The following is a 112699-nucleotide window of genomic DNA, read 5'->3' as shown; positions in this document are numbered from 1 at the left end:
CTGGCCAATCATCAGCCGCCTGGCCATGCTGGTACACCGCTTCACTCGCAGCGCGCAAGGCGCTGGCGCCGGCGGCCAGGTGGGCGCCCACCATGCCCGCCAGCACATCGCCCGTGCCCGCCGTGGCCAGGCGCGCATTGCCCGTGGGGTTGATGGCAGGGACGCGGTCGGGTGCGGCGATCACGGTGCCCGAGCCCTTGAGCACGGCCGCACAGTTGAACTGGTTGGCCAGTTGCTGCGCGGCATCCAGCCGGTGGGCCTGGACCTCGGCCGTGGTCAGGCCCAGCAGGCGCGCAGCCTCCAGCGGGTGCGGTGTGAGCACCGTGGGTTGCCCGTGTTGTCCGCGTGCCACCACCAGCGCGTGCAGTGCGGCCTGGGTGGCGATGGTGTTGAGCGCGTCGGCATCCAGCACCAGTCGGGCTGCGCGGGTGATGACCTCGGGCAGAACGCGAGCGATGGCCTGCCCGCCGCCACAGCCGCAGACCACGGTGAGCTGTTCCAGTGCCAGCGCGTCAAAGCGGCGGAACATCAACTCCGGCTGCTGTGGGTCGAGTTGCTGCTGGCCGTTGTCGAGCAAAGCCACCAGCACCCGGCCCGCGCCGCTGTGCAGAGCGGCCGAAGCGGCCAGCAGTGCGGCGCCCGCCATGCCCATACCCCGCGCCGCCAGTCCTTCGCCGCCCACCACGGCCACGTCGCCATAGCTGCCCTTGTGGCTGGCATGGGCGCGGGGGGCGGGCAGGGCGGGGCCGGAAAGCCAGGCGTTGGGCGGCTCGTGCCCGGGTTCTACGCCCAGATCATCCAGCCAGACCTGGCCCGCTGCGTCCCGCCCGGCGGCGGTGAACAGGCCGGGCTTGAGAGTGAGCAGACTCAGTGTGTGGCGTGGCGGGGGCGCTTGGTGGTGCAGGTGGTAGTGCTGGTGGGTTTGGGTGTCGGGCGCAAGGCCTGCAGCAAACTGGCCGGTGTCTGCGTCCAGCCCGCTGGGCAGGTCCACGGCCAGCACAGGGGCCGGGCTGCGGTGCAGGGCTTGCAGACAGGCCTGGAGCCTTGTGTCGGGCGTGCGTGCGGGGCTGTGGGGTGAAGAAGAGACGCCAATGCCCAGCAGCGCATCAATGCACAGGTCGTTGGCCCCCAGATCGCCGGGCGCGGTGTCTGCCCAGACCACGCCCGCATCCCGCGCCCGCTGCCACGAGGCCCTGGCATCGGCCGGGGCCGTATCGGGCTGGCCCAGCCAGGTCACGACCACTCTGCGGCCACTGCGCTGCAGGTGCATGGCAGCCTCCAGTCCGTCACCTCCGTTGTTCCCGGGCCCGCAGGCAATCCACACGGTGCGTGCGTGGGGGGCCAGCGCCTGGGCCAATTGCGCCACGGCCAGGCCGGCGCGTTGCATGAGGGTGTGCGGGGGCAGGGCGACCGCCGCCGCATTTTCCAGGCGGCGGGTGGCGGCTGTGTTGAACAGGGGATAAGGCTGGTGGGCGGTGATGCGGTGCATGGGCTGCAGGGGGCAAGGGCTGCTGCCAGTGGCAGCGCGCCTGCCATTGTGCGCCGACACCCCGTGGGGGCAAAGCGCAGGCTCCTAGAACCGACGCATGCCCAGCCCGTCCAGCGACACCTCGGGCTCGCGCTGCGCGATCAAGTCGGCCAGCGCCCGGGCGCTGCCGCAGGCCAGAGCCCAGCCACTTGCGCCGTGGCCGGTGTTGATCCACAAGCCCGGCACGCCGCTGGCGCCCACCACCGGTGCTCCGTCGGGCAGCATGGTGCGGGCGCCGCGCCAGATCTGCAGGTTGGATGACAGCTGCACGCCACCGGGGAACCAGTCGTTCAACGAGCGGTACAGGCGCTGCAGTGTGGGGGTGTGGTGCTCGGCATCGGCCCCGGCCAGTTCAGCGCCACCGGCAATGCGCACACGCTGGCCCAGGCGGGTGATGGATATCTGCTGACCCGCATCCACCACGCTGGCGCGCGGGGCGTGGGTGGATTCGCGCAGCGGGGCACTGACGGAGTAGCCATACACAGCCGCCATGGGCAGGTCCAGGCCCAGCGCAGGCAGCAGCGTGGCTGATGCCATGCCCGCGCACAGCACCACGGCATCAAAGCGGCGCAGCTCCGCTTCGCCTTGCAGCACCACGCCGGTGGGGCTGCTGCCCAGTCGGTCCACGCGGGTGTTGAACACAAACTGCACGCCACCGCCCTGAATACCCTGGCGCAGCAGCTGGGCAAACAGGCGGCAGTTGCCCGCGCGCGCGTCGGGCAAGTGGATGGCGCCTGCCAGCGGCGCCTCGGGCGACAGGCCGGGCTCGATCTGGCGGGCCACATCGGCGTCGATCTCGCGCAAGGTCACGCCGCTGTCGCGCAGCACCTGCAGTGCGGGCTGCAGGCGCGTGCGGTCTTCCTCAGTGCGCAGCAGCACCAGGCGGCCATCGCTGGCTTCGAAATCCAGCTCGTGCTGGCTGGCGATGGATTGCAGGCGCGTCTGGCTGTACTGCGCCAGGCGCTCGACGGCTGTAGCCGGGGCACTGTGGCTGCGGGCCATGCTGCGCCAGCGGCGCAACCAGGCCCAGTTGGCGAGGGTCAGGCCGCCTGCCATCCGCAAGGTGGCCTGTGCCCCCATCAGTCGCAGCGGCTGGCCAAAGCCCGGCACTGCCCAGGGGCTCAGCAGGTAGGGTGCGAGCAGTCCTGCAGTGGCAAAGCTGGCTTCCTCGGCGGCTGCGCTGCGTTGTTCGAACACCGTGACTTCGTGGCCGTCGCTGGCCAGCTCGTATGCGGTGGTGACGCCGATGATGCCGGCGCCCACGATAGCAATCTTCATGAATATGGGTGTTTTTGGCCTCTAGCGCTTGTTGGTAAAGCGCAAGTAGCTATTATTTTTGTAGTATTTGTTCGATCTGCAGGCTCACGTTGAGCACCGTGTCGTCCCTGAGCGCTCCGTGCCAGACCATCAGCCCGACCGGGAGTTCCCCTGGCACGTGGCAAGGCAGCGACAGCGCACAGCCATCCAGCAGATTGACCACGCTGGTGTTGCGCAGCAGCAGGTTGTTGACGCGGAAGAACTCGGCGTCGCGGGCGGCGTCCTGGACTTTGTCCAGTCCATCGGCCGGCGCGACATCGGCAATGAGCGGTGCCACGATGGGAACGGTGGGGGACAGCAGGGCGTCATAGCGCTCCATGTCGGAGAGCATGCGTGCAATCCATTGCTGGCGCGCCTGCACCAGGTCGATGTATTCCCAGGCCATCAGCGTGGCGCCTTTTTCAATGCGCATGCGCACCCGGGGGTCGTAGCGGTCGCCTGTGCGCTGCAGCAACTCGCGGTGCCAGGCGTAGGCTTCGGGGGCGGCAAAACCGTAGGCGGGCTGCTCCAGCACGGCGGGCAGGTCGATGGTGTCGATCTGGGCGCCGGCCTGGCGCAAGGCTTCCACGCTGCGCTCAAAGGCGCGCGCCACGGTGGCATCCAGCCCGTCGAGGAAGAGGGTGGACGGCACCGCCAGCCGGTACTGCGACAGCGGCGCCAGGCTGCGCGTCACGCGCCGGGCGGCCAGCACCTCGTGCGCCACGATGGCGTCGCGCACTGTGCGCGTCATGGCGCAGGCAGTGTCCAGGGTGGTGGACAGCGGCACGGCGCCAGCGGTAGGCACCAGCCGGGCGGTGTTCTTGAAGCCCACGATGCCGTTGAGCGCCGCAGGAATGCGGATGGAGCCGCCGGTGTCCGATCCCAGTCCAATGAACGCGGCGCCAGTGGCGACCGACACCCCGGCGCCGGACGAAGACCCGCCGGGCACCCGGGGGGCGCCGGGCACGGCGCCAAAACGGGCGTCCCAGGCAGCAGGCGTGCCGTAGTGGGGGTTGACGCCTACGCCCGAGAAAGCGAATTCCACCATGTTGGTGCGGCCAATCAGGCTGGCACCCGCTGCGCGCAGCCGGGCCACGGCCGGGCAGTCTTGAGCTGCTGCGGGAGCCCCCGCCAGCGCGGTGGAGCCCGCCGGGGTGGGTTGGCCGGCCACGTCAAACAGGTCCTTCACCGACACCGACAGCCCGGCCAGAGGCAACTGGGCCACGCCCGGCTGCACCGCTGTGGTGCGAGCCTCGTCGAACAGGGTTCGCACAAAGCTGTGGGTGTTGGAGGTGGCCTGGGCAGCGTCGATGCAGCGTTCCAGCTCGGCGGGCGCGGTAGTGGCGCCGTCCCGCAGTTGCTCACGGGTGGCGATCAGGTCAGAGAGCATGGGTGTGCTAGAATCTTTGGGTTTTGCTGGGAGCAGTAGCGCAGTGGTGCAAGGTTTGCACAACCAGCGTGGCCGCTGCGGCAAGACCAATCGCAAAGCAGCCCTGTCAAGGTGTTGCGGTGTTCGTGAAGATCACGGCACTGCAAATATTGGGGTTGATTTTAGACCTAACCTTTGGAGTATTTTTATGTCCGTTACCATGCGCGAAATGCTGGAAGCCGGTGTCCACTTCGGTCACCAAACCCGCTTCTGGAACCCCAAGATGGCCCCCTACATCTTCGGCCATCGCAACAAGATTCACATCATCAACCTGGAAAAGTCGCTGCCACTGTTCCAGGAAGCCCAAAAGTTCGCCAAGCAACTGGCTGCCAACCGCGGCACGATCCTGATGGTCGGCACGAAGCGCCAAGCCCGTGAAATCCTGGCTACCGAAGCGCAACGCGCTGGCGTGCCTTTCGTGGACCAGCGCTGGCTGGGCGGCATGCTGACGAACTTCAAGACCGTGAAGACCTCGATCAAGCGCCTCAAGGACATGAAGGCCCAGCAAGAAGCTGGCCTCGACAGCCTGAGCAAGAAGGAGCAACTGACGTTCTCCCGCGAAATCGAGAAGCTCGAAAAGGATATCGGCGGCATTCAGGATATGGCTGCTCTGCCCGATGCCATCTTCATCATCGACGTGGGCTTCCACAAGATCGCCGTTGCCGAAGCCAAGAAGCTGGGCATCCCGCTGATCGGTGTGGTCGATACCAACCACTCGCCTGAAGGCATCGACTACGTGATCCCTGGCAACGACGACTCGGCCAAGGCTGTGACGCTGTACGCCCGTGGCATCGCTGACGCGATCATCGAAGGCCGTGCCAACGCCGTGAATGAAGTCGTGAAGGCTGCTACTGCAGAGAGCACCGACGAATTCGTGGAAGTGCAAGAAGCCGCTGCCTGATAGCCCGGCTGCGCGATCCGTCGCGAACAAAAGCGGGGCCCCTGGTGAGCCCCCTTTTTTTTTAGCCCGAATCTGAACTGACTGAACTGAACACTGAAGGAACAAAGATGGCTGCAATTACCGCAAGCATGGTTGCTGAACTGCGTGGCAAGACCGACGCTCCGATGATGGAATGCAAGAAGGCGCTGACGGAAGCCGACGGCGACATGGCCAAGGCTGAAGAGCTGCTGCGCGTCAAGCTGGGCACCAAGGCTGGCAAGGCTGCATCGCGTATCACGGCTGAAGGCGTGGTCGCCAGCTACATCGACGGCAACACCGGTGCCCTGGTGGAAGTCAACAGCGAAACCGACTTCGTCTCCAAGAACGACAGCTTCATCGCCATGGCCAACGCCGCTGCCAAGCTGGTGGCTGAACACAACCCTGCCACCGTCGAAGCCCTGGGCGCGCTGCCCTACAGCCAAGACAGCTTCGGCCCCACGCTGGAAGACGTGCGCAAGGGCCTGATCGGCAAGATCGGCGAGAACATGTCGTTCCGCCGCTTCAAGCGCTTCAGCGGCTCCAACCTGGCAGCCTACCTGCACGGCTCACGCATCGGTGTGGTCGTCGAGTTCGACGGTGACGCCACCGCCGCCAAGGACGTTGCCATGCACGTGGCCGCCATGAAGCCCGTGGCTCTGACCAGCGCCGACGTGCCTGCCGACCTGATCGCCAAGGAGCGCTCGGTCGCCGAAGGCAAGGCCGACGAAGCCAACAAGGAACTCGTGGCTGCTGGCAAGCCTGCACAAAGCGCTGAAATCACGGCCAAGCGCATCGACGGCGCGGTGCAGAAGTACCTCAAGGAAGTCTCGCTGGCCGACCAGGTCTTCGTGAAGGCTGCCGACGGCAAGCAAACCGTGGCCCAGATGCTCAAGGCTGCCAACACCAACGTGAAGGGCTTCACCCTGTACGTGGTGGGCGAAGGCATTGAGAAGAAGGTGGACGACTTTGCTGCCGAAGTGGCTGCCCAGGTGGCTGCTGCCAAGGCTGCTGCCTGATCGTTCCCTGTAACCACCCCACCAAAGCCTCGTACCACTTACCGGAGAAATTTCCCATGTCCAACGCTGCACCAGCCCACAAGCGCATTTTGCTCAAGCTGTCTGGTGAGGCGCTGATGGGGGATGACGCCTTCGGTATCAACCGCGCCACCATCGTGCGCATGGTCGAGGAGATCGCCGAAGTGACCCGCCTGGGTGTGCAGGTGGCGGTGGTGATCGGTGGGGGCAATATTTTCCGTGGCGTCGCGGGCGGTTCGGTCGGTATGGACCGCGCCACCGCTGACTACATGGGCATGCTGGCCACCGTGATGAATGCGCTGGCCCTGGCCGATGCCATGGACAAGCAGGGCCTGGTGGCCCGCGTGATGTCCGCCATCGCCATCGAGCAGGTGGTTGAGCCCTATGTGCGCCCCAAGGCGCTGCAGTATCTTGAAGAGGGCAAGGTCGTCGTGTTTGCGGCCGGCACGGGCAATCCTTTCTTCACCACCGACACCGCCGCAGCGTTGCGCGGTGCCGAAATCGGTGCTGAACTGGTGCTCAAGGCCACCAAGGTGGACGGCGTTTATACTGCCGACCCCCAGAAGGACCCCACGGCCACGCGTTATACGAAGCTCAGCTTTGACGAGGCCATGTCCCGCAATCTGGGCATCATGGATGCGACCGCGTTTGCCCTGTGCCGCGACCAGAAGCTGCCCGTGCGGGTGTTCTCCATTATCAAGCACGGCGCCCTGAAGCGTGTGGTGATGGGTGAAGACGAAGGTACGCTGGTTTACGCTTGACGACAATGGCCGAGGCCTGCCCACGATGCAGGCGGGCGCCCAGGAGAAAACATGACGATTGCCGACATCAAGAAAAATGCAGAAACCAAGATGGACCAGTCCATCTCGGCTTTCAAGAACAACCTGCAGAAGATCCGCACCGGTCGTGCCAACCCGGCGTTGCTCGATACCGTTCAGGTCGAGTATTACGGCTCCTTGGTGCCCCTGAGCCAGGTGGCCAACGTGGCGCTGATCGATTCGCGCACCATCAGCGTGCAGCCCTGGGAAAAGGGCATGGGCGCCAAGATCGAGAAGGCCATCCGCGAAAGCGACCTGGGCCTGAACCCCGCCTCCATGGGCGACCTGATCCGCGTGCCCATGCCCCCCATGAGCGAAGAGCGTCGCAAGGAAATGACCAAGCTCGCCCGCAACGAGGGCGAGAGCGCCAAGATTGCCGTGCGCAACCTGCGCCGCGATGCCAACGAGTCCGTCAAGAAGCTCGTCAAGGACAAGCTGGCCTCCGAGGACGACCAGAAGCGCTCCGAAACCGACGTGCAGAAGTTCACCGATAAGCATATCGCCGAGATCGATGCGCTGGTGGCCGCCAAAGAGCAGGAAATCATGGCGGTCTAGAGCGTGTTATGCGCTTTTACGTACCCGCGTTGGCCCCACACGCAGGTGATCGCAAGGCGCAGTGCGCAGGCAAGGCCCCGGCCTTGGCAAGCGCTGCAGCGCCGCGAGTGCCTGCGTGTGGGGCCAACCCTTTGGGAAAGTCGGGGAAAGGCCCGGCTACGTCGTTGCAAGCCGCTGGCGGTATTCATACCGCGGCGCGTCCTGCGCCTAGTTGCCGGGCCTTTCCCCGGCTTTCGCGGGCACGTAAAAGTGCTTCACACGCTCTAGGCCCCAGGGCTTGAACATTCACATGGCTGACTCTCCGTTGGTGCCACACCACATTGCCATCGTCATGGATGGCAACGGCCGCTGGGCCACGCGCCGTTTTTTGCCGCGCCTGGCGGGCCACAAGCAAGGCGTGGATTCACTGCGCCGCTGTGCACGCGCCTGCGTGCAGCGCGGTGTGGCTGTACTCACGGTGTTTGCGTTCTCCTCCGAAAACTGGAACCGCCCCGCCGACGAGGTCTCTGGCCTCATGGAACTGTTGGCGATGGCGCTGGCGCGCGAAGTGCCGCAACTCAAGAAGGATGGCGTGCGCCTGTATTTCGTGGGTGAGCGTGCGGGTCTTTCGCAGAAGGTCCGCGATGGCCTGGCGCAGGCAGAAGCCGCTACGGCTGAAAACTCCCGCCTCGTGCTCAACGTGTGTTTCAACTACGGTGGCCGCTGGGACATTGCCCAGGCCGCAGCGTCGCTGGCGGCACGCGGTGAGCCTATCACCGAGGCCAGCCTGCAGGGTGCGATGGGCATGGCCCATGTGCCCGATCCGGACCTGGTGATTCGCACCGGCGGGGAAATGCGGATCAGCAACTTTTTGCTGTGGCAGGCCGCATACTCCGAGTTTTTCTTCAGCGACCGGTTGTGGCCGGATTTCGATGAGTCGGCGCTGGACGAGGCGATTTCTGCCTTCGGTGGCCGCGAGCGCCGTTTTGGCAAAACCTCCGAACAAATCCTGTCCGCGCATCCCCAGCCGATGCCGGGCTAAGAACCTGAACAGGTTCTGAAAGGCCCCATGCTCAAGCAGCGCGTTATCACAGCCCTTGTCCTGCTGGCCATTTTGCTGCCGGCGCTTTTTTACCCATCTACGGTGCCCTTCACCTTGGTCGTGTTGGTGCTCATGGCTGCGGGTGCCTGGGAGTGGGGGCGTCTGAGCGGTTTTGGCCAGGCCGGCTCTCTGACCGTGGGCGCTGCTTGTGTCGCACTGTGTGCGGGTTCGTGGGCCCTGGGCTGGGTCGATCGTCCGTTGACCGCCCTGTGGGTGGTGGGCGGGGGCCTGTGGGTCTTGGCGGCTGCCTGGCTGCTCAAGGCAGGGGTGCCTGGTTGGCCCCGGATTCCGGGTGGAGTGCGCCTGGTGGCAGGGGTATTGGCGCTGTGGCTCGCTTGGCTCGCCGTTGTGCAGGCGCGCAATGTGGGTATCAATTTCCTGCTGTCGGTGCTGCTCCTGGTGTGGGTCGCAGACATCTTTGCTTATTTTGCCGGCCGTGCTTTTGGCCTGCGCTTCACAAAAGGCAAGCTGGCCCCTTCGATCAGTCCTGGCAAAAGTTGGGAGGGCGTGTGGGGCGGTTTGGCGGGCGTGGTGGTCATGGCCTTCGTCTGGGTAGCGGCCGATGCGCACTGGCAGGCGGCTGTGCCCAGTTTTTACAGCCGAATGGCGCTACAAGGCTGGTGGATGCTGGTGCTTGCCGCGCTGTTCATGGTGGCCATGAGTGTGTCGGGAGATCTCGTGGAGTCCCTCATCAAGCGCAGCGCCGGTGTCAAGGACAGCAGTGGCCTGTTGCCCGGACACGGTGGTGTGCTCGACCGCGTGGATGCTCTGCTGCCCACGCTCCCCCTGGCCATGATGCTCACGAGCCTGACGACTCCATGAAGAAACAACAAATCACCGTCCTCGGTTCCACCGGCTCCATTGGCACCAGCACGCTGGATGTGGTGGCCCGTCATCCCGATCGCTTCGAAGTTTTTGCGCTCAGCGCTGCCACCCAGGTCGATCTTCTGCTGGCGCAGTGTGCACAGTTCCGTCCTCGCTTCGCGGTGATGGCGAGCGCGCCCCATGCGGCGCTTCTGGCTGAAAAATTGGTGGCCAATAGCCTTCCAACGCAGGTCCTTCAAGCGCAAGATGCTCTTGAATTGATAGCGTCACACGAAGAGGTGGATGCGGTGATGGCGGCCATTGTGGGCGCTGCGGGTCTCGCACCGTGTCTGGCGGCTGCGCGCGCGGGCAAGAGGTTGCTGCTGGCCAACAAGGAAGCACTGGTGGTTGGCGGCGGGTTGTTCATGCAGACGGTGCGCGAGGGACGGGCGACGCTGTTGCCCATCGATAGCGAACACTCCGCCATCTTTCAATGTCTGCCCGAAGACCCTGCCACTTGGGCGCAACGGGTGGACAGCATTTTGCTCACGGCTTCCGGGGGGCCGTTTCGGCAACGAGACCCGTCCACGCTGGCTGAGATCACACCTGCCCAGGCCTGCGCGCATCCCAATTTCTCGATGGGGCGCAAGATTTCGGTGGATTCGGCCACGATGATGAACAAGGCGCTCGAAGTGATCGAGGCCCGCTGGCTGTTCGATCTGCACCCGGACCAGATCAAGGTGGTGATCCATCCGCAGCAGATCATCCATTCCATGGTTCAGTTCAAGGATGCATCGATCCTGGCTCAATTGGGAACGCCCGACATGCGCGTGCCCATTGCCTGCGGCTTGGCCTGGCCGGAGCGCATTGCGAGTGGTGCGAGCAAACTGGACTTTTCGACCCTGTCCGCGCTGGCGTTTGAAGATGCTGATGCCCACCGTTTCCCTGGTTTGCACCTGTCCTGGCAAGCGCTGAAAGCCGCCGAGGGGACGACGGCCGTATTGAATGCTGCCAATGAGGTGGCTGTGGGAGCGTTCTTGTCGGGGCGGCTTCGTTTTGACCATATTCATGCCGTGAATCTTGCAACTTTGGAGGCGGTTTCCCCCTCCAAGCCCAATTCGCTCGAAGCGTTGCTGGACCTGGACAGCCAAGCACGCAATGCCGCTGAGCAAGCTGCAGACCGCCTGGCGGCCTGAGTTTCCACCGCAACACGGACCCGCACATGCTCCTCACCATCGTTGCCTTCATCGTGGCCCTCGGCCTTCTGATTGCCGTACACGAATACGGCCACTACCGGGTGGCCGTGGCGTGCGGAGTGAAGGTGCTGCGCTTCTCGGTGGGCTTTGGCAACCCGCTGCTGCGCTGGCAACCCAAGGGCTCGCCCACGGAGTTTGTCCTGGGGGCGTTTCCGCTGGGTGGATACGTGCGCATGCTGGACGAGCGGGAAGCGCCTGTGCCCCCCGAAGAGCGGCATCTGGCCTTCAACACCCAACCTCTGCGGTCTCGCGCTGCCATCGTGGCCGCAGGCCCTGTTGCGAATCTGCTGCTGGCCGTGCTGCTGTATTCCATCGTCAACTGGAACGGGGTGGAGGAGCCCAAGGCGGTCCTGGCCAGCCCGGTGGCTGGTTCCGTGGCGCAGAGCGCAGGCCTGCGTGGCGGTGAACTGGTCGCGCAGGCAGCGTTGGGTTCTGACGACCTGGAACCCGTGCGGTCGTTTGAAGATTTGCGTTGGCTGCTTACTCGCGGTGCCCTGGAGGGGGTGAACGTGCGCCTGGATGTGCAGCCACAGTCGGGGGCTGCACACCGGGAAATTTTGCTGGACATGTCGAAGATCGACAGCCGCGAAGCAGACGCCCAGCTGTTTCGCAAAATAGGCATTCTGGGGCCATGGACACGTCCGGTGCTTGGCGAGGTCATGCCTGACGGAGCCGCTGCGCGCGCCGGATTGCGCCAAGGGGATGTGGTGCTCAAGATTGGCGCCATCGATGTGGTGGATGGTCAGCAGCTGCGCGAGTTGATCCGGCAGTCCGTGCGTGGCAGCGAGCCACTGGCCCAGCCTTGGCGCGTGGATCGCGCAGGGCAGGTGCTGACCTTGGATGTTTTGCCGGAGGCCAAGCCGGAACTGGGCGCGACCATAGGCCGCATTGGGGCCTACGTTGGCGCTCCACCTGATTTCGTGACCGTTGAATATGGCGTGTTGGAAGGCGCTTGGGCCGGTGTGGTCAAGACCTGGGATGTGTCGGTATTGACGCTGCGCATGATGGGCCGCATGGTGATTGGTGAGGCATCTCTCAAGAACATCAGCGGGCCCTTGACCATCGCCGACTATGCTGGGCGTTCTGCCAGCCTGGGCCTGACGCAGTACCTCGTTTTCCTCGCCCTGATCAGCGTGAGCCTGGGCGTGCTCAACCTCCTGCCGCTGCCCGTCTTGGACGGAGGGCACCTGATGTATTATCTTTGGGAGGGTGTCACGGGCAGGGGGGTGTCAGACGCGTGGATGGAGCGCCTGCAGCGTGGAGGCGTTGCGGTCTTGCTTCTCATGATGTCCATTGCCCTGTTCAACGATATCACTCGGCTCTTTGGCTAACACTTTTGCCGCGCTTGCCCTGCAACTGCGGCGCCAGCTTCATTCATGAAAAAACACATCAATCGCCTGGGCGTGCGTACCGCATCGGCCGTTGCAGCCATGATTTTTGCCGCCAATGCGGCATGGGCTCTGGAGCCTTTCAAGGTGCAGGACATCCGCGTCGAGGGGCTGCAGCGCGTCGAGCCCGGCACCGTGTTTGCCTCCATGCCACTGCGGGTTGGTGACGACTACAACGACGAGAAGGGCGCAGCTGCCATTCGCGCACTTTTCGGTCTGGGCCTGTTCAAGGACGTGCGCCTGGAGGCGACTGGCAATGTGCTGGTGGTTGTGGTGGAGGAGCGCCCCACTGTGGCCGACGTGGATTTCGCCGGCACCCGCGAGTTTGACAAGGACGCGCTGAAGAAGGCCATGCGCGATGTCGGGCTGACCGAAGGTCGTCCCTATGACAAGGCGCTGACCGACCGGGCCGAGCAGGAGCTCAAGCGCCAGTACATCAACAAGAGCCTCTATGGCGCCGAGGTCGTCACGACCGTGACCCCGATCGAGCGCAATCGTGTCAACCTGACTTTCACTGTGGTCGAAGGCGATCCCGCCCGCATCAAGGAAGTACGCATTGTTGGCAACAAGGCCTTCAGCGAATCCACGCTCAAAGGCCTGTTTGATCAGGACACCGGTGGCTGGCTCAGCTGGTACACCAAGTCGGACCGCTATTCACGTGCCAAGCTCAACGCCGATCTGGAAACCCTGCGCTCCTACTACCTGCAGCGCGGCTATCTGGAATTCCGTGTCGATTCCACCCAGGTCGCTATTTCGCCCGACAAGCAGGACATTTCCATCACTGTCAATGTGACCGAAGGTGAGCGCTATGTGGTGTCTGGCGTGAAGCTGGAAGGCAACTACCTGGACCGTGAAGATGAGTTCAAGTCCCTGGTCACCATTCGCCCTGGTGAACCCTATAACGCGGACCAGGTCACTGAAACGACCAAGGCGTTTTCCGAGTATTTCTCCCGGTTTGGCTTTGCGTTCGCGCGGGTAGAAGCCGTGCCAGAGATTGACCGCGAAAACAACCGCGTTGCTTTTGTTCTGCAGGCGGAGCCCTCGCGCCGTGCCTATGTGCGCCGCATCAATGTGAGCGGCAACAACCGCACACGCGACGAAGTGATCCGCCGCGAGTTCCGCCAGTACGAAGCCTCCTGGTACGACGGTGAAAAAATCCGCCTGTCGCGTGATCGCGTGGACCGCCTGGGCTTCTTCACCGAGGTCAATGTGGAGACCCAGGAGGTCCCGGGCTCTCCAGACCAGGTGGACCTGGTGATCAACGTGGCAGAAAAACCCACCGGGTCGCTGCAGATGGGGGTGGGTTTTTCCAGCGCCGAAAAGGTGTCGCTGTCGTTTGGTATCAAGCAAGAGAACATTTTTGGCTCTGGCAACTACCTGGGCATTGATGTCAACACCAGCAAGTACCGTCGCACGCTCGTGTTCAGCACCACCAATCCGTACTTCACGCCCGACGGCATTTCTCGCACGCTGGACGTGTACTACCGCACGGACAAGCCATACGAAGACCAGGGCGGTAACTACGAGTTGGTGACCACCGGCACGTCGGTGCGATTCGGTGTTCCGTTCAGTGAAACCGATACCGTGTTCTTTGGCGGTGGGCTGGAGCAGACCAAGATCAAGGCGGGGACGAACATTCCCGCCACCTACCTGGCCTATGCCGACCAGTTTGGCTACAGCAGCACCTCCATTCCTTTGACGATCGGTTGGTCGCGGGACGACCGCGACAGCGCTCTGGCGCCGAATTCCGGCCGCTATCAGCGCCTCAATTCAGAATGGTCGGTGGCTGGGGATGCTCGCTATGTGCGGGCCAACTACCAGTACCAGCAGTACGTACCGCTGAACAAACGTTTCACCATCGCCTTCAATGGCGAGGTGGGTATCGGCAAGGGCATGAATGGTCGGCCGTTCCCGGTGTTCAAGAATTTCTATTCGGGCGGGTTGGGCTCGGTGCGTGGCTTTGACCAGGGTACCCTGGGTCCGCGCGACGTGACGGGGGCCTCTTTGGGGGGGCCAAAGAAGGTGACGCTGAACGCGGAACTGATCGCGCCGTTCCCGGGTGCAGGGAACGACCGGACGCTGCGTGTATTCACCTTCTTTGACGTGGGTAATGTGTACGGAGAAAACGAAAAAGTTACCTTCAGTGACATGCGTTCTTCCGTGGGCCTGGGCTTGAGCTGGATTTCCCCGCTCGGTCCTTTGCGTCTGGCTTTTGCGCAACCGGTGCGCAAGTTCGCCGGCGATAGAATCCAGAAACTGCAATTCCAGATTGGAACGTCTTTCTAATGAAATCCATTTCTCGCCATATCTCTTTGGCTCTGCTGCTTGGCTCCATGGCCGTGGCAGCCCCTGCGCAAGCTCAAGAGTCGTTCAAAGCCGGTTTTGTCAATACAGACCGCATCTTCCGTGAGGCCAGCACTGCCAAGGCTGCACAGGCCAAGCTGGAGCAGGAATTCTCCCGTCGCGAGAAAGAACTGGTGGACATGGGCAGTACCCTGAAGACCGCCACAGAGAAATTCGAACGCGAAGCCCCCACGATGGCTGAAAGCCAGCGCACGACCCGCCAGCGCCAGCTGGTGGACCAGGACCGTGAATTCCAGCGCAAGCGCCGCGAGTTCCAGGAAGACCTGAGCGCCCGCAAGAACGAGGAACTGTCCCAGGTACTCGAACGTGCGAACAAGGTCGTCAAGCAAGTGGCTGAAGCCGAGAAGTACGACGTGATCCTCCAGGAGGCCGTCTACATCAACCCCAAGCATGACATCACCGACAAGGTGATCAAGGCGCTGAATGCCTCTGCTGGCAAGTAAGCCACAGCCCTGGACAGGTGGCGCGTGAGCTTGCTTCTTGGGCACATAGTTGATGCGCTCGGTGGCTCGCTGGAAGGAGGTGCGACACGGGATGTCGTCATCTCCCGCATCGCGCCCCTGGAGGTTGCCGGGCCGGGAGATCTCAGTTTCCTGAGCAACCCCCGCTACCAACAGCAACTGGCCGCCTCCCGGGCGGCCTGTGTCATTGTGGCACCTGCCATGCGCGATGCCGCTCTGGCGCGCGGTGCCTGCATCGTGGCGGACAACCCCTACGTGTATTTCGCGCGTGCCACCCAGTTGTGGCGGCAACGCAATACGCCAGCGCAGCGCGCGGGGGTACACGCCAGTGCCGTGGTGGATCCCACGGCACAGGTGCACCCCACTGCGACCATTGGGCCGCTTTGTGTAGTGGAGCGTGGAGCGCAGGTGGGCGCGGGGACCATTCTCAAGTCGCGTGTAACCGTGGGCGAAGGCTGCACCATCGGCGCGCGTTGCATCGTGCACGCCGGTGTGGTGATCGGCGCGGATGGTTTTGGCTTTGCGCCCGAGCAAGGACAGTGGGTCAAGATCGAGCAGCTCGGTGCCGTGCGCATCGGAGACGACGTCGAGATTGGCGCCAACACCTGCATCGACCGGGGCGCGCTTCAGGACACCGTCATCGAAGATGGCGTCAAGCTCGACAACCTGATCCAGATCGGCCACAACGTGCGCATCGGCAAGCACTCGGCCATGGCTGGGTGTGTGGGGGTGGCTGGCAGCGCGACCATTGGCGCGCACTGCACTGTGGGCGGCGGGGCGATTGTGCTGGGCCATCTGGAGCTGGCCGACAACGTGCATATCTCGGCAGCTACCGTGGTCACACGCTCGCTCACGCGGCCTGGGCAATACACGGGCATGTTTCCCATCGACGACAATGCGCGCTGGGAAAAAAACGCTGCAACACTCAAACAACTGCACAGCTTGCGGGAGCGCATCAAGGCGCTTGAGCAGGCTCTCAAGGCAGCATGAACGGAAGAACAACTCGATGATGGATATTCACGCAATTCTCAAGCAACTGCCCCACCGCTACCCGTTCCTGCTGGTGGACAAAGTGATCGAGCTTGAGAGCAACACCCGCATCAAGGCCATCAAGAACGTGACGTTCAATGAGCCCTATTTCATGGGGCATTTCCCCGGACGTCCCGTGATGCCGGGTGTGTTGATCCTGGAGGCGCTGGCCCAGGCTGCGGGCTTGCTGGCGTTTGATGCCATGGGCAAGGTGCCCGATGAGAACAATATCTACTACTTTGTGGGCATTGATGGCGCGCGTTTCAAGCGCCCGGTGGAGCCCGGCGACCAGTTGATCCTGAGCATCACCATCGATCGCGTTCGCGGCGGCATCTGGAAGTTCAAGGGCGTGGCCAGCGTGGGCGAAGAGGTGGCCTGCGAGGCCGAGCTCATGTGCACCATGCGCAGCGTGGGTTGACCGACCCGGGCTTGTTGGATCGTGAGCAATATTCATCCCACTGCCATTGTTGCGGACGGCGCACGCCTGGACCCTTCGGTCACGGTGGGACCGTATGCGGTTATTGGTGAGCATGTGTCGATCGGTGCGGGCACGGCGGTCGGCGCACATTGCGTCATTGACGGGCGCACGACGATTGGCGCCGACAACCGCATCTTTCAGTTCAACTCCATCGGCGCCATCCCGCAGGACAAGAAATATGCGGGCGAGCCTACCGAACTGGTCATCGGCGACCGCAACACCATCCGCGAGTTCTGTACCCTGAACCTCGGTGTGCCCCAGGCCGGTGGCATCACCACGGTGGGGGACGACAACTGGATCATGGCGTACACCCACATCGCCCATGATTGCCATGTGGGCAACCACACCACGCTGGCCAACAACACCACCCTGGCAGGCCATGTCCACCTGGGAGATTGGGTGACGGTGGGCGGGCTTACCGGCATCCACCAGTTCGTCAAGGTCGGGGCGCATGCCATGGTGGGCTTTGCCAGCGCAGTGTCGCAGGACGTGCCCCCCTTCATGCTGGTGGATGGCAACCCGCTGGCCGTGCGGGGCTATAACGTGGTGGGGCTGCGCCGCCGCGGCTTCTCGCCCGAGCGCATTGCTGCGGTCAAGCAGATGCACAAGCTGATCTACCGCCAGGGCCTCACGCTGGAGGCTGCACGTGCCGCCATTGCTGCGCTGGTGCAGTCCGCACCGCAGGCCAGCGAGGATGCCGCGATGATGGAGCGGTTCCTGGCCGACGCCACGCGCGGCATAGCGCGCTGAGGGCTGGGTGATGGCTGCTTCCCCCCGCGTCGCCATGGTGGCGGGCGAGACATCGGGCGACCTGCTGGCCGGTCTGTTGATCGACGGCATGCAGGCCCATTGGCCAGACCTGCAGACCTGCGGCATTGGTGGCCCGCAAATGCAACGCCGGGGTTTTGATGCCTGGTGGCCCAGCGAGAAGTTGGCCGTGCATGGCTACAGCATGGAAGTGCTGCGCCGTCTGCGCGAGTTGCTGGGCATCCGCAAGCAACTGCGTGAGCGGTTGCTCAAGGACCGCCCGGATGTCTTCATCGGTGTGGATGCCCCTGATTTCAACCTGGGGCTGGAAGCTGACCTGCGCGCTGCGGGCATCAAGACCGTGCATTTCGTGTGCCCCTCCGTCTGGGCCTGGCGCGCGGAACGCGTCGAGAAGATTCGCCGCAGCGCTGATCATGTGTTGTGCATCTTTCCGTTCGAGCCAGAACTGCTCGCGCGGCATGGCATCGCCGCCACCTATGTGGGGCACCCGCTGGCGGGTGTGATTCCCATGGTGCCGGACCGCGCTGCGGCCCGTGCGCAGCTCGGGCTGCAGGATACGGACGAGGTGCTGGCCATTCTGCCGGGCAGCCGTTCTTCGGAGATCGCCTACATCACTCAACCCTTCTTTGAGGCTGCAGCGCTTGTCAGAAAAGCGCGACCAGCTATTAAATTAATAGTGCCTGCCGTGCCAGCGCTGCGCGAACGCATCGTGCAGGCAGCGCAGGCCGCTGGGCTGGGCGGTGTGGTGCAGATCGTTTCCGGGCAATCCCACGCAGTGCTCGCCGCCTGCGACACCACGCTGATCGCCAGTGGCACCGCCACGCTGGAGGCGGCCCTGTTCAAGCGCCCCATGGTCATTGGCTACCACATGCACCCATTGAGCTGGTGGCTTATGCGCCGCAAGCAGTTACAGCCCTGGGTGGGCTTGCCCAACATCCTGTGTGGCGACTTCGTCGTGCCCGAGCTGATCCAGGATGCCGCGACACCCCAGGCGCTTTGTGCGGCAACACTCCAATGGCTGGATGCCCGCCAGCACCATCCCGAAAAAATCACGGCTCTGGAGCAGCGCTTTACGGCGCTGCACGAGAGCCTGCGCCGCAACACTCCCCAACTGGCTGCCGATGCGATCCAGAAAATCCTCCATCCCGCTGCCTGAACAGGCCTGCCTGCCCTGGCATCCGCCAGGCCTTGTGGCCGGCGTGGATGAAGCGGGCCGTGGCCCGCTGGCGGGGCCTGTGGTGGCTGCTGCAGTCATCCTGGACGATCTGCATCCCATCGCAGGCCTGGCAGACTCCAAGAAGCTCACGCCCGCCCGGCGCGAAAAGCTCTACGACGAAATCCGCGCCAAGGCGCTGTGCTGCAGCATTGCCGAGGCCAGCGTGGAAGAGATCGATCAGCTCAACATCCTGCAGGCCACGATGCTGGCCATGCGGCGGGCCGTGATGGGGCTGCGCCTGAAGCCCGTCATGGTCCTCGTCGATGGCAATCGGCTCCCCACGCTCGACATCCAGGCTGAGGCCATCGTCAAGGGCGATGCGCTGGTGCCGGCCATCTCGGCCGCGTCCATCCTGGCCAAGGTGCACCGTGACCGCTGGTGTGTGCAGGTGCATGAAGAATTTCCCCAGTACGGATTTGCGGGCCACAAAGGCTATGGCACGGCGGTGCACATGGCGGCCCTGCGCGAGCACGGCGCGTGCGTCCACCACCGGCGTTCCTTTGCGCCCGTGGCGCAGAATCTGCGCGGCTGAACCTGCCCAACCATGACATCCTCCTCGATCACCACCATCCATTCGCGGGACAACACGTTCGTGAAAGACCTGCGCCGTCTTGCGCAGGACACCACGGCCTACCGCAAGCAAGGCCGGGTTTGGCTGGAGGGCGATCACCTTTGCCGCGCGGCCCTGGAGCGTGGCCAGCGCGCATCCATTGCGGTGTTTTCAGAGTCTTTTTGGCCGCTGGCGCAGGTAGAGTGGGCGCAAGATGCTATGAAAATCATAGTAATTGCTGACGCACTGTTTGCCGACATCAGTGGGCTGGACTCGCCCGCTCGGATGGGGTTCATCATGGATTTGCCCGCGCCCGCTGCGGTGCATCCGGGTGCGGCGACCGTGGTGCTGGACCGTGTGCAGGACGCTGGGAATGTGGGCTCCATCCTGCGCAGTGCATCCGCGTTCGGGTTCCGGCAGGTGGTTGCCATCAAGGGCAGCGCCGCATTGTGGTCCCCCAAGGTGCTGCGGGCGGGCATGGGTGCGCATTTCGCGCTGGACCTGATCGAGGGCGTGGAGCACGGCGAGCTTCAATCGCTGCAGGTGCCCATGCTTGTGACCAGCTCGCACGCCGGAGACTGGTTGCACCGTGCCGCCTTGCCCTGGCCGTGTGCATGGGTGTTGGGCCACGAAGGGCAGGGCGTTTCCCCTGCACTGGAAGAGCGTGCCGCTCTGCGCATCCGCATTGCACAACCGGGCGGCGAAGAGTCGCTCAATGTGGCGGCCGCTGCAGCGATCTGCCTGCATGCGAGCGGCGCCGGGCGCTGAAGCCACCGCTTCTTGATCGTTTCCAGCAGATCTCAGGGGGGCGGAGCGCCTCACTCTTTTTTAGAGATTGCGCAGGAACTGGCGCACGAATTCTTCCTGGTTGGGGGCGTCCTTCTCCGTGCTGAACAGCACCTGCTGGTTCTCCACCCGGATTTTCAGCTGCGGCGCGAATTTGCATTGCACCAAGCCCAGGCCGGATGCCGTGCTTTTGAAGGCGGGAGTGTTGCGGCACATGGCTTCCAGCTCTGATGCCACCACGCCGCAGAAGCTGCCGATGCTCAGCGACTGGAGTTTCTCGTCGTCAATGGTGGCCCAGTCAACGTTGGTCTTCACTGGCGTACCGCATGCAGCGGTGGCGTCCTGGTCGGCCTTGGCCAGTTCGGCCTGCACGCTGGCCAGGCGCTTGTTGCGGTCAAAGCGGGCCAGCTTGTCCTGCAGGCCCTGCTTTTGTTGGCCTTTGTAGCTGGCCAGCAGGTCTGCCAGCTTGAAGGCCTTGCTCTTTTCTTCGCTGAAGGCCAGTGGCACGCCATCGCGCTTGCCTGGCAGGTACACCACATAGTGGTCGCCATTGCGATAGGCCTGGTTCTGCTTTTGCAGCAGACCGTAGCTGCGGCCATCGAGCGTGGTGGCGTATACCTCGCGCGCCGAGCCCCGTTGCTCCAACTGGCTCAGGAAGACGACCTGATCGATGGGGTCGTTGATGCCGCTCACTCGCACCAGGGCCTGCTTGCCGTCTGCGGTGGGGGCCAGCACGACTTCAACGCCCTGGGGCGCCACGAAGACCTGGGGGTATTTCGCCAGCTCCAGGGCCTGAGCGGCCATGGCGGCACACAGGCCCGCCAGGGAAAGGGCAAGGGGTCGGAAAAAAATGCGCATCGGGATCAGCCTTTGGAGTGGGGGCGGTGGGGAAACGGGGCGAAGTCTAGGGCGCCTGTTGTCCTCTGAAATGCCTGGAACACTTGCTTACGTAACAAGGTTATGCAAGACGCGCATTTGTTGGTGAGCGCGCCATGAAGGATATAATCGGGAGCTTTTCTCGCAACAGCGTCGCCCGACCGCACCCAAAGCAACAACCCATCTGAGAGCAGCCACCAGCACTTGCGTACCTTTGCGTGCACGAGTGGACTGCAGGCGCCGGGCGACCGTAACCATCCGGAGAACCCAGTGCTTTTGTCTCTACAGGGAAACTTCCCGCCCGCCATCCTGGCGCTCGCAGACGGCACGGTCTTTATCGGCAATTCGATTGGTGCCACCGGCACCACCGTCGGCGAAGTGGTGTTCAACACCGCCATCACCGGCTACCAGGAAATCCTCACCGACCCGAGCTACTGCCAGCAGATCGTGACCCTCACGTATCCGCACATCGGCAACTACGGCGTCAATGTGGAGGACATCGAAGCCGACAAGGTCCACGCCGCAGGCCTGATCATCAAAGACCTGCCGCTGCTGGCAAGCAACTTCCGCTCCACGGAAACGCTCTCGCAGTACCTCGTGCGTGAGAAGACCGTTGCCATCGCCAACATCGACACCCGAAAGCTCACGCGCCTGCTGCGCAGCAAGGGTGCGCAAAACGGCACCATCATCGGCCTTGCCGCAGGGCAGGCTGTCACGCAGGCGCTCATCGACGAAGCCATCGCCAAGGCCAAGGCAGCCCCCAACATGGCCGGGCTGGACCTGGCCCAGGTGGTGACCACGGCAGTGCGTTATGAGTGGACGCAGACAGAGTGGAAACTGGGTACTGGCTACGGCGAACTGTCGGCCCCACAGTTTCACGTAGTGGCGTACGACTTTGGCGTGAAGAAGAACATCCTGCGCATGCTGGCGGAACGTGGCTGCAAGGTCACAGTGGTGCCAGCAAAGACGCCGGCCGCTGATGTGCTGGCTCTCAAACCCGATGGTGTTTTCCTGTCCAACGGCCCTGGCGACCCCGAGCCTTGCGACTACGCCATCGCCGCGACCCGCACGATTGTGGACAGTGGCATGCCCACGTTCGGCATCTGCCTGGGGCACCAGATCATGGCCCTGGCTGCTGGTGCCAAGACCTTCAAGATGACCCACAGCCACCATGGTGCCAACCACCCGGTGAAGGACCTGGACACGGGCCGCGTGAGCATCACGAGCCAGAACCACGGTTTTGCGGTGGACATGGAATCGCTTCCTGCCCATCTGCGCGCCACGCACGTCAGCCTTTTTGACGGCACGCTGCAAGGGCTGGTCCACAAGGACAAGCCCGCTTTCTGTTTCCAGGGGCATCCTGAGGCATCCCCAGGTCCGCACGATATCGCATACCTCTTTGACCGCTTCACCGACGCCATGCGCGCGGCAAAAGCCGGTTAAGCGCGGAAGGAAACAGCACCATGAAACTGTTCAGCTTCCCCCTTGCATCGCTGGAAAAGGCGATCCACAAGCGTGTCCTGACCCTGCCTTCGCCCCACCGTGAGTGGTTCACGGAACGTTGGGCGCAAAAGCCCTACAAGAAAGCGTTCGTCGAGAACAAGGCCATGCCGCTCGTCACGCTCGTGGCCAAGGGCAAGACGCTGGACGATGCCGCCTTTGCAGAGCTGCTGCAGGAGTGGGAAGTGACGTTTTATGACGCGGAAGAAGAAGTCTTGCGCCCACTGATCCAGGGCGACGGCCTGCTGCAGCTGATGCAGAAGAACCTTCCTCCCGCACGCGCCGAGGCGCTGCTTGCCAAGTTGACCCAGCGGCGTTTGCCCGCAGATGCAACAGCAGCCTCTGCCCCAACCCCCAGCCCCCAGGCAGCCGAACCCACGATCGACTGATCGACGCACCATGCCAAAACGCACAGACATCAAAAGCATCCTCATCATCGGCGCTGGCCCCATCATCATCGGCCAGGCCTGCGAGTTCGACTACTCCGGCGTACAGGCCTGCAAGGCCCTGCGCGAAGAGGGCTACAAGGTCATCCTGATCAACAGCAACCCTGCGACGATCATGACCGACCCGGCCACGGCCGACGTCACCTACATCGAGCCCATCACTTGGCAGACGGTCGAGAAGATCATCGCCAAGGAGCGTCCCGATGCCATCCTGCCCACCATGGGTGGCCAGACAGCGCTCAACTGCGCGCTGGACCTGTGGCACAACGGCGTGCTCGACAAATACAAGGTGGAGCTCATCGGCGCCACACCTGAAGCCATCGACAAGGCCGAAGACCGCTTGAAGTTCAAGGACGCCATGACCAAGATCGGTCTGGGCTCGGCGCGCTCCGGCATCGCCCACAGCATGGACGAAGCCTGGGCCGTGCAAAAGACCGTGGGTTTCCCCACCGTGATCCGCCCCAGCTTCACGCTGGGCGGGACCGGCGGCGGCATTGCCTACAACCCTGAAGAGTTCGAGACCATCTGCAAGCGCGGCCTCGAAGCGTCGCCCACCAACGAGCTGCTGATTGAAGAGTCGCTGCTTGGCTGGAAGGAATACGAGATGGAAGTGGTCCGCGACAAGGCGGACAACTGCATCATCATCTGCTCCATCGAAAACCTGGACCCGATGGGTGTGCACACGGGCGACTCGATCACCGTGGCCCCCGCGCAGACGCTGACCGACAAGGAATACCAGATCATGCGCAACGCCTCGCTGGCAGTGCTGCGTGAAATTGGTGTGGACACGGGTGGCTCCAATGTGCAGTTCTCGGTCAACCCGAAGGACGGCCGCATGATCGTCATCGAGATGAACCCGCGCGTGTCGCGTTCGTCGGCGCTGGCCTCCAAGGCCACGGGCTTCCCCATCGCCAAGGTTGCCGCCAAGCTGGCCGTGGGCTACACGCTGGACGAGCTCAAGAACGAAATCACGGGCGGTGCGACGCCTGCATCGTTCGAGCCTTCGATCGACTACGTGGTCACCAAGATCCCACGTTTTGCGTTCGAAAAATTCCCCACGGCCGACAGCCGCCTGACTACGCAGATGAAGTCGGTGGGCGAGGTCATGGCCATGGGCCGCACCTTCCAGGAGTCCTTCCAGAAAGCCCTGCGCGGCCTGGAAGTTGGCGTGGACGGCATGAACGAGAAAACCCAGGACCGCGAGACGCTCGAAAAGGAACTGGGCGAGCCCGGTCCCGAGCGCATCTGGTACGTGGGCGATGCGTTTGCCATGGGTCTTTCGGTCGACGAAGTGTTCGAGCTGACCAAGATCGACAAATGGTTCCTGGTGCAGATTGAGCAAATCGTGAAGATCGAGCTGGACATCGACAAGCTGGTGGCCGAAAAGGGTGACGGTGCCCTGACGGCGCTGGATGCCGGCACGCTGCTCACGCTCAAGCAAAAAGGCTTCTCCGACCGCCGGCTGGCCAAGCTGCTCAAGACCACCGAGAAGGCGGTGCGCGAAGCACGCCGTGCGCTCAAAGTGCGCCCCGTGTATAAGCGTGTGGACACCTGTGCGGCCGAGTTCGCAACCAACACCGCGTACCTGTACTCCACTTACGAAGTCGCCACCCACGGTGGTGTCGCCGAATGCGAGTCGGAGCCTACGAACAACAAGAAGATCATGGTGCTGGGCGGTGGCCCCAACCGCATCGGCCAGGGCATCGAGTTCGACTACTGCTGCGTGCATGCGGCCCTTGCCATGCGCGAGGACGGCTACGAGACCATCATGGTCAACTGCAACCCCGAGACCGTCTCCACCGACTATGACACCTCCGACCGCCTGTACTTCGAGCCCGTGACGCTCGAAGACGTGCTGGAGATTGTGGACAAGGAAAAGCCGGTCGGCGTGATCGTGCAGTACGGCGGCCAGACGCCCCTGAAGCTTGCCCTGGGTCTGGAAGCTGCTGGCGTCCCGATCATCGGCACCAGCCCCGACATGATCGACGCGGCTGAAGACCGCGAGCGCTTCCAGAAGCTGCTGGGTGAGCTCGGCCTGCGCCAGCCGCCCAATGCCACGGCACGCACCGAACCCGAAGCCCTGGAAAAGGCCGCCGCTCTGGGCTACCCCCTGGTGGTGCGCCCCAGCTACGTGCTGGGCGGCCGCGCGATGGAAATCGTGCACGAGCAGCGCGACCTGGAGCGCTACATGCGCGAGGCCGTGAAGGTAAGCAACGACTCGCCCGTGCTGCTCGACCGCTTCCTCTCCAACGCTATCGAGTGCGACGTGGACTGCGTGCGCGATTCGGCGGGCGTCACCTTCATCGGCGGGGTCATGGAACACATCGAGCAGGCGGGCGTGCACAGTGGTGACTCCGCCTGCTCACTGCCCCCGTACTACCTGTCGCAGCCCACCATCGACGAGATCAAGCGCCAGACCGCCGCCATGGCCCAGGGCCTGAACGTGGTAGGCCTGATGAACGTGCAGTTCGCCATCCAGGAGATGGAAGGCAAGGACGTGATCTACGTGCTGGAAGTGAACCCCCGCGCCTCGCGCACGGTGCCGTTTGTTTCCAAGGCCACGGGCATCCAGCTGGCCAAGGTCGCGGCGCGTTGCATGGCGGGTCAAACGCTGGCCTCGCAGGGCATCACCAAGGAAGTGACACCGCCGTACTTCAGCGTGAAGGAGGCCGTGTTCCCGTTCGTGAAGTTCCCTGGCGTGGACACCATCCTCGGCCCAGAGATGAAGTCCACCGGCGAAGTCATGGGCGTGGGCAAGACCTTTGGCGAAGCCTTTGTGAAGAGCCAGCTGGGCGCGGGCACCAAGCTGCCCACATCGGGCAAGGTGTTCCTCACGGTGAAGAATGCCGACAAGCCGCGTGCCGTGGACATCGCCCGCCAACTGGTGGCGCTGGGCTTTGAGCTGGTGGCGACCAAGGGCACTGCAGCTGCTATTGCCGAAGCTGGCGTGCCTGTGGGCGTGGTCAACAAGGTGACCGAAGGCCGCCCGCACATCGTGGACATGATCAAGAACAACGAGATCGTCATGGTCATCAACACCGTGGAAGAGCGCCGTAATGCGATTGCCGATTCGCGTGCGATCCGCACCTCGTCGCTGCTGGCCCGCGTGACCACGTTCACGACCATCTTTGGCGCCGAGGCGGCGGTGGAGGGCATGAAGTACCTGGACAAACTCGACGTGTACTCGGTGCAGGAGCTGCACGCCCAACTGGCTGCCTGAGCATCGGCAAAAGCGGCATAATTGCCGCCTGAACAGACACCGCCGCGCGGCAACGTGCGGCGGTTTCCTTTTGTAGACTTGCCATTCGCATCGCCCAGCGCAGCGCGGGCATGCCTGGCGATTGACCGGTGGAAGTGCTTCTGGCGCTTTCACCGTTTTGATTTATGGAGACGCAACACGATGGCCACCATTCCGATTACCAAGCGCGGTGCTGAAAAGCTCAAGGAAGAACTGCACCGCCTCAAGACCGTAGAGCGCCCCGCTGTGATCACGGCAATTGCCGAAGCGCGCGCGCAGGGCGACCTCAGCGAAAACGCTGACTATGACGCCGCCAAGGACCGCCAGGGCTTCATCGAAGGCCGCATCCAGGAGATCGAGGGCAAGCTGTCGGTGGCGCAGGTGATCGACCCCAGCGCCGTGGATGGCGGCGGCAAGGTCGTCTTTGGCGCCACGGTCGAACTGGAAGACGAAGAGTCTGGCGACCTCGTGAAATACCAGATCGTGGGCGAGGACGAGGCGGATCTGAAGCAAGGGCTCATCAATATCTCGAGCCCTATCGCCCGTGCCTTGATCGGCAAGGAAGAGGGCGATACCGCCGAAGTGCAGGCTCCCGGCGGGATTCGCCGCTACGAAGTGGTGGCGGTCAGCTACCAGTGAGCGGGAACGGCATGTTCCACCGCCTTCCTGCCCTGGTCGCTGCGCTCTGGTGGGGCAGCCTGACTACCATCGAGTTTCTGGTCGTTCCCATGCTGTTTGCCCACCTTCCGTCGCCCATGGTGGCGGGCAACATGGCGGCCAAGCTGTTTGCGGCGCAGACCTGGGTGGCGGTCGCCTGCTGTCTGGTTCTGCTGCTGATTTCAAGGCCAAAACAGGCGATAGCGCAGTATCCATGGGCGCAAGCTGCTATGGTTTTTATACTTGGTGGCATGCTGCTGGCGCTGCTCACGCAGTTTGGCGTGGCGCCGCGTATCGTGGCGCGGCAGGATTTGCGCCTGTGGCACAGTGTGGGGACGGTGATGTATGTGCTGCAGTGGTGCTGCGCACTGGCCGTGTTGTGGCAAACACTGCGCCAGGTTCAGAAGCCGCCGTTGTTGCCGGTCGGGCCTGACGGCACTTCAGACGACTGAAGCGAGCGCTGGTCGCAACCAGCGCCGCCTTCAAACCGCCTATTCGCGCCAGTGCTCCGCCACCCAGGTGGCCGGACGAATGAAGCGAAACCGCCGGTTGCGCCGCCCGGCCAAAGCATCGGGGGGATTGCATTCCCCATGAAAGATCACGATGCGTGCGCCCGCTGGCACAAACGGCGGCCGCCAGTAGTTGGTCGGCCAGGGCGGTATGCCGTGGTATTTGAAACTCGGGCACCAGGCCGCAGGCCAGTATTGCAACTTGCCCTGCCGGTGCAGGAAGTCCGACAAGTAGGCCTGCTCGTTGCGAAACTGCTCACGAATATCTGAAAAATGCGCGCGAAAGTGCTCCAGCACGTCGGGGTGAGCTCCCAGCTCAAAGCGATAGACCGAGGAGTTGCCCGTGATGCGCCAGGGGCGCTTGTAGTCGTGGATGATCAGGAATTCACCCGGCTGGGTGAAAAAATCGTCCAGGCTGCCGGTGATGACCACGTCCACATCCAGGAACAAGGCCGTGCCTCGAAGTCCGTGCAGGTCCTTGCTGAAAGTGACCAGCTTGGTCCAGCCCCGCTCGGGGATGCCGGGTGGCAGATCGAGTGCGGGGATGGGCAGGCACTGCACTTCGCTGCGGATGCCCGTGCTGTCATCGGTCAGGCAGACAAAGCGAAAATCCCCGCTCAGGTGCCTGCGCACCATGGCATACAGCCGGTTGACGTATTCGGGGCCGTATTTCGTGCCCCACTTCATGGAGAGGATGTGGCGGACGGGCGCCATGCCGGCAGGTGCTGCAAAGTTTGCAGGTACTGCCGAACCTGCATCGTGGCTCATCAGTCTGCCTGGCGCTTCTTGATGGATTTTTGCTTGGGCTTGGCGCGCTTGATCTGGCCGCCCGAAGTGAGGCGCTGGTTGCCCAGCACGCGCAGTTGCTTGATCTCGGGGCGCTGGCCGCCGCGCTTGCTGTATTTGAGCACCTTGACGTCGCGCGGGCCGGGCATGCGGTCTTCATCGACCGTACGTTCCTTGACGGGTTGGGGGCGCCACAGTACCAGCAGCTTGCCGATGTGCTGGATGGGGGCTGCGTTGAGTTCGGCGGTCAGCTCCTGGTACATCAGCTCGCGCGCCACGCGGTCATCGTTGAAAACGCGCACCTTGATAAGGCCATGGGCGTTCAGGGCGGCGTCGATTTCCTTCTTGACCGCAGGGGTGAGTCCATCGCCGCCGACCAGGACGACGGGGTCCAGGTGGTGGGCATTGGCGCGTTGTTCCCGGCGCTCGGCGGGAGTCAGTTGAATTTGGGGCATGGGCCGTATTATCGGCGGTGCTGATTGTCGAGAGACAATGGAGCGGTATGAAAGTCAAAACCCAAAGCAAGAAGGTCAACAAGGCGTGGTTGAACGACCATGTCAACGACACCTATGTCAAATTGGCCCAGAAAGAGGGATACCGGGCACGCGCCGCCTATAAGCTCAAGGAAATCGACGAACAGCTGGGCCTCATCAAACCCGGTTACACCGTGGTGGATCTGGGTTCCACGCCGGGCGCCTGGAGCCAGTACCTGCGCAGGCGCATGTCGCCCGGGGGGGCTGCAGCGGGCCAACTCAACGGCACCATCATTGCGCTAGACCTTCTGCCCATGGAGCCCATCGAGGGCGTTACCTATATCAACGGTGATTTTCGTGAGGCGGAGGTGCTGGAGCGCCTGGAGCAGGCCCTGGATGGTCGGGTGGTGGATGTTGTCGTTTCGGACATGGCCCCCAATCTGTCCGGTATCGAATCCGCCGACGCTGCGCGCATTGCCCATCTGGTCGAACTGGCTGTGGAGTTTGCTTGCAACCATTTGAAACCGGATGGGGCCCTGGTAGTCAAGCTGTTCCATGGCAGCGGCTACAGCGATCTGGTCACGCTGTTCAAACAGACCTTCAAAGTGGTCAAGCCGTTGAAGCCCAAGGCCTCCCGCGACAAATCGTCCGAGACCTTTCTGGTGGGCATGGGCCTCAAGAAGACCGCCTGAACGGGCTTGCCTCAGGTCAAGAATCCGTGAATTTCGACCCTAAAGCCCGTGCTGTTTCCATGGCCGCTAGGGGGAATAGGGATGGCCGGGTGGCTTGAAACACCTAAAATGGGCCGCACATGCGTGCCATGACGGCAGTGTGTCCGTTTTCTGTTTCCCGCAACTGGAGCCCCGCTTGAACAATCAGTGGTTTTCAAAAATTGCCGTGTGGCTGGTTATTGCCATGGTGCTGTTCACGGTGTTCAAACAGTTTGACACCCGTGCCGGAGCCAGCGCAGGCCACGTCGGCTACTCGGAGTTCCTGGAGGAAGTCCGCAGCAACCGCATCAAGAGCGCGACCATCCAGGAAGGCCAGGGCGGCACCGAGATCGTGGCCGTCACCAATGACGACCGCAAGATCCGCACGACGGCCACCTATCTGGACCGTGGCCTTGTGGGCGATCTCATCAACAACAACGTCAAGTTCGACGTCAAGCCCCGTGAAGAAGGCTCCCTGCTCATGACCCTCCTGGTCAGCTGGGGCCCCATGCTGCTGCTGATCGGCGTGTGGGTGTACTTCATGCGTCAGATGCAGGGCGGCGGCAAGGGCGGCGCCTTCAGCTTCGGCAAGAGCAAGGCGCGCATGCTCGACGAAAACAACAACCAGGTCACGTTCGCGGACGTGGCGGGTTGCGACGAGGCCAAGGAAGAAGTCAAGGAAGTCGTGGACTTCCTGAAAGACCCGCAGAAATTCCAGAAGCTCGGCGGGCGTATTCCGCGCGGCCTGCTGCTGGTTGGCCCTCCCGGTACCGGCAAGACCCTGCTGGCCAAGTCCATTGCAGGCGAAGCCAAGGTGCCGTTCTTCAGCATCTCTGGCTCCGACTTTGTGGAAATGTTTGTCGGCGTGGGTGCGGCCCGTGTGCGCGACATGTTCGACAACGCCAAGAAGAACGCTCCGTGCATCATCTTCATCGATGAAATCGACGCGGTGGGCCGCCAGCGTGGTGCTGGCCTGGGCGGCGGTAACGACGAGCGCGAACAGACCCTCAACCAGATGCTGGTTGAAATGGATGGCTTCGAAACCAACCTGGGCGTGATCGTGGTGGCTGCCACCAACCGCCCCGACATCCTGGACGCCGCCCTGCTGCGCCCTGGCCGTTTCGACCGTCAGGTCTATGTGACGCTGCCCGATATCCGTGGCCGCGAGCAGATCCTGAACGTGCACATGCGCAAGATCCCGATTGGTCAGGACGTGGCCCCTGGCATCATTGCCCGTGGCACCCCTGGCATGAGCGGTGCCGATCTGGCCAACCTGTGCAATGAAGCTGCCCTGATGGCTGCGCGCCGCAATGCCCGTACCGTCGAGATGCAGGACTTCGAGAAGGCCAAGGACAAGATCCTCATGGGCCCCGAGCGCAAAAGCATGGTCATGCCCGAGGAAGAGCGTCGCAACACGGCCTACCACGAGTCTGGCCACGCCCTCATTGGCAAGCTGCTGCCCAAGTGCGACCCCGTGCACAAGGTCACCATCATTCCCCGTGGCCGTGCCCTGGGCGTGACGATGAGCCTGCCTGCCCAGGACCGCTACAGCTACGATCGCGAATACATGCTCAACCAGATCAGCATGCTGTTTGGTGGCCGCATCGCTGAAGAAGTGTTCATGAATCAGATGACCACTGGGGCCAGCAATGACTTCGAGCGTGCCACGCATATTGCCCGTGACATGGTCACCCGCTACGGCATGACCGATGCCCTGGGGCCCATGGTCTACGCCGAGAACGAAGGCGAAGTGTTCCTGGGCCGTTCGGTGACCAAGACCACGACCATGAGCGAGCAGACCATGGAAAAGGTGGACATGGAAGTGCGCCGCATCATCGATGAGCAGTACAACCTGGCCCGCCGCCTGATCGAAGAGAACAGCGACAAGATGCACGCCATGGCCAAGGCCTTGCTCGAATGGGAAACCATCGATACCGAGCAGTTGGACGACATCATGGCTGGCAAGGAGCCCCGTCCTCCCAAGGACTGGACGCCCCGTACACCTCCCTCGGGCGGCGACAACTCCAGCGGCGGCACGCCTGCGGTGACGACGGACACCGCACCATCGGCCGCCTGATTGCTGGCCGATCCATCCGTTCTCACGGGGCCTTGTGCCCCGTTTTTCATGGGTGGTGGTGTGCTGCCTCCCGACCTCCACCAGGAAGGCGCCTGTGACCCTTTCTCGATCCCCCCATGATCTGGCAGACCTCCCGTTTCTCTATTGACCTGGCCGAGCCCCGCGTGATGGGCATCGTCAATGCCACGCCGGACTCGTTCTCCGACGGCGGGCGGCATGGCTCCACCGCTGCGGCCCTGCGGCATTGCGAGCAGTTGCTCCGCGACGGGGCACACATTCTGGACATTGGCGGGGAGTCCACGCGCCCCGGCAGTCCGGCGGTGCCGCTGGACGAAGAGCTGGCGCGTGTGGTGCCTCTGGTGCAGGGCGCGGTGTCCCTGGGGGTGCCTATCTCCATCGATACCTACAAGCCCGAGGTCATGCGCGCGGTGCTGGACCTGGGCGCGGACATCATCAATGACATCTGGGCATTGCGCCAGCCGGGTGCCGCAGAGGTGGTGGCATCGCACCCGCAATGTGGGGTGTGCCTGATGCACATGCACCGCGACCCCCAAACCATGCAGGTGGCCCCGATGGAGGGCGATGTGGTACAGCAGGTACTATACTTTTTGCAGCGCTCTGCGCTTGACCTGCAAGCGCTAGGGGTCGAAAAGAACAGGATTGTGCTGGACCCGGGTATTGGTTTTGGCAAAACGGTGGAACAGAATTTTGCGCTGCTGGCGCACCAGTCGGTGCTGCGGGCTGCAGGCTATCCTCTTCTGGCAGGCTGGTCCCGCAAGTCCTCGCTGGGCGCGGTGACGGGCCTGGCGGTAGAGCAGCGCATGGTGCCCAGCGTGGCGGCGGCGGTGTTGGCCGTGGAGCGTGGAGCTTCTGTGGTGCGCGTGCACGATGTCCGCGAAACCGTGGCGGCGCTCGCGGTGTGGCGTGCAATGCAAGCGGTCTGACGGGGTCTTCCGGAGGCTGGGGCGTTGTATGGATGGGCGCATGCCAGACCCTTTGGCGATGGATAACAAACAATGAGATTCACACGAGGAGACGCTAGAACATGACGCGCCAATACTTTGGAACCGATGGCATTCGTGGCACCGTCGGGCAGCCACCCATCACCCCGGATTTTGTTCTGCGCCTGGCCCATGCCGTCGGGCGAGTGTTGCGCAGGACCGAGGAGCGCCCCACGGTGCTGATCGGCAAGGACACCCGCATTTCAGGCTACATGCTGGAAAGCGCGCTGGAGTCAGGCTTCAACTCCGCGGGCGTGGATGTGGTGCTGCTGGGTCCTTTGCCCACCCCGGGCGTGGCCTACCTGACCCGCGCACAACGCGCCAGCCTGGGGGTGGTCATCAGCGCCAGCCACAACGCCTATCCCGACAACGGCATCAAGTTTTTCAGTGCACAGGGCACCAAGTTGCCCGACACGTGGGAGCAGGCCGTGGAAGCGGCCCTGGGCGAACCCCCGGTGTGGGCCGATTCGGCCAGCCTGGGCAAGGCGCGGCGGCTCGATGATGCGGCGGGCCGCTACATTGAGTTCTGCAAGAGCACGTTTCCGCAGGACCTGACCCTCAAGGGCCTCAAGATCGTCGTCGATGCCGCGCATGGCGCGGCCTACCAGGTGGCACCCAAGGTCTTCCACGAGCTGGGTGCCGAAGTGCTGTCGATTGGCTGCTCGCCCGACGGCCTCAACATCAACCACGAGGTGGGAGCCACCCATCCTGATGCGCTCGTGCGGGCCGTGCGCGCCAACCACGCCGACTATGGCATTGCGCTCGATGGCGACGCGGACCGCCTGCAGATCGTCGATGCCACGGGGCGCCTGTACAACGGCGACGAGCTTTTGTACCTGATGGCTGCGGACCGCATGGGCCGCGATGAGCATGTGCCAGGTGTCGTGGGAACCCTGATGACCAACATGGCAGTGGAGGTGGCGCTGAAGGCAAAGGGCGTGAAGTTTGTGCGGGCCAAGGTGGGGGACCGCTATGTGCTTGAAGAGCTGGCGCGGCACCAGTGGGTGCTGGGCGGCGAGGGCTCGGGCCATCTGCTGGCGCTGGACCGCCATACCACCGGCGACGGCTTGGTGAGTGCTTTGCAGGTGCTGCAGGCCTGTGTGCGCAGTGGCCGTACCCTGGCGCAACTGTTGGCCGACATCACGCTCTATCCGCAGGTGCTGCTGAATGTGCGGCTGGCCCCTGGCCAGGACTGGAAGGCCAACCGCTTGCTGGCTGACACGACCCAGGCCGTCGAGCAGGAACTGGGCGCGTCAGGCCGCGTGCTGATCCGCGCGAGTGGTACCGAGCCGCTGCTGCGGGTGATGGTGGAGGCCCGTGATGCGCAAATGGCCAGTTCCTGCGCGCAAAGGTTGGCCGACGCGGCCCGTGCTGGCTGATGGTGATCCCGCCGAGAGCTCCTTCCACCGTTGGCGCGCCGCACGATCCGCTACGCTGCGGCCTTTGCCGCCGACCGGGAACCCCATAGATGCCTTCAAACACTGACATACCTTCCACCATCACCGTCCGTTCCGTGGACTACGGCAATGCCCGCGAAGCGCGGGCGTTGGTCGAACTGCTCGACGGCTATGCAAGGGACGTGGCGGGTGGTGGCGTTCCACTGAGCGCCGAGGTCCAGCGGGGCTTGCCCGAGGCGCTGCGCCAGCGGCCGCAGGCTTTCAGCGTGATGGCCTGGGCGGCGGACGCTTTGGCGCCACACGGCGAGGTGCCCGTGGGGCTGATCAATTGCCTGGAGGGCTTTTCGACCTTTGCCTGCCGGCCTCTGGTCAACGTGCATGACGTGGTGGTGGCACCCGGCTGGCGCGGCCACCGCATCGCCCAGCGCATGCTGCACCGGGTGGAAGCGCTGGCCCGCGAGCGCGGTGCCTGCAAGCTCACGCTCGAAGTGCTTTCGGGCAACCACAGTGCAATGCGCGCTTACGAACGGGAAGGCTTTGCTGCCTACACCCTGGACCCCAGCATGGGGCAGGCGCAATTTCTGCAGAAGATGCTGGATGGGGCAGGGCCTGCGCCATTGGCGGCACCGTGAATCACCCTCCCGGAGACCTGACCGCATGAAGACAGTGTTTGGCCAGATCGCCGCAATGGGCGCCATCGTTGTGGCCGCGTTGCTGGCCGCTCCCGTGGCCCATGCGGGCAAGACTCTCGACGGTATCAGGGCGCGCGGGCAGGTGGTGTGTGGCGTCAATACAGGGCTGGCCGGGTTTGCGATGGCAGACTCCAGCGGCAAGTGGTCCGGACTTGACGTGGATGTCTGCAGGGCACTTGCAGCCGCCGTGCTGGGCGACGGCAAGAAAGTCAAGTACGTGCCGTTGGACGTGCCGCAGCGTTTCACGGCCTTGCAATCCGGCGAGGTGGACGTGCTTTCGCGCAACACCACCTTTTCGCTGGCGCGCGATGCATCGATGGGTCTGCACCAGACGGTCGTTACCTACTACGACGGCCAGGGTTTCATGGTGCCTGCCAAGAGCAAGATCAGGAGCATCCGCCAGCTCAAGGGACAGACCGTGTGTGTGCAGTCGGGCACCACCACCGAAAAAAACCTGGCCGACTATTCCCGTGCCAACGGCCTCGACTTCAAACCCGTGATGTTTGAGAAGGTAGATGCTGCAACGGCCGCCTATCTGGCGGGGCGGTGCACCGCATTCACCACCGATGCATCGGGCCTGGCAGCCTTGCGCAGCGGTGTTTCGCAAGGCGCGGCAATGCACACCATCTTGCCGGAACTCATCTCCAAGGAACCCCTGGGGCCCTTGGTGCGGCGGGGCGACGACGAGTGGTTTGCCGTGGTCAAGTGGGTGATCTACGGCCTGATCGAAGCCGAAGAGTATGGTGTGACGCAAGCCAATGCGGACTCGCTGAAAGCCAGCAGCGCCCACCCGGTGGTGCAGCGTATGGTGGGTACTGCGGAAGACACTGGAAAGCTCCTGGGGCTGGACCGGGACTGGTTGCTGCGCGCCCTCAAGACCACCGGGAACTACGGCGAGATTTTCGAGCGCAACGTCGGCCAGAAGTCGGCGCTGGGGCTGCCGCGCGGCCTCAACAACCTGTGGAGCAAGCAGGGCCTGATGTACGCGTTTCCGATCCGCTGAACTGCGCTTGCAGGGACTGACCTGGGCGACGGCGCATGGGGTGCTTACGGCTGAAAGCCCGCACAGCCTCAGGAGCCTCGGTCCTGCAGATTGGGTGATTCGCTACTGAATTTGTAGCTGATTGCGCTTTTCCATCAAGCGCTAGGCCCTGTTTTCATGCTATTTTTCGAGCCGATGGGCTGCTGTCCCTGCTGCGTCCACCGATGCATTCATTGGCCGCCGCACGAGCCCTTTGGCCAGCATGGGGCAGTGTCGGTCAATGCAACTGCCGCCGCATGAAGGCTTCCAGCTCGGGCGCGGACAGCGGCATGCTGAAGTGGTAGCCCTGCGCCTCGTCGCACCCTTGTTCGCGCAGGTAGGCCAGTTGACCTTCGGTCTCCACGCCTTCGGCCGTGGTGCGCATGCCCAGCGCCTGGGCCATGCGGATGATGGCGCTGACGATGGCGCGGTCGTTGCCGTCATCACCCAGGTCGCGCACGAACGACTGGTCGATCTTGAGCTTGAAGATCTGAAAGCGCTTGAGCTGACTCAGCGATGAGTAGCCGGTGCCAAAGTCGTCCATCGACATGCGCACGCCGCGTGCGTGCAACTGGTCCATGGTGGCCACGGCAGCATGGGGGTCGTCCACGGCAACGCCTTCGGTCAGCTCCAGCTCCAGGGAGTCGGGCGGCAGACTGAACTCGGCCAGCATGCGGCTCACCAGCTCCGGCAGCTGCGGCTGGCGAAACTGGATGGCTGACAGGTTTACGGCCATCGTCAGGTGGGGGAATCCGTTCGTGCGCCAGGTTTTGAGCTGTGACAGCGCCGTGCGCAGCACCCATTCCCCAATCTGCAGGATCTGCCCGCTGTCTTCGGCAATGGGAATGAACTCTGCCGGCGATACTGCGCCCAACTGCGGGTGTTGCCAGCGCAGCAATGCCTCCACGCTGCGCACGGAGCCGTTGGTCAGGCTCATCTGCGGCTGGTAGTGCAGGTGGAACTGGTTGCGCTCCAGCGCACGCCGCAGGGCGTTTTCAAGCTGCAAGGCGCGCACCGACTGCGCCTGCATCTCGGGGGTGAAGAACTTGAAGGTGTTGCGCCCGTCGAGCTTGGCGCGGTACATGGCCACATCGGCCGACTGTGTCAGCGTGTCGAAGTCCGTGCCATCCTGCGGGAACAGCGCGATGCCCATGGACGGCGCCATGGTCAGCTCGTGGTGGTCAATCTGGTAGTGCTGGCGCGATGCCTCCTGCAGCTTGCCGGCCACGCGGGCGGCGCCATGGGCATTGGCGCCCGGCAGCAGCAAAATGAACTCGTCGCCGCCCAGGCGCGACACGGTGTCCTTGTCGCGCACCACGGCCCGCAGCCGCTTGGCGATCTCCACGAGCAGGGTATCGCCCACGCGGTGGCCCAGCGAGTCGTTCACATGCTTGAAGTGGTCCAGGTCCAGGAAGATCAGGGCCAGCGGCGTGTTGCCCTCCTGGGCGACGCGGATGGCCTCCTGCGCCCGTTCTGCCAGCAGCGTGCGGTTGGGCAGGCCTGTCAGGGCGTCGTAGTGGGCCAGCCAGTAGATGCGCTCCTGATCGGCCTTGCGGTCGTTGATCTCACGGTGCAGGTTGTCCACGGTCTCGCGCAGTTCGCGGGTGCGGTCCTGCACCTGCCTTTCCAGGTCTTCGTGGGCACTGGCAAGCACGGCCTGCGCCTGCTTGCGCTCCGTGATGTCCATCGTGATCCAGATGGAGCCCTGCGATGGATCGGCTGGGTCGATGGACTTGCTGCGCACCTCGCAGATCACGGGGGTCCCATCCTTGCGGCACAGCTCCAGCTCGCCCTCGTAGGAGTGGCCGGCGGCCAGCTGCGGATAGCATCGGCGGCCGACCTCTTCCCACGCAGCGTCGCTGGCGTACCACCGGCGCGAGGGGCTGCCCACCAGTTCACCCGGCTCGTAGCCCAGCATCTGCTCAAAGTGGTGGTTGCAGCGGGTCAGGCGCCGGTCGCGCAGGAACACGATCCCCACCATTGCGCTGTCAAAGAGCAGCTGCTTTTCACGCACCGCTGCGCCCAGTGCAGCCTGCGCACGCTTTTGCTCGTCGATGTCGTCCAGGATCCAGATGGAACCTTCGGCTGTGTCGTGCGGGTTGATGAGCCGCCCGGTCAGGCTGCCCCAGAACAGGCTGCCGTCGCGCCGGCGCAGCTGGCGCTCGACGCGGAACGCCTGGCCCTGGGCTAGTACCGGGTAGGCGGTGCGGCCCAGATCGCGAAACGCCTCGCGCGAAGGGTAGAAGGTTTCGGTGTTCAGCCCGACCAGGCTCTCGGGGCTGGCATGGCCAAAAATTTCGGCATACCGCTGGTTGCAGCGCACCACACTGCGCTGGCGCAGGAACACAATGCCTACGCCCGCACTGTCGAGCAGGGTTTGCTGTTCGCGCAGCGCGCGTTGCAAGGGAGTGTCGGTGGCAACTCCAGGACGCTGCGATTCTGGAGTGCTGTACGGCGCAAACATGGAGACCGGTACGGGCTGTAGGGCCTGGCGGCCTGGGTAATTTGTACCAAAGTGTAGCAGCGCTCCCTTACAAGCCCATGTGGGCACCTTCGGTAACCGCCGCAATGCCGCCCGCAACCAACGGCGCGCAAGTGCCTAGCCTGACGACGACGACTGCTGCTCCTGCTGCTGGCGCAAGTAGGCCTCGAAGGCATCCGCGGGCAGGGGGCGACTGAAGTAAAAGCCCTGCGCTTCGTCGCAGCCCTGCGCACGCAGAAATTCGAGCTGGCCGTCGGTCTCCACCCCCTCTGCCGTGGTTTGCATCCCCAGCGCCTGCGCCATGCGGATGATGGCGCTCACGATGGCGCGGTCGTTGGCATCCTCTTCGAGGTCGCGTACAAACGATTGGTCGATCTTGAGTTTGTAGATCTGAAAACGCTTGAGGTAGCTCAGCGATGAGTACCCGGTGCCAAAGTCATCCATCGACAGGCGCACGCCCCGGTCGTGCAGCTGGTCCATCATCGCCAGTGCGGCGGCGGGATCGTCCACGGCGGCACCCTCCGTCAGCTCCAGCTCCAGCCTGCGGGCTGGCAGGCCAGCCTGTTCCAGGCAGCGGGTCACCATCTCGGGCAACTGGGGGTGCCTGAATTGCACGGCGGAAACGTTCACGGAAACGGCCCGCAGGGGCAGGTGCAGATCCAGCCAGCGTTTGGTGTCCCTCACCGCTGTGTGGATGACCCATTCGCCAATTGCCACGATCATGCCGCTGCTCTCGGCCACGGGGATGAACTCGGCTGGCGACACCAGGCCCAGTTCGGGATGGCGCCAGCGCAGCAGGGCTTCGGCACCCACCACCTGGCGCGTGGTGAGCGAGACCTGCGGCTGGTAGTGCAGCTCAAACTGGTTGCGCTCCAGCGCACGGCGCAGCGCATTTTCGATCTGGAGGGCACGGGCGGTGCGGGCTTCAAGATCGGCGGTGAAGAATCCGTACCGGTTGCGTCCGTTCTGCTTGGCACGGTACATGGCGACGTCCGCCCGCTGGTACAGCGTGTCGAACGATTCCCCGTCGGCCGGGTACATCGCAATGCCGATCGACAAGGTGGTGGTGAGTTCGTAGGGGTCAATCTGGAAGGGCTGGGCCACGGCGGCCAGCAGCTGCGTGGCCATGTCGGCGGCGGCAGCGGCGGAAGTGGCGGGGAGCAGCAGCAGGAATTCGTCCCCACCCAGGCGCGAAACCGTGTCCTGGGGCCTCAGGAGAGACTGAAGCCTTTGTGCCACGGCCACGAGCAGGATGTCGCCGATTCTGTGGCCCAGCGAATCATTGACATTCTTGAAGTGGTCCAGGTCCAGAAACAGCATGGCCAGCGTACCGCCGCGCGCCTGCTCGTCGGCAATGTGGCGGTGGGCGCGTTCCGCCAGGAGCGCGCGGTTGGGAAGGTTGGTGAGCGGGTCGAAGTGGGCCAGCCGTTGAATGCGGTCCTGGGCCTCTCGCTGCTGGGTGATGTCGCGGAACAGCGTGATGGAATGCGTGACAACGCCATTGCCGTCTCGCACGCTGCTCACCGACAGCCACTGCGGGTAGGTGGATGCATCCTTGCGGCGCCCCCAGGCCTCGCCCTCCCAGCTTCCGCCCTGCGGCAACTGTGCGTAGACGGTATCGGCGTGGAAGTCATCGTCGGCTCCGGCGACCGTGAGCAGACGCACGGACTGTCCTACCGCTTCGGCTTCCGTGTAGCCGGTGATCCGTGTGAATGCCCGGTTGATGCGCACGATGGTATGCGCCGCGTCGGCAATCACGATGGCTTCACTGCTCTGGTCAAACACCTGGGCGGTGAGCTGCAACTGCTCCTGGGACCGCTTGCGTTCGGTGATGTCGCGCGACAGCACAATGAACCTGGGCTTTGCGCTGGGGGAGGTGGCCTTGCGCGCCGCAGACAACTCAAACCAGGTGGCACCCAGACTGGGCAGATCAAGCACGATCTGCCGACCGGTGGACCAGCCCTGGGCGTGGGCTTCGTTCAGCACGTCCATCACCGACAGTGCGGCCACCGCAGGCAGTACCTCGGTCACGTTGTGCCCGACCAGCATGTCTGCGGGTGCCATGAGCAACTCAGCGCGCTGGCTGTGCACGCTGCAGTACAGGCCGTCCAGGTCAAGCTCGAAAAGCGGGTCCGGGATGGCATCGACGGTGGCACGCAACTGCTGCTGGGTGGCCTGGATCTCCGAGGTGCGCTGCGCCACCTGGTAGGCCAGACCGCGCTCATGCGTCTTCAGCTCGAAAAGCAGCCGGGCGAGGTAGGTCATCAGCAGTGCAAACAGCAAGGCCACCGCGCATCGCATGGCCAGCACGCCCGGGTCTCCCCAGCCTTTGATGGGGACCAGGCTCAACGTCCATTGTCCGTTGGGCAGCGTCAAGGAACGGCCCACGGCGTCGGGGCCGGCGGGTGGGGTCGAGGCTGCGATCGTCTGTTCTTCCCCCGTGTCGGGCCGGATGCGCCACAACCTGTAGTGGTATCCCCGCTGGGTCAATTGCGGCAGTCGGGCGGCTGCCAGCACCTCGGGCAATCGGATGGTGACGTAGGTAAAGCCCCAAAAGGCACGGTGGCCCTGTGTGTCTTCCAGATAAACAGGCTGGCGCCCCACCACTCCCAAGCCACCTTGCACCAGTTCCATGGGGCCGGCCAGGGTCAGTCGACCTGATTCCCGTGCCCTGGCGGATTCGGGTCCTTGGCGTGGGTCGTTGAGCTGATCGAAGCCGATGGAGTTTTCGTTGCCCTGGCGCGGAACTACGTGCCTGACCACCCCGTTGGGTGACAGCCCCATGGCGGCGATGCCCGGATAGAACGGCAGCATCTGGGTGCCGATCTCTTCAAACTGCGTTACCTGGCCTTTTCCCTGGCGCACGAGGGCCACCAGGGCGTTGTTGGCCGACAGGGCCAGCTCGATGGCGCGTTGCAGGGCCTGCACATGGTCGCCAGCCATGTCCGCCACCTGGGTGCGCTGTTGTGCATGCTCCTGGCGCTCCAGCGCCCACACCATCACCCCTGCGCACAGCGCCGCCAGAACAAACACGACCAGTGGGCCCGTAACAGGGCTCCGGGGGCGAGCGGGGGAGGGGGCATGCACGGTGCGGGTTCCTGAATCAATTATGCAGTCCGCACGATGGCGAGCGTTGGTGCTTCTGCGTGAACGGCTGTCACGGCATTGACACGCCTCCGACATGGCGACGTCACGTCCCAATTCCACACTTGCTCGCAGGGAAAAAAGATCCCCGGCCATGGTTGGTGCCTTCAGCCCAACCCATCCTCATGCAAGGAGATGTTGCACCATGAATGAACTGCCCACCTTGACACCACCGCTGTCTGCCGAAGTTGCTTCCCCGAGAGTGCTTCAAGGGGTGGGCGCTTTGACGGGTGCTGCGCATCCGATGCCGGAACGCGGCGCTATTCAGGTGGCCTGGGCGCGCCATGAAGATGAAGTGCGCCAGGCGCAGCGGCTGCGGTTCGACGTGTTTGCGGCGGAAATGGGCGCTCGATTGACGACCCCCATTGCGGGCCATGACGTGGACCTTTTTGACGATTACTGCGAGCACTTGTTGGTGCGCGATGTCCAGAGCCAGCAAGTCATTGGGACTTACAGGGTGCTCACTCCGGCCCAGGCCCGGCGCGTCGGCGGTACCTACAGCGATACCGAGTTTGACCTGACGCGGCTGCGCTCGCTGCGCCCCCGCATGGTGGAATTGGGGCGCAGCTGTGTGCACCCCGACCACCGCCACGGCGGCGTGATCATGGCTTTGTGGAGCGCGCTGGCGGACTTTATGGTGCGCAACCAGTTGGACACGATGATCGGTTGCGCAAGCATCCCCATGCTTCACAACGGTGTTGTCAGCGGCGATGCGGCCGCCAGCATCTGGCAGCAGGTGCGAAAGACACACCTTGCCCCCATCGAATACCACGTGCTTCCCCGTTTGCCCTTGCCCGTGGAGCAACTCGACGGATCCATCACGGTGGAGCCACCGGCGCTGATCAAAGGCTACCTGCGGCTCGGGGCCCGCGTGCTGGGTGCGCCGGCTTGGGATCCAGACTTCAACACGGCTGACCTGCCAATGCTGATGCGCCTGGCGGACCTGCATCCTCGCTATCGCAAGCATTTTCTGGGGGCCTGATGCGCGCCGCATTCGATGCCCTGGGACCCTGGATGGAGCCATCCATGGGCCACGAGGACGCGGCCGAAGACGCACATGCCTGCGCTGCTGGTCATCGTCGGTACCGTGCGGTCTTTATTTCTGATCTGCATCTGGGCACGCCGGGTTGCCAGGCGGTTGCGTTGCTGGACTTTCTCAAGCACCACCCCAGCGATCACCTCTACCTTGTGGGCGACATCGTCGATGGCTGGCAACTGCGCCGCAAGTGGTTCTGGCCACAGGCCCACAACGATGTGGTGCAAAAGCTGCTGCGCCGTGCGCGCAAGGGGTGCCGGGTGGTGTTTGTGCCGGGCAACCATGACGAATTTGCCCGCGCGTTCGTAGGCCACTCGTTTGGAGGCATCGAGGTGCGGGCCGATGCGGTGCACACCACGGCGGATGGCCGCAGCCTCTGGGTCACGCACGGCGACCATTTTGATGGAGTCATCCAGTGCGCCAAGTGGCTGGCGTATCTGGGCGACAACCTTTATGAATTCACGCTCAAGCTCAACCGGTACCTCAACACACTGCGCGCCCGCATGGGCCTGCCCTACTGGTCTTTGTCGGCTTACCTGAAAGGCAAGGTCAAAAAGGCCCTGAACTACGTCACCGACTTTGAAGTGGCTGTTGCGGCTGAAGCACGCCGCAGGGGGCATGACGGCGTCGTGTGCGGCCATATCCACCGTGCCGAGATGCGCGAGATCGGTGGGACGCTTTACTGCAATGACGGCGACTGGGTGGAAAGCCACACCGCCTTGGTCGAGCACATGGACGGCAGGCTGGAACTGTTGCAGTGGCCGGCTTCTCCTGTCGCCAATATTTCCCGGTCCGAGTCGGCTGCCGTTGTATGAAAATTGCCTTGTTGACAGACGCCTGGCTGCCCCAGGTCAATGGGGTGGTCACCACCTTGCTGGAACTGGTACAGGAGCTTGAAGCGGCCGGGCACGAGGTGCAGGTGCTACACCCCGGCCAGTTCGCAACCCGTCCGTGCCCCGGCTATCCTGGCATCGACTTGGCAGTGCGCCCGGCGAAGCGGGTGACGACGATGCTGGACGCGATGAAACCCGATGCCATTCACCTTGCCACGGAAGGGCCGTTGGGCTGGGCAGGGCGCCGCTATTGCCTGCGCAAGGGGTTGGCATTCACTACCGCTTTCCACACGCGATTTCCGGAAATACTGCATGCAGCGCTGCGCGTGCCACTGCGATGGGGGTATGCGCTGTTCAGGCACTTTCACCGGCCATCTTCGGGGGTGATGGTGCCTACGCAAGGCGTTTTGCAGATGCTGGAGCGACGGGGCTTTCGCAATCTGCGCCCATGGACCCATGGGGTGGACACACGGGCTTTTCCGTTCCACGGTGCAACCATCCACAGCCCGCTCACGGGTGCTTTGGCGCACCCCGTCTCCTTGTATGTCGGGCGGATTTCGTACGAGAAAAACATCGAAGCTTTCCTCCAGCTGGACATACCAGGCTCCAAGCTGGTGTGCGGGGTCGGTCCACTGGAAGCTCGCCTCAAGGCCAAGTATCCGCAGGTCCGTTGGCTGGGCATCCTGGACCGTGCCGCGCTGGCGCAGGTGTATGCGGCTGCGGATGTGTTTGTGTTTCCCAGCCGGTCAGAAACCTTCGGCTTGGTCATGCTGGAGGCAATGGCCTGCGGGACGCCGGTGGCCGCCTACCCTGAGGACGGCCCGATGGAGGTGCTGGGGGCGCATTCAGGTCAGCCGCCCAGAGGGGGCGTGCTGCACAACGATTTGCTCGTGGCAAGCCAGCAGGCACTGGCGATACCCCGGTCCGAAGCGCGCGCACGGGCACTCGACTTCACCTGGGCGCATGCCGCCCGGCTGTTCGAGCAGTATCTGGTTCCCGCCCAAGCGCAGGGCTCGCCTCGTGTGACTGTCACAAAATCTGTCACATCTTTGTCATCTGGGCGTTAAATACTGCTGCCATCCTGCACTAGCCGCGTTTGCGTACCCATGTTGCCTTTGCCTTCCGATGATGCTCTCGTGCATGCCAACGCCTCCCTGTCGCCGGACAGTGGCACGAGCGGAGGATCCTCACAGTCCGCCAGCGCGCCCCCTCACATGTTTCTGGACAGGGACCACAGCATCCTGGCTTTCAACGAGCGTGTTTTCGACTGGGCTGTGAGGCCGGATGTGCCGCTACTGGAACGGTTGCGATACCTGTGCATCGTGTCGTCCAATCTCGACGAATTTTTTGAGGTCCGTGCTGCGCCGCACATTACCGCTGCGCAAAAAGGTGAGACCAAAGGGCTCTATTCGACGGCTTCGTTCGAAGCCATGGCCGCCAAAATACACAGCCTGGTGGAGCGGCAATACGCGCTGTACAACGAGTCCCTGGTGCCTGCGTTTGCCGCGCACGGGATTCGCATCGTGGGGTATGGTGAGCGATCACCCGCCCAAAAGCGCTGGGTCCACGACTATTTTGTGAACGAGGTCCGGCCACTGCTGATTCCGGTGGGGCTGGATCCGGCCCATCCGTTTCCACAGGTGGCCAACAAATCGCTGAATTTCATTGTTCGCCTGAAGGGCCACGACGCTTTCGGCAGGGAGAACGAGATCGCCATCGTCAAGGTGCCGCGTGCGCTGCCAAGGTTGATCCGCATGCCGGCCCGCGTGGCGCCTGGGGAGGCCCTTTTCGTGAGCCTCTCCAGCATTGTTCGCGCGCATCTGGAGGACCTTTTCCCGGGACGGGAGGTCACGGAGTTCTCTCAGTTTCGCGTGACACGCCATTCCGATTTGGCACTGGACGAAGAGGATGTGCGCAATCTGCGGACTGCCCTTCGCCAGGGCTTGCAACACCGGCACTATGGGCAGGCGGTACGGCTGGAGGTGTCCTCCGGGTGTTCGCAGTTTTTGTCGGATTTTCTGTTAGCGCAGTTTGCTTTGCCGGCCGCTGCCTTGTACCGGGTGCATGGCCCTGTGAACCTGGTGCGTTTGACGCAACTGGTGGATCTGGTGGATGCGCCGGAACTGCTCTTTCCACCCTGGAATTCCGCGTGGCCCCGGCAGCTGCAATCCGGCGTGTCCATCCTGGAACAACTGCGCAAGCACGATGTGCTGATCCACCAGCCGTTCGAGAGTTTTGACGGGCTCCTTGCCTTTTTGCGTGAAGCCGTCAATGACCCTGATGTGCTTGTCATCAAACAGACCATCTACCGCACCGGCGCGGACTCCGAACTCATGGACCTGCTCACCGAGGCTGTACGCCGCGGCAAAGAGGTCATGGCGGTGGTGGAACTCAAGGCGCGTTTTGATGAAGAGGCCAATATCAACTGGGCCGAGGCCCTGGAGTCGATTGGCGCCCAGGTGGTCTACGGGGTAGTGGGTCTCAAGACGCACGCCAAGATGCTGCTGGTTACGCGCAGGGAAGGGCGAAAACTGCGGCGCTACGGGCACCTATCGACGGGTAACTACAACGTACGTACTGCACGGCTGTATACCGATCTGAGCTACCTTACGGCCGATGAAGAAACCACGGCCGACATGGACGGGGTGTTCAATCACCTTGCGAGCCAGAACCGCCCGCCCAAGCTGCGCAAGCTGATGCTGGCGCCGTTCCATCTGCACCGGCGAATGCTGGAGAAAATCGAACAAGTGGGTCTGGCGGCCAGCCGGGGAGAGGATGCGCGGATCGTGGCCAAGATGAATGCCCTGACCGACGAGGCCCTGATGCGTGCTCTGATCGTGGCAGGCCAGCGCGGTGCGCGCATTGATCTCATCGTGCGGGGAGCTTGCATGCTGGCAGCCCAGGTGCCCGGGGTGACCGACAACATCCGTGTACGGTCGGTGATCGGCCGCTTCCTGGAGCACACACGTGTCTTCTACTTCCGCAGCGGGGGGGAGGAAGATCTGTACCTTTCCAGCGCCGACTGGATGAACCGCAACATGATGCGGCGTGTGGAGTTGGCCTGGCCTGTGACAGACCCGCGCCTGCGGCAGCAGATTGTGGACGAGTGCCTGGTCGCCTATTTGCATGACGACCGGGATGCATGGACGCTGAACGCTGACGGCTCCTACAGCCGAGCCCCCCGTCCGCAGGATGGGTTGGGTGCCCAGAACGCTTTAATGGTTCGCTACGGTCCAGCCCCGTCGGGGACGCGCATGGACCAGGGGGCGGCATGATGGACCTCATCCTGTGGCGCCATGCAGAGGCAGAGGAGCTCGCAGAGGCGGGTGATGATCTGGCGAGGGCCTTGACGTCGCGCGGGGAAAAGCAGGCAGCGCGCATGGCGGCCTGGCTGGACCGGCAATTGCCCGAGGGCTTGCGCGTGCTTGCCAGTCCGGCCCGGCGCACCGAGCAAACGGCCAACGCCCTGGGGCGCAAGTTCAAGATGCGCGCCGAGCTGTTACCTGGTGGAACGCCGCAAGATCTGCTGGACCTTGTGCAGTGGCCGCGTGCCAAGGGGACGGTGCTGGTTGTGGGCCATCAACCCATGCTGGGCCAGACCATTGCGCAGCTGATGGGGCTGCAGGCTTCGGAATGCGCTGTGCGCAAGGGAGCTGTCTGGTGGTTGAGGCAGCGGCAGCGGCTGGACCAGAGCCAGACCTTGTTGATCACCGTCCAGTCCCCCGAGTTTCTTTGAGACCTGTTGTGCCGAGGGTATGCCTCGGTACAGCTGGGGCTACTTGCGCGAGGCTTTGGTCGACGTCTTGGTGGCGGGCGCCGGAACCGCAGGCGCGGCTTCCGCCTTGGGGCGACCTGTCTTGATGGAAGGTACTGCCTGTACCGCGCTGCGCAGGGCGGCGTCAGACATGGCGGCCAGGACCTTCAAGCCCGCGCGCAACAGCTCGCTTTTCTTCACGGGCTGGGCGAGAGCAGCCGAGCGCTGCTTCAGGGTTTCTATGACCGCGTATTCATCTTTGGGAATAGTGAAACTGTCGCGCACCAGCTTGGGCTTCTTGGCCTTGGTATCCCGGGCGGCGGCTGGCGCGGCGGGGGCCTTGGCCAATTTCGGTGTCACTTGCGTGGCGGTGGACGCCTTTTTCTTGGAAGCCGAGGCAGGCTTTGTGGCTGCTTTTTGGGGCTGCTTGGCGACAGCAGCCGTTTTGGCGGGAGCCTTGGTGGCCGCCGCAGCCGGCTTGACCGACTTTGCCGCAGTGGTGGGGGCGGGGCTGGGCGAGGGGGCTGCGGGCAGGACGGGGCTTGAAGTGGTCATGGCAAACAAACGCTTTCAATAAACGGTATAAACAGTTTATATAGTTTATTGCCAATGCTCAGGGAAGGTCAACCACCAGTTCCCAAGGGGTCTTCTGCCATGCCTGGATTTCTTCGCGCAGCAGGTGTGCAGATTGTGGAAACGCTGTAGCCCAGCCAGCGCGGGCTTTCAGAATGAAACGGTGGCCTTGAGTCTGCAATGACAAGCCTTGGGTGTCGGGGTCGCGGCGGGCGTGGCACAGTGCCACAGCCAACCGCATGCTCAGCAGTTGAAGCACGAAGACGGGGTCTTGCAGGTCCGCTTCCAGCTTGCGGACCTTGCCGCGCTGGCCTTGAACCAAGATGCCCAAGCGGTGCAGTTCAGGGACTGCAAATCCGGCTGCGTCGGTGTTGTCAAGGATGTAGGCGCCATGGCGGTGGGAATCGCTATGGGATATCAGGCAGCCAATTTCGTGAAGCCGGGCCGCCCAGTCGAGCTTGCGCGATGCTCGCTCACTTCCAAAAGGCGTAGCCTGGTCAAACAGCGTACAGGCCGTGCGTGCAACCCGTTCCGCGTGCTCCATGTCCACGCCAAACCGCTGCATCAGGCCGTTCACGGTGGCGGTGCGCAGGTCGGTTCCGGGTTGTTCGCGGTCCAGCAGATCGTAGAGTGCGCCTTGGCGCAAGGCGCCCTGGGCCACCTGCATCTGCTCGATGTCCAGCAGATCAAACACGGCGCGCAGTACGCTGATCCCTCCGCCAATGACGGCGCGCCGTTCTTCCTTGAGGCCTTCCAGGCGGATGCGATCCGCAGATTGGGCGCGCAGCAGGCGTTCGTGCAGCCAGTCGAGGCCTTCGCGGGTGATGACGCCTTGGGGGCCGCCCGCAGCTGCAAGCACGTCGCCAACGGCGCCGGCTGTGCCGGATGATCCGTAGGCCACCTCCCAGGCATCGGGCTGGAAGGTTTCCAGCGCTTCGTCCAGCACGGCCTTGGCTGCAATTTCGGCAGCCAGGAACGCCTGCGTGGTGAACTCGCCATTGGCAAAGTAACGCTGCGACCACGCTACGCTGCCCACGCGGTACGAGGCCACGGCATGGGGCGTGAATTGCTGGCCCAAAATGAGTTCGGTGGAGCGCCCCCCGATGTCCACCACCAGGCGGCGCTCGTCGGACTGCGGGAGCAGGCGGGCGACGCCCTGGTAGATCAGCCTCGCTTCTTCGGGGCCGGAGACGACGTCGATGGGATAGCCAAGCACTTCGCTCCCGCGTGACAGAAACTCTTCCCGGTTGCGTGCTTCGCGCAGGGTCTGGGTGGCCACGGCGCGAACCTGCGAGCGCGGAAATCCAGCCAAGCGCTCTCCAAATCGCGCCAGGCAGGCCCAGCCGCGCTCCATGGCGTCTCGGGTCAGATTGCGGTCTTCGTCCAGGCCATTGCCCTGGCGCACGGTCTCCTTGAGGTATTCCACCCTCTGGATATGACCGAACTCATAACGCCCGATTTCGAGGCGAAAACTGTTGGAGCCGAGGTCGACTGCGGCGAGGCGTGTGCCGTTCTGCATGTTTTTCTGATTGGAGCTTCGTTCGGCATGGTACCGCGAGCGTCTGGTGCACCCGCGCAACGCGCATTGCCACCGGGATGGCGGGTGGGCTGATCGTAAGAATGTGATCTTCGCCAGTGTCTGTGGCTTGTATGACAAATCAATGACGGCGTTGCTGGTGCTGGATGGGGCGGGATGTATATGTGGCAGTTGCTGGTATGAGGAAGGTTTGTGTCACTGAATTGTCATCTGTGGGCCCTAGAGTTCAGCCTGTTCCTGTCAACCCTAGCCAAAAGGTACTGAATAATGAAACGCACATTTCTCAAAACCGTCGCTGTAGCACTGGCCTCCATGGCTGTAGGCAGTGCTTTTGCGGCGGACATCACCGGCGCTGGCGCAACCTTCCCGTTCCCCATGTACGCCAAATGGGCTGAAGCCTACAAAAAGGAAACGGGCACGGGGCTGAACTATCAGTCCATCGGCTCTTCCGGCGGCATCCGCCAGATTCGTGCCAAGACCGTGGCCTTTGGTGCATCCGATGCGCCAGTTTCCGGTGCTGATCTGGAGAAGGACGGCATGGTGCAGTTCCCTGCAATCATTGGTGGTACGGTGCCCGTGGTCAACCTTGAAGGCTTCAAGCCCGGCGAGTTGCGCGTGACGGGCCCTGTGCTGGCAGAAATCTTCCTGGGCAAGATCGCCAAGTGGAATGACGCGAAGCTGGCCGCACTGAACCCGGGCAAGACCTTGCCGGACCAAAACATCACCGTGGTTCACCGCGCTGATGGTTCGGGCACCACGTTCAACTGGACCGACTACCTGTCTGCTGTCAGCAAGGAATGGGCAGACTCCGTGGGCAAGGGCGCTGCCGTGAAGTGGCCTGCTGCGTCGTCGGTGGGTGGCAAGGGCAATGAAGGCGTGGCCGCCAACGTGACCCGGGTGAAGGGCGCTGTAGGTTATGTGGAATACGCCTACGTCAAGAAGAACAACATGAACTTCCTGCAGCTCCAAAACGCTGACGGCAAGTACGTAAGCCCTGATGACAAGACCTTTGCCGCAGCCGCAGCCAGCGCTGATTGGTTCAGCGTTCCTGGCATGGGCATCTCGATGGTCAATGCCAAGGGTGCAGAAAGCTGGCCTGTCAGCACAGCCTCGTTCATCCTGATGTACAAGGACCCTGCGGACAAGGCGCAGTCGGCTGAAGTTCTGAAGTTCTTTGATTGGGCGTTCAAGAATGGCAAAGGCATGGCCACGGAGCTGGACTATGTGCCGCTGCCTGACAGCCTGACCGCCGAGATCCGTTCCAAAGTCTGGTCGCAGATCAAGAAGTAAGTCAGTCTGCCCCAGAATACCCCCCATCGGCCGCCTTGGCTGGCCGATGGGTGCTGGTTTGTGGGGATCTCCAGAAGCCAGATGGGAGTCAACATGAGCGTGGGAACCACCATGAGTTCGCAACCCGGGTCCGCCAAAAAGACGGACGCCCCTACGGAGTCGATGGTATCGATTGCCAGGCGGCAGCGTCTTCAGGACATCTTTTTTCATCGGTTGACCCAAAGTCTTTCGCTGCTGGTGCTGGCGGCGCTGCTGGGGATCATCGTCTCTCTGTTTATCTACGCTTGGCCGACGTTCCATAAGTTCGGTGTCCAGTTCATCTGGCGCGTGGAATGGGACATCATCAATGAAGAGTTCGGTGCTGCGATTGCCATCGTCGGCACCCTGGCCAGTGCTGGCATTGCGCTGCTGATTGCGGTGCCTCTGGCTTTTGGCATTGCCCTTTTTCTGACGGAAACTTGCCCGGTCTGGCTGCGGCGCCCCCTGGGCACCGCAGTGGAGCTGTTGGCGGCCGTCCCCTCGATCATCTACGGCATGTTCGGTCTGTTCGTATTTGCCCCGCTGTTTGCCGATTACTTCCAGATGCCGGTGCAAAAGCTGCTGGGCTCCATGCCGCTGGTGGGCTTTCTGTTTGGCGGCAGCACCAACGGCTTTGGCATCCTGGCGGCCGGTATCGTGCTCGCGTTCATGGTGCTGCCGTTTGTGGCGGCCGTGATGCGCGACGTGTTCGAGATTGTGCCGCCCATCCTGCGCGAGTCTGCCTACGGCCTGGGCTGCACGACCTGGGAAGTGGTGCGCCGCGTGGTGCTGCCTTACACCCAGAAGGGCGTTATAGGCGGAATCATGCTGGGACTGGGTCGCGCTCTGGGGGAGACCATGGCTGTGACCTTTGTGATCGGCAACGCCAACCGCATGCCGACATCCCTCTTTTCGCCGGGAACCTCGATTGCCTCTACGCTGGCCAACGAGTTCGGCGAGGCGGCTGACTTCCATCTTTCCACGTTGTTCGCGCTGGGTTTCCTGCTGTTCGTGATCACCTTCGTGGTGCTTTCGGCCGCCAAGATCCTGATGCTGCGTGCTGAAAAGGCCAAGGGCCTTTGAGTCCTCACGCCCTGACCATGAACCTCTTTTGAGACAAGCTCCATGGAATTCAACCAACAACTTTACAAAAAGCGCCAGCGCTCCAACGCCATCGGTTTGACCCTTTCCCTGGGTGCGATGGTGCTGGGTCTGTTCGTGCTGCTCTGGATCCTGAGCGTTCTGCTCTCCAACGGCTTTGCTGCGCTGGACTGGAACATGTTCACCCAGTCCACGCCGGCGCCTGGATCGGAGGGCGGCGGGCTGGCCAATGCCATCGTCGGTAGCCTCATGATGGTGGGTTTTACCGTGCTGGTATCCACACCGATTGGTGTACTGGCTGGCGTGTACCTGGCGGAATACGGCGACCAGAGCAAGACGGCTGAACTCACCCGCTTTGTGACCGACATCATGTTGTCCGCGCCCTCCATCGTGCTGGGCCTGTTCGTCTATGCCATTGCCGTGGCGACGGTCGGCAATTTCTCAGGTTGGGCCGGTAGCCTGGCCTTGTCGCTGATCGCCGTGCCGGTGGTGGTCCGTACCACCGAGAACATGCTGCGCCTGGTGCCCGGCAGTCTGCGCGAGGCTGCTTTTGCACTGGGTGCACCACGCTGGAAAGTGTCCACCATGGTCACCCTGCGTGCTGCGCGCAGTGGCGTGATGACGGGCTTGCTGCTGGCTGTGGCCCGCATCAGTGGCGAGACTGCGCCGCTGTTGTTCACGGCGCTCAACAACCAGTTCTTCAGCACCAACATGAATGCCCCCATGGCCAACCTGCCGGTGGTGATCTTCCAGTTTGCCCTGAGCCCTTACGAAAACTGGGTGCGCCTGGCCTGGGGTGGGGCTTTGCTCATCACGTTGTCGGTGTTGATCCTCAACATCGTGGCGCGGGTTTTCCTGCGCGAAAAGAGCCGTGCCTGACCTGTCGGCCCATTACGCAGACACCACCCAGACAGCCTCCATTTTCAGGATTTGACAATGAACGCCACCGCTACCGTCACCCCCAGCAAGAATGCGCTGGAACTTCGCAACCTCAGCTTCTTCTATGGCAAGTTTCAGGGGCTGCGCAACGTCAGCCTCAACATTGCCGAGCACAAGGTGACTGCTTTCATTGGCCCCTCGGGCTGTGGTAAGTCCACCCTGCTGCGGACTTTGAATCGCATGTACAGCCTGTACCCGGGCCAGCGTGCCGAAGGCACCATCAACTTCTACGGCCAGGACATCCTGGACCCCAAGCAGGACATCAACCTGCTGCGCGCCCGCATCGGCATGGTGTTCCAGAAACCCACGCCGTTTCCCATGTCCATCTACGACAACATCGCCTTCGGTGTGAAGCTCTACGAAAGCCTGAGCAAAAGCGAGATGGACGACCGCGTGGAATGGGCGCTCTCCAAGGCCGCCTTGTGGACCGAGGTGAAGGACAAGCTGCACCAAAGCGGTTTGTCGCTCTCCGGCGGACAGCAGCAGCGCCTGTGCATTGCACGCAGCGTGGCGGTCAAGCCTTCTGTGCTGCTGCTTGACGAACCCACCTCGGCGCTGGACCCGCTGTCCACTGCCAAGATCGAAGAGCTGATCGACGAACTCAAGCACGACTACACGATTGCCATCGTGACGCACAACATGCAGCAGGCTGCCCGCTGCAGCGACTACACGGCCTACATGTACCTGGGCGAAATGATCGAGTTCGGTGCCACCGAGCAGATCTTCTTCAAGCCCGAGCGCAAGGAAACCGAAGACTACATCACCGGCCGTTTCGGCTAAGGAGACAGCAGATGCCCGATAAACACCTTTCGTCCCAGTTCGACAGCGAACTCAACAGCGTCTCCGCCCGTGTGATGGAGATGGGTGGCCTGGTGGAATCGCAGATTCGCCAGGCGGTATACGCCCTGTCGCAGTTCAGCCTGGAGGCCGTGGAGACCGTGGCCTCGATGGAAACCCGTATCAATGCGATGGAAGTCGAGATCGACCAGGAGCTGTCGTCCATCATCGCCCGCCGTCAGCCGACGGCGCGCGACCTGCGCCTGCTGCTGGCCTTCTCCAAGGCCACAGCCAACCTCGAACGCATGGGTGATGAGGCCAACAAGATGGCCCGTATGGTGCGCTCCATCATCGAGAGTGGTGCACCGCGCTCGCTGCCGTCGAGCGACCTGCGCACGGCAGCCGAGCTGGCGTCGGGCCTGCTGCGCAAGACGCTGGATGCTTTTGCGCGCCTGGACGTCAAGGCGGCGGTGGCCATCCTCAAGGAAGACGACCTGATCGACAAGGAATTCGATGGATTCGTGCGCAAGCTCATCACCTACATGATGGAAGACCCGCGCACCATCTCCCCCAGCCTGGACCTGCTGTTCCTGGCCAAGGCGATTGAGCGCATCGGCGACCATTCCAAGAACGTGGCTGAGTTGATCATCTATCTGGTCAAGGGCAAGGATGTGCGCCACACTGCCCTCGATGAGATCGAGTCAGCCGTTCTGTAAAAAGAGCTTTGGCAAAACTATGAGAAAGCTCCCACGCGTCCTCATCGTTGAGGACGAACCTGCGATTGCCGAGTTGATTGCAGTCAATCTACGCCACAACGGATTCCAGCCCTTTTGGGCGGAAGACGGTGACTCGGCCCAGCGCGAGCTGGATGCCGTGCTGCCGGATGTCATCCTGCTCGACTGGATGCTGCCGGGGCAAAGCGGCTTGTCGCTGGCACGCAAGTGGCGTGCGGACAGCCGCACCAAGCCGATCCCTATCCTGATGTTGACGGCCCGGGGCGATGAACCCGACAAGATCGCCGGGCTCGATGCGGGTGCCGACGACTACATCACCAAGCCGTTCTCCACGCAGGAGCTGCTGGCGCGGATCCGCGCCGTGCTGCGCCGTCGTGCTCCCGAGCAGGTCAGCGACAGCGTGACCATTGGCGAGCTGGTGCTCGATGCCGGCACCTACCGCGTGACCTTCCAGGGGCAGCCGCTCAAGGTGGGCCCCACCGAGTTCAAGCTGCTGCATTTCCTCATGAAACACGCTGAACGTGTGCACAGCCGCTCGCAGTTGCTCGACAAGGTGTGGGGTGACCATGTTTTCATCGAGGAGCGCACAGTGGATGTGCACGTCAAGCGGCTGCGCGAAGCCCTGGGCGCCGCCTCCGTGATGGTGGAAACCGTGCGTGGCGCGGGCTACCGGCTCACCGCCCAGCCCCAGGTGCAGTTGCAGGCCTGAGAGGCTGAGAGTCTTTTATCCGTGCCCGCCTTGTACGCCAAAACGCCCCGGCTCGTCGTTGCAAATGCTCGCCATAGCCCCAGCTATGGCTGTGCTTTGCGCCTAGATCCGAGGCGTTTTGGCGCGCCTTTCGGGCTTGGCTAAAAAACTCTCAGCCTCTGAGAGTCTGGTCATGATCTCCAGCGATAGAGTGAACAGGTGCTGAGGGCGCGGGCCTGATGTTGTCGATGGGGCGCACAGGATGCGCCCCTGTTTTTCTGAGAAGGCGTTGCTGACCGCATGCTGTGGCGTATTTCGTATTTCCTGCTCTGGCAGATAGCGGGTGGCGGGCTGGGATGGTGGCAGGGTGGTCCCTGGGGCGCAGCCCTGGGCGCCGCCCTGGCGGCGTGGGCCTGGTTTGTCTGGGATCTGCTGCGTGGCGCGCGTGTGCTGCGCTGGCTGCGCACGGGTGACCTGTCCGAAGTCCCGGCCATGCGCGGCATCTGGGGTGAGGCGGCAGACCGTGCGCGGCGCCTTTTGCGCAGGCAGGAGACCCAGATCCGCGACAGCCAGGACCGGCTGCAGGAGATCCTGGCCGCGCTGCAGGCCACGCCCAATGGGGTGGTGCTGCTGGATGCGCAAGGCCGCATCGAGTGGTGCAACCAGATGGCCGCCAGCCAGTTCGGCTTTGACGCCCAGCGCGATGTGATGCAGTCGATCGGCAACCTGGTGCGCGATCCCGAGTTCACGGCCTACTATGCCGCCCAGGATTTCAGCCACGATGTGGTACTGGAGGGGCGCTTCAGCACGCCATCGCGGCCGGTGCGCATCTCGGTGCATCTGCACCCCTATGGCGACGGGCGCACCCTGCTGCTGTCGCGCGATGTCACGGCGCTGGAGCAGGCCGAGGCCATGCGGCGCGACTTCGTGGCGAACGTGTCCCATGAGATCCGCACGCCCCTGACGGTGCTGACCGGTTTTGTCGAAACGCTGCAGACCTTGCCCCTGAGTGCCGACGAGCGCTCGCGCTACCTGGGCATGATGGCCCAGCAGGCGCTGCGCATGCAAAGTGTGGTGCAAGACCTTTTGACCCTGTCGCGCCTGGAGGGCAGTCCGCCACCGGGCATGGCGGAGTGGACGCCCGTGCAGGCGCTCATGCAGCGGTGCGAGGAGGAGGGGCGTGCGCTGTCGGCCGTGCTCTCGCAAAACCAGCCGCGCCAGCATGTCATGGTGTTTCCGTCGAAGGACGCGTTGCATGCCGAGGGCGACATTGCAGGCGTGCCCACCGAGTTGCAAAGCGCATTGTCGAACCTCATCAGCAATGCGGTGCGCTACACGCCTGCGGGTGGGGTGATCACGGTGGCGTGGCACCGCATGGAAGATGGCTGCGCAGTTTTCTCAGTGCAGGATACAGGCCCGGGAATCGCACCCGAACACATTCCGCGTTTGACAGAGCGTTTTTACCGCGTGGACCGCAGCCGCTCCCGCGAGACCGGTGGCACCGGCCTGGGGCTGGCCATCGTCAAGCATGTGCTGCAGCGGCACGGCGCCACGCTGGACATTGCCAGCACCCTGGGCAAGGGCTCGGTGTTCTCGGTCACCTTCCCTGCGAACCGGTTGCGCGGGTTTTCGCTGCCGGTCTGACCGCACGCCACAGCATGGCCAGGAACAGCGCGGCAGTGAGCCACAGCGCCACCGCGCTTGCGGCCCAGAAGGGTGTGGGCGATGGCTCCGCTGCCCAAGGCCCCAGGCCCCGGTAGGCCAGCAGGTAGCCGCCCCCCAAGCCCGCACCCCACAGCAACACGCAATACACCACCAGCGGCGCCACGGTGATGCGGTAGCAGCGCAACACAAACACGCACAGCGTCTGCAGTGCATCGGCTGCGTGGTACGCAGCGACCCACACGATGACCCCGCCCGTCAGGGCCAGCACGCCGGTGTTGGTGGAGTACAAACCGCCAATGTGATTTTTTGCTATTAATAATATAGCTGCTAGCGCAATACCAATAAGCGCTGAAAGTCTAAAACCTATAAAAACCACCTTGCGCGCCCGTGCTGGATCGCCAGCGCCCAGCCAGTAGCTGACGCGGGCGCTGGTGGCGATGGCCAGCGACAGCGGCACCATGTAGAGCACAGCCGCCACATTGGCCGCGATCTGGTGCGCCGCCGATGCGGTGGTGCCCTGGCGTGCAATGAACAACGCCATCAGCGTGAACGACGTCACCTCCACCATCACAGCCAGACCGGCCGGGATGCCCAGGCGGGCAAAGCCCGCAATGGTGGGCCAGTGCGGGGGCTCCATACGGCGCCAGATGCGCAGGGGTTCATAGATGTCCTGCGTGCGCAGCAGCCAGATGGCCAGCGCAAGCATGCTGCCGTTGACCACCAGGGTGGCCCACGCGCATCCCACCACGCCTTGCGCAGGCAGCCCTGCGCCGCCAAAGGTGAACCAGATCGACAGTGGCAGCTTGATGAACAGCGAGCCCACCTGCAGCCAGGTCACCAGCTTGGGGCGGCCCAGTGCCTGGTTCAAGGTGCTGTAGATGCGAAAAAGCAGGGCAGGCGGCAGTGCCAGGGCCAGCACGGCCAGGTAACTCTCCACCTCGGTGCGCAGGGCTGGCGGCACCTCGGTCCAGCGCAGCAGAGGTGCGGGGGACAGCAGGATGGCCATGCCCACCAGTGAGGCCGCGCCGCACAGGTACAGCGACTGCCGCAGAGACCGGCCCAGGCCGTCGGTCTGCCGGGCGCCGCGCAACTCGGCCCACACCGGAAGCAGCGCCTGCAGCACGCCAATCAGCGCCACATACACGCTGATGAAGATGGCGCTGCCCACCGAGAGTGCCGCCAGCGAGGCTTCTCCATGGCGCCCGGCGACGATGGTGTCTGTCACGCCAAACGCCATCACCGCCAGTTGCCCGGCCAGCACCGTGATGGCGTGGCGCGAGATGGTCGAAAGCTCCGACATTACTCCGGCATCATTCGGGCATCAGCGTGCAGGCCCCGCACGGTGAAACACCAGGAGGTGATCGTTCTTGTCAGTGGGGCGTGGAATGGTGGCCCGGGCTTCCCAGCGCGCCACATTCACCATGCGCTCGGACGGAGGCCAGGAGGCGATGTCAGCCACCAGCCAGTCGCACTCGTCCTGCAGGCCCGCCCTCTGCAGCGATAGGCCACCGTGGTACTGCAGAGCCGCCACCTGGGCACGGTTCAACCCTACCGTCTGCACACAGCCCGGGGATGGGCCCAGTGCGGCCATCACACTGCGAACCTGGGGGCGATAGCTGCGGGCGTAGTCCAGTAGCGGCAACCACAAAGTCATCAGCAGCAGCCAGCCCAGCGCAGCGCCGCTGGCTGGCAGCACCAGGCTCTTCCAGATGGGCGCCCGGTTGCGCGCGGCGCGCCACCACACCAGGCTGCACCAGCCCACGGTGGCCGCCAGGGCCACGACAAGCGCCAGTGCGGAAAACTGCGGCACAAAACCAGGGGCCAGCTTGGCCACATTGGCTGCAGGCTTGGCGGGAACGCCCGTTTGCATGGCAATCCAGATCACCCAGATCGCCAGCGCTGAAACGGTGAAGAACAGCAGCGTGAACCAGTCGATCAGCGCCCCCACACTGCGCCGCAGCGTGGGCAGTGCAAACGCTGCCAGTGCCGCCAGGGCCGGCAGACCGAGCAGGAGGGCCCTGTCTGCAGGTTGGGTGGTGATGGTGGCGGCAATGGAGACTGCCGAGAACCACAGCGGGAGCAGCAGGTGCCTGTGCCCCTGGCGGCTGATGATCTGCTTGCGCCAGCGCCATAGCGTCCACAGGGCCAGGGGCCAGGCGGGCCATCCAAACCACAGCAGCAGCCGCGCCAGGCTCTGCCACTCTTTGCCGCCTGAGCCGGAATCCACAATTCGCCAGCGCCAGAGATCGAGCCCCCAGGCGATCAGCGCCGCTGCCAACGTGATTGCCCCGAGGGCCAGGGCCCAGCGCAGGCGATGGTCTGTCTGGCTGCCTGGCGCATACACCACCACCACCATGCTGCCCAGTCCCAGCAATGCTGCAAGCGCCGGCGCGCCTGCCAGCGTGAGCCCCACCATGCCTGTGGCCAGCGCCACGGCAGGGGCTACGGTGCGGTGGGGCATGGCTGCAACCGCAAAAAAGATCAGCGCCGTGCAACTGAGCTGCACCAGATAGCTGGTGACCTCATGCGAGAGCTGCGCGAGGCCCAGGCAGGCAATCAGGGCCAGCAACCCGCCATCGGCAATGGCGCGGGCGTAGTCGGGTGGATTGGCTTCGCCCCCAAAGGCAAAGGCCACAGGCTGGGCGCCGGGGCTGCGGGCGAGGTAGTAGACGGCGTACCACGTGGCAATGAGGGTGATGACCAGCAGGAGTGCGAAGGGTAGGCGCACCGCCATCTCGGCAGAAACCCACTGGGGCGCCAGCTGAATTGCCCAAGCGCCCAGCCAGTACGGCAGCAGTCCCTCGGTTTCCGGGGGCATGCCGCCCAGCAGGGGGCTCAGCCAGGGCGTGCGCCCGTGGGCCAGCTCCAGCATGTAGCCAAACGCCGTGACATCCGCACTTTTCCACGGGTCGCGCCCCACGAAGCCGGGCACGACATAGGCAATACACAGCAGTACCAGTGCCCAGCGTGGCAGGGGGCTGACAGCGTTCTGGGTAACGATGGCGGGGGTCGGTGGATTCACGCGTCAGAGGGCGGCAAAGCGAAGCCACCGAGAATAAGGGCAAAACCAACGGAAAAAGGCAGCCCGGTTGCCCGGGCTGCCTTTTTGGCGGGAACGCAAGGGCGAATTACTTCGCTGCGGTCTTGCCGAAACGGTTGCGGAAGCGCTCCACGCGGCCACCCATGTTGTCCACCGACTTTTGCGTACCGGTGTAGAAGGGGTGCGATTCAGAAGACGTATCCAGCTTGAACAGCGGGTATTCCTTGCCTTCGAAGGTTTCCATTTCCTTCGTGTTCACGCAGGAACGGGTCACGAACTTGAAGCCGTTGGACAGGTCCGAGAACAGGACTTCGCGGTAGTTGGGGTGAATGCCTTCTTTCATGATCAATCCTTGTCAAGTGCGGGAGCCGCGCTGAACCCGGAGCAACCTTTGCGCCGTGGAACATCCAACGTACTTTCCGCAGAAAAAGCCCTCTATTATTGCACAGGCGGTTTGATGGCATTTTCGCGACGGCCCGTAACGGCTGAAACTGGCAAGGCCCTGGCCAGAACCGCCGCGCAAGGGCCGCCCCGCCCCGCCGCGCTGGCGGCGGCCCCCTTCCCGAATTGCGTAGCAATTCGAGAGAAGGGGGGAAGGCGCGAAAGCGCCTCAGGTGGCTGTCACCCTCCTCTTCGCATCATGTCAAAGAAGTCCACATTGGTCTTGGTGGCCTTCATGTTCTTGATCATCAGCTCCATCGACTCGATCTCGTCCATGTTGTACATGAACTGGCGCAGGATGCGGGTCTTTTGAAGGATCTCGGGCGCCAGCAGCAGCTCTTCGCGGCGCGTGCCGCTCTTGTTGAGCTCGATGGCGGGGAACACGCGCTTTTCGTACAGGCGGCGGTTCAGGTGGATTTCGCAGTTGCCCGTGCCCTTGAACTCTTCAAAGATCACTTCGTCCATGCGGCTGCCGGTGTCGACCAACGCGGTGGCGATGATGGTGAGCGAGCCACCTTCTTCGACCTTGCGCGCGGCGCCGAAGAAGCGCTTGGGGCGCTGCAGTGCGGCGGCGTCCACACCGCCCGAAAGCACCTTGCCGCTGGAGGGCACGACGTTGTTGTAGGCGCGCGCCAGGCGGGTGATGGAGTCCAGCAGGATGACCACGTCCTTCTTCAGCTCGACCAGGCGCTTGGCGCGCTCGATCACCATCTCGGCCACGTGCACGTGGCGGGCGGCGGGCTCGTCGAAGGTGGAGGCGATGATCTCGCCCTTCACCGTGCGCTGCATTTCGGTCACTTCTTCAGGGCGCTCGTCCACCAGCAGCACCATCAGGTGCACGTCGGGGTTGTTGGCCGTGATGGCGTGGGCGATGTGCTGCATCATCACCGTCTTGCCGCTCTTGGGCGGGGCGACGATCAGCGCGCGCTGGCCACGGCCGATGGGCGCAATGATGTCGATGATGCGGCCTGTGATGTTTTCTTCGCCCTTGAAGTCGCGCTCCAGCTTCATCTGTTCCTTGGGGAACAGGGGCGTCAGGTTCTCGAACATCACCTTGTGCTTGTTCTGCTCCGGCGGGCCGCCGTTGACGGAGTCGAGCTTGTTCAGGGCGAAGTAGCGCTCACCGTCTTTGGGTGTGCGGACTTCACCTTCGATCATGTCGCCGGTGTGCAGATTGAAACGGCGCACCTGGCTCGGGCTGATGTAGATGTCGTCCGTGCTGGCCGTGAAGCTCGTGTCGGGGCTGCGCAGGAAGCCGAAACCGTCGGGCAAAATTTCCAGCACGCCATCGGCAATGATTTGTTCCCCGGTCTTGGCCCGCTTCTTGATGATCGCAAACATCAGCTCCTGCTTGCGCATGCGGCCGGTATTTTCGATTTCGAGTTCTTCGGCTTGCTTCAGGACTTCAGACACGTGCAGTGCCTTGAGTTCGTTTAAGTGCATGGAATGACTCCTTGGCGGAGCTGGTATGAATCTTGGGGGAGGAGGGCTGGTGCCAGATGGGCTGCTGTTTGCAGGTCTGGCTCGCCGGGGATCTCGGTCCGGCTGCCAATGCGTGCAGGCCGGTGATCTGAAGGAATTATGACAGGAAAAAAAGCGGGAGATTCACGGGATCCGAATTCGGTCTGTGTCTGGCGCTGCAAGTGGTGTCGTGAAAACAAACAACCCCGCGTGCATGGGCAGGCGCGGGGTTGTGGGTGCGGATCAGGCCAGTTGCTGATCGATGAAGGCGGTCAGTTGCGCCTTGCTCATGGCGCCGACCTTGGTGGCGGCCAGCTGGCCGTCCTTGAACAGCATCAGTGTGGGAATGCCGCGAATGCCGAACTTGGCGGGGATCTCGCGGTTTTCGTCCACATTCATCTTGGCGATCTGCAGCTTGCCCTGGTAGGTGCCTGCCACTTCGTCCAGGATCGGGGCAATCATTTTGCAGGGGCCGCACCATTCGGCCCAGTAGTCCACCAGCACGGCGGAGCCGGGTTGCAGCACGTCGGCTTCAAAGCTGGCGTCAGAGACATGTTTGATGAGTTCGCTGGCCATGGCGGATTCCTTGATTTTGAGCGGGTTGTGACCGGTGTACGTTTAAAGTCTGGGCATTGTGACAGAAACCAATCCCACGTTCACCGGTGTGGCCGGGCCTTGCGACGCTATGACAGTCATAGCGAAAAGCGATCAAACCAGTGGGTTTGCTGTCGCCAGCACCGCCTTGTGGCAACGTGCTCTGGCCCAGGTGGCCGCACATGCCCAGGCCCATGGCGCCCATTTGGCGCGCACAGTGGTGTTGGTGCCCTACGCCCAGCTCATGCCCTGGGCCCAGCGCCACTGGGCGCTGCAGTTTCCGCAAGGCTTTGCGCCGCGCTTTGAAACCACCCGCAACTGGGCTCGCCAGTTGCAGGTGTTTGAGCCTTCGGCCGACGACTTTGCGGGCGACGTGGCGCGCGACACCCTCACGGCCCGCGCCTTGCTCGATCGTGTGGGGCAGGGCGCCCAGCGCGAGATGCTGGCCACGCCCCTGCAAGAAGCCGCCGCACAACTGGCACCCGCCGTGGCCGCTGTGCCCCCCGCGCAGCGCGCCGCCTGGGGCGACGAGGCCCGCAAACTGCTGGCCACCGCCGACGAGGGCAGCAGCCTGCATTACGAGGCCCTGGTGGCGCGCCTGGCGCTGGAATGGGTGCTGGCCTCGCGTCACGCCACCGATGTGCTGTTCGAGCCCGGTGTGCGCGCGGCGGTGGATGTGTTGGTGGTGCTCGAAGGCTTTCAGTCCGACGCGCTCCCCCAGGCCCTGCTGGCCCATTGGGGCGAGCAGGGGGCTTGTGTTGCGCTGCCAGCATTGGTCGATGAAGCTCCCGCGCCGCCAAAACGCGCTCTGCACGCAGCCACCGATGCCGAAGACGAAGCCCACCGCGCCGCCGCCTGCGTGTTGGCCCATGTCCGCGATGGCCGGGTGCCCGTGGCGCTGGCTGCGACTGACCGGGCCTTGATCCGCCGCGTGCTGGCCCACCTGGACAGCAGCGGTGTGCTGGTGCGCGATGAAAGTGGCTGGATTCTCTCGACCACACGCGCCGCTTCGCGGGTCATGGCCACGCTGCAGGCTGCGGCGTGGAACGCCTCTTCCAACGTGGTGCTGGACTGGATCAAACACACCCCTGCGCTGATGCCGGGCGAGGTGAATCGGCTGGAGCAATGGCTGCGCAAGGGCGTGGTGCAGCACTGGAGCGCTGCTGCCGCCCGCGACCTGAGCGCCCAGCCCCACCTGGCCCGCACCGTGGCCACGGTGGAGGCCTGGCGTGACACCCTGCGCACTGCGCGCCCGCTGGCGCAGTGGCTGCCCGCCCTGCGCGCCGTGCTGGAGCAGGCGGGCCAGTGGCAAGGACTCTCGGCCGACCCGGCCGGCATGCGTGTGCTGGCTGCTCTGCGCCTGCAAGACGGCCAACAGGCCGAGCTGGACGCCTGGGGCGACAGCGCGGGCCGGCGCATGACGCTGGCCGAATTCACCCGATGGGCCAAGGACGTGCTCGAAGCCGGGCGCTACGTGGCCGCACAGGCCGCCGATGCGCCCGTGGTGGTGGTGCCCCTGCCGCAACTGCTGGCCCGTCCCTTTGCCGCCGCCGTGCTGCCGGGCTGCGATGAAAAGCGTTTGCAAGCCGCGCCTGAACCATCAGGCGACTGGTCGCAGGCCCAGCGCGAGGCCTGGGGCCTGCCCACACGCCAGTCGCTGGAGGCCGCCCAGCGGGCCGCCTGGGCCCACGCCCTGCGCACGCCCGTGGTGGACGTGCTGTGGCGCACCGGCGATGAGGGCGGCGAGCCCCTGCTAGCCAGCGCCCTGGTGCTGGCCCTGCAACTGGATGGCGCCGCTACACCCGGCACGGACGACCGTGCGGCCCGTGCGGTGGCCGCCACTCCCACGCTGCGTCCCCAGCCCGTGGGCCAGGCGTTGCCGGTGGCGCACCTGTCGTCCACCGCGTATTCCGACCTGCGCCATTGTCCGTACCGCTTCTTTGCACAGCGCCAGCTGGGTCTGCGCGAGGCCGACGAACTGGATGCCGAAGTGGACAAGCGCGACTTTGGCAACTGGCTGCACGCCGTGCTGCAGCACTTTCACGAGGCGTTGCTGGCTGAGCCCACCGACCACCCGGACGAGCGCCGCACCCGCATGGACGCCGCCGCCGAGGCTGTCACCCGCGAACAGCGGTTGCAAGACGGAGACTTTCTGCCCTTTGCCGCAGGCTGGGCGCAAATGCGCGACGGCTACCTGCAATGGCTGGCAGGGCACGAGCAGCAGGGCGCCACCTTCCGCCAGGCCGAGGTCAAGGCGCGCCAGCCGCTGGGCGATCTGGAGCTGGTCGGCACCCTCGACCGCATCGATGGTGTCTCGTCTACCGGCGAGCCCACGGTGCTGGTGATTGACTACAAAACCGAAAGCGACAGCGTGACCCGCCAGCGCATCAAGAGCGGAGCGGAGGACACGCAACTGGCCTTCTACGCCGCCCTGCTGAGCCACGATACCCTGCGCGCTGCCTACGTCAACGTGGGCGAGCGCGGCGAGACACAGATACACGAACAGGACGAGGTGGTGCACCTGCGCGATGTGCTGATCGAAGGCATACAGCACGACATGGCCCGCATCGCCGCCGGTGCGCCGCTGCCCGCGCTGGGCGAGGGCTCGGTGTGCGAGTTCTGCGCCGTGCGCGGCCTGTGCCGCAAAGACTACTGGGCGGACGCTGAACAGGCGTTGCCCGCGCAAGAGACGCCATGACCGTCAGCATTCCACAACCCACCCAGGCCGCCTACGAACACAACGGCCGCCCCGTCTCGCGCGAGGCCTTCTATGCCATTGCCTGCGACCCCGCACGCAGCGTGGCGGTGGAGGCCTGCGCGGGTGCGGGCAAGACCTGGATGCTGGTCTCGCGCATGCTGCGAGCGCTGCTCGACGGCTGCGCGCCGCACGAGATCCTGGCCATCACCTTCACCAAAAAGGCGGCGGGCGAAATGCGCCAGCGCCTGCAAGAATGGTTGGAGCAGTTCAGCCACAAGCCGGTGGAAGAACTGACGGCCGAGCTGATTGCACGCGGAATCAGCCCCCAAGGCGCGCTGGAAAAGCGCGAGGCGCTACAAAATCTATACCGCCAGCTGCTCGAAGCGGGCCGCCCGGTGCAAATCCGCACTTTCCACAGCTGGTTTGCCGCGCTGCTGGGCACAGCCCCGCTGGCGCTGCTGCAGCAACAGGGCCTGCCCGCGCACTTTGAGCTGCTCGAAGACGATGCCGAGGCCGTGCGCGAGGTGTGGCCCCCGTTCTTGCAGACCGTTGCCGACAGCGCAAGCCTGCGCGCCGACTACGAAGCCGTGGTGGCCCGCCACGGCCGCTCGCAAACGCACAAGGCCCTGGCAGCGGCGCTGGCCAAGCGGGTGGAGTTCGATCTGGCCGACGAGGCAGGTGTGGTGGATGCCTCGGTGCCGTCGTTCCAGCAGGCCTACCCCGAACTGGCCGCGTTGGCAGAGCCGGCCGATGCTTTGCAGACCGAAGCTGCTCTTCAACGCTGGCGCAGCCGCGCCAGCGCCCTGGGCGCAGAGGCCAACAAGACCCCTCAGAAAGCGGCGGACGCCATCATCGACGCGCTGGCCTGCGCCGACCTGAATCAGCGCTTGGACCAATTGCGCCGTGCGATGTTCGTGGCCAAGGAAGACCGCCTCTCCAAGAACCTGGAGAAGTTCCCCGCCGCGCAGGAGGCCGAGCCCGAGCTGCAGCGCCTGCTCACCGCCCGCCGCCAGCACGAGGCCTGGCAGCACCAGCAGCGCATGGCCCGGCTGGCGCGCTGCCTGATTGCGCAGTTTGTGGCCGTCAAGCAGCAGCACGGCTGGGTGGACATGAACGATGTGGAGCGCACCGCCCTGGTCATGCTGGCCGACCCGGTGCTCAGCGGCTGGGTGCAGGAGCGGCTCGATGCCCGCATCCGCCACCTGCTGGTCGATGAGTTCCAGGACACCAACCCGCTGCAGTGGCAGGCGCTGCACGCGTGGCTGTCCGGCTATGCGGGCTCGGGCGGTGGTTCGGCCGCACCCAGCGTGTTCATCGTGGGCGACCCCAAGCAGAGCATCTACCGCTTTCGCCGCGCCGAGCCGCAGGTGTTCATCGCCGCGCAGGCTTTTGTGCGCGATGGGCTGGGCGGTGATCTTTTGAGCTGCGACCACACACGCCGCAATGCGCAGGGCGTGATCGGCGCCGTCAACGCCGTGATGGGCCAGGCCCAGGCGCAGCAAGAGACCAGCGGATTCCGCGACCACACCACTGAATCGAAACATACAGGCCAGCTGCTGCGCCTGCCCGCCATCACCGACGCGGACGACGATGGCCAGGGCGCAGCGCGCGACCCCCTGGCCTGGCGCGACAGCCTGACCGAACCCCGCCACGAGGCCGAAGAAACCCAGCGCATGCGCGAATGCACCCAGGCCGCTGCCTGGGTGGCCGCGCAGATTGCCAGCGGCACGCCGCCCAAAGAGGTGCTGGTGCTGGCCCGCAAGCGCGACCGCCTGGCCAGCATGCAAGACGCCCTGCGCGCCCTGCACCTGCCCTGTGTGCAGCCCGAAAAGGCGGACCTGTTCGACGCGCCCGAGGTGCAGGACATGGTGGCGTTGCTGGATGTACTGGTCTCGCCCACCCACGACCTGTCGCTGGCCCGCGCGCTCAAGTCGCCCCTTTTCAGCCTGGGCGACGACGCCCTGGTGGCCTTGGCCGTGCTGCGCCGCCAGCCGGAACATGCGGGCTGCAGTTGGTTTGATTTGCTATTAAAAAGTGAGCTGCTTGCGCCTGATTTGAAAGCGCTGAGGCCTGTTTTGATTCAATACCAAGACTGGGTGAGTGGCCTGCCGCCGCACGATGCGCTGCATGCCATCTACGAGCACGGCGACGTGCTGGCCTGCTTCGCCGCTGCTGCCCCGGTCACCCAGCGCCAGGCAGTGCAGGCCAACCTGCGCGCGCTGCTGGCGGCATCGCTGCAGCACGACGGCGGCCGCTACCTCACGCCCTATGCGTTTGTGCGGGCCATGAAGAAGTGCGGCGTGCGCGCCCCCGGCCGGGCCGATGCGCAGGCCGTTCGCCTGCTGACGGTGCACGGCGCCAAGGGGCTGGAGGCCGACTGCGTGCTGCTGCTCGACACCGACACCCGCCCGCAAAAAGCCGAGACCATGGGCGTGCTGGTGGACTGGCCTGGCGAGCAGGCAGTGCCCTCGGCCTTCGTTTTTCTGGCCAGCGAATCGAACCCGCCGCCCAGTGCAGAGGCCGCGCTGGTCGCCGAGCAGCAGGCCCGCAGCCGCGAGGAGTTGAACATGCTCTACGTGGCCATGACGCGCGCCAAACATTGCCTGGCGCTGTCGTCCGTGCAACCCGGCAATTCGGCGCCGGGCAGCTGGTGGAACCGACTGGCACCACTGGTGACCGAGGTGGACGCGGGCGCGGGCCCAGCGCCTTCCGCTGGAGCCGGTGCGACCCCCGACACCTTCACCATTGCCGCGCTGCACCCCCTGCCCGAAGCCCTGCAAAGCGCCCGCACCAAACCTGGTGCTGCAGCTGCCGACCCCACCAGTGCTACGCCCGTGGCCATGCCTGGCGACGCCGAGTCCACCCCCCTGTCACGCCAGGGCGACGCCATGCACCAACTGTTGGAGCAGGCCGGTGTGGCCGGTGCCCCGCTGGCCGACCTGCGCACCCACGGCTGGCCTGCTGCGCGCATTGCAAGGCTGGCCAGCGACCACGACATTGCCCCTGCAGCGGCCGAGTTGGCGGCCCGCATGGCACAGGGCATCCTGGCCGGGGAGGGAGCCTGGGCGTGGGACCCGGAGCTGGTGCAGACCGCCATCAACGAAGCCCCGCTGCATTACCAGGGCCAAAGCCTGCGCATCGACCGGCTGGTGCTGCGCCGTGCCCTGTCTGCAGATGACGCCGTGGCAGGCTGGTGGGTGCTCGACTACAAAAGCGCCTCCCAGCCTCAGCGCCAGCAAGCGCTGGTGGCGCAACTGCAGCGCTACCAAGAAGCCGTACAGGCCCTGATGCCGGGCGAGGCCGTGCACGCGGCCTTCCTCACAGGCGATGGGCGTTTGGTGCGGGCAGGGGGCGGGCCCACCCCTGCCGCCGTCGGGCATACTCTCGCCCCCGCTGCGCCGGATGCCTTAGCAAAGCCCGAGCGTCCACGCCCCGCGCCGGGGCCTGCAGATTCTGCGCAAGGCTCTTTGTTTTGACCCGCACCCAGGGCTTCCAACCCGCACAACGCCCCCACTTTTAGCAAGGTTCTCCCGTGTCTCACACCCTTTCTCCTTCCGATTCACCCGTCGCACCAGCCCTGCCTGCGGGGACTTTGCCGTGCGATGTGGTCATCATCGGCGGTGGCCCGGCGGGCCTGATGGCGGCCGAGGTGCTGGCCCAGGCGGGGGTGGCTGTTCATCTGTTCGACGCGATGCCTTCGGTGGGGCGCAAGTTTCTGCTGGCGGGCAAGGGCGGGCTCAACCTCACACATTCCGAGCCCCATGCTCCGTTTGTCAGCCGCTATGCAGAGCGCCAGCCTCAGGTCGAACCTTTGCTGCAGGAATTTGGCGGGCCCGAGCTGCGCGCCTGGGCGCAAGGCCTGGGCGTAGAGACCTTTGTGGGCACCTCCGGCCGTGTGTTCCCCGCTGACATGAAGGCCGCGCCCTTGCTGCGCGCCTGGTTGCAGCGCCTGCGCGGGCAGGGCGTGGTGTTCCACATGCGACACCGCTGGCTGGGCTGGTCGGACGATGGTGCCCTGCGTTTTGCAGCCCCTGCGGGCGAGGTGGCAGTGGCCGCCAGGTCGGTGGTGTTGGCGCTGGGCGGTGGCAGCTGGGCACGCCTGGGGTCGGATGGTGCCTGGGTGCCGCTGCTGGCGCAGCGCGGTGTGGCTGTGGCGCCGCTGCGGCCCTCCAACTGTGGTTTTGACGTGCTGCGCGCCGATGCGCCGGCGGGTGAGACGCGCCGCGCGTTCTTGCAGGAGCTGATCGGCCGCACCCCCGTTCCCGCTGTGGGCTGGACGCCCCATTTTGTCGAGCGTTTTGCAGGCCAGCCCTTCAAGACGGTGGCGCTGGCTTTCACCGACAGCCAGGGCCGCACGTTCAGCCGCAGAGGTGAATTCGTGGCCACAGCGACAGGCGTCGAGGGCAGCCTGGTCTACGCCGCGTCGCACCTGCTGCGCGATGAGATCGAGGCCCACGGCCATGCCACTTTTCATCTGGATTTGCTGCCCGACCACACGCCGGAACGCGTGCTGGTGGAAGTGCGCCATCCACGCGGATCACGTTCATTGTCCAGCCACCTCAAGAGCCGTCTGGGGCTCGATGGCATCAAGGCGGGCATCCTGTATGAACACCTGGGCAAGGACGGCATGAACGACCCGGTGGCTCTGGCACACGCCATCAAGGCACTGCCCATCACGGTCGTGGCCACACGGCCCATCGACGAAGCCATCAGCACCGCGGGTGGTGTGGCTTTTGAGGCGCTGGACACGCACCTCATGGCCCATGCCTTACCGGGCGTGTTCTGCGCGGGCGAAATGCTCGATTGGGAGGCGCCCACCGGGGGCTATCTGCTCACGGCCAGCTTGGCCAGTGGCCGCGTGGCGGGGTTGGGCGCGCTGCACTGGCTGCGCCAAGCTGCCGGAACTTGAAAACGCTGAACGAAAGGTGCTTGCGCCTGAGGCGAAGGGCCTGGCCTTGCCAGGCAAGGGGACATCGCGAAGAATGTCGCCGCTGGGAGGGGGCTGCGCGACAGCGCAAAAAAAGAAGTTGACGAGCCTTACCCCCGGCACTGACTCCACAGTTAGGGCTGCTTGGTTCCCCACCTGACCCGGTTGGCCGCTTCACCATGCGAGGAGGCCCGTCACCGTCGATTGTACGACGGATGCGGATGCACTTTTCTGAACAGCCCCGCTGCCGTGGGCGCTGGAAGGACACTCGGCACAGCCCGTAGAATCTGCCGGATGTCCTACCTCGTGCTCGCCCGCAAGTACCGTCCCCGCAATTTCACCGAAATGGTGGGGCAGGAGCATGTGGTGCAGGCCCTCACCAATGCGCTCAACACACAGCGCCTGCACCATGCCTACCTGTTCACAGGCACGCGGGGTGTGGGCAAGACGACGGTGTCGCGCATTCTGGCCAAATCGCTCAACTGCCAGGGGCCCGACGGTCAGGGCGGCATCACCGCCACACCCTGCGGCGTGTGCTCGGCCTGTACGGATATCGACAGTGGTCGCTTCCCGGATTACACCGAGCTGGATGCTGCATCGAACCGGGGTGTGGATGAGGTGCAGAGCCTGCTGGAGCAGGCGGTCTACAAGCCAGTGCAGGGCCGCTTCAAGGTCTTCATGATCGACGAAGTGCACATGCTCACGAATACGGCGTTCAACGCCATGCTCAAGACGCTGGAAGAGCCTCCTGAATACCTCAAGTTCGTGCTGGCCACGACCGACCCGCAGAAGGTGCCGGTGACGGTGCTGAGCCGCTGTCTGCAGTTCAACCTGCGGCCCATGGCGCCCGAGACGGTCCTGAGCCACCTCACGCAGGTGCTGGCGTCGGAAAACGTATCGTCCGAGCCCCAGGCCCTGCGCCTGCTGTCGCGCGCCGCGCGGGGCTCCATGCGCGATGCACTGTCGCTCACCGACCAGGCCATCGCTTTTGGCAGCGGCCAGTTGCAGGAAGCCGCCGTGCGCCAGATGCTGGGCGCGGTGGACCGCTCCTACGTGTTTCGCCTCATCGGCGCGTTGGCCGAGGGCGACGGCAAGACCGTGGTGGAAACCTCGGACACGCTGCGTCTCAATGGCCTGTCGGCCGCCTCCACGCTCGAAGAAATGAGCGCCGTGCTGCAGCGTATGGCGGTGTTCCAGGCCGTGCCCCAGATGGCAGGCGCCGTGGATGCCGACGACCCCGAGGCCGCAGAAACGGCCCGCCTGGCCGCGCTGATGCCTGCTGACGAAACCCAGCTGCTCTACAGTTTGTGCCTGCACGGGCGCGGTGAACTGGGTCTGGCGCCCGATGAGTACGCGGCACTGACCATGGTGCTGCTGCGCTTGCTGGCGTTCAAGCCTGTAAGCGGTGTTGGCGAATCGGCTGAAAAAAAAACTCTGACGCGGGCTGAAGCGGCGTCTTCCAGCCCACCAGCAGCGGTTTCGGCCGCTCCCGCAGCGGCAGCCGTGGCGGTGCCAGCCCCCGTGGCGCGAACGGCGCCGACGCCCGCGCCTGCTCCCCAGGTGCCACCAGCGGTGCCTCCCGCAGCGCCTGCAGCAGGTGCCTCGCCAGCATTGCCACCGGAGATTTCTGCAGAACCCGCCGAATCCGTGGACTCTGCGGAGCCACCACCCTGGCCAGGCTCGGAAGAGCCGGGTGCTGCATCACCTGCAAACTCCGCCGCCACGGCACTGCCGGTGCGTACGCCCGAGAGATTTGGGCAAAATCAGCGTCCAGCGCAACCTCAGCAAGCGCAAGGCGCTCCTGAATATGTAGCAATCCCGGTGCGTGAATCGCCCGAACCAGGGGAGCGTCTGCAACCGTTGCCGCTTTCTGCGCCCACGCCCGTCTCTGCGCGCTACACGCCCACCGAGGAGGGCGATGTCTGGCATGCCACCGTGCAGCAGATGGTGGCGGCAGAATCGATTACCGCCCTGGTGCGCGAACTGGCCCTGCAGTCGCAACTGGTGGCGCGCGACGGAGGCCACTGGCTGCTGCGTGTGGAGCGTGAGTCGCTGAACCAGCCTACTGCACGCGAGCGCCTGCGCGCCGCGCTGGAGGCTGCGGGCCATGCCACCCAGATCAGTGTGGAGGTGGGCCACGTCATCGACAGCCCCGCCCGCCGCAATGCCGCTGCCGCGGCCGAGCGCCAGCGCCGTGCTGAGGAGATTGTGAACAACGACCCCTATGTGCAGTCGCTGGTGCGCGACTATGGCGCGAGAATCGTGCCGGGCAGCATCAAGCCTGCGTGAGATGAAGCGCCCCCTGAGTCGCCTGCGGCGCCTTCCCCCTCTCTCGCTTCGCGGGAGGGGGACGCACTCGGTGGCTTGGCAAAGCCAGCTCCACGAGTGCACTGGATTGGCGTGTGCCAGTTTCGAGGGCCGCTGACATTGCACAGCACAATACCGTGCATCTCGGATACCGAATCTCTCTCCCTTCGTGGGAATCGATCAACCAGAAAGAAAGCAAAGGAAACCACACCATGTTCAACAAAGGACAACTTGCAGGCCTCATGAAGCAAGCCCAGGCGATGCAGGACAACCTCAAGAAGGCGCAGGACGAGCTGGCCTTCATCGAGGTGGAGGGTGAATCGGGCGCGGGCCTGGTGAAAGTGGTGATGACGTGCAAGCACGACGTCAAGCGCATCACCATCGACCCGAGCCTGCTGGCCGAAGACAAGGACATGCTGGAAGACCTCGTTGCGGCGGCGTTCAATGCTGCGGTGCGCAAGGCGGAAGAGACTTCTTCGGAGAAGATGGGCAAGCTCACCCAAGGCATGCCAGGCCTCCCCGGCGGCATGAAATTCCCTTTCTGAGGGTTGGCTACCGAGCGGGCGATCTGCGTCGTTGGGCGGTGCTCGGAATCCTCACGTACAGGAAGTACGTTCCGGTTCCTGTGCTCCGTCCGCCTAGCAGCTCATCCCGCTCGCTACGCCCTTGAGGGTGGGGTGTGAAGGCAGAGGGCGAGCACCTGTTTGTCTTCCCTACATCCGTTTGGGCTGAGCTTGTCGAAGCCTGGCTCCGCCGCTCCCTACAACGTCACGCGCATCGCATCTAGTCTGTCCATGTCCACCACCAACTCCCTCGACGTTCTGATCCAGGCGCTGCGCCGCTTGCCGGGGGTGGGGGTGAAGTCTGCGCAGCGCATGGCGTTTCATTTGCTGCAGCATGATCGGGAGGGGGCGCTGGCCTTGTCGCGGGCGCTCGGCGATGCGGTGGGCACCGTGCACCATTGCGCGCGCTGCCACACGTTCACCGAGGCCGAGGTGTGCAGTACCTGCCTGGACCCTGAGCGCGATGCGACGCGGCTGTGCGTGGTCGAGACACCGGCCGATCAGTCGGCGCTGGAGCGCACGGGGGCATTCAAGGGGCTTTACTTTGTGCTGATGGGGCGGCTGAGCCCCCTCGATGGCATTGGCCCCAAGGAAATTGGCCTGCAAAAGCTCATGGACCGGGCCACCGACGGCACCGTGCAGGAGGTCATTTTGGCGACCAACTTCAATGCCGAAGGAGAGGCCACGGCCCATGTGATCAGCGAGGCGCTCAGGAGCCGGGGGCTGCACGTGACACGGCTCGCGCGCGGCGTGCCCGTGGGCAGCGAGCTGGAGTACGTGGACCTGGGCACGATTGCGCATGCGCTGGTGGATCGTCGCTAAGTGTTTGTTCGCGAAACTTGTGCCTGCGGCGGCTAGAATACTCACAATTTAATAGCTGCTAGCGCTTGTGTATCAAGCGCTAGAGCCAAAAAAGGCTTAAAAATGAATACCACCATGCATGTCGCACGGTTCACAGTGGCCTACTGGTGCGTGCTGATCGCAGCCCTGCTTCCCATGGGCTGCGCCTGGCTGGCCAAGAGTGGCAGCTTCGGCAAGTCGCGCAAGGACGGTGGCTTTGACAACCGTGACCCCCGCGCCTGGATGGCTCGGCAGACCGACTGGCGGGCCCGCGCCAATGCGGCGCAGGCCAACAGTTTCGAAGGCTTGCCGTTCTTCATCGGTGCCGTGATCATCGCGCACCTGCTCGGGGCGGGGCAGACGTTGCTGGACATGTTGGCGCTGCTGTACGTCATGCTGCGCATCTTCTACATCATGATGTACGTGTCCGACATGCCCACCGTGCGCAGTGTGGTCTGGGCCGCAGCGTTTTTGGTCAATATCGGCATCCTGTTCGTCGGCTACCGCTGATCTTTGCCAGCCCGGCCTTTGAAGAAAGGCTGGCGCCACTCTTTCGGGGGCTGCCTGTCGGGCTCCAGTTTCTTTTAACCCTGGTACGTAGAAACCCGCAGGGATTCCCCCTGATGCGGGTTTGTGGGCTCTGGGGCACGATTGTTGCAATGCAGCATTGCTGCTTCCACTGATTCTCACGGATTTCCATGACCCGCCCATTGCTCACCCGCCGCGCCTTTGGCGCCGTCACCGCCCTGTCGGCGGCCGGGGTGTTTGCGCCTGCCATTGTGCGGGCGCAGGCAGAGGGGGCAGCAGCGCTGGGCAACGTCACCATTGCCGTGGGCGGACAGGGCGTGCTCTACCACCTGCCGCTGGCGCTGGCCGACCAGCTGGGCTACTTCAAGGCGGAAGGTCTGGACGTGACGGTGCGTGATTTTTCGGCCGGCGCCCTGGCCCTGCAGGCGGTGCAGGAGGGTGGGGCCGATGTCTGTGCCGGAGCCTTCGAGCACACCATCCGGCAGCAGGTGCGTGGCCAGTCCTACCGCTCGCTGGTGGTGATGGGGCGTGCGCCTCAACTGGCGCTGGGGGTTTCGCAACGCTCGCTGCCTGCGTACAAGGATCTGGCGGATCTGCAGGGACGGCGCATTGGCGTGTCATCGGTGGGGTCATCTACGCACTTGGCGGCCAGCGTGGTGCTGGCCCGAGCGGGCATGGGGCCGCGTGACGTGGCGTTTGTGGGCGTGGGCTCTGGCATGGCCGCGATGAATGCGCTGCGTTCCGGACAGGTGCATGCGCTGTGCCATGCCGACCCGATCATGACGCTGCTGGAGCAAAAGGCAGACACACGCATTGCGGGCGACATGCGCTCACTCAAGGCCGCGCAGGAGATGTTTGGCGGCGCCCTGCCAGCCAGCTGTCTTTATGCGCCGCAGCCCTTCCTGCAAAAACATGCCGCCCAGGCCCAGGCACTGGCCAACGGCATCGTGCATGCCCTCAAATGGCTGCAGACCGCTGCCCCGGCAGACCTTGTCAAGGCGGTGCCTCCGGGCTACCTGATGGGAGACCGGGGGCTTTACCTGGCGGCCTTCAGCCGGGTGCGCGAGACCTATTCGACCCACGGGATGATGCCCGATGATGGCGCAGCCACGGCCTTGCGCGTGCTCTCGCGCGTGCACCCCGAGTTGGCGGATTTCAAGGTGGAGCTGGCACGCACCTACACCAACGATTTCGTGCGCAAGGCGCGGCAGAAATTCAACGTCTGAGCTCGCGCACCGGATACTCGCTGGGCCACTTTGGGGGTGACCGCAGGGGAGCAGTGGCAGTGCAGGACCCAGATTGATCAGTGGATGCCGCGCACTGTCGCAATGCGTCGGCATCCGGGTCGGGAAGATGGCTTACATTCGTCGGCGTTCGGTTTGCCGTAGCCTCGGCCTACCAGTCATCTACCTCACCAGGATTGCTCCATGTCTTTTACCCTCAGCATCGGCCCGCTTGTCTCTTTGATCGCGGGCATTCTCATCCTCGTCATGCCCCGTCTGCTCAGCACCATCGTGGCGCTGTACCTCATCATCATGGGCATTCTGGGGCTGCTGGGCATGCACTCGCTGAAGGTCTGAGGCGCCTGGTGACGCCTTCTTGCGCGTTGCCCGCGGCGTTTCAATGGCGTTTTAGCGGCGCTTGACCTTGGAGGGGGTTCCCCCTCGGCGTACAGGCGCAGCAGCCGAGCGCTTATCAGATCCGGAGCGGGCCACCGTGCCACGGGCCTGCGTGGCCTGTCGCACGGGCAGGTACACGACCACCTGCTCGCCCAGCTTGAAGGCCGCACTGGCGCGCACGTCGTTCCAGTCGGCCACGCTGGCAGCGCTGAGCTTGTAGCGCCGGGCAATGCTGGCCACGGTTTCACCCTTGCGGGCTCGCACCGTGGTGCGGCGGGTCACGATCTCTGGCGAGAAAGCGACCTGGCCGTTGTCTGCCAGGTGCGAAGAGACGTCCTGCCGGATGGCGGATGAACGCGGGACCATCAACGCCGAGCCTGCCTTGATCAGCATGCGGGGAGGAATGTTGTTGATGCTGCGCAGGTCGTTCTCGCTCATGCCTGCCCGCTGGGCGGCTTCGGAGACCGTCATGGTGGAGGGCACGGACCACACGGTCCAGCTTGCATACTGGCCCTCGCGGCGCGCTTCAAGGTTGCGCTGGAACACCTTGGCGTTGTCCCAGGGCAGCAGGATTTGTGGCGTACCGGCAGCCAGAATGACAGGCTTGTTGAACGACGGGTTCAGCGCGCGGAAATCTTCCTCGCGAATGCCTGCCAGCGTGGCCACCAGCGCAACGTCGATGTCATGGGTGATGTCCACCGTCTGGAAATAGGGGTGGTTTTCGATGAGGGGCAGCTCGGTGCGGAAGGCCTCGGGGTTGGCTACGATGTTCTTCACGGCCTGCAGCTTGGGCACATACATGCGGGTTTCGGCCGGCATGTTCAGGTCGGTGTAGCTGGTGCCCAGTCCCTGCTTCTGGTTGCGGGCAATGGCCCGGCCTACGCTGCCTTCGCCCCAGTTGTAGGCGGCCAGGGCCAGGTGCCAGTCGCCAAACATGCCGTAGAGCTTTTGCAGGTAGTCGAGTGCAGCGCGCGTGGAGGCGAGCACATCGCGGCGGTCGTCGCGGAAGGCGTTCTGCTTGAGGTCGAAATAGTTGCCGGTGGCGGGCATGAACTGCCACATGCCGGCCGCCTTGGCGCTGGACACAGCCTGCGGGTTGAACGCGCTTTCGATGTAGGGCAGCAGCGCCAGCTCGGTGGGCATGCCGCGTCGCTCCAGCTCTTCAACGATATGGAAAAGGTACTTGCTGGAGCGCTCGGTCATGCGCTGCATGTAGTCGGGTCGCGTGGCGTACCACTGCTCGCGGTCCTGCACCAGTTCGTGCTGCAGGTCTGGCATGGCAAAGCCTCGGCGGATGCGGTCCCACAGGTCGGCGGGGGCCGAGAGCGATGCGACCTCGCCGCTGGAGGCCTGCGCGGCGGTGATGGGCCTGAGCGGGCCGTTGGGGATGACGGGAGTGTGTGCGGTCCGGGGTGGTGCACCGGTGGGTGTGGAGGGTGCGCTGTCAGCCGCGCTGTCCTGCGAAGGCCCGGTGGTGGCGCAGCCCGTGAGCCAGAGCGCGCACGCCAGGCAGGCGATGTGCAAAATTTTCATCGAAACTCGTTTTTCCATTGACGCAGTGCGGCCAGTACCGCCACGGCATCGTCTTGATTCACCTTTGCGTCGTAGGCATGGGCCGCCTGGGCCACTGCAGGCTGTCGCACGCGCAGGAAGGGGTTGATGTCTTGCTCCAGGGCCATGCGCGACGGCAGTGTGGGCTGGTGGCGGGCCCGCAGTGCTTCGCACTGGCTGCTGTAGTGGAGCAAGGCCGCATTGCCGGGTTCCACGGCCCGCGCAAATTTCAGGTTGGAGAGGGTGTACTCATGGGTGCAGCATACGCGGGTGTTGCCGGGCAACGCCGCCAGCTGGTCCAGGGAGTTCAGCATTTGGGCGGGCGTGCCTTCAAACAGCCGGCCACAGCCGCCCGAAAAAAGCGTGTCGCCGCAGAACAGCAGGGGCTCCCCGTCGATGTCGGGGCAGTAGTAGGCAATGTGGCCAGCGGTATGGCCGGGCACATCCATGACTTCGAACCGAAGCCCCATGGCTTCCACAGCATCACCGTGCGCCAGGCGGTGCAGCGGCTCGGGGATTTTCTCGCGTGCGGGGCCGTAGACCACGGCGCCGGTGGCGCTGCGCACGGCATCCACACCGCCGACATGATCGGCATGGTGGTGCGTGACTAGAATGGCCTTCAACTGCACACCAAGGTGCTGCAGGGCCTGCAGCACAGGCGCGGAATCTCCCGGGTCCACAACGATCGCTTGGCGGCCGTCGTGCAGCATCCAGATGTAGTTGTCGGTAAAGGCGGGCAGCGGCAGCAAGTTCATGAGCGATCAAATTATAGGTTTGCACCACTGGTTCGATTCCCCGCCGGGCCGGTACCTGCTGGCGTGGGAGCAGGCGCGCTTCGATGAGGCGGTGGCCGATATCTTTGGCTACCATAGCCTGCAGCTTGGAATGCCCTTGCTGGATGGCCTTCGCACCAACCGCATGCCGCACCAATGGCTGGCGCTGGGGCAGGAGGCGGTGCGGGGTTCCATCGCCTTTCTAGAGACCGGTAATGGCGATGCCCCCCTGCAACGCCGCGCGGTGGATCTGCTGACAGAGCCCGTGGCCTTGCCGTTTGCGGCAGCGAGCCTGGATCTGCTGGTGTTGCCCCATACCCTGGAGTTGAGCATTGACCCCCACGCCGCCCTGCGTGAAGTGGAGCGCGTGCTCGTGCCCGAGGGCCGGGTGGTCATCAGCGGGCTGAACCCGACCAGCCTGTGGGGGCTGCGCCAGTGGCGTGCCCGCATGATCCAGCGTCTGGGCGGGGGCACTCTATACCTGCCGGATGTGGGCGAGTTCATTGGCTACCGGCGCTTGCGCGACTGGCTCAGGCTTTTGAGTTTTGAGGTCGAGTCGGCCCAGTTTGGCTGTTATCGTCCGGCGGTGCGCAGCACCCAGTGGCTGGAGCGTTTTGGCTTCATGGACCCGTTGGGCGAGCGGTGGTGGCCCATTTTTGGCGCGGCCTATTTTCTGGTGGCGGTCAAGCGGGTTCACGGCATGCGTTTGCTGGAGCCCGCCTGGCGGTCCAGCCGACAGCGTGCCGCCTCCACAGTGCCCATTGCCAACCGGGCAGGCCCGGCGGGTGCAACGGGCAGCACCTCGCGCATATTCACAGACAGCGACGACAGAGACAGGAACACAGTTTGAACCAGGTAGAGATATACACAGATGGCGCCTGCAAGGGCAACCCCGGCCCTGGGGGATGGGGTGCATGGTTGCGTTCGGGATCGACAGAAAAAGAGCTTTTTGGGGGTGAGCTGGGCACCACCAACAACCGCATGGAGCTGATGGCCGTGATCGAGGCGCTGTCGGCCTTGAAGCGCCCCTGCGCCGTGACGCTGTACCTCGACAGCGAATATGTACGCAAGGGCATCACCGAGTGGATTCACGGCTGGAAGGCCAAGGGATGGCGCACGGCCTCCAAGCAGCCGGTCAAGAACGTGGAGCTGTGGCAGCGGCTGGACGCGCTGGTGAGCACGGCTGGCCACCGTATCGAATGGCGCTGGGTGAAAGGGCATTCGGGCGATCCAGGCAACGAGCGGGCCGATGCACTGGCCAACCGGGGTGTCGAAAAAGCCCTGGGGCGTGGGTGACGGTGGGTGTCTATCGGTGCGCAGCGTCTGTGCACCACGGCATCAGAAGCCCCCTCCGGGGCTTTTTTTGTCTCTGCAGCATGTAAAGCCTGCGTAAATCTGCCGCAATTGCCCTTGTGGGTATGCCAAGGATTGCTGCAGCGCAAGACACGCACTGATACATTGTTTGGCTGCCTTCCCCACATCACCCGCTTCATTGATCCATGGCGTCCAAGAACAAATACATCTTTTTCGCTGTCATCGGCATCGCTGCCGCGTCGGGCGCAGCCTGGTGGCTTCAGAAACCGGCCCAGTCCGTGCGCAGCGAGGCGCCTGCCGACGGCAGGGGTAGCGCCGCGCCAGCTGGTACGGCGGCCAAGGGGGGGGGCGCAGGCCGCCCCGTGGCGGTAGAGGCCGTGGCCGTGCGGCAGATGGCCTTGCGCGACGATGCCGAGGCCGTGGGCAGTCTGCGGTCGCGCCAGAGCGTGGTGCTGCGCCCCGAGGTGAGCGGTCGCATCACGGCGCTCAACTTTCGCGACGGCGAGCGCGTGCGGCGCGGGCAGGTGTTGGTGCAGTTTGACGACCAGTTGCCCCGCGCCCAGGTGCAGCAGAGCCAGGCCGAGCTCTCCATCGCCCAGGCCAACCACAAGCGCAATCAGGAACTGGTAGCCCAGGGCTTCATCAGCCAGCGTTCGGTCGATGAAAGTGCCGCCAACCTCGAAGTGGCGCGGGCCAAATTGTCCTTGGCGCAGGCCACGGCCTCGCGCCTGAAGATCGTGGCGCCGTTTGACGGCATCGCTGGTATTCGCGGGGTGAACGTGGGCGACTACCTCAAGGACGGTGCCGACATCGTCAATGTCGAAGACCTGGATGTGGTGTATGTGGACTTCCGCCTGCCCGAGCGTTTGCAGAGCAAGGTCCGCACGGGCCAGACCGCCCAGGTGGCGTTCGACGCCTTGCCCGGCGTGCGCTACAGCGCCGTGGTGCAGGCCATCAACCCCCAGATTGACGCCGATGGCCGCTCGGTGGTGGTGCGCGGCTGCATTGACAACCGGCGCTTGCAACTGCGCCCCGGCATGTTTGCGCGCGTGACGGCCGTGTTTTCAGAGCGCAGCGATGCCCGGGTGATCCCCGAGGAAGCCATCGTGCCCGACGGCAGCAGCCCGTATGTGTTCAAGATTGTGCATGGCAAGGAGCCTGGCAGCCGCGTGGCGCGGCGCACACCCGTCAAGCTGGGTGCGCGCACCCCCGGGTTTGTGGAAGTGGTGGATGGTCTGGCCATGGGAGATGTGGTGGTGACCGCAGGCCAGCAGCGCATCCAAAAGGATGGCACCCCAGTGCGTGTGGTGGAACTGGGCAAGCCAGGCAAGCAGAGCAATGGCGGCGCGCCATCACCAGCGCGCGCAGCCGCCTCGGCCGGGGCGGCAGGTGCAGACCGTGCTGCAGGTGCCGTGGCACCAACCGATGCACCAGCGCCCACCGGGGCTGGCAGCGCCAGCAGCCCCCGGGCAGCGGCGCAGCCGATGGCAACCGCACCCGTTGCCAATGCTGCTACCGCCGCCGCTGCCACTGCCACTGCAGCATCGGCCAATGCCGTAGTGGCGCCGTTGCCCGGCCCTAATCCTTGCCAGCTTGCGGGCAGGCCCGGCCGCGCACCACAAGGCAGCCCACGCCATCCTGCGTGATCGATGAAGTTCCAGGACTGCCATGCAACTCGCTGAAATATCGATACGCCGACCGGTCTTTGCGACCGTGCTCTCGCTGCTGGTGCTGCTGATCGGCGCCGTGAGCTTCACGCGCCTGTCGGTGCGCGAATACCCCAAGATCGACGAACCCGTGGTCACCGTCAGCGTGCGTTATGCGGGCGCGTCGGCCGAGGTGATCGAATCCCAGGTCACCAAGCCGCTCGAAGACTCCATTGCGGGCATTGACGCGGTGGACGTCATCACCTCCATCAGCCGGGCCGAGCAAAGCCAGATCAGCGTGCGCTTTCGCCTCGAAAAAGACGCCGACAACGCCGCCGCCGAGGTGCGCGACCGCACCGCGCGGGTGCGCAACCGCCTGCCCGATGCCGTGGATGAGCCCGTGATCGCCAAGGTGGAGGCCGATGCCTCGCCCGTGATGTGGCTGGCTTTCAGCAGCGAGACACGCACGCCGCTGGAGATCAACGACCTCATCAACCGCATCGTCAAGCCCCGGCTGCAGACGGTGACCGGTGTGGCCGATGTGCCCATCTACGGCGAGCGGAAATACGCCATGCGCGTGTGGCTGGACCCCGAGCGTTTGGCGGGCTACCGCCTGACCGCGCAGGACGTGGAAGACGCCATCCGCCGCAACAACCTGGAGCTGCCCGCAGGTCGCATCGAGTCGCAGCAGCGCGAGTTCAGCGTCACCTCGCAGACCGACCTGGCCACGCCGTTCCAGTTTTCCGAGGTGGTGATCCGCACCGTGAACGGCTTCCCGGTCCGTATCCGCGACGTCGCGCGGGTGGAAGAGGGCGCCGCCAGCGACCGCAGCCGCGTGCGCCTGAACGGGCGCGAAGCCATTTCCGTGGGCGTGATCCGACAGGCCACCGCGAACCCGCTGGAGCTGTCGCAGGGCGTGCGCGCCATGCTGCCCACGCTCAAGGCCGACCTGCCACCGGACATCGGTATCGACATTGCCAACGACAACTCGCTGTTCATCGACCGGTCCATCAAAAGCGTCTACACCACCATTGCCGAGGCCGTGGTGCTGGTGGCCCTGGTGATCTTTGTCTTCTTGCGTACCTTCCGCGCGTCCATCATTCCCATCATCACCATCCCGGTGAGCCTGGTGGGCAGTTTTGCGCTGATGTCGCTGGCGGGTTTTTCGATCAACACCCTCACGTTGCTGGCGCTGGTGCTGGCCATCGGCCTGGTGGTGGACGATGCCATCGTGATGCTGGAGAACATCTACCGCCACATCGAGGAAGGGCTGGACCCGTTCTCAGCCGCCATCAAGGGCGCGCGCGAAATCGGCTTTGCCATCGTGGCCATGACGCTCACGCTGGTGGCGGTGTATGCCCCGCTGGCCTTTACCCCGGGCCGCACGGGCCGGTTGTTTGTGGAATTCGCATTGGCCTTGGCGGGCGCGGTGGTGGTGTCCGGCTTCGTGGCGCTGACGCTGTCACCCATGATGTGTTCGCTGCTGCTCAAGCACAACCCGAAGCCCAACTGGTTCGACCGCTCGATGGAGCGCTGGCTCACGGCCTTGTCAGACGCTTATGGCCGCCTTTTGCGGTGGCTGGTGACGGCCCGCTGGTCGGCCAAGGGCAGCGAGCGCGGGGGCGTGCGCGGGGCCATCTTCCAGGCCCGCTGGATCGTGCTGGCGGTGATGGCGGTGAGTGGTGCGGCGCTGGTGGTGGTTTACCCCAGCATGCGGCAAGAGCTGTCGCCGCTGGAAGACCGGGGCACCATCCTGGCCAGCGTCACCGCCCCCGACGGCGCCACGCTGGACTACACCAACCGCTACGCACTGGAGCTGGAAAAGATCGGCCAGGACTACCCCGAGTTCGACCGCATCTTCGCCAACATCGGCAACCCCACCGTGGCCCAGGGCAGCGTGATCTACCGCACTGTGGATTGGGAGAAGCGTGACCGCACCACGCTGGAGCTGGCGCGCGAACTGCAGCCCAAGGTCTCGGGCTTGCCGGGCGTCAACGCCTTTCTCATCACCCCGCCGTCGCTGGGTCAGGGCTTCCGTTCACGGCCGCTCACCTATGTGATCCAGACCTCGGACAGCTACGAAAACCTGAACGCCGTCACCAACGCGTTCATGGCCGAGATCGCGCAGAACCCCGGCATCATCGGCCCCGATGTGGACCTGCGCCTGAACAAGCCCGAGCTGCGCATCGAAGTGAACCGCGAACGCGCCGCCGACCTGGGCGTGAGCGTGGATGTGGTGGCCAAGGCCATCGAAACCATGTTGGGAGGGCGCACAGTGACGCGCTACAAGCGCGATGCCGAGCAGTACGACGTGATCGTGCAGACCGAGGCCAGGGGCCGCACCACGCCCGAGAACATCGACACCATCTACGTGCGCGGCCGCAACGAAGCCATGATCCCGCTGTCCAGCCTGGTCAACGTGCGCGAAAGCGTGAGCCCGCGCGAGCTGAACCACTTTGGTCAGCGCCGCTCGGCCACCATCACGGCCAACCTGTCGCCTGACTACTCGCTGGGCGAGGCGCTGAGCTTCATGGACGCCACGGCGGCGAAAGTGCTCAAGCCCGGCTACACCACCGAACTCAACGGCACCTCGCGCGAGTTCAAGAGCTCGCAGGGGGCGCTGGGCATCGTCTTCGTACTGGCTTTGGTCTTTATCTTCCTGGTGCTGGCCGCGCAGTTCGAGAGTTTCATCGACCCGCTGGTCATCATGGTCTCGGTGCCGCTGTCGATGATTGGAGCGCTGCTGGCGCTCAAGTGGAGCGGCGGCTCGCTCAACGTGTATTCGCAGATCGGGCTGATCACGCTGGTGGGGCTCATCACCAAACACGGCATCTTGATCGTGGAGTTCACCAACCAGCTGCGTGAGCAGGGCATGGAGATGGTGGATGCGCTCGTCAAGGCCTCGGCCCAGCGCCTGCGCCCCATCCTGATGACCACCGGCGCCATGGTGCTGGGAGCCATCCCGCTCGCGCTGGCTTCAGGCGCGGGCGCCGAGACGCGCACGCAGATCGGCTGGGTGATTGTGGGGGGCATGTCGCTGGGCACGCTGCTCACGATCTTTGTGGTGCCCACCATGTACACCCTGTTTGCACGCAAGGCAGTGCCGGGGGCGAACACGGCCGTGGCTGCCGAGGAGCCTGAGCATCCGTTGCACCCGCCGCACGATTACGTGGCCAAGTAGCCATGCGGAGCCCCAACGGCGGAGCGTTGCGACCCAATAAGAAGCCCCGATGGGGCTTCTTCCTATTCGGAGTCGGACGCGTGCCTCATGCAGGTGCCGAGACGGCGGTGTTTACGGCGTCCAGAACGTCTTGCTGCTCCTGAGGCCGCACCAGGCGAGCGACCTCCTTGCCGTCCTTCAAGAACACCAGCGTGGGCCACAGCTTGACGCCGAACGTGCGACCCAGGCGCTGGCCGGGGCCATCTTCCACCTTGATGTGCGCTACGTCTGCGCGGTCCTTCAGCGCTTGTTCGATCAGTGGCTGCGCGCGCTGGCAGTGGCCGCACCAGGGGGTGCCAAATTCCACAACGGCGGCGCCTGTCAGGCGGTCCACCTCGTCACGGGATGGGGGTTGCGCAAGGTGCTGGGCGGTGTAGGGCATAGGCGCAAGATTTCCAAACGGGTGCAAATGAAAAAAGCCATTGTGCTGTGCTCCGCCCGCGCGGGGTGCCACGGGCGCGGCTCCTGTGAGGGATGCTTGGCAAGGGCCGCCCCGCAGTGAAGGCGTCGCGGTCCCCCTGGGGGAAAGCGCGAAGCGACTCAGGGGGTCAAATAACGCCGTCAAACACCATCACATCCACCGTGTCGCCCACGGCCACGTTGCCCTGGCCGTGGTGCAGCACGATGAGTCCGTTCGCCTGCACCATCGAGCTGAGCACACCCGAGCCCTGGTTGCCCGTGGTGCGTACCTGCAGGGTGCCGTCGGCGGCGGTGGTGATGGTGCCGCGCTGGTACTCCGTGCGGCCAGGCTTCTTGCGCATGGCTTCGGTGCTGGTGGCGCGCAGCAGCGGTGGGGCGCTGTGGGTGCTGCCCATCATGCGCAGCAGGGCGGGGCGCACAAAGGCCAGAAACGTCACCATCACCGCCACGGGGTTGCCTGGCAAGCCGAACAACACCGCACCGCTGTGGGGGTGATTGGTATCATTTTGATAGCTGTTAGCGCTTGATGGATAAGTGCTGGAGGCCAATTTGGCTTGATTTTCTGTGGTGGCAATGCGCCCCACCGCCATGGGGCGGCCCGGCCGCATGGCAATGCGCCAGAAGGCCACGTCGCCCAGCTTCTTCATCATGGTGCGTGTGTGGTCGGCCTCCCCCACACTCACGCCGCCGCTGGTGATGATGGCGTCCGCGCGCTGCGCTGCGTTGCGAAATGCGGCCTCCAACAGTTCCGGCTCGTCGCGGACCACGCCCAGGTCGATCACCTCTACGCCCAGCCGCGTGAGCAGGCCGAACACGGTGTAGCGGTTGCTGTCGTACACGGCGCCTTCGCGGGGTGGTTCGCCGAGGCTCAGGATCTCGTCGCCGGTCGAGAAATACGCCACGCGCAGGCGGCGGTACACCGTGACGGTGGGCAGGCCCAGGCTGGCGACCAGGCCCAGCGCAGCTGGCGCCAGCAGCGTGCCCTTGGCCAGCGCCACGCTACCCTCCATCAAGTCTTCGCCCTTGAAGCGGCGGTTGTCGCCGGTCTTGAGCACATCGGCCGCGATGGTGATGTGGCCGTCAGCTGCGGCGGCTGTGGTGAACTCCTGCGGCACCACGGTATCGAGGCCCGTGGGCATGATGGCGCCGGTCATGATCTTGACGCACTCGCCCGCCGCCACGGTGCCCACCCAGGCCTTGCCCGCCAGCGCCGTGCCCACCACGCGCAGCGTGAGAGGCTGGCCTGCGACCAGTTGGTCGCCGGCAAACGCATAGCCGTCCATGGCCGAGTTGTCGTGTGGTGGCACGCTGATGGGTGAAATCACGTCCTGCGCCAGCACGCGTCCCAGGGCGCTGAAGAGGGGCAAGTCTTCGGTGGCGCTCACGGGCTCGACCAGCCGTTCCAAGAACGTGTTCACATCGGCAGCGCTCAGGGCCTGCGGGTCGTAGCCTTGCAGTTCGGCGGCAATCTGGGCAATGGTTTTCATGGGGCTCAGTAACTTTCAATCAGTCGTGCAGCACGCGCACCATGTGCAGCTTGTCAAAGCCCACGCCGTCCACCACGATGGCGTGGGGCAGCAGGCCCCAGGCGCGGAACCCAGCCTGCTCGTACAGGCGCACGACATGCGTGTTGGAGGCGGTGACCGTCAGCACCAGCTGGGTCAGCCCGGGCACGCGGCTGGCGGCCTCTACGCAGGCGACTACCAGCTGCTGGCCGACGCCCTGGCGCTGGGCTTGTGGCGCAACCATCATGCCTACCAGCGTAGCGAGGTGCCGCTGCTTGGTGCGCTGCTCGCGCTCACAGCCCAGGCAGCCGACCAGCTGGCCTGCGGCATCGAAGGCGCCGAGGAAGAACTGACCCGACTCCGGCGCGCCAAACCGCGCCACGTACTCGCTGGCATCGCGGCCCACCGAGGATTCGTAGTCGGACGTGAACGCATCCGGCGCGGTGCGCAAAGCCTCGTCGCGAAGGGCTTTGTAGGCCACAGCGTCCGATGCGACCAACGGGCGGATCAACACTGCACGGGCGGCCGCAGGCGTGTGCGCGTTCATCGCAGCGGTGCGTGATCAGGCCTGCGGTGCGCTCGCGCTTTCCAGCGCGTGCAGCTCAGCTAGGGTGTTGGCGTTGAAAAAGGCCTTGGGGTCGTCGCCGGGCTGGTCAAACGGCACGATGGCGCAGCGGTGCTGTGCCGTCCATGCGTCAATCTTGCGGCCACCGGCCTGGGTGAAAGCGACCAGGCTTTCGAGCAGGTCCACGCGCAGCAGGCAGAACACCGGCTGGGTGCGCACGGTGGTGCGGCCCGTGCCATCGTCCTCGGGCGCTGCGGCCATGGCGATGTCGGCGTCCTGGGCGTCAGCCGCCGCCGCCAGGCGCTGGGCCAGGTCCAGGGGGAACAGCGGGGTGTCGCAGGGCACTGTCAGCAGCCAGGGCGTTTCGCAACGCTCCAGGCCTGTCAAAAAACCCGCTAGCGGCCCGGCATAGTCGCTCAGCACGTCGGGCCACACCGGTGCGCCGAAGGCTTCGTAGGCGGCCAGATTGCGATTGGCGTTGACCATGGTGGCGCCGGTCTGCATCTGCAGTCGCATCAGGGTGTGCAGGGCCAGGGGCAGGCCCCGAAAGTTCTGCAGGCCTTTGTCGACCCCGCCCATGCGGGAGCCGCGGCCGCCGGCAAGGACGATGCCGGTAATGTCTTGGGTGTCAATCTTGGTCATGGTGCGCGCGATGGAGCGTGAAATAGAGGGCTACCGCAGCGGCCGGGTACGCAGCGCGGTCAACTGCAGGCAGGAAAGGACAGCCGTGCCGACCAGCAGGCCCAGGGACACAGGTTGTACAAAGGCCTCATGTCCCAGGGCAAAAAACAGCCCGTGGATCACCACGGTCAAGGCACCGAGGCAAGGCATGAGTTTGTAGAACATCAGGGCCGCTGAACCCTCGCCACGGGCCACTTGCGACTGCGCGTACAGCACCAGCGCAATGATGGGCAGGTTCAGCAGCAAGTTGACCTGGTTGCCGCCGGGGATGTGAAACAGCTCCCACTCGTGCCAGTACGCGGCGTCGATCTGGTGGGTGACCAGAACGGCGGCGTTGGCCAGAAACAGTGCGCGGTGTTTGGGTTGAAGGGACATGGGTGGCTGTAAGGACAACGCGAGGACCGAAGCCACCGATGGTGCCCTAAAAAGTCGGCACTTTGCTTACCCGCCGATGTAGCTCATTTCCACACGCCGCACCCCTGGCGTATTGTCTGCCGGCAGGGTGCTGCGCAGCTCGGAGTAGCGGTCAGCGCGCTGCTGCCAGATGGGCGCGATGGCCGAGGCAATCGCCTCGTCGCTGGCGCCGCCGCGCAGCAGGGTTCGCAGGTCGTAGCCCTCGGAGGCAAACAGGCACAGGTAGAGCTTGCCTTCGGTAGACAGGCGCGCGCGGTTGCAGTCGTGGCAAAACGCCTGGGTCACGCTGCTGATCACGCCCACCTCGCCCAGGGCGGGGTCATATTGGCCTGCGGCATTGGCATAGCCCCAGCGCTCGGCAGTTTCGCCGGGGCTGCTCGGGTCGAGCTGGACCAGCGGCAGCTCGGCGCGCAGGCGGTTGATCAGCTCGGCCGAGGGCAGCACTTCGTCCATGCGCCAGCCGTTGGTGGCGCCCACGTCCATGTATTCGATGAAACGCAGCGTGGTGCCCGTGCCCCGGAAGTGGCGGGCCATGGGCAAAATTTCGTGGTCGTTGGTGCCGCGCTTGACCACCATGTTGACCTTGATGTGCGACAGCCCGGCGGCGTGCGCCGCTTCGATGCCCGCCAGCACGTCGGCCACCGGAAAGTCCACATCGTTCATGCGGCGAAACACGGCGTCGTCCAGGCCGTCGAGGCTCACGGTCACGCGGTTCAGGCCCGCGTCTTTCAGCGCTTTGGCCTTGCGCGCCAGCAGTGATCCGTTGGTGGTCAGCGTGAGGTCGGGCGCCAGCCCGTCCACCGTGCGCAGCTGGGCCAGCTGCGCCACCAGCGCTTCCAGGTTCTTGCGCAGCAGGGGCTCGCCACCGGTCAGGCGGATCTTGCGCACGCCATGCGTCAGGAAGAGCTTTGCCAGCCGCGTGATCTCTTCAAAGCTCAGCAGCGCGCCATGGGGCAGGTAGGGGTAGTCCTTGTCGAACACTTCCTTGGGCATGCAGTAGTTGCAGCGGAAGTTGCAGCGGTCTGTCACGCTGATGCGCAGGTCGCGCAGCGGGCGGCCCCGGGTGTCGGTGAGCAGGCCGGTGGGGACCACGGCTCGCGCGGGCACTTTCGCTGCCAAAGCAGCAATGCGTTGGTCCACCAGGGGAATCACTCGTTCGGCCATGGCGCGATTTTGCCGCAAGGGGGCCTTCAGAGGGGGCAAGCCCCTGCGCGCGGAGTTGATCGCGGTCAAGTTTTGCTCAGGCGCTGGTATGGCCCGCCTTTGACATGGCGCAGGGCGTTCTGTTTGCTGCGTTGCAACAATCTGCCCATTCGATTTCAAGGGGATTCCCATGTTGACGCGCGAATTTTCTGTCGATGCCGTGCCATGCCAGCGCCGTGTGGCCCTTCAGCGGGTGGCGGCGGGTGTTCTGCTGCCCACCTGGGCAACTTGGGCGACTGGAGCCCAGGCGCAGATGGGGTTGTCGGGGGCCATCAACTATGCGGGCTGGTTTCGTGCACTGTCGCAGCGCATGGCCAAGGCCTATTGCCAGCAGTACCTGCAGGTGCTGCCTGCTGCGGCGGTGGATGTGATGGGTTTGGCGCGCAAGATGGTGCAGACGGGCAGCGGCGAACTGGCCCGAGGCATGCAGTCGGGCCAGTGGCCTGCAGAAGTCGGGCGGCAGCTGGCAGAAGTGCAAAAGCAGTTTTCCCTGCTCAACCAGATGACTTCGGCGCCCGCCACGACCACGGCCCTGGTAGCGGCGGCATCGGAACAGGCCGATCGAACGCTGCTCATTGCGCAGGCCGTGACCGAGGCCATCGAAAAAATGGCACAGGCCCCCAGTGCCCGCCTGGTGAACCTGGCGGGCCGCCAGCGCATGCTGTCGCAGCGCCTGGCCAAGAACTACTTTTTGAGTGCTGCCAAGGTGGATTCCAAGGTGGTGCAGGCGCAGCTGGCGTCCGATGCGGCGGACTTCCGCCAGGCCTTGCAGACATTGAAGGCGGCGCCCGTGTCCACATCGTCCATCCGCAACGAGCTGGAGTTGGCCGACTCACAGTGGCTGTTTTTTGAATCCGCGCTGCGCCGCCCGGCCGATGACGCGGGGCTGAACGCCGTGGCCACCACCAGCGAACGCCTTCTGGGGGTGATGGACAAGCTCACCGGCCTGTACGACGCTGCCCTGCGCGAGGTGCTGGGCTGAGAGGCAGGGAGCGGCCGGGGTCACCCGATCAGCCGCCCCAGCCCGCATGCTGCATGAAGTCCGCCAGGCGGCAATCGCGCCCCACCAGCACCAGCCGCGTGTCCAGCGCGTTGAAAAACCCTGGGGGAGGTGGAAGCGGCAGCTGCTGGACGCGTTTGTGGGTGTCGATGCGCGCCGCTGCCAGTTCGTAGTCGCGTGCCAGGGCCATCCACAGGCCATGGGCGCCGGCCGACTGGCGTGCGCCTGTTATCAGGCTCCTCCCTGAGTCCAGCCACCATCGGTAGATGGCTGATGCAATGCCCATGCGGCGGTAGCCGTCCACCACCTTGGTGTGGGGCGCACGCAGGTGGCGGTCGGTGCGGCGGTCCACCTCGACCAGCCGGTTGAACACGGTGTAGGCCACGATGCGGTTGCGCTGCGGGTCGATGGCATACACAAAGTATTCGCCGTCGGCCTCGCGCAGGCGAAACACCAGCCCATGCAGATGCAAGGGCAACGGCTGCATCGCATCGCGCGTGCGGTGGTTGGTGCGGATGCGGTCGTACAGCGCCTCGAACTCGCGCTGGATGTCGCGGCCCGACAGATCCACGTCGATGCGCAGTTCGGTCAGCCGCTGGGCCCACCGGCCCAGCAAGCCCTGGCCGGGCCACGTGTTGGCGATGACGGTGGCGTCGCGTGGGTCGCACAGGCTGCAGGCGATGGCCATCATGGCGTGTTCCCCTGGCCATCGGTCCAGCAGCCGCTCAGCAGGCGTGCAGGCTGTTCGCGGGCGCACACCTGGGCGCTGTGGGGCCAGTCGGGCAGCGGCACCACCAGGCCTGCGTATACGCCGTAGGCCTCACCCGCCGCAATGGTTTCGCCCGCCCACAGGCTCTCGCCCGCACGGATGGCCCCTCCGGCGTGAATGTGCCCACCGGCCCGCACACCCCAGCCCACTTGCAGGTGGCCCTTGCAGTCCACGTCGCCCGTTACCCACACGCCCCGGGCAGCCTGCACGGCAGCATCGGTTTGCAGGTGGCCACCCACCTTGATGCCGCCGTCGCAACCCAGGTCGCCCATCACCCGCAGATCCTGGGTCACCCGGCAGTGGCCACCGACGTGGGCGGCAGCCCCGCAGTCCAGCTCGCCGCCCACCCGCAGGCTGCCTGTGCACTGCAGTCGCTGCGCCACTGTCAGCGACCAGCCCACGCGTGCATCGCCGTGCAGCCGCGCGCTGCCCTCGCAGCGCACTGCGCCCGCCACGCGCAGGTCTTCGCCCACGCGCAGTGCTCTACCCACCCGCAGGCCGCCCAGCACGCTGAGGCTGCGGCCCGTGCGCAGCACACCCTCCACGTCGGCGTGGCCCCGGCAGCGCACGCTGCCGGCAAACACCAGCGCGTCGGCCTCCAGGTGGTCTATTTCCAGCACATCGTTGGTGGGGCCGAACTGGTCCAGCATCCAGCAAGCGTCTTCCACGCGACCTTCGCGCACCAGGTCGTCCAGCAGCGCCTGGTAGTTGCTGGCGCCCTCCTGGCGGCGCAGGTACCAGCGGTAGCCGTCGGCGCAGGGCTGCTTGGCACGGATGAAGTTGCGGGTGATGTCGGGGGCGACCGCCGCGCTGGCGATGGCCTCATCGGCGGGCAGGCTGCGCGCAGGGGCGCACGGGGCGAGCGAAATCTCGCCCGAAGGGAACGGGGGCATGGACACTCCTGGCGTTCGCGCCCCGGCCGTGGCCAAGGCGCAAGCTGGCGCTGGGCGTGGGGCCCGGCGACAGGAGGTGCGCGAAAAGAATGCGAAGGGGAGGGGGGTGTCGCCGGGCTCAGGAATCTGCAGCAAGCGTGCAGACTTGGCGGTCACCGGCCTGGAGCGTGGCCTGCGAGCGCGCGGCACGGCGCAGCGGCGCGGTCGCGCTGGCGGCTGTGGCGGGAGAGTGGCTCGCAAACATCGGCGGCACTATAGGCAGCAGGGCCTGCACCGTCAAATCAATCCGCACTGCCCTAGTGCGGATTGGGACGCTCAAAAAGGGGCGTGGTGGCTGCTTCAGAGAGCATGCCGCGACGCCTGTTTGCTTGCTGACTTACACGCAGCGCCCGCCATCCACCTCAATGCACACGCCGCTGATGAATGACGCCTCGTCGCTGGCCAGGTACAGCGCCGCATTCGCCACGTCCAGCGCGGTGGAGAAGCGCCCCAGCGGAATGGTGGCCAGAAACTTGGCACGGCGGGCCTCGTCCACCGGGCCGCCCGCAAACTCGGCGGCCAGTCCCGTGTCGGGGTTGAACACGGGGTTGATGCAGTTCACGCGGATGTTGTCGGGGCCCAGCTCAGCGGCCATGGACTTGCTCGTGATGATGACGGCGCCCTTGGAGCCGTTGTACCAGGTCAGACCTGGGCGCGGGCGCAGTCCGGCGGTGGAGGCGATGTTGATGATGCTGCCGCCACCGGCCTGGCGCAATGCAGGCACGGCGTGGATGGCCGACAGGTAGATGCTCTTCATGTTGATGGCATAGACCTTGTCGAACTCGTCCTCGCTCACTTCGAGCATGGGGCGGTTGCGGTGCGTCCAGCCTGCGTTGTTCACCACCACGTCCAGGCGGCCGTACAGGCGCACGGCTTCGTCGACCATCGCCTTCACTTCGGCGGACTTCGTCACGTCGGCCTTGAAGAACGCGGCGGTGCCGCCGGCGGCCGTGATCTCAGCCACCACGCGCTGGCCACCGGCTTCATTGATGTCGTTGACGATGACCTTGCCGCCCTCTGCGGCCAGGCGTTTGGCGATGCCTTCGCCAATGCCGTTGCCAGCGCCGGTGACGATGATGGATTTGTTCGAAACGCGCATGGAATGGCTCCTTGAATTATTCAAAATTGATAGCTACTGACGCTTTAGTATCAAGCGCTAGGGGCTTGTTTGGCTGAAATTTCTGCAGTGAAATCTGTGGTTGTGGCTTGCTCCGCCAGCTTGGGGGCCTGCGGCGCACGGCCGTAGAACTGGGGGAAAAACTCTTTCACGCCCTGGCCGTTGAAGTCCCACCCCGTGCACTGGCCCAGGTGGCGCGGTGGCTCGTCGGGGTGGCTGGACGAAAACACGGCGGGCACCGACTGGAACGCCGCGGTGGCCAGGTTGAACAACAGCTCGCGCAGGTGGGTACAGCTCGCCACGCCGCCCAGGTGCTTCTGGATGGACTGGCGCCAGCCGCGCGCCATGCTGCAGCCCACCATGTGCTGCAGTGCAGTTTGGGCCTCGGTGCAGCCCTGGAGCGGGTGCGAATCCATCGCCACATCGATCGCCTGCACCACCAGCTGGCGGTTCACGGTCACGCGCAGCCACATGTGGTGGATGGCCTCGCCCGCGAGGCGCTGTTTGGTAGGGTCGCGAAAAGAGGTGGCGTCGTAGGCCTTGCTGTCGTGCAGCTCGCCTTCAATGTCCCACAGTCCATCGTCGCGTTCAAAGCCCTGGTAGTTCACCCGGCGGACATGTTTCAGGGTGCGGGGGGCGGGGGGGCTCAGGGGCATGGAGGAAAAGGGACGTCGTGCAAAAGAGGCAAGGTTAGCGGCGGGTGCCACACCGCGCTGTCGCGCGCGGACATGATGCAGCCGGGGCGCGATCAGCCGTACTTGATGGCGACGGTTTTCAGCGTGGTGAAGCCGTACAGCGCCTCAAAGCCCTTTTCGCGTCCATAGCCGCTGGATTTGACGCCGCCAAACGGCAACTCCACACCGCCGGCCGCGCCGTAGTTGTTGATGAACACCTGGCCGCTGTGCACACGCTTGGCCATGCGGAACTGGCGCGCGCCGTCACGCGTCCAGATGCCGGCCACCAGGCCGAATTGTGTGGCGTTGGCCAGCTCCACCGCATGGTCTTCGTCCTGAAAGGCCATGGCCGACAGCACGGGGCCGAACACTTCCTCCTGCGCAAGGCGGTGGCCTACCGGTACATCGCGCAGCAGGGTGGGGGCCTGGTAGTAGCCGGTTTCGGGCGCTTCGTCCACCACCACGCCCTGCGCCACCATGGGGATGCCTGCCACCTGCGCGTCGGAGAGGAAATCCCACACGCGCTGCTGCTGCGTCTGGCGGATCAGCGGGCCCACGTCCAGGTCCATGGCGGCGGGGCCGACGCGCAACTTTTCAAACGCCTTGCCCAGACGCTCCAGCAGCGGTTCGTAAATCAGCGAATCGATCAGCACGCGTGAACCCGCCGAGCAGGTCTGCCCCGCGTTCTGCACGATGGCGTTGATGACCACGGGGATGGCGGCATCGAGGTCCGCATCCGCAAAGATGATCTGCGGGCTTTTTCCGCCCAGTTCCAGCGTCACGGGGCAGTGGCGCTCGGCGGCCACCTGCTGGATCAGCGTGCCGATCTTGGGGCTGCCGGTGAAGCTGATGTGGTCGATGCCGGGGTGGCGCGCCAATGCGTCGCCCACCTCATGGCCGTAGCCGGTGACGATGTTGAGCGCGCCGGAGGGAAAGCCCACCTCGGCCGCGAGCTGCGCCACGCGGATCAGCGAGAGGCAGGCATCTTCGGCCGGTTTGACCACGCACACATTGCCTGCCGCCAGCGCGCCGCCCACGCTGCGGCCGAAGATCTGCATGGGGTAGTTCCAGGGAATCACATGGCCCGTCACGCCGTGGGGCTCGCGCCAGGTCAGCACGCTGTAGCCGTCGGGGTAGGGGATCGTCTCGCCGTGAAACTTGTCGCACGCACCGGCGTAGAACTCGAAGTAGCGCGCCAGCGCAATCGCGTCGGCGCGTGCCTGCTTGGTGGGCTTGCCGCAGTCGCGCTGCTCCAGTGCCGTCAGCTCGTCCGCATGCTCCAGGATCTTGGCCGAGAGCTTTTGCAGCAGTCGGCCGCGCTCCACCGGGGCCAACTTCTGCCACACCGCGTTGTAGCACTGGCGGGCCGCATGCACCGCCGCGTCGATGTCGTCGGCGTTGCTGCGCTGGATCTCGTCGAAGGGCTGGCCGTCGGACGGGTCGATCATGGCAATCGTGCGGCCCGAGGCGGACGGCACCGAGGCGTTGGCGATGTAGTTCAGTTGCATGGCCGTCATTTTGCCCGGAAATGAAATGTGTGCTTATTATTTAAGTAAAAAATGCTTCTGGCGCTTGTTGGTAAAGTGCTGGTAGCTATATATTTAATAGCAATTCAATAGCAGGTGGCGCGCAGCGCCGCCAGGTCCAGAATCTCCAGCTCGCCGCGTTGCACGCGCACCAGGTGGCGCGATTCCAGGTCCTTGAGGATCTGGTTAGTGGTCTGGCGCGAGATGGCCAGCATCAGCGACAACTGCTCTTGGGATATGGACAGCACGCGGCGCGACCGCCCCTCGGCCGTCCACTGGCCGTAGCCCTCGGCCATCATCACCAGGCGGCGCGCCAGGCGTTGTGGCGCAGGCAACAGGGCCAGCTCTTCCATGGCCACAAAGGCCGAGCGCAGCTTGTCGGTGAGCAGCAGCGCGAGCGCATGCCAGTGCTGCGGGTGGGCCTGCAGCCACGCCTGCAGCCGCTCGTGCGGAATGTGCAGCAGCGTGGTGGGCTCGGTGGCCTGCGCGTCGTGCGTGCGTGCGGAGTTGTCGAACACCGAGATTTCGCCAAACCAGTGCGGCGGCTCCAGGCGGATCAGCAGCGCGGCCCGCGCCTCGTCGGCCCGGCCGCCCGTGCCCGAGATGCTGACCGCGCCGCGCACCACCGCATACAGCCCGCAGGGCGAATCGCCACGCAGAAACAGCACTTCGCCCGTCTGCAAATGGCGCACCTGTGCCATGGCCAGCAGCGGCTGGGCAAAGTCGGGCGGCAGGTGGGCAAACCAGCGGCCGGACTGGAGGACGGGCAGATAGGTGGCGGGGTCGGTCATGCAGTGCAGATTGGGCGCGAGGCAGGGTGGGGCGGTGCCGTGGGAGTGTGCCTTTTTGTCGTCTGCACGACAGACGCTGGCAATGCCCCGGGGGGAGTATTGATGCTGCTCAAAACAACAGCCGGAGACACCCATGAAAACCCTGATCGACCACCTTGCGCAGTACGCCGACTACCACCGCGACCCGCGCAACATCCACACCCATTTTGTGGGCGTCCCGATGATCATGTTTGCGGTGGTCATCCTGCTGTCGCGCCCGACCTGGATGGCGGGCGCGTTGCCGCTGAGCCCTGCGCTGTTCGCTGCGCTGGCGGCCAGCGTTTTCTACTTCCGGCTGGATATGCGTTTTGGCCTGGCCATGGCGACCCTGCTGGCGGCCATGCTGGTGGGGGGGCAGTGGGTAGCTTTGCAGAGCATGGCGGTGTGGCTGGCCACGGGCATTGGCCTGTTTGCGGTGGGCTGGGTGATTCAGTTCGTGGGCCACTACTACGAAGGTCGCAAGCCCGCGTTTGTGGACGACTTGGTGGGCCTGATCGTCGGCCCGCTGTTTGTGGTGGCCGAGTGGGCCTTTGCGCTGGGTTTGCGCAAGGAAGTGCAGGCGGCGATCGAGCAGCGCAGCGGCCCGGTGCGACTGCGCACCGGCCAGGCACCTGCATAAGCCCCGCGCGTGACCCATGAGCTTTGTTTCCATACTTCCCACCTTGTTGTTCATCGCCCTGGGGCTGGTCATGTTCGGCCTGGGCCTTTCGCTCACGGTGGGCGACTTCAAGCGCCTGCTGCAGCATCCGCGTGCCGTGGTGCTGGCCCTGGTGCTGCAGGTGCTGGTGCTGCCATCGGCCTGTTACGCCCTCATCGTGCTGCTGGGCGTGGCGCCGCTCTACGCGGTGGGGCTGATGCTGCTGGCGGCTTCACCGGGTGGGGTGTCGGCCAACCTGTTCAGCCACCTTTTTGGTGGCAATGTGGCGATGAACATCTCGCTCACCGCCATCAACACCGTGTTGTCCATCGTGAGCCTGCCGCTCATCACCAACTGGGCGATCAACACCTTTGCGCACACGGGCCAGGTGGTGCCGCTGCAATTTGGCAAGGTGGTCGAGGTGATCATCATCGTGCTCGTGCCGGTGGTGCTGGGCATGGCGGTGCACCGGCGCGCGCCGGCCTTCAGCGCCCGCATGGAAAAGCCCATGAAGATTTTCAGCGCCGTGGTGCTGGCCGCTTTTGCGCTGATTGCGATTGCCAAGGAGTGGACGGCGCTGGTCGAGTCCTTCGCGGGCATCGGTCCGGCCGTGTTGTTGTTCAATGCGATCAGTCTTGCGTCGGGGTACTACCTGTCGCGGGCGGCGGGGCTCGACAAGTCCATGGCCACGGCCATCAGTTTCGAGATCGGCATCCACAACTCCACGCTGGCCATCTTCATCGCGCTGTCGGTGCTGGGCAACTTTCAGCTGGCGCTGCCTGCGGCCATCTACTCGGTCAGCATGTACATACTGGCGACGCTGTTTGGTGGTCTGGTGCTGCGGCGTGGTGCCCAGCCAGCGGCCGCCGTCAGCGCCTGAAACCGCATTCTGGCGTTGTGGCTCAGCGTGCGCCCACGGGCACGTAGGCGTCGCTGTGCTGGGTCAGCCATTGCTGTGACAGGTCCGTGCCGTGCTGGCTGGGGTGAAAGTCGCGGCGCAGGTATTCGCGCCACGGGCGCCAGGTTTCGCGCACCAGGCCGCCCTTGCCAAACAGCGTGCGCGCTGCGCTGGCCCAGGTGGTCCATTTCCACAGGGTTCCGTCGCGGCGCAGGTTCAGCACCGTCTGGCGCAAGGCGTCGCCCAAGAAGACGAGGGTGATGCGGCGGAACCAGGTGATGCGCCACTCGTGGTTGCCGCCCAGCGCCTGGTAGATGTCGAACGCCGTGTTCTTGTGCTCGGCCTCTTCGGCGCAGTGCCATTGCCACATCGTGGCCAGGCGGGGTTCGGCTCCCGCCAGTGTTTCGGGGTGGGCCAGCAGCCATTCGGCCAGCAGCGCGGTGAAGTGCTCGTTGGCAGCCGTCACGGCCAGGGGGTGGCGTGGGTCGGCTCCGGCAAAAAGCTTCATGCGCTCCTGCGCGCGGGACGCCCATTCGTTGACCAGGCCCTGCTTTTCGAGGTGCCCATTGAACAGCGCATGGATGCGGCGGTGAGTGGCCTCTTGTCCGATGAAGCCGCGCACCTCGTCGGCAAATTGCGCGTGTTGCTCGGGCGGCATGGCTTTGTGCCCGCCCTTCACAGCGTCGATGAAGAACTGCTCCCCCACCGGGAAGCTCATCGACAGCGCATTGAAGAACGCCGTGCGAAACGCATCGCCGCCGCACCAGTGGCGGTCAAAAGGCGTTTCCAGGTCAATGAGCAGGCGTCGCACGACGAGTTCGGTCATGGGGATGGATCTCTGGGAGCTCGGTAAAAAGATAACGTCTTTGTCGTTTGGTACGTTGTAGTACCAGTGGTGAGGAATCATGGAGTGCGCATGTGGTACTGTCAAGTACCTGTTAACCCCAAGGGAATCTGCCAGCATGACCGCACTGCAAGCCGCCCCCCGACCTGGCGCCACCGAGGGTAAGGAGCATCGGGATCGCCTGCTGCAGGGCATGGCCCGCGCCGTGGCGACCAAAGGCTATGCCGACACCACGATTGCAGACATCGTGCGCGAGGCTGGCGTCTCGCGCCGTACTTTCTACGAGAACTTTGCCGACAAGGCCGAATGCCTGACAGCGCTGTACGAATCGGCCAGCGGCAACGCACTGGCGGTGCTGCGTGGCGCCATCAACCCCCAAAGCGATTGGCAGGCCCAGGTGGAGCAGGCGCTGTCGGCGTACTTTGGTGCGCTGGCCTGCAATCCGGTTCTGCTGCGCACTCTGTTCATTGAAATCCTGGGCCTGGGCATGCCCGGCCTGGCCGCGCGGCGGCGCGTCAACCAGCAGTTGGTGGACCTGATGCTGGAGGTGGTGAACAACCGCCCGGGGGCTCCCCTGCGCAAGGCCCCGCTGCAGCCCATGATGGCCATGGCGGTGGTGGGGGGTATCAACGAGATGGTGCTCCAGTCCATCGAACAGGGGCGCGCCGGACAGCTGCAGGAGCTGGTGGCGCCCGCTGCATCGCTGCTGCGCGCGGCCACCTCGACGGATCTTTGACCGTTCACACTTCGTTGGCGATCTCGATCAGGTTTTCGTCCGGGTCATAGATATAAACCGACAGCAACTTGTGGCACGCTCCCGTAGCACCCACCGGGCCTTGCACGATGGAGACGCCTTCAGCTTGCAGATGTGTCACCACTTCTTCCAATGGGGTTTGCGTGAGAAAACACAGGTCGGCAGAGCCCGCGGTGGCATGTCGCACGTTCGGGTCCACCACCGTGCCTACTTCGTGCAGATTGATCTTTTGATCGCCGAAGTGCAGCGCATACCGCCGGGGCTTGAACTCCCGCGCAGCCATGCCAAGCACACGCTCATAGAACGCGATGGTTTTTTCAATGCTGGCAACGGTGAGTACAACGTGGTCGAGCGATTCCAGAACAATGGGCATGGCGTGTGGCGGGATGGTCAGACGGTCGGATGATTGTGCGCCAGCGTTGGGGGGCCGAGCCATCGTTTGTTGGCTGCAAAGAGCCCTGTCAATGTCAACCCGGCCACCATCGCCATGAGCCAATACAGGGGCGGCAACGGCGCAAACTTGAAGGCTGAGGCCAGCCAAGGTACTGTGGTGATGGCAGTCAGCGCCGCCAGTGTGCCGCCCAGCACCCACAGGCTGACGGGTGTGAGGCCCGCCCACAGGCTGCGCCAGCTGGTCTGGTTGCTGCGGCTGGGCAGGATGAGCGCTGCGTTGGCAGCCACCAGCACCACGAAGGCGACCGTGCTGGCCGTGGCGGCATGCGCGGCCTGGCCCAGCAGCCAGGCATAGAGGCCCACCACGGCAGCCGTCACCACGCCGCCCTGCACCAGGCTCAGCAGGATGTGGCGGGCTGAAAGCAAGGGTTCATCGGCGCGGCGCGGCGGCTGCTGCATAAGGTCGGCCGCACCTTCCTCGGCCTCAAAGACGATGGAGCAGGCCGGGTCGATGACCAGTTCCAGAAACGCAATGTGCAGCGGTGCCAGCACCAGCGGCAGCCCAAACAGCACCGGCAGCAGCGCCAGCCCGATGATGGGCACATGCACGGCGAGCGTGTAGACCATGGCCTGGCGCAGGTTGGCAAAGGTCTGCCGCCCCCGGTGGATGGCCTGAACAATGGCTGCGAAGTCGTCGTGCAGCAGCACCAGCGCTGCGGCCTCGCGCGCCACGTCGGTGCCGCGCTGGCCCATGGCGATGCCGATGTGGGCGGCCTTCAGGGCGGGGGCGTCGTTCACGCCATCGCCCGTCATGGCCACCACCTCACCCTGGGCCTTGAGGGCTTCGACCAGCGCCAGTTTCTGGTGCGGCTTGATGCGTGCAAACACGCTGACCTGCCGGACTTTGCCGGTGAGCATGTCGGGGGACATCAAGGCCATTTCATCGCCGGTGACGACCTGGTCGTGGGCGATGCCCGCCTGGGCTGCAATCGCGCGTGCGGTGCGGGGGTGGTCGCCTGTGATCATCACCACGCGGATACCCGCCTGGTGACACTCTGCAATCGCCTGGGGCACCTCGGGTCGCAAGGGGTCGGCCAGGGCCACGAGGCCCAGCCATTCAAAGTCAAAGTCGTGCTGAATGCCTGGCCAGTCGTCTTGCACGCGGTGCCGGGCCTTGGCCACGCCCAGCACCCGAAGGCCCCGATCGGCCAGCCGGGCGGCCTGGGCGCTGACGGTGGCGCGCTCGGCGTCAGGCAGGTGGCACAGGTCGGCCACGGCTTCGGGCGCACCCTTGGTGGCCACGGTGTCGTGCGCGGATGTGCCATCGCGCCACAAGTGGCTCATGGCCAGCAGCTGGGGCGAGAGCTCATATTCGCGCGCCAGCGACCAGGCGGGGTGCAGGTGCTCGGTGCCTGCCAGATGATTCCCCGCCATGCGGTGAAAGGCCTGCTCCATGGGGTCGTGCGGTTCGATCTCGCTGGCCAGCACGGCGTATTCGAGCAGTTCGTGAAAGGCCTCTGGCAGCGCCGTGCCACCTGCTTCGGCTGCTTTTTCGGGCAGGTTCTGCACATCCAGCTCCTCGCCCGCAATGCACAGTGCGGCCACGGCCATGCGGTTTTGCGTGAGGGTGCCGGTCTTGTCCACGCACAGCACGGTGGTCTGCCCCAGCGTTTCGATGGCGTTGAGCCGCCGTGTCAATACCTGCTGCGCCGCCAGCCGCCGTGCAGCCAGGGCCAGGAAGACGATCATGATCACCGGCAGCTCTTGCGGCAGGATGCCCATGGCCAGCGTGATGCCTGCCAGCACGGCTTGCAACGCGTCGCCGCGCAGTGCCCAGAACAGGGTCACCAGCAGCACGCACAGCGACAGGCCGATCAGCACGAGCTTGTGGGTGAGCCGTGCCATTTCTTCACGCAAGGGCGAGGCCTGCAGCGCAATGGTGTCGAGCGACTGGCCAATGCGGCCCAGTTCGGTGTGGCGTCCCACGCCAGTCACCCGCAGCAGGCCCTGGCCGCTGACCACCAGCGTGCCTGCAAATACCTTGTCGGCAATCTGCTTGGCCACGGGCTCGGACTCACCGGTCAGCATCGATTCGTTGGTGGCCAGTTCGTGCGCCTGCAGCAGGGTGCCGTCAGCCGGGATGCGGTCGCCCTCGGCAATCATCAGCAGGTCCTCGCGCACCACATCGCGGCCTGCGATGCGCACCATGGTGCCGCCTCGCAGCGCCAACGCGCGGGGGCTGGAGAGGTCGCGCAGGGCGTTCAGCGCGTTGTCGGTGCGGCGCTCCTGCAGCACCGTGATGGTCATGATGATCACCACAAAGCCCAGCAGGATCAGGGCCTCGTGCGCGTCGCCCATTGCCAGGTAGATGCCGCCTGCGCCCAGCAGCAGCAAGAACATGGGCTCGCGCACCACGTCCCAGGCCATGTCGCGCAGCGTGCGGCGCTGGCTGATGCCCAGTTCGTTGGGGCCTTCTTCACGCAGGCGCTGGACGGCAACGGCCGGGTCAAGGCCAGTCGGTGGGGGTTGTGCGGGCATCTGGGGGCGTGGGGAGTCTTGAGGCGATCTTTCTTATACCTTTGATCGGTGAAAGTGTCAGTGTGCTGGTGCAGCTGTTTCCCAGATCACACCTTGCACCTCACACCTCGCACAGCACAAAGTCTGCCTTGCCCACATTGCACTCTGGGCACCGCCAATCGTCGGGCACATCGGCCCACAGGGTGCCTGGCGCAATGCCCTCATCGGGCAAACCCGCAGCTTCGTCATAGATCCAGCCGCAGACCACACACATATAGATTTTCATGGGTTGATCCTGATAGTAGTTTTGACGGGCTTCAGTCGTCATCGTGGTGTCTGCTGCGCTCGCTCGTCGTGCCGCTGGCAATCAAACCATTGGGCGATTGCTGCCACTCCCATGCGCCAAAGGCCAGCACTGCCAGCAGCAGCGCTGCCGCCAGCCAGGTGCGGTTTTTCTGCACCAGGTTGGGCCCGGGGCCTTCCACGCGCCCGGTCAGCATGGGCAGCGCCTGATTCTTGCGCCGCAGCATGCTCAGGCCGGAAATCAATGCGAGGTGGGCCAGCACGACAAACAGCATGGCTTCTCCGAAGAACTCGTGCACTTCTTCGATCCAGTCGCCACCCAACACGTCGCCCCAATCGTTGTAGGTGGCATAGCCGCTCAAGGTGATAGGAACGACCAGGACCAGCAGCAGCACCACCGCGAGTGTCATCAGCATGTTTTGCCCCTGGCGCCAGTTCACCTGGCTCACCTGGCTGGCAGAGCGTGCTTGGGACAGGGTGCGCAGCCATGCGGGAGCACCGGCCAGCTTGCGCCACAGCAGGCCCAGGCCCGAAGTGCGCGGGCCAAAGACTCCGTACAGCACGCGAAAGCCCAGCAGGCCCGCCATGGTGTAGCCCAACGTGACGTGCAGCAGCCGCCAGTGCTCGCCATCGGCGGTCGCGTAGGCGCCCACAAAGCAGAGCGCAAACAGCCAGTGGAACATGCGCGTGGGCGCGTCGGTGACCCGGCGGCTGGGGCCCTTGGCAGCGGCTGGCTGCGCTGCGGCGCTGGCGGGTTGGAGGGAAGGGGTGTTGTTCATAGTGTTTTCCTTGATGGGATGCATCTCAGATTCAACGCAGAGCGAGAGCGGCGAACAGGGCTCAGCGAAGCGGTTCTGGCTAGGCGCTGTGTCGCAGGCAGTACGGCCAGTACGACAAGACACAGCAACGACGCCAGAAGAGTCCTGTTCACCGCTCTCAGTCGTTCCAGGCGCGGCGTGATCGGGCATCCAGCCCCGCCGGCATGCGCAGGTCGTGGTCGTCAAATTGCCCTTGGTCGGCACCCGTGTGGCAGGCCGCGCAGTTGGCGGCGCTTTTCACGCTGGCAAGCTTCCAGGCGGCGGGCTCGATCTTTCGGTGTTTGCGCTCAAACCAGGCCGAGCGGGTGATGCGGTCCTCGGGAGGCTCTTCGCTCACGCGCTTGTAGGTGCCGGCGTGGGACTGCAGCCACTGGTTGAGCTGGCGCACGGTGGCCGCGTCCAGCGATGCGTCGGTGCCATAGTGCTTGTCGAGCCCCGTCATCACGCGGTTCCACGACGCGGCGGGCAGCAGCCCGGGTGGGTAGGCGGTGTGGCAGGCGGCGCATTCCTGCGTGTAGGCGCTAGGCACGTTGCGGGGCATGGCGCGCCCGCTGTCCGCATGGGCGCTGGAGATTGACAGCAGGGTCAGTGCGCACACAGCGGCGGCCAGGGCCGCAGGGCGTAGGGGGGCAGGTTTTTTCATGGTGTCGGTCTCAGGGCTTGAGGGCGTTGAGGTACGCCAGCACATCGGCCTTCTCCACAGCCGTGCATTCGCGACTCAGCACGTCGTTGCAGTTGCGGCGAAACCACTTGTCCACCTTGGCGGTGTCGGTAAAGGCCTTGGGGTTGAAGGCAGGGGCCAGGGGCGCTATCGACTTGCCGGTGCTGGCGTGTTTGCCCTGCGCGGTGGGCGGCGTGCCGTGGCAGGATGCGCAAGACCACTCGCCGCCGTGCCGGGTGGTGAAGAACACCTTGCCCTTGTCGGCATTGCCGGGGCTGCCTGCCTGCGCGCTCCAGTGCGCGAGCTGCTGGGCGGCGGTGGTGTCGGCTGCGTGGCTGGGGCTGGCTGCGGCCCAGAGGCACAGTGCAGCCAGGGCCAGAGTGCGAACGGTTGTCATCGTGGTGTCCTTGTAGGTGTTGGTTGTCCTATGCAGCCATTGTTGAAACCCCAGCCTGAACGGCGCGTGAAAGAGCTGTTCATCGGCCGTTCAGACACTGCGCGGGACAATGCACCCATGCTTTTTTCCCCCCACCGTGCTTCAGAGCGCCGCCACGCCATGCGCTGGGGCGCGGCAGCTTGTCTGCTGTGGGCGGCAGCGGTATTCGCACAAAACGCCTTGGCCAGCGGCAAGGACGACCACGACCGCGCCCGCCAGGCCGTGCAGGCGGGCCAGGTGCTGCCGCTGCCTGCAGTGCTGGAGCGCCTGCAGCGCGAAGTGCCCGGCCAGGTGCTCGAAGTGGAGCTGGAGCAGGAGCGGGATCGCTGGATTTACGAGATCAAGCTGCTCACACCTGCGGGGCAGTTGACCAAGGTCAAGCTCGATGCACGCACGGCCGAGGTGCTGCGCGTCAAATCGCGCGACGATCAACGTACCGGCCGAGAACACCGCTAAGACTGCCCCGCGTGGGCGCATGCCCATGCAAGCAGACGATGCTTCCAATCGCCCGATTTCGCTCCAACCCTTCGGGCAAGGTACTTGTGCGACCCTAAAAAAACACTGAACAGGTTCTAAAGCCCATGCGCATCCTCCTCGTAGAAGACGACACGCAGCTGCGCACCCAGTTGCGCACCGCGCTGCAAGGTGCGGGCTACACCGTGGACGAGGCCGACAACGGGCGCGACGCGCAGTTTCTGGGCGAGACCGAAGCGGTGGATGCCGTGGTGCTGGACCTGGGCCTGCCGGTGGTGGATGGGCTCACGGTGCTCAAGCGCTGGCGGGCCGAGGGGCGCAACATGCCGGTGCTGATCCTCACCGCGCGCGACAACTGGCACGAGAAGGTGGCGGGCATTGATGCGGGTGCCGATGACTATCTGACCAAGCCCTTTCACCTCGAAGAGCTGCTGGCACGCCTGCGTGCGCTGATCCGCCGCGCCAGCGGGCTGGCGTCTGCGGTGCTGCAGTGTGGCGACTGGTCGCTGGACACCCGCAGCGGCCGCGTCACCTGCGCGGACCAACCCGTGGCACTCACGGCGCACGAGTACAAGGTACTCGACTACCTCATGCACCGCCCTGGCGTGTTGGTGTCACGTGCAGAACTGACCGAACACATCTACGCGCAGGACTTTGACCGGGACTCCAACACCATCGAAGTCTTTGTGGGGCGCCTGCGCAAAAAACTGCAGTCGCCGTCGGCCAGCGCGGCCCGTATCGAGACGGTGCGTGGCATGGGCTACCGCCTGGTGCCGCCATGAAACGGGGCGCGAACCGCGGCGGTTTGCGCTGGTCACGTTCCCTGCGGTTTCGGCTACTGGCCGTGACCGTGGCGGGGCTGACGGTGGCGGTGGTGCTGGCGGGCCTGGTGCTGAGTGGGCTGTTCCGCGAGCATGTGCAGCGCCAATTCGAGGCGGCCCTTGTGCAGCAGCTGGACCAGGTCACGGCGCGGCTGGAGTTTGATGCCCAGGGCCAGCCGGCGATTGCCGCGCAGGCTTTGTCAGACCCGCGCTGGCTCAAACCCTATTCGGGCCTGTACTGGCAGGTGGACGCCATGGCGCCCGATGGGCGCGGCCGGGCTGGGGTGCTGCGTTCACGCTCCTTGTGGGACACCAGCCTGGCCCTGCAGGTGGATGCGCTGGCTGACGGTGCCGTGCATGTGCACGAAGTGGCAGGCCCGCAGGGCGCGCCCTTGCTGGTGCTGGAGCGCACCGTGCGTGCCGAGGGCACGGATGCGGCGCGCTGGCGCCTGATCGTGGCGGCCGATCTGCAGGCCACCCAAGCGGCCACCGCGCAGTTCACGCGCGTGCTGGCGCTGTCGCTGGCGGCCCTGCTGGTACTGCTGGCAGCGGCCGCGTGGGCCCAGGTGGCCGTGGGCCTGCGGCCTCTGCAGGCGTTGCAGCGGGGCTTGCAGGATGTGCAGCAGGCACGCACCACACGGTTGCAGGGCGCATTCCCTGCCGAGATGCAGCCGCTGGTGGATGACTTCAATGCCGTGCTGGAACGCAATGCAGAAGTGGTGGAGCGCGCGCGCACCCAGGCAGGCAATCTGGCGCACGCCCTGAAAACCCCGCTTTCGGTGCTGGAGAACGCGGCCTGCGCGCCAGCACCCAGCGATGGCGCAGCGCTGGCTGCACTGGTGCGCGAGCAGGTGCAGGTGGCGCGGCGCCACATCGACTGGCACCTGGCGCGATCCCGCGTGGCTGCATCGGCACACCTGCCCGGCCAGCGCACGGCGCTGGAGCCGGTGGTGGGCGGACTGGTGCGCGTGATGAACAAGGTGCATGCCGGGCGCGGGGTGGACATCACGGTGGCGCTGCTCGATGCCCCGCTGTTCTTTGCGGGCGAGGCGCAGGACCTACAGGAAATGCTGGGCAACCTGCTGGACAACGCCTGCAAATGGGCGCAGTCCACCGTGCGCTTGCAGGCGCAGGTCCTTGGCGGGCAGCCGTCCCAGATGGTCGTCAGTGTCGAGGACGACGGCCCCGGCATCGGTGCGGCGCAGCGTGCGCAGGCGGTGGAGCGTGGCGTGCGGCTGGACGAAACGGTGCCGGGCACGGGGCTGGGCCTGGCCATCGTGCAGGACCTGGCGGCCCTGTACGGCGGGCGGCTGGATCTGGAGCCTGCCGACCTGGGCGGCCTGCGTGTGGTGCTTGTGTTGCCCGCCGCTCGGGAGACGGCGTAAGAAGCCCGCCTGTCAGCGAGAGAGGCGTAAAAAAGCCCGCCGAAGCGGAAGGACGTAAAAAAGCCCGCCGAAGCGGAAGGACGAAAAAAGCCCGCCGAAGCGGGCTAAGGCCCTGACAAATCCCTTCAATCTCTCGAATGTCGCAAAGCCTTGGACTGGACGCCCCCAGCGTAGCACCCCCGTTGGAGTTTGACTACCCGGGGAACACCAGGGTGTGCCGCGAAGGTGGCAGGCCTCGGCTGGATAGCCAACGAGATGGGGTAGGCATTTCTATGAAAAATTGGCTCTAGCGCTTATCCATCAAGCGTTATAAGCTATGTTTTTAGGAGTAAATTCATAGCCTGCTCTCCACGCTGTTGCGCATGGCCGCCTGTGCCACGGCGTCCAGGGCGCCGTCCACCACGGTCTGCTCGGTCAACACCTGCACGGCGCCCTGGTGGAAGAGCCGCTCCAGCAGCCGCAGGGTCATCGATTGGGTCCGGCCCGATGCGCTGGTGAAGAGGAAAAGCTGGCCTTGCGAGCCGATCCAGGACAGCTGGGTGCGTTCCCACTGGCCTGCCACTTGCAGGTTGACCCAGGTCCCAACAGCCAATGGGGCCAAGGGCGCGCTTGAGGCCAGGTGGGGCAAAGTGGCCGGGCCGCTGGTGGTGCTGGTGGATTCGGGCACAAGCTCGGCGCTCTCCGATACGGGGGACTGAGAGATATCCACATAGCCCGACTCCCTGGCCTCGGACGGGGCGACCCACGGATCGTCATCCTCCAGCGGGGCGGGCTGCGCCACAGCCGGTGGTTGGGGCGGCGGGGCGGGGGGCTTGGTGGCCACCCGGGGGCCGGGCTTGAAGGCCTGCTGGTGCAGTTCCATCAGCAGTTCGAAGACGGCCTCGGTTCGTGCAGCCGGGTAGTCGATGGACGCCAGGCCCTCGCGCAGCTTGGCCAGCAGTTTGGGCAGCAGGCGCGCCAGCTGGCCTGTGTTCGCGCGGGTCAAGGCGGGCTGCGTGCTCCAGATCAGGGCGTCCACCAGCTCCTCGTAGCGGCCTGGGTCGGCGCTGCGGGTGGTGTCGGTCAGGCGCGCCTGGGCCATGACTTGGGACCAGGGGCCGAGCAGAAAACGGGAAATTTCGTCGGGCACCTTGCCGAAATCAGGCCGCAGCGAGAGGTCGCGCGAAATCCGGGCGGCCAGCAGGTGGCGCTGTTCAGCGTGCTGCAAGGCCTCGATGGCGCGCTGGCGTTCCTGTTTGCGCTGCTGGTCCTTTTCTGCCCATTTGGCGTGCAATTGCTGGAGCACGTGCTCGAAATCGTCGGGCCCGTCGATGGTGGCGGTGGCCAGCGGACCCGCGATGTTCATGAGCGAGCGCATGAAGCTCTGGAAGCCGGGGGCTTCGGGGCTGTTGAAGGCCAGGCTGCGGTCGGTGATGTCTTGCAGCAGTCGGCGCGCGGGGTGCTCCTTGTGGCTGAAGAAACGGGGGTCGGCTACGGCCAGCTGTATCAAGGCCGGCTCCAGCGCGCGGATGAACTGTTGCACCGGCCACAGCAGCCGACCATCGCGCGCGATGTTGTCCACCATCAGCGCCACCACCTCCATGCTCAAGGCCTCTCCCAGTCCGCCGGAATGTTTGCGCGGCGGGGCTGCAGGGCTGCCCTCTGTGCTGCTGCCGACCTGCTGCGGGCGCTGGCCCCCCAGTCGCTCCATCATGTGGCCGACCTGGTTCATGGCCTGCAGCGCTTCGAAGGCGGCGGGCACGGTGGCTGCGAAGTCCGTGGCGGGTGGGTCGATGGGGGGCAGCTGGTTGGGGTTATCGAACTCGCGTGCGAATTGGTCCGCGAAGCTCTCGTCTGAATGGGGGGAGGGCGTGTGTGTTGGCGCCGACGTGGGGGCCGGGTTCTCGCTGAACTCGCCCAGCAGCAGGCGGCGCAGGCGGTCGAGTGTGAGCAGGGAGTCGGCGTGGCCTTCCGCTGTGGACAGGTCGTTGTCTGCTGCAAAGCCGGGGGATGCACCGCCTTCGGTGGGCGCCACGTAGACCACCTGGCCATCGGCCTGGCGCATCGCATAGCCCACGGGCTGCACGCCGCTGAGCTTGAGCCGATCAATCTGCGCCAGATAGAGCCCCCGCAGCTCCGTGCCCAGCGCCTGGGCCATGGGGCCCATCCAGTCGTGCCGCACCTGCGGCGTGACCTGCATCTGCGACACCACGGTCTGCAGCGCCTGTAGAAAGACTTCGGGGCGCAGGGGGTTGTGCTCCGGCTGAACGCGGGCCAGGCCCAGGGCCGCGCACACTAGGGCGTCGAGGTCGGCCAGCGGCCCTTCCACGGCCGAGATCAGCACCTGCCGGGCGCGGGCGCGCTCCACGCTGTCGTTGATCTGCGCCTCGTCCATCAGTTCAAGGTCGTCGAAATGGACGGTGAACAGGGAGCGTGTGGGCTTTTCCTCGTTCTGTGCCGCCTCCTGGTCGAGTGCCTTGCGCAGCGCGTCGGGGTAACGCTCGCCCATCACGGACGTGAGCCGCGACAGCTGCTGCCGCGCTTCGTGCATGGCGTTGTGTTCGCCCGGTGTGCGGGCCTGGTCCTGGCGCGTGAGCAGGGACATGCGCGTGGCCTCGGAGACGCGCTCCATCAGGGGCCGGGCCTGTGCCAGCACGTCGCGCACGATGTGCTGGTAGGGCGTGGTGTCGCTGGCGGAGGGGGCAGGGGCCGACGGTGTGGTGTGTTTCAAGGCCATCTTCTGGGAGGACGGGAACCGGTGCCCGCCATGGTACGCGGCAAAAAGGGGCCCGCGGCCCCTTGTTTACCTGGATTCCCGGCTTGTCAGACCGGGGCTGTGGTTTCACCCACCGTGAAACTTGACCACCAGCGGCACGATGAGCAGCGCCACGATGTTGATGATCTTGATCAGCGGGTTGATGGCCGGGCCGGCCGTGTCCTTGTAGGGGTCGCCCACGGTGTCCCCGGTCACTGCGGCCTTGTGGGCCTCGCTGCCCTTGCCGCCATGGTGGCCGTCCTCGATGTACTTCTTGGCGTTGTCCCATGCGCCGCCGCCCGTGCACATGCTGATGGCAACGAAGAGGCCGGTGACGATGGTGCCCATGAGCAAACCGCCCAGCGCCTTGGGCCCCAGCAGCAGGCCCACCACGATGGGCACCACCACAGGCAGCAGGCTGGGGATCACCATCTCCTTGATGGCGGCGGTGGTCAGCATGTCCACCGCCTTGCCGTATTCAGGCTTGGCGGTGCCCTCCATGATCCCGGGAATATCGCGGAACTGTCGGCGCACCTCCACCACCACGGCTCCGGCCGCGCGGCCCACGGCCTCCATCGCCATGGCGCCGAACAGGTAGGGGATCAACCCGCCGATGAACAGGCCGATGATGACCAACGGGTCGGACAGGTCAAACGTGATGGCCTTGCCGTAGCTCTCCAGCTTGTGCGTGTAGTCGGCAAACAGCACCAGCGCGGCCAGGCCCGCCGAGCCAATCGCATAGCCCTTGGTCACGGCCTTGGTGGTGTTGCCCACGGCGTCCAGCGGGTCGGTGATGTCGCGCACGCTGCTGGGCAGCTCGGCCATTTCGGCAATGCCGCCGGCGTTGTCGGTGATGGGGCCATACGCATCCAGCGCCACCACGATGCCCGCCATGGACAGCATGGACATGGCCGCCACGGCAATGCCGTACAGGCCCGCGAGCTGGTAGGCCGACAGGATGGCCAGGCACACGAAGATCACCGGCCAGGCGGTGGACCGCATGGAAACGCCCAGTCCTGCAATGATGTTGGTGCCATGGCCCGTGGTCGATGCCTGCGCGATGTGCTGCACCGGCGAATACTGCGTGCCGGTGTAGAACTCGGTGATCCACACCAGAGCAGCCGTCAACACCAGCCCGGTGGCGCAGGCACCGAACAGCTTCATCTGGCTGCCGGTGGCGGTGATGGAGTTGTCCGGCATGATCCAGACGGTGACAAAGTAGAAGGCGACGAGCGAGAGCGCACCCGCAATCGCCAGGCCCTTGTACAGCGCGGGCATCACATTCTTCATGCCGGGCGAAGCCTTGACGAAGAAGCAGCCAATGATGGATGCAATGATGGACACGGCCCCCAGCGCCAGGGGGTAGACCACGGCGTTGACGGGCGCGGTGGCCACCAGCAGCGCGCCCAGCACCATGGTGGCGATCAGCGTCACCGCATAGGTCTCGAACAGGTCGGCCGCCATGCCGGCGCAGTCGCCCACGTTGTCGCCCACGTTGTCGGCGATCACGGCGGGGTTGCGCGGGTCGTCTTCAGGAATGCCAGCCTCCACCTTGCCCACCAGGTCGGCGCCCACGTCGGCGCCCTTGGTGAAGATGCCGCCGCCCAGGCGCGCAAAGATCGAGATCAGCGACGAGCCAAACGCAAAGCCGATCAGCGGGTTGAGCAGCGTGGCGAGGTTGGCCGTGGGTGTGAGGTTGCCGTTGCCCGCCAGGAACCAGTAAAAGCCCGTGACGCCCAACAGGCCCAGCCCCACCACCAGCATGCCGGTGATGGCCCCGCCGCGAAACGCCACGTCCAGTGCCGGTCCAATGCCGTGGGTGGCCGCCTGCGCGGTGCGCACGTTGGCGCGCACCGACACGTTCATGCCGATGAAGCCACAGGCCCCCGACAGAAAGGCGCCCAGCACGAAGCCAACGGCCGTCGTCATGTCCAGAAAGATGCCAATCAGGATGGCCAGCACCACGCCCACGATGGCGATGGTCTTGTACTGGCGGGCGAGGTAGGCCGCCGCGCCGGCCTGGATGGCGGCGGCGATCTCCTGCATGCGGGCGTTGCCCGGGTCTTTGGAAAGAATCCAGCCCCGAGCCCAGATGCCGTAGGCCACCGCGATGAGCCCGCAAACGAGGGCGAGGATGAGAGGGGATGTCAGTGCTGAACTTGCAGCCATTCAATTCTCCTAGGGTTGTGTTGCACGGAGGGGGACCAACGCATCGGTGGCATCCCCGCTGCGTTGCTTCCTCGTGCTCCCCGTGCGTTGTGCGGTAGGAGTCGATTGGCCAACAGGCCCAATTTACAGGCAAACGCCGGTTTGCAAGCGGGCAGAAAGGGGCGTGCGCCTAAAATCAGGGTTAATCCCGACGGTTCGTTGCGCTGTGTCAGCGTCGGCCGCTTCGCGGGTTACCGTCAACAAACCACTCTCCAAAGACATGTCCCTCAACAACGTCCCCCCAGGTAAGAACGTCCCCGAAGCCTTCAACGTGGTCATCGAGATCCCGATGAACTCTGACCCGATCAAGTACGAAGTGGACAAGGAATCGGGCGCGATCTTCGTGGACCGTTTCATGACCACGGCCATGCATTACCCCACCAACTACGGCTACGTGCCGCAGACGCTGTCGGGCGACGGCGACCCGGTGGATGTGCTGGTGATCACCCCCTACGCGCTGCACCCCGGTGTGGTCGTGCCGTGCCGCCCGCTGGGCATCCTGATGATGGAAGACGAGGCCGGTGTGGATGGCAAGGTCATTGCCGTGCCCACCTCCAAAGTGTTGCCCATGTACGACCACTGGCAGAACATCGACGACGTGAATGCCATGCGCCGCAACGCCATCGCCCACTTCTTCGAGCACTACAAGGACCTGGAAAAGGGCAAGTGGGTCAAGGTGCTGGGCTGGGAAGGCATTGACGCCGCCAAGAAGGAAATAACGGACGGCATCGAGGCTTTCAAGAAGTCGAACGCCTGAAGAAAATTGGGTATCAAATAGCCTCAGGGCTTTTGGGGTAAAGCAGGTGTAGCTACAAATACAATAGCATTCCAGCGTCCCCGAAAAAAGGCATGCGCGCCACAAGCCCGCATGCTTTTTTTTGGCCGCGCGGTGTTGTTCTTAAGGGGAAAGCCCACTTTGCAGCGCGGCAGGCACTGCTAGACTGCATTTGGTTACAAGTATGCGGTGCTGAGCAATACAGATTGGCATGCGTCGAAGTGCCTTTTGGGCAAACGCAATGTGAAGGGTGATCCATGAGAGTTTCCGATCTGCGCATCGGCGTCAAGCTGGGAGCGGGATTTTTGGCGGTGGTGCTGTTCACCACCTTGCTGGGTGTGATGGCGCTGGTGCAGATGTCCCGCATCCACCAGGGGGCGGACCAGATCGCCACCAACTTGCTGCCCAGCGTGGCGCAAACGGGGGAGCTGCGCGTGTTGCTCAACCGCATGCGGCGCTCCGAGGCGGGGGTGGTCACCTCGCGCAGCGTGGCGGAAGTCAAGGCGTTTTCCGAGCAGGTAACCCTGCGCCACAAGGATCTGAACAAGGTCGAGGTTGCGTACGAGGCCCTCATCGACATGGACAAGGAGCGCGAGGTCTATACCGCCTACAAGCAGCGCAAAGCCGAGTACATCAAGCTCCAGGCCAAATTGCTGGAGATCGCCTCGGGCGTGGACTTCACCAACGCCGAGACGCTGGAACTCACCGGCGACGCCCTGGGCATGCTCTATGCGGGCGAGTCGGAAGCCGCTTTTGTCGCCGCGGCAGAAACGCTGGGCGAACTGCAGAAGATCAATTCCGAGGCCGCGTTGCAAGCCAGTGCCGAAGGGCGTGAAGTATTCGCCACGGCGCGCCTGTGGCTGCTGGGCACCCTGGCGGTGTGTGTGGTGCTGGCGGCCTTGCTGGGTGTGGGCATTACACGCACCGTCTCCCGGCCGGCCCACCATGCTGTGCGGGCGGCCCGCGCAATTGCCGAGGGCGACCTCACCACCGAGGTGCCGCCTGGCGGCAAGGACGAAATGGGCCAGTTGCTCACCGCGCTCGGTGACATGCGTGCCAACCTGGCGCACGTGGTGTCCGGCGTGCGCAGCAACGCGGAAGGCGTGGCATCGGCGAGCTCACAGATTGCCTCGGGCAACAACGACCTGTCGGCACGCACAGAACAGCAA

At 64.6% G+C, this 112699-nt stretch carries 99 protein-coding genes and 1 other RNA gene (1 of these 100 cut by a window edge); 61 read left to right on the top strand and 39 right to left on the bottom strand.

The window, feature by feature from the left end; all coding sequences use genetic code 11:
- The 3 genes from ACSQ22_RS19195 to ACSQ22_RS19185 form a co-directional block, all read right to left on the bottom strand.
- Positions 1-1489: the 5' portion of an NAD(P)H-hydrate dehydratase gene (locus ACSQ22_RS19195; protein ID WP_436131250.1), read on the bottom strand. It extends 53 nt beyond the left edge of the window; 1489 of the gene's 1542 nt are visible here — the first part of the coding sequence; it begins with the start codon at positions 1487-1489; its stop codon lies beyond the left edge, outside the window.
- A gap of 84 nt (positions 1490-1573) precedes the next feature.
- Positions 1574-2806, bottom strand: coding sequence for an FAD-dependent oxidoreductase (locus ACSQ22_RS19190; protein ID WP_436131249.1), 1233 nt, complete (start codon positions 2804-2806; stop codon positions 1574-1576).
- Positions 2807-2858: 52 nt separating this feature from the next.
- Complete coding sequence (locus ACSQ22_RS19185; RefSeq protein ID WP_436131248.1) at positions 2859-4214, bottom strand: amidase; 1356 nt, start codon at positions 4212-4214, stop codon at positions 2859-2861.
- A gap of 187 nt (positions 4215-4401) precedes the next feature.
- Between ACSQ22_RS19185 and rpsB the strand changes: the two genes are divergently transcribed.
- From rpsB to ACSQ22_RS19105, 16 genes are all read left to right on the top strand, one after another.
- A complete protein-coding gene (gene rpsB / locus ACSQ22_RS19180) occupies positions 4402-5154 on the top strand; it encodes a 30S ribosomal protein S2 (protein WP_055398248.1) in 753 nt (250 codons plus the stop codon).
- A gap of 107 nt (positions 5155-5261) precedes the next feature.
- Entirely contained in the window at positions 5262-6188 is a 927-nt protein-coding gene (tsf, locus tag ACSQ22_RS19175) for a translation elongation factor Ts (protein WP_436131247.1), read from the top strand.
- A gap of 56 nt (positions 6189-6244) precedes the next feature.
- Positions 6245-6967, top strand: a complete 723-nt coding sequence (gene pyrH, locus ACSQ22_RS19170; protein ID WP_010457839.1) for a UMP kinase — start codon at positions 6245-6247, stop codon at positions 6965-6967.
- 51 nt (positions 6968-7018) lie between these two features.
- Positions 7019-7579 carry a ribosome recycling factor gene (gene frr, locus ACSQ22_RS19165; RefSeq protein WP_436131246.1) on the top strand — a complete coding sequence of 187 codons (561 nt, stop codon included), beginning with the start codon at positions 7019-7021 and terminating at the stop codon, positions 7577-7579.
- 289 nt (positions 7580-7868) lie between these two features.
- Positions 7869-8600 (top strand): polyprenyl diphosphate synthase, encoded by a 732-nt coding sequence (gene uppS, locus ACSQ22_RS19160; RefSeq protein ID WP_436131245.1) that lies wholly within the window; start codon positions 7869-7871, stop codon positions 8598-8600.
- Positions 8601-8627: 27 nt separating this feature from the next.
- A complete protein-coding gene (locus ACSQ22_RS19155) occupies positions 8628-9482 on the top strand; it encodes a phosphatidate cytidylyltransferase (RefSeq protein ID WP_436131244.1) in 855 nt (284 codons plus the stop codon).
- Positions 9479-10660 (top strand): 1-deoxy-D-xylulose-5-phosphate reductoisomerase, encoded by a 1182-nt coding sequence (ispC, locus tag ACSQ22_RS19150; RefSeq protein WP_436131243.1) that lies wholly within the window; start codon positions 9479-9481, stop codon positions 10658-10660. The genes ACSQ22_RS19155 and ispC overlap by 4 nt, the downstream gene beginning before the upstream one ends.
- A 26-nt stretch (positions 10661-10686) precedes the next feature.
- Entirely contained in the window at positions 10687-12051 is a 1365-nt protein-coding gene (gene rseP / locus ACSQ22_RS19145) for an RIP metalloprotease RseP (protein WP_176886405.1), read from the top strand.
- Positions 12052-12096: 45 nt separating this feature from the next.
- On the top strand, positions 12097-14394 hold the full coding sequence (bamA, locus tag ACSQ22_RS19140; protein ID WP_121420548.1) for an outer membrane protein assembly factor BamA: 2298 nt from the start codon (positions 12097-12099) through the stop codon (positions 14392-14394).
- Positions 14394-14915 carry an OmpH family outer membrane protein gene (locus tag ACSQ22_RS19135; RefSeq protein ID WP_055398240.1) on the top strand — a complete coding sequence of 174 codons (522 nt, stop codon included), beginning with the start codon at positions 14394-14396 and terminating at the stop codon, positions 14913-14915. The genes bamA and ACSQ22_RS19135 overlap by 1 nt, the downstream gene beginning before the upstream one ends.
- A gap of 24 nt (positions 14916-14939) precedes the next feature.
- Positions 14940-15923 (top strand): UDP-3-O-(3-hydroxymyristoyl)glucosamine N-acyltransferase, encoded by a 984-nt coding sequence (lpxD, locus tag ACSQ22_RS19130; RefSeq protein ID WP_436131242.1) that lies wholly within the window; start codon positions 14940-14942, stop codon positions 15921-15923.
- A gap of 16 nt (positions 15924-15939) precedes the next feature.
- Positions 15940-16380, top strand: coding sequence for a 3-hydroxyacyl-ACP dehydratase FabZ (fabZ, locus tag ACSQ22_RS19125; RefSeq protein ID WP_010457855.1), 441 nt, complete (start codon positions 15940-15942; stop codon positions 16378-16380).
- 21 nt (positions 16381-16401) lie between these two features.
- Positions 16402-17190 (top strand): acyl-ACP--UDP-N-acetylglucosamine O-acyltransferase, encoded by a 789-nt coding sequence (gene lpxA / locus ACSQ22_RS19120; RefSeq protein ID WP_436131241.1) that lies wholly within the window; start codon positions 16402-16404, stop codon positions 17188-17190.
- Between the two features lie 10 nt (positions 17191-17200).
- Positions 17201-18364 carry a lipid-A-disaccharide synthase gene (lpxB, locus tag ACSQ22_RS19115; RefSeq protein WP_436131240.1) on the top strand — a complete coding sequence of 388 codons (1164 nt, stop codon included), beginning with the start codon at positions 17201-17203 and terminating at the stop codon, positions 18362-18364.
- On the top strand, positions 18330-18956 hold the full coding sequence (gene rnhB, locus ACSQ22_RS19110; RefSeq protein WP_055398236.1) for a ribonuclease HII: 627 nt from the start codon (positions 18330-18332) through the stop codon (positions 18954-18956). Before lpxB ends, rnhB begins: the two co-directional genes overlap by 35 nt.
- 12 nt (positions 18957-18968) lie before the next feature.
- The gene (locus ACSQ22_RS19105; RefSeq protein WP_436131239.1) at positions 18969-19742 is read left to right on the top strand and encodes a TrmH family RNA methyltransferase; all 774 of its coding nucleotides are present in this window, start codon (positions 18969-18971) and stop codon (positions 19740-19742) included.
- A 60-nt stretch (positions 19743-19802) separates the two neighbouring features.
- On the opposite strand, the gene ACSQ22_RS19100 is transcribed toward ACSQ22_RS19105, so the two are convergent.
- A complete protein-coding gene (locus ACSQ22_RS19100) occupies positions 19803-20618 on the bottom strand; it encodes a hypothetical protein (RefSeq protein ID WP_436131238.1) in 816 nt (271 codons plus the stop codon).
- A gap of 288 nt (positions 20619-20906) precedes the next feature.
- Between ACSQ22_RS19100 and carA the strand changes: the two genes are divergently transcribed.
- From carA to ACSQ22_RS19075, 5 genes are all read left to right on the top strand, one after another.
- Positions 20907-22079 carry a glutamine-hydrolyzing carbamoyl-phosphate synthase small subunit gene (carA, locus tag ACSQ22_RS19095; RefSeq protein WP_436131237.1) on the top strand — a complete coding sequence of 391 codons (1173 nt, stop codon included), beginning with the start codon at positions 20907-20909 and terminating at the stop codon, positions 22077-22079.
- Positions 22080-22099: 20 nt separating this feature from the next.
- Positions 22100-22525, top strand: coding sequence for a hypothetical protein (locus ACSQ22_RS19090; protein WP_055398232.1), 426 nt, complete (start codon positions 22100-22102; stop codon positions 22523-22525).
- A gap of 10 nt (positions 22526-22535) precedes the next feature.
- Entirely contained in the window at positions 22536-25802 is a 3267-nt protein-coding gene (gene carB / locus ACSQ22_RS19085) for a carbamoyl-phosphate synthase large subunit (RefSeq protein WP_426304516.1), read from the top strand.
- A 180-nt stretch (positions 25803-25982) separates the two neighbouring features.
- Positions 25983-26459 (top strand): transcription elongation factor GreA, encoded by a 477-nt coding sequence (greA, locus tag ACSQ22_RS19080; RefSeq protein ID WP_055398230.1) that lies wholly within the window; start codon positions 25983-25985, stop codon positions 26457-26459.
- An 11-nt stretch (positions 26460-26470) separates the two neighbouring features.
- On the top strand, positions 26471-26929 hold the full coding sequence (locus ACSQ22_RS19075; RefSeq protein ID WP_436131236.1) for a DUF4149 domain-containing protein: 459 nt from the start codon (positions 26471-26473) through the stop codon (positions 26927-26929).
- A 39-nt stretch (positions 26930-26968) separates the two neighbouring features.
- Here the strand turns inward: ACSQ22_RS19075 and ACSQ22_RS19070 are convergent, their stop codons facing one another.
- A complete protein-coding gene (locus ACSQ22_RS19070; RefSeq protein WP_436131280.1) occupies positions 26969-27700 on the bottom strand; it encodes a glycosyltransferase in 732 nt (243 codons plus the stop codon).
- Between the two features lie 53 nt (positions 27701-27753).
- The gene (locus ACSQ22_RS19065) at positions 27754-28227 is read right to left on the bottom strand and encodes a YhbY family RNA-binding protein (RefSeq protein ID WP_055398227.1); all 474 of its coding nucleotides are present in this window, start codon (positions 28225-28227) and stop codon (positions 27754-27756) included.
- Between the two features lie 47 nt (positions 28228-28274).
- Here ACSQ22_RS19065 and ACSQ22_RS19060 point away from each other — a divergent pair, with 47 nt between their 5' ends.
- The 6 genes from ACSQ22_RS19060 to ACSQ22_RS19035 all read left to right on the top strand — a co-directional run bounded on the left by ACSQ22_RS19060 (position 28275) and on the right by ACSQ22_RS19035 (position 35125).
- The gene (locus tag ACSQ22_RS19060; protein WP_055398226.1) at positions 28275-28937 is read left to right on the top strand and encodes an RlmE family RNA methyltransferase; all 663 of its coding nucleotides are present in this window, start codon (positions 28275-28277) and stop codon (positions 28935-28937) included.
- Positions 28938-29112: 175 nt separating this feature from the next.
- The gene (gene ftsH, locus ACSQ22_RS19055) at positions 29113-31032 is read left to right on the top strand and encodes an ATP-dependent zinc metalloprotease FtsH (RefSeq protein ID WP_055398225.1); all 1920 of its coding nucleotides are present in this window, start codon (positions 29113-29115) and stop codon (positions 31030-31032) included.
- 116 nt (positions 31033-31148) lie between these two features.
- Positions 31149-31976 carry a dihydropteroate synthase gene (gene folP / locus ACSQ22_RS19050; RefSeq protein ID WP_121420539.1) on the top strand — a complete coding sequence of 276 codons (828 nt, stop codon included), beginning with the start codon at positions 31149-31151 and terminating at the stop codon, positions 31974-31976.
- 101 nt (positions 31977-32077) lie between these two features.
- Positions 32078-33412 (top strand): phosphoglucosamine mutase, encoded by a 1335-nt coding sequence (gene glmM / locus ACSQ22_RS19045; RefSeq protein ID WP_121505977.1) that lies wholly within the window; start codon positions 32078-32080, stop codon positions 33410-33412.
- An 89-nt stretch (positions 33413-33501) separates the two neighbouring features.
- On the top strand, positions 33502-34062 hold the full coding sequence (locus ACSQ22_RS19040; protein WP_055398222.1) for a GNAT family N-acetyltransferase: 561 nt from the start codon (positions 33502-33504) through the stop codon (positions 34060-34062).
- 25 nt (positions 34063-34087) lie between these two features.
- Positions 34088-35125, top strand: a complete 1038-nt coding sequence (locus tag ACSQ22_RS19035; RefSeq protein ID WP_436131235.1) for an amino acid ABC transporter substrate-binding protein — start codon at positions 34088-34090, stop codon at positions 35123-35125.
- A gap of 256 nt (positions 35126-35381) precedes the next feature.
- On the opposite strand, the gene ACSQ22_RS19030 is transcribed toward ACSQ22_RS19035, so the two are convergent.
- Entirely contained in the window at positions 35382-37607 is a 2226-nt protein-coding gene (locus ACSQ22_RS19030) for an EAL domain-containing protein (protein WP_436131234.1), read from the bottom strand.
- A gap of 135 nt (positions 37608-37742) precedes the next feature.
- Entirely contained in the window at positions 37743-40625 is a 2883-nt protein-coding gene (locus ACSQ22_RS19025) for a bifunctional diguanylate cyclase/phosphodiesterase (protein ID WP_436131279.1), read from the bottom strand.
- A 289-nt stretch (positions 40626-40914) separates the two neighbouring features.
- Between ACSQ22_RS19025 and ACSQ22_RS19020 the strand changes: the two genes are divergently transcribed.
- Genes ACSQ22_RS19020 through ACSQ22_RS19000 form a run of 5 tightly spaced genes read left to right on the top strand, consistent with a single transcriptional unit; the run spans position 40915 to position 46374 of the window.
- Positions 40915-41751, top strand: coding sequence for a GNAT family N-acetyltransferase (locus ACSQ22_RS19020; RefSeq protein ID WP_055398218.1), 837 nt, complete (start codon positions 40915-40917; stop codon positions 41749-41751).
- On the top strand, positions 41751-42620 hold the full coding sequence (locus tag ACSQ22_RS19015) for a UDP-2,3-diacylglucosamine diphosphatase (protein ID WP_436131233.1): 870 nt from the start codon (positions 41751-41753) through the stop codon (positions 42618-42620). Before ACSQ22_RS19020 ends, ACSQ22_RS19015 begins: the two co-directional genes overlap by 1 nt.
- Complete coding sequence (locus ACSQ22_RS19010) at positions 42617-43705, top strand: glycosyltransferase family 4 protein (RefSeq protein WP_436131278.1); 1089 nt, start codon at positions 42617-42619, stop codon at positions 43703-43705. Before ACSQ22_RS19015 ends, ACSQ22_RS19010 begins: the two co-directional genes overlap by 4 nt.
- A 39-nt stretch (positions 43706-43744) precedes the next feature.
- Positions 43745-45913, top strand: coding sequence for a polyphosphate kinase 1 (gene ppk1 / locus ACSQ22_RS19005; RefSeq protein ID WP_370641461.1), 2169 nt, complete (start codon positions 43745-43747; stop codon positions 45911-45913).
- Positions 45910-46374 carry a SixA phosphatase family protein gene (locus ACSQ22_RS19000; RefSeq protein WP_055398215.1) on the top strand — a complete coding sequence of 155 codons (465 nt, stop codon included), beginning with the start codon at positions 45910-45912 and terminating at the stop codon, positions 46372-46374. The genes ppk1 and ACSQ22_RS19000 overlap by 4 nt, the downstream gene beginning before the upstream one ends.
- 39 nt (positions 46375-46413) lie before the next feature.
- Here ACSQ22_RS19000 and ACSQ22_RS18995 read toward each other — a convergent pair whose 3' ends face one another.
- Both ACSQ22_RS18995 and ACSQ22_RS18990 read right to left on the bottom strand, forming a co-directional pair.
- The gene (locus ACSQ22_RS18995; RefSeq protein WP_436131232.1) at positions 46414-46947 is read right to left on the bottom strand and encodes a hypothetical protein; all 534 of its coding nucleotides are present in this window, start codon (positions 46945-46947) and stop codon (positions 46414-46416) included.
- Positions 46948-47005: 58 nt separating this feature from the next.
- Complete coding sequence (locus ACSQ22_RS18990; protein ID WP_436131231.1) at positions 47006-48484, bottom strand: Ppx/GppA phosphatase family protein; 1479 nt, start codon at positions 48482-48484, stop codon at positions 47006-47008.
- Between the two features lie 285 nt (positions 48485-48769).
- Between ACSQ22_RS18990 and pstS the strand changes: the two genes are divergently transcribed.
- The 7 genes from pstS to phoR all read left to right on the top strand — a co-directional run bounded on the left by pstS (position 48770) and on the right by phoR (position 55693).
- On the top strand, positions 48770-49792 hold the full coding sequence (gene pstS, locus ACSQ22_RS18985; RefSeq protein WP_121420530.1) for a phosphate ABC transporter substrate-binding protein PstS: 1023 nt from the start codon (positions 48770-48772) through the stop codon (positions 49790-49792).
- Between the two features lie 111 nt (positions 49793-49903).
- The gene (pstC, locus tag ACSQ22_RS18980) at positions 49904-50893 is read left to right on the top strand and encodes a phosphate ABC transporter permease subunit PstC (RefSeq protein WP_228897760.1); all 990 of its coding nucleotides are present in this window, start codon (positions 49904-49906) and stop codon (positions 50891-50893) included.
- A 42-nt stretch (positions 50894-50935) separates the two neighbouring features.
- Positions 50936-51790 (top strand): phosphate ABC transporter permease PstA, encoded by an 855-nt coding sequence (gene pstA, locus ACSQ22_RS18975; RefSeq protein ID WP_055398211.1) that lies wholly within the window; start codon positions 50936-50938, stop codon positions 51788-51790.
- Positions 51791-51847: 57 nt separating this feature from the next.
- A complete protein-coding gene (gene pstB / locus ACSQ22_RS18970; RefSeq protein ID WP_055398210.1) occupies positions 51848-52630 on the top strand; it encodes a phosphate ABC transporter ATP-binding protein PstB in 783 nt (260 codons plus the stop codon).
- Positions 52631-52641: 11 nt separating this feature from the next.
- Positions 52642-53343 carry a phosphate signaling complex protein PhoU gene (phoU, locus tag ACSQ22_RS18965; protein WP_055398209.1) on the top strand — a complete coding sequence of 234 codons (702 nt, stop codon included), beginning with the start codon at positions 52642-52644 and terminating at the stop codon, positions 53341-53343.
- Positions 53344-53362: 19 nt separating this feature from the next.
- Positions 53363-54070 (top strand): phosphate regulon transcriptional regulator PhoB, encoded by a 708-nt coding sequence (gene phoB, locus ACSQ22_RS18960; protein WP_029412769.1) that lies wholly within the window; start codon positions 53363-53365, stop codon positions 54068-54070.
- Between the two features lie 279 nt (positions 54071-54349).
- Positions 54350-55693, top strand: a complete 1344-nt coding sequence (phoR, locus tag ACSQ22_RS18955) for a phosphate regulon sensor histidine kinase PhoR (RefSeq protein WP_055398208.1) — start codon at positions 54350-54352, stop codon at positions 55691-55693.
- Here phoR and ACSQ22_RS18950 read toward each other — a convergent pair.
- From ACSQ22_RS18950 to trxA, 5 genes are all read right to left on the bottom strand, one after another.
- Positions 55647-57014 (bottom strand): MATE family efflux transporter, encoded by a 1368-nt coding sequence (locus tag ACSQ22_RS18950; protein ID WP_436131230.1) that lies wholly within the window; start codon positions 57012-57014, stop codon positions 55647-55649. The genes phoR and ACSQ22_RS18950 overlap by 47 nt on opposite strands.
- A 21-nt stretch (positions 57015-57035) precedes the next feature.
- On the bottom strand, positions 57036-58736 hold the full coding sequence (locus tag ACSQ22_RS18945) for a hypothetical protein (protein WP_121505985.1): 1701 nt from the start codon (positions 58734-58736) through the stop codon (positions 57036-57038).
- Between the two features lie 106 nt (positions 58737-58842).
- Complete coding sequence (locus tag ACSQ22_RS18940) at positions 58843-59097, bottom strand: type B 50S ribosomal protein L31 (protein ID WP_008906759.1); 255 nt, start codon at positions 59095-59097, stop codon at positions 58843-58845.
- A 278-nt stretch (positions 59098-59375) separates the two neighbouring features.
- Complete coding sequence (rho, locus tag ACSQ22_RS18935) at positions 59376-60638, bottom strand: transcription termination factor Rho (RefSeq protein WP_055398205.1); 1263 nt, start codon at positions 60636-60638, stop codon at positions 59376-59378.
- A 261-nt stretch (positions 60639-60899) separates the two neighbouring features.
- Positions 60900-61232 (bottom strand): thioredoxin TrxA, encoded by a 333-nt coding sequence (trxA, locus tag ACSQ22_RS18930; RefSeq protein WP_008906761.1) that lies wholly within the window; start codon positions 61230-61232, stop codon positions 60900-60902.
- A gap of 109 nt (positions 61233-61341) precedes the next feature.
- Here trxA and ACSQ22_RS18925 point away from each other — a divergent pair, with 109 nt between their 5' ends.
- From ACSQ22_RS18925 to ACSQ22_RS18915, 3 genes are all read left to right on the top strand, one after another.
- Entirely contained in the window at positions 61342-63948 is a 2607-nt protein-coding gene (locus ACSQ22_RS18925; RefSeq protein ID WP_436131229.1) for a PD-(D/E)XK nuclease family protein, read from the top strand.
- Entirely contained in the window at positions 63945-67424 is a 3480-nt protein-coding gene (locus ACSQ22_RS18920; protein WP_436131228.1) for a UvrD-helicase domain-containing protein, read from the top strand. Before ACSQ22_RS18925 ends, ACSQ22_RS18920 begins: the two co-directional genes overlap by 4 nt.
- Before the next feature lie 101 nt (positions 67425-67525).
- Positions 67526-68857, top strand: a complete 1332-nt coding sequence (locus ACSQ22_RS18915) for a TIGR03862 family flavoprotein (protein WP_436131277.1) — start codon at positions 67526-67528, stop codon at positions 68855-68857.
- Positions 68858-68974: 117 nt separating this feature from the next.
- Here the strand turns inward: ACSQ22_RS18915 and ffs are convergent.
- Positions 68975-69071: signal recognition particle sRNA small type (ffs, locus tag ACSQ22_RS18910), an RNA gene on the bottom strand.
- A 98-nt stretch (positions 69072-69169) separates the two neighbouring features.
- On the opposite strand from ffs, the gene dnaX reads away from it, so the two are divergent.
- The 6 genes from dnaX (at position 69170) to ACSQ22_RS18880 (ending at position 74693) form a co-directional block, all read left to right on the top strand.
- Positions 69170-71164 (top strand): DNA polymerase III subunit gamma/tau, encoded by a 1995-nt coding sequence (gene dnaX, locus ACSQ22_RS18905; RefSeq protein ID WP_436131227.1) that lies wholly within the window; start codon positions 69170-69172, stop codon positions 71162-71164.
- A gap of 230 nt (positions 71165-71394) precedes the next feature.
- Positions 71395-71727 carry a YbaB/EbfC family nucleoid-associated protein gene (locus ACSQ22_RS18900; protein WP_055398201.1) on the top strand — a complete coding sequence of 111 codons (333 nt, stop codon included), beginning with the start codon at positions 71395-71397 and terminating at the stop codon, positions 71725-71727.
- A 249-nt stretch (positions 71728-71976) separates the two neighbouring features.
- Positions 71977-72567 carry a recombination mediator RecR gene (gene recR, locus ACSQ22_RS18895; RefSeq protein ID WP_121505989.1) on the top strand — a complete coding sequence of 197 codons (591 nt, stop codon included), beginning with the start codon at positions 71977-71979 and terminating at the stop codon, positions 72565-72567.
- A 102-nt stretch (positions 72568-72669) separates the two neighbouring features.
- Positions 72670-73095, top strand: a complete 426-nt coding sequence (locus ACSQ22_RS18890) for an MAPEG family protein (RefSeq protein WP_121420522.1) — start codon at positions 72670-72672, stop codon at positions 73093-73095.
- Positions 73096-73283: 188 nt separating this feature from the next.
- Positions 73284-74339: an ABC transporter substrate-binding protein gene (locus tag ACSQ22_RS18885; RefSeq protein WP_436131226.1), complete on the top strand. Its 1056-nt coding sequence runs from the start codon at positions 73284-73286 to the stop codon at positions 74337-74339.
- A gap of 201 nt (positions 74340-74540) precedes the next feature.
- Positions 74541-74693 carry a DUF3096 domain-containing protein gene (locus ACSQ22_RS18880; protein WP_436131225.1) on the top strand — a complete coding sequence of 51 codons (153 nt, stop codon included), beginning with the start codon at positions 74541-74543 and terminating at the stop codon, positions 74691-74693.
- Positions 74694-74744: 51 nt separating this feature from the next.
- On the opposite strand, the gene ACSQ22_RS18875 is transcribed toward ACSQ22_RS18880, so the two are convergent.
- Both ACSQ22_RS18875 and gloB read right to left on the bottom strand, forming a co-directional pair.
- The gene (locus ACSQ22_RS18875) at positions 74745-76265 is read right to left on the bottom strand and encodes a transglycosylase SLT domain-containing protein (protein WP_431149618.1); all 1521 of its coding nucleotides are present in this window, start codon (positions 76263-76265) and stop codon (positions 74745-74747) included.
- The gene (gloB, locus tag ACSQ22_RS18870; RefSeq protein WP_436131224.1) at positions 76262-77038 is read right to left on the bottom strand and encodes a hydroxyacylglutathione hydrolase; all 777 of its coding nucleotides are present in this window, start codon (positions 77036-77038) and stop codon (positions 76262-76264) included. The genes ACSQ22_RS18875 and gloB overlap by 4 nt, the downstream gene beginning before the upstream one ends.
- Between gloB and ACSQ22_RS18865 the strand changes: the two genes are divergently transcribed.
- The 4 genes from ACSQ22_RS18865 (at position 77037) to ACSQ22_RS18850 (ending at position 83197) form a co-directional block, all read left to right on the top strand.
- Positions 77037-77906: a class I SAM-dependent methyltransferase gene (locus ACSQ22_RS18865; RefSeq protein WP_233559237.1), complete on the top strand. Its 870-nt coding sequence runs from the start codon at positions 77037-77039 to the stop codon at positions 77904-77906. The genes gloB and ACSQ22_RS18865 overlap by 2 nt on opposite strands.
- Entirely contained in the window at positions 77903-78352 is a 450-nt protein-coding gene (gene rnhA, locus ACSQ22_RS18860) for a ribonuclease HI (protein WP_055398194.1), read from the top strand. The genes ACSQ22_RS18865 and rnhA overlap by 4 nt, the downstream gene beginning before the upstream one ends.
- A 203-nt stretch (positions 78353-78555) precedes the next feature.
- On the top strand, positions 78556-80016 hold the full coding sequence (locus ACSQ22_RS18855) for an efflux RND transporter periplasmic adaptor subunit (RefSeq protein ID WP_436131223.1): 1461 nt from the start codon (positions 78556-78558) through the stop codon (positions 80014-80016).
- Positions 80017-80038: 22 nt separating this feature from the next.
- Positions 80039-83197 carry an efflux RND transporter permease subunit gene (locus ACSQ22_RS18850; protein ID WP_436131222.1) on the top strand — a complete coding sequence of 1053 codons (3159 nt, stop codon included), beginning with the start codon at positions 80039-80041 and terminating at the stop codon, positions 83195-83197.
- An 85-nt stretch (positions 83198-83282) separates the two neighbouring features.
- On the opposite strand, the gene ACSQ22_RS18845 is transcribed toward ACSQ22_RS18850, so the two are convergent.
- The 6 genes from ACSQ22_RS18845 to moaA form a co-directional block, all read right to left on the bottom strand.
- Positions 83283-83618 (bottom strand): thioredoxin family protein, encoded by a 336-nt coding sequence (locus ACSQ22_RS18845; protein ID WP_436131221.1) that lies wholly within the window; start codon positions 83616-83618, stop codon positions 83283-83285.
- A gap of 166 nt (positions 83619-83784) precedes the next feature.
- Positions 83785-85143, bottom strand: coding sequence for a molybdopterin molybdotransferase MoeA (gene moeA / locus ACSQ22_RS18840; protein ID WP_436131220.1), 1359 nt, complete (start codon positions 85141-85143; stop codon positions 83785-83787).
- A gap of 19 nt (positions 85144-85162) precedes the next feature.
- Positions 85163-85708, bottom strand: coding sequence for an N-acetyltransferase family protein (locus tag ACSQ22_RS18835; RefSeq protein WP_436131219.1), 546 nt, complete (start codon positions 85706-85708; stop codon positions 85163-85165).
- A 15-nt stretch (positions 85709-85723) separates the two neighbouring features.
- Positions 85724-86368 (bottom strand): molybdenum cofactor guanylyltransferase MobA, encoded by a 645-nt coding sequence (mobA, locus tag ACSQ22_RS18830; protein WP_121505999.1) that lies wholly within the window; start codon positions 86366-86368, stop codon positions 85724-85726.
- A gap of 30 nt (positions 86369-86398) precedes the next feature.
- On the bottom strand, positions 86399-86782 hold the full coding sequence (locus ACSQ22_RS18825; RefSeq protein WP_121506000.1) for a DUF6713 family protein: 384 nt from the start codon (positions 86780-86782) through the stop codon (positions 86399-86401).
- 66 nt (positions 86783-86848) lie between these two features.
- Positions 86849-87985: a GTP 3',8-cyclase MoaA gene (gene moaA, locus ACSQ22_RS18820; protein WP_436131218.1), complete on the bottom strand. Its 1137-nt coding sequence runs from the start codon at positions 87983-87985 to the stop codon at positions 86849-86851.
- A gap of 169 nt (positions 87986-88154) precedes the next feature.
- Between moaA and ACSQ22_RS18815 the strand changes: the two genes are divergently transcribed.
- Complete coding sequence (locus ACSQ22_RS18815; protein ID WP_436131217.1) at positions 88155-89006, top strand: type IV pili methyl-accepting chemotaxis transducer N-terminal domain-containing protein; 852 nt, start codon at positions 88155-88157, stop codon at positions 89004-89006.
- Positions 89007-89034: 28 nt separating this feature from the next.
- Here ACSQ22_RS18815 and ACSQ22_RS18810 read toward each other — a convergent pair whose 3' ends face one another.
- The 6 genes from ACSQ22_RS18810 to ACSQ22_RS18785 all read right to left on the bottom strand — a co-directional run bounded on the left by ACSQ22_RS18810 (position 89035) and on the right by ACSQ22_RS18785 (position 94833).
- Complete coding sequence (locus ACSQ22_RS18810) at positions 89035-89715, bottom strand: hypothetical protein (protein WP_233559238.1); 681 nt, start codon at positions 89713-89715, stop codon at positions 89035-89037.
- A complete protein-coding gene (locus ACSQ22_RS18805; RefSeq protein ID WP_436131216.1) occupies positions 89712-90686 on the bottom strand; it encodes a hypothetical protein in 975 nt (324 codons plus the stop codon). Before ACSQ22_RS18805 ends, ACSQ22_RS18810 begins: the two co-directional genes overlap by 4 nt.
- A 376-nt stretch (positions 90687-91062) precedes the next feature.
- Complete coding sequence (locus ACSQ22_RS18800; protein ID WP_436131215.1) at positions 91063-91824, bottom strand: SDR family oxidoreductase; 762 nt, start codon at positions 91822-91824, stop codon at positions 91063-91065.
- Positions 91825-91874: 50 nt separating this feature from the next.
- The gene (locus tag ACSQ22_RS18795; protein ID WP_436131214.1) at positions 91875-92498 is read right to left on the bottom strand and encodes a DUF2889 domain-containing protein; all 624 of its coding nucleotides are present in this window, start codon (positions 92496-92498) and stop codon (positions 91875-91877) included.
- A 92-nt stretch (positions 92499-92590) separates the two neighbouring features.
- On the bottom strand, positions 92591-94024 hold the full coding sequence (locus tag ACSQ22_RS18790) for an aldehyde dehydrogenase family protein (RefSeq protein WP_218300166.1): 1434 nt from the start codon (positions 94022-94024) through the stop codon (positions 92591-92593).
- A gap of 104 nt (positions 94025-94128) precedes the next feature.
- Complete coding sequence (locus ACSQ22_RS18785; RefSeq protein ID WP_436131213.1) at positions 94129-94833, bottom strand: Crp/Fnr family transcriptional regulator; 705 nt, start codon at positions 94831-94833, stop codon at positions 94129-94131.
- A gap of 133 nt (positions 94834-94966) precedes the next feature.
- Here ACSQ22_RS18785 and ACSQ22_RS18780 point away from each other — a divergent pair, with 133 nt between their 5' ends.
- Positions 94967-95491, top strand: coding sequence for a DUF962 domain-containing protein (locus tag ACSQ22_RS18780; protein ID WP_121420505.1), 525 nt, complete (start codon positions 94967-94969; stop codon positions 95489-95491).
- 16 nt (positions 95492-95507) lie between these two features.
- On the top strand, positions 95508-96389 hold the full coding sequence (locus ACSQ22_RS18775) for a bile acid:sodium symporter family protein (RefSeq protein ID WP_121506008.1): 882 nt from the start codon (positions 95508-95510) through the stop codon (positions 96387-96389).
- A gap of 22 nt (positions 96390-96411) precedes the next feature.
- On the opposite strand, the gene ACSQ22_RS18770 is transcribed toward ACSQ22_RS18775, so the two are convergent.
- Positions 96412-97233, bottom strand: a complete 822-nt coding sequence (locus tag ACSQ22_RS18770) for a metal-dependent hydrolase (protein WP_055398180.1) — start codon at positions 97231-97233, stop codon at positions 96412-96414.
- A 136-nt stretch (positions 97234-97369) separates the two neighbouring features.
- Here ACSQ22_RS18770 and ACSQ22_RS18765 point away from each other — a divergent pair, with 136 nt between their 5' ends.
- A complete protein-coding gene (locus ACSQ22_RS18765) occupies positions 97370-97987 on the top strand; it encodes a TetR/AcrR family transcriptional regulator (protein WP_436131212.1) in 618 nt (205 codons plus the stop codon).
- 4 nt (positions 97988-97991) lie between these two features.
- Here ACSQ22_RS18765 and ACSQ22_RS18760 read toward each other — a convergent pair whose 3' ends face one another.
- From ACSQ22_RS18760 to ACSQ22_RS18735, 6 genes are all read right to left on the bottom strand, one after another.
- Entirely contained in the window at positions 97992-98378 is a 387-nt protein-coding gene (locus ACSQ22_RS18760; RefSeq protein WP_436131211.1) for a VOC family protein, read from the bottom strand.
- 17 nt (positions 98379-98395) lie between these two features.
- Positions 98396-100936 carry a cation-translocating P-type ATPase gene (locus tag ACSQ22_RS18755; RefSeq protein ID WP_436131210.1) on the bottom strand — a complete coding sequence of 847 codons (2541 nt, stop codon included), beginning with the start codon at positions 100934-100936 and terminating at the stop codon, positions 98396-98398.
- Between the two features lie 100 nt (positions 100937-101036).
- Positions 101037-101201: a rubredoxin gene (locus ACSQ22_RS18750; RefSeq protein WP_055398177.1), complete on the bottom strand. Its 165-nt coding sequence runs from the start codon at positions 101199-101201 to the stop codon at positions 101037-101039.
- 31 nt (positions 101202-101232) lie between these two features.
- Positions 101233-101997, bottom strand: a complete 765-nt coding sequence (locus ACSQ22_RS18745; protein ID WP_436131209.1) for a cytochrome b/b6 domain-containing protein — start codon at positions 101995-101997, stop codon at positions 101233-101235.
- A 157-nt stretch (positions 101998-102154) separates the two neighbouring features.
- A complete protein-coding gene (locus ACSQ22_RS18740; protein ID WP_176886358.1) occupies positions 102155-102679 on the bottom strand; it encodes a diheme cytochrome c in 525 nt (174 codons plus the stop codon).
- 10 nt (positions 102680-102689) lie between these two features.
- Entirely contained in the window at positions 102690-103094 is a 405-nt protein-coding gene (locus ACSQ22_RS18735; RefSeq protein ID WP_176886357.1) for a DUF1924 domain-containing protein, read from the bottom strand.
- A gap of 117 nt (positions 103095-103211) precedes the next feature.
- Between ACSQ22_RS18735 and ACSQ22_RS18730 the strand changes: the two genes are divergently transcribed.
- From ACSQ22_RS18730 to ACSQ22_RS18720, 3 genes are all read left to right on the top strand, one after another.
- Positions 103212-103589, top strand: coding sequence for a PepSY domain-containing protein (locus ACSQ22_RS18730; RefSeq protein WP_431149592.1), 378 nt, complete (start codon positions 103212-103214; stop codon positions 103587-103589).
- Positions 103590-103714: 125 nt separating this feature from the next.
- On the top strand, positions 103715-104389 hold the full coding sequence (locus ACSQ22_RS18725) for a response regulator (protein ID WP_121420496.1): 675 nt from the start codon (positions 103715-103717) through the stop codon (positions 104387-104389).
- Complete coding sequence (locus tag ACSQ22_RS18720; RefSeq protein WP_436131208.1) at positions 104386-105813, top strand: sensor histidine kinase; 1428 nt, start codon at positions 104386-104388, stop codon at positions 105811-105813. Before ACSQ22_RS18725 ends, ACSQ22_RS18720 begins: the two co-directional genes overlap by 4 nt.
- Before the next feature lie 334 nt (positions 105814-106147).
- Here ACSQ22_RS18720 and ACSQ22_RS18715 read toward each other — a convergent pair whose 3' ends face one another.
- Together ACSQ22_RS18715 and ACSQ22_RS18710 are read right to left on the bottom strand one after the other, a co-directional pair.
- Complete coding sequence (locus ACSQ22_RS18715; protein WP_436131207.1) at positions 106148-108529, bottom strand: DUF1631 family protein; 2382 nt, start codon at positions 108527-108529, stop codon at positions 106148-106150.
- A 105-nt stretch (positions 108530-108634) separates the two neighbouring features.
- A complete protein-coding gene (locus ACSQ22_RS18710) occupies positions 108635-110716 on the bottom strand; it encodes a sodium-translocating pyrophosphatase (RefSeq protein WP_121420493.1) in 2082 nt (693 codons plus the stop codon).
- A gap of 259 nt (positions 110717-110975) precedes the next feature.
- Here ACSQ22_RS18710 and ppa point away from each other — a divergent pair, with 259 nt between their 5' ends.
- Both ppa and ACSQ22_RS18700 read left to right on the top strand, forming a co-directional pair.
- Positions 110976-111512 carry an inorganic diphosphatase gene (ppa, locus tag ACSQ22_RS18705; protein WP_055398170.1) on the top strand — a complete coding sequence of 179 codons (537 nt, stop codon included), beginning with the start codon at positions 110976-110978 and terminating at the stop codon, positions 111510-111512.
- 275 nt (positions 111513-111787) lie between these two features.
- Positions 111788-112699 (top strand): MCP four helix bundle domain-containing protein (locus ACSQ22_RS18700; RefSeq protein ID WP_436131206.1); only part of this gene is annotated, 912 nt, incomplete at its 3' end.

The organism is Acidovorax sp. LjRoot38 (assembly GCF_964252975.1).
GTDB classification, from domain to species: Bacteria; Pseudomonadota; Gammaproteobacteria; order Burkholderiales; family Burkholderiaceae_C; genus Acidovorax; species Acidovorax facilis.
Note: the sequence above shows the minus strand (reverse complement) of the source record. Positions and strands in the feature narration are given on the sequence as shown.

What these genes read in the sequence shown, in the direction of transcription:
- ACSQ22_RS19190 (WP_436131249.1), bottom strand. Translation starts at nt 2,806, where the DNA reads ATGAAGATTGCTATCGTGGGCGCCGGCATCATCGGCGTCACCACCGCA.
- ACSQ22_RS19185 (WP_436131248.1), bottom strand. Translation starts at nt 4,214, where the DNA reads ATGCTCTCTGACCTGATCGCCACCCGTGAGCAACTGCGGGACGGCGCC.
- rpsB (WP_055398248.1), top strand. Translation starts at nt 4,402, where the DNA reads ATGTCCGTTACCATGCGCGAAATGCTGGAAGCCGGTGTCCACTTCGGT.
- tsf (WP_436131247.1), top strand. Translation starts at nt 5,262, where the DNA reads ATGGCTGCAATTACCGCAAGCATGGTTGCTGAACTGCGTGGCAAGACC.
- pyrH (WP_010457839.1), top strand. Translation starts at nt 6,245, where the DNA reads ATGTCCAACGCTGCACCAGCCCACAAGCGCATTTTGCTCAAGCTGTCT.
- frr (WP_436131246.1), top strand. Translation starts at nt 7,019, where the DNA reads ATGACGATTGCCGACATCAAGAAAAATGCAGAAACCAAGATGGACCAG.
- uppS (WP_436131245.1), top strand. Translation starts at nt 7,869, where the DNA reads ATGGCTGACTCTCCGTTGGTGCCACACCACATTGCCATCGTCATGGAT.
- ACSQ22_RS19155 (WP_436131244.1), top strand. Translation starts at nt 8,628, where the DNA reads ATGCTCAAGCAGCGCGTTATCACAGCCCTTGTCCTGCTGGCCATTTTG.
- ispC (WP_436131243.1), top strand. Translation starts at nt 9,479, where the DNA reads ATGAAGAAACAACAAATCACCGTCCTCGGTTCCACCGGCTCCATTGGC.
- rseP (WP_176886405.1), top strand. Translation starts at nt 10,687, where the DNA reads ATGCTCCTCACCATCGTTGCCTTCATCGTGGCCCTCGGCCTTCTGATT.
- bamA (WP_121420548.1), top strand. Translation starts at nt 12,097, where the DNA reads ATGAAAAAACACATCAATCGCCTGGGCGTGCGTACCGCATCGGCCGTT.
- ACSQ22_RS19135 (WP_055398240.1), top strand. Translation starts at nt 14,394, where the DNA reads ATGAAATCCATTTCTCGCCATATCTCTTTGGCTCTGCTGCTTGGCTCC.
- fabZ (WP_010457855.1), top strand. Translation starts at nt 15,940, where the DNA reads ATGATGGATATTCACGCAATTCTCAAGCAACTGCCCCACCGCTACCCG.
- lpxB (WP_436131240.1), top strand. Translation starts at nt 17,201, where the DNA reads ATGGCTGCTTCCCCCCGCGTCGCCATGGTGGCGGGCGAGACATCGGGC.
- rnhB (WP_055398236.1), top strand. Translation starts at nt 18,330, where the DNA reads ATGCGATCCAGAAAATCCTCCATCCCGCTGCCTGAACAGGCCTGCCTG.
- ACSQ22_RS19105 (WP_436131239.1), top strand. Translation starts at nt 18,969, where the DNA reads ATGACATCCTCCTCGATCACCACCATCCATTCGCGGGACAACACGTTC.
- ACSQ22_RS19100 (WP_436131238.1), bottom strand. Translation starts at nt 20,618, where the DNA reads ATGCGCATTTTTTTCCGACCCCTTGCCCTTTCCCTGGCGGGCCTGTGT.
- ACSQ22_RS19090 (WP_055398232.1), top strand. Translation starts at nt 22,100, where the DNA reads ATGAAACTGTTCAGCTTCCCCCTTGCATCGCTGGAAAAGGCGATCCAC.
- carB (WP_426304516.1), top strand. Translation starts at nt 22,536, where the DNA reads ATGCCAAAACGCACAGACATCAAAAGCATCCTCATCATCGGCGCTGGC.
- greA (WP_055398230.1), top strand. Translation starts at nt 25,983, where the DNA reads ATGGCCACCATTCCGATTACCAAGCGCGGTGCTGAAAAGCTCAAGGAA.
- ACSQ22_RS19075 (WP_436131236.1), top strand. Translation starts at nt 26,471, where the DNA reads ATGTTCCACCGCCTTCCTGCCCTGGTCGCTGCGCTCTGGTGGGGCAGC.
- ACSQ22_RS19070 (WP_436131280.1), bottom strand. Translation starts at nt 27,700, where the DNA reads ATGGCGCCCGTCCGCCACATCCTCTCCATGAAGTGGGGCACGAAATAC.
- ACSQ22_RS19065 (WP_055398227.1), bottom strand. Translation starts at nt 28,227, where the DNA reads ATGCCCCAAATTCAACTGACTCCCGCCGAGCGCCGGGAACAACGCGCC.
- ACSQ22_RS19060 (WP_055398226.1), top strand. Translation starts at nt 28,275, where the DNA reads ATGAAAGTCAAAACCCAAAGCAAGAAGGTCAACAAGGCGTGGTTGAAC.
- folP (WP_121420539.1), top strand. Translation starts at nt 31,149, where the DNA reads ATGATCTGGCAGACCTCCCGTTTCTCTATTGACCTGGCCGAGCCCCGC.
- glmM (WP_121505977.1), top strand. Translation starts at nt 32,078, where the DNA reads ATGACGCGCCAATACTTTGGAACCGATGGCATTCGTGGCACCGTCGGG.
- ACSQ22_RS19040 (WP_055398222.1), top strand. Translation starts at nt 33,502, where the DNA reads ATGCCTTCAAACACTGACATACCTTCCACCATCACCGTCCGTTCCGTG.
- ACSQ22_RS19035 (WP_436131235.1), top strand. Translation starts at nt 34,088, where the DNA reads ATGAAGACAGTGTTTGGCCAGATCGCCGCAATGGGCGCCATCGTTGTG.
- ACSQ22_RS19030 (WP_436131234.1), bottom strand. Translation starts at nt 37,607, where the DNA reads ATGTTTGCGCCGTACAGCACTCCAGAATCGCAGCGTCCTGGAGTTGCC.
- ACSQ22_RS19025 (WP_436131279.1), bottom strand. Translation starts at nt 40,625, where the DNA reads ATGGTGTGGGCGCTGGAGCGCCAGGAGCATGCACAACAGCGCACCCAG.
- ACSQ22_RS19020 (WP_055398218.1), top strand. Translation starts at nt 40,915, where the DNA reads ATGAATGAACTGCCCACCTTGACACCACCGCTGTCTGCCGAAGTTGCT.
- ACSQ22_RS19015 (WP_436131233.1), top strand. Translation starts at nt 41,751, where the DNA reads ATGCGCGCCGCATTCGATGCCCTGGGACCCTGGATGGAGCCATCCATG.
- ACSQ22_RS19010 (WP_436131278.1), top strand. Translation starts at nt 42,617, where the DNA reads ATGAAAATTGCCTTGTTGACAGACGCCTGGCTGCCCCAGGTCAATGGG.
- ppk1 (WP_370641461.1), top strand. Translation starts at nt 43,745, where the DNA reads ATGTTGCCTTTGCCTTCCGATGATGCTCTCGTGCATGCCAACGCCTCC.
- ACSQ22_RS19000 (WP_055398215.1), top strand. Translation starts at nt 45,910, where the DNA reads ATGATGGACCTCATCCTGTGGCGCCATGCAGAGGCAGAGGAGCTCGCA.
- ACSQ22_RS18995 (WP_436131232.1), bottom strand. Translation starts at nt 46,947, where the DNA reads ATGACCACTTCAAGCCCCGTCCTGCCCGCAGCCCCCTCGCCCAGCCCC.
- ACSQ22_RS18990 (WP_436131231.1), bottom strand. Translation starts at nt 48,484, where the DNA reads ATGCAGAACGGCACACGCCTCGCCGCAGTCGACCTCGGCTCCAACAGT.
- pstS (WP_121420530.1), top strand. Translation starts at nt 48,770, where the DNA reads ATGAAACGCACATTTCTCAAAACCGTCGCTGTAGCACTGGCCTCCATG.
- pstC (WP_228897760.1), top strand. Translation starts at nt 49,904, where the DNA reads ATGAGTTCGCAACCCGGGTCCGCCAAAAAGACGGACGCCCCTACGGAG.
- pstA (WP_055398211.1), top strand. Translation starts at nt 50,936, where the DNA reads ATGGAATTCAACCAACAACTTTACAAAAAGCGCCAGCGCTCCAACGCC.
- pstB (WP_055398210.1), top strand. Translation starts at nt 51,848, where the DNA reads ATGAACGCCACCGCTACCGTCACCCCCAGCAAGAATGCGCTGGAACTT.
- phoU (WP_055398209.1), top strand. Translation starts at nt 52,642, where the DNA reads ATGCCCGATAAACACCTTTCGTCCCAGTTCGACAGCGAACTCAACAGC.
- phoB (WP_029412769.1), top strand. Translation starts at nt 53,363, where the DNA reads ATGAGAAAGCTCCCACGCGTCCTCATCGTTGAGGACGAACCTGCGATT.
- phoR (WP_055398208.1), top strand. Translation starts at nt 54,350, where the DNA reads ATGCTGTGGCGTATTTCGTATTTCCTGCTCTGGCAGATAGCGGGTGGC.
- ACSQ22_RS18950 (WP_436131230.1), bottom strand. Translation starts at nt 57,014, where the DNA reads ATGTCGGAGCTTTCGACCATCTCGCGCCACGCCATCACGGTGCTGGCC.
- ACSQ22_RS18940 (WP_008906759.1), bottom strand. Translation starts at nt 59,097, where the DNA reads ATGAAAGAAGGCATTCACCCCAACTACCGCGAAGTCCTGTTCTCGGAC.
- rho (WP_055398205.1), bottom strand. Translation starts at nt 60,638, where the DNA reads ATGCACTTAAACGAACTCAAGGCACTGCACGTGTCTGAAGTCCTGAAG.
- trxA (WP_008906761.1), bottom strand. Translation starts at nt 61,232, where the DNA reads ATGGCCAGCGAACTCATCAAACATGTCTCTGACGCCAGCTTTGAAGCC.
- ACSQ22_RS18925 (WP_436131229.1), top strand. Translation starts at nt 61,342, where the DNA reads ATGACAGTCATAGCGAAAAGCGATCAAACCAGTGGGTTTGCTGTCGCC.
- ACSQ22_RS18920 (WP_436131228.1), top strand. Translation starts at nt 63,945, where the DNA reads ATGACCGTCAGCATTCCACAACCCACCCAGGCCGCCTACGAACACAAC.
- dnaX (WP_436131227.1), top strand. Translation starts at nt 69,170, where the DNA reads ATGTCCTACCTCGTGCTCGCCCGCAAGTACCGTCCCCGCAATTTCACC.
- ACSQ22_RS18900 (WP_055398201.1), top strand. Translation starts at nt 71,395, where the DNA reads ATGTTCAACAAAGGACAACTTGCAGGCCTCATGAAGCAAGCCCAGGCG.
- recR (WP_121505989.1), top strand. Translation starts at nt 71,977, where the DNA reads ATGTCCACCACCAACTCCCTCGACGTTCTGATCCAGGCGCTGCGCCGC.
- ACSQ22_RS18890 (WP_121420522.1), top strand. Translation starts at nt 72,670, where the DNA reads ATGAATACCACCATGCATGTCGCACGGTTCACAGTGGCCTACTGGTGC.
- ACSQ22_RS18885 (WP_436131226.1), top strand. Translation starts at nt 73,284, where the DNA reads ATGACCCGCCCATTGCTCACCCGCCGCGCCTTTGGCGCCGTCACCGCC.
- ACSQ22_RS18880 (WP_436131225.1), top strand. Translation starts at nt 74,541, where the DNA reads ATGTCTTTTACCCTCAGCATCGGCCCGCTTGTCTCTTTGATCGCGGGC.
- ACSQ22_RS18875 (WP_431149618.1), bottom strand. Translation starts at nt 76,265, where the DNA reads ATGAAAATTTTGCACATCGCCTGCCTGGCGTGCGCGCTCTGGCTCACG.
- ACSQ22_RS18865 (WP_233559237.1), top strand. Translation starts at nt 77,037, where the DNA reads ATGAGCGATCAAATTATAGGTTTGCACCACTGGTTCGATTCCCCGCCG.
- gloB (WP_436131224.1), bottom strand. Translation starts at nt 77,038, where the DNA reads ATGAACTTGCTGCCGCTGCCCGCCTTTACCGACAACTACATCTGGATG.
- ACSQ22_RS18855 (WP_436131223.1), top strand. Translation starts at nt 78,556, where the DNA reads ATGGCGTCCAAGAACAAATACATCTTTTTCGCTGTCATCGGCATCGCT.
- ACSQ22_RS18850 (WP_436131222.1), top strand. Translation starts at nt 80,039, where the DNA reads ATGCAACTCGCTGAAATATCGATACGCCGACCGGTCTTTGCGACCGTG.
- ACSQ22_RS18845 (WP_436131221.1), bottom strand. Translation starts at nt 83,618, where the DNA reads ATGCCCTACACCGCCCAGCACCTTGCGCAACCCCCATCCCGTGACGAG.
- moeA (WP_436131220.1), bottom strand. Translation starts at nt 85,143, where the DNA reads ATGAAAACCATTGCCCAGATTGCCGCCGAACTGCAAGGCTACGACCCG.
- ACSQ22_RS18835 (WP_436131219.1), bottom strand. Translation starts at nt 85,708, where the DNA reads ATGAACGCGCACACGCCTGCGGCCGCCCGTGCAGTGTTGATCCGCCCG.
- mobA (WP_121505999.1), bottom strand. Translation starts at nt 86,368, where the DNA reads ATGACCAAGATTGACACCCAAGACATTACCGGCATCGTCCTTGCCGGC.
- ACSQ22_RS18825 (WP_121506000.1), bottom strand. Translation starts at nt 86,782, where the DNA reads ATGTCCCTTCAACCCAAACACCGCGCACTGTTTCTGGCCAACGCCGCC.
- moaA (WP_436131218.1), bottom strand. Translation starts at nt 87,985, where the DNA reads ATGGCCGAACGAGTGATTCCCCTGGTGGACCAACGCATTGCTGCTTTG.
- ACSQ22_RS18815 (WP_436131217.1), top strand. Translation starts at nt 88,155, where the DNA reads ATGTTGACGCGCGAATTTTCTGTCGATGCCGTGCCATGCCAGCGCCGT.
- ACSQ22_RS18810 (WP_233559238.1), bottom strand. Translation starts at nt 89,715, where the DNA reads ATGATGGCCATCGCCTGCAGCCTGTGCGACCCACGCGACGCCACCGTC.
- ACSQ22_RS18805 (WP_436131216.1), bottom strand. Translation starts at nt 90,686, where the DNA reads ATGCCCCCGTTCCCTTCGGGCGAGATTTCGCTCGCCCCGTGCGCCCCT.
- ACSQ22_RS18800 (WP_436131215.1), bottom strand. Translation starts at nt 91,824, where the DNA reads ATGCGCGTTTCGAACAAATCCATCATCGTCACCGGCGCTGGCAACGGC.
- ACSQ22_RS18795 (WP_436131214.1), bottom strand. Translation starts at nt 92,498, where the DNA reads ATGCCCCTGAGCCCCCCCGCCCCCCGCACCCTGAAACATGTCCGCCGG.
- ACSQ22_RS18790 (WP_218300166.1), bottom strand. Translation starts at nt 94,024, where the DNA reads ATGCAACTGAACTACATCGCCAACGCCTCGGTGCCGTCCGCCTCGGGC.
- ACSQ22_RS18785 (WP_436131213.1), bottom strand. Translation starts at nt 94,833, where the DNA reads ATGACCGACCCCGCCACCTATCTGCCCGTCCTCCAGTCCGGCCGCTGG.
- ACSQ22_RS18780 (WP_121420505.1), top strand. Translation starts at nt 94,967, where the DNA reads ATGAAAACCCTGATCGACCACCTTGCGCAGTACGCCGACTACCACCGC.
- ACSQ22_RS18775 (WP_121506008.1), top strand. Translation starts at nt 95,508, where the DNA reads ATGAGCTTTGTTTCCATACTTCCCACCTTGTTGTTCATCGCCCTGGGG.
- ACSQ22_RS18770 (WP_055398180.1), bottom strand. Translation starts at nt 97,233, where the DNA reads ATGACCGAACTCGTCGTGCGACGCCTGCTCATTGACCTGGAAACGCCT.
- ACSQ22_RS18765 (WP_436131212.1), top strand. Translation starts at nt 97,370, where the DNA reads ATGACCGCACTGCAAGCCGCCCCCCGACCTGGCGCCACCGAGGGTAAG.
- ACSQ22_RS18760 (WP_436131211.1), bottom strand. Translation starts at nt 98,378, where the DNA reads ATGCCCATTGTTCTGGAATCGCTCGACCACGTTGTACTCACCGTTGCC.
- ACSQ22_RS18755 (WP_436131210.1), bottom strand. Translation starts at nt 100,936, where the DNA reads ATGCCCGCACAACCCCCACCGACTGGCCTTGACCCGGCCGTTGCCGTC.
- ACSQ22_RS18750 (WP_055398177.1), bottom strand. Translation starts at nt 101,201, where the DNA reads ATGAAAATCTATATGTGTGTGGTCTGCGGCTGGATCTATGACGAAGCT.
- ACSQ22_RS18745 (WP_436131209.1), bottom strand. Translation starts at nt 101,997, where the DNA reads ATGAACAACACCCCTTCCCTCCAACCCGCCAGCGCCGCAGCGCAGCCA.
- ACSQ22_RS18740 (WP_176886358.1), bottom strand. Translation starts at nt 102,679, where the DNA reads ATGAAAAAACCTGCCCCCCTACGCCCTGCGGCCCTGGCCGCCGCTGTG.
- ACSQ22_RS18735 (WP_176886357.1), bottom strand. Translation starts at nt 103,094, where the DNA reads ATGACAACCGTTCGCACTCTGGCCCTGGCTGCACTGTGCCTCTGGGCC.
- ACSQ22_RS18730 (WP_431149592.1), top strand. Translation starts at nt 103,212, where the DNA reads ATGCTTTTTTCCCCCCACCGTGCTTCAGAGCGCCGCCACGCCATGCGC.
- ACSQ22_RS18725 (WP_121420496.1), top strand. Translation starts at nt 103,715, where the DNA reads ATGCGCATCCTCCTCGTAGAAGACGACACGCAGCTGCGCACCCAGTTG.
- ACSQ22_RS18720 (WP_436131208.1), top strand. Translation starts at nt 104,386, where the DNA reads ATGAAACGGGGCGCGAACCGCGGCGGTTTGCGCTGGTCACGTTCCCTG.
- ACSQ22_RS18715 (WP_436131207.1), bottom strand. Translation starts at nt 108,529, where the DNA reads ATGGCCTTGAAACACACCACACCGTCGGCCCCTGCCCCCTCCGCCAGC.
- ACSQ22_RS18710 (WP_121420493.1), bottom strand. Translation starts at nt 110,716, where the DNA reads ATGGCTGCAAGTTCAGCACTGACATCCCCTCTCATCCTCGCCCTCGTT.
- ppa (WP_055398170.1), top strand. Translation starts at nt 110,976, where the DNA reads ATGTCCCTCAACAACGTCCCCCCAGGTAAGAACGTCCCCGAAGCCTTC.